The following is a 113,683-nucleotide window of genomic DNA, read 5'->3' as shown; positions in this document are numbered from 1 at the left end:
TGTCGATGGCGACCATCGCGCCCGCGCAGCAGTCCCACGCGCTGCCGCTGGCGGACCTCACGCGGGCCGGCGTCCGTGTGGGCCTGGGCGAGGACGGACAGCGCGACTACTGGTCGCCGTACGGCAACGGCGACATGCTCGACCGCACCTGGCAGCTGGCGTTCACCAACCGCTACCGCCCGGACGAGCTGATCGAGCACTGCTGGGCGGTCGCGAGCCGGGGCGGTGCCGCGATCCTCGACCCGTCGCTGGAGCGGCTCACCTCGACCGCGGACCGGCCGGGCGTGGCGGTCGGCGACGCCGCGGATCTCGTCCTGGTGGACGGTGACAGCGTGGCCGCGGCCGTCATGGACCGGGGCACGGACCGCACCGTGATCCACGCGGGCCGGGTCGTCGCGGACCAGCTCCAGCTGGTCGGCTGATCCCCGGGCCGACCGGCCCGACCCGACCCGTGCGAAGGGCCGGACCACCTCGACGGTGGTCCGGCCCTTCGTCTGCGCTCACCGCCTCAGACGCTTGCCGTCTCCTTGGCGTTCGGCGCCGTGCCGTCCTCCGCCACCAGGTGACAGGCCACCTCGCGCGGCGCGCCGCCCGGCTCGGCCGACGGGAGGGTGCGCAGGGCCGGCGCCTCGGTGCGGCAGCGGTCCGTGGCCAGCGGGCAGCGGGTGTGGAAGTGACAGCCCGGCGGCGGGTCCAGCGGACTGGGCAGGTCGCCGCCGAGCACGATGCGGCTGCGGCCGCGCTGCTCCGCGGGGTCCGGGACCGGCGCCGCGGACAGCAGCGCCTGGGTGTACGGATGCTTCGGGTCGGCGAACAGCTCGGCCGCGGGGGCCTGTTCGACGATCCGGCCCAGGTACATCACGGCGATCCGGTCGGCGAGGTACTCGACCGCCGCCAGGTCGTGCGTGATGAACAGGCAGCCGAAGCCCCGCTCGCGCTGGAGGTCCGACAGCAGGTTGAGGACGGAGGCCTGCACGGAGACGTCGAGGGCGGACGTCGGCTCGTCCGCGACCAGCAGGGCGGGTTCGACGGACAGGGCGCGCGCGATGGAGACCCGCTGGCGCTGGCCGCCGGAGAGCTGGTGGGGGTTGCGGTCGGCCAGCTCCGGGCGCAGTCCGACCCGGCGCAGCAGTTCGTCGACGCGCCGCGCCGCCTCCGCCTTGCTCGCCATGCCGTGCAGCCGCATGGGCTCCGCAACGATCTGACGGATCGTCATACGCGGGTTGAGGGACGACGAGGGGTCCTGGAAGACCAGATGGACCTTCTTGCGCAGCGGCCGCATCGCACGGGGCGAGAGCGTCGTGACGTCGGTGCCGTCGAGGACTACCTCGCCGCCGGTCGGCTGGTCGAGGCGGACCACGCAGCGGCCGACGGTCGACTTGCCGCTCCCCGACTCACCGACCAGGCCGACGACCTCGCCGGGGCCGATGGTCAGCGAGACGCCGTCGACGGCGCGGACGGTGCCGGTCGCCGCCGGGAAGTGGCGCCGCAGTGCGCGGACCTCCAGCACCGGGGTGTCCGTGCCGGTCATCGGGTTGCCTCCTCGGACGTGGGCGCCGCCGGGTGGTGGCAGGCGATCTGGTGGGTGCCGGTCAGGGTGCTCAGGAGCGGGCGGCCGGCGCGGCAGTCGTCCTGGGCGAACGCGCAGCGCGGCGCGAAGGAGCAGGCGTCCGGCTGCGTCCGCAGGTCCGGGACGAGACCGGGGATCTCGTTGAGCCGGCTGCGGCCCTCGGCCGTCCGGCTGCCGGGCCGCAGCACGGCACCGAGCAGACCGCGTGCGTACGGGTGGCCGGGCGCGGCGAACAGCTCGTCCACCGAGGCCTGTTCGACGGGACGCCCCGCGTACATCACGAGAACCCGGTCGGCGGTCTCGGCGACGACGCCGAGGTCGTGGGTGATGAGCACGATGGCGGTGCCGAGCCGGTCGCGCAGCGACTTCAGTACGTCGAGGATGCCCGCCTGGACGGTCACGTCGAGGGCGGTGGTGGGCTCGTCGGCGATGAGGACGGCCGGGTCGCAGGCGACCGCGATGGCGATCATCACGCGCTGGCGCATGCCGCCGGAGAGCTGGTGCGGGTACTCGTCGATCCGGCGGTCGGGGGCCGGGATGCCGACCAGGTCGAGGAGTTCGACGGCCCGCGCGCGGGCGTCCTTCTTGCTCAGCTTCTGGTGCCGGACGAGGACTTCGGTGATCTGCCGCCCGATGGTGAGCACCGGGTTCAGGGACGTCATCGGTTCCTGGAAGATCATGGAGAGGCGGCGGCCGCGGAGCGAGCGCAGGGTGCGTTCGCTCGCGCCGACGAGCTCCTCGCCGTCCAGGGTGATGGAGCCGCCGACGCGCGCGGTCGACGGGAGCAGGCCCATGACCGCCATCGACGTGACGGACTTGCCGCAGCCGGACTCGCCGACCACGGCCAGCACCTCGCCGGCCCTCAGGTCGTACGAGACGCCGTCGACGGCGTGGACCGTGGAGTCCGGCCCCTCGAAGGAGACGGTCAGATCACGGACGCTGAGCACGGGCTGCCCCTCGCCCAGGCGGGTCGGGGACGGTTCGGTGAGGGTCACCGGGAGCCTCCACGGGGGTCGAGGATGTCGCGGACGCCGTCGCCGAGCAGGTTGAACGCCAGTGTGGCGAGCACGATGACGATGCCGGGGAAGACCGCCATCCAGGGGGCGTCGGCGATGAACGGCTGGGCGCTGGAGAGCATCACGCCGAGCGACGGGGACGGCGGCTGGACGCCGAGGCCCAGGAAGCTGAGCACCGCCTCACCGATGATCGCGGACGGGACGCCGACGGTCGCCTGCACGATGAGTGCCGAGGTCGCGTTGGGCAGGATGTGGCGGAAGAGGACCGTGCCGTTGCCCGCGCCGTTGGCGACGGCCGCGTCCACGTAGTCGAGATGCTTCAGGCGCAGGGTCTCGGCGCGCGTGATGCGCACGATCGCCGGGATCTGGGAGATGCCGATGGCGATGGTGGCGTTCTTCAGCGACGGGCCGAGCACGGCGGCGAGTCCGACGGCCAGGACCAGGAACGGGAACGCGAGCATGGTGTCGGTGATCCGGGAGACCACCGTGTCGGCGAGGCGTCCGTAGTAGCCGGCGAGCAGGCCCAGTGGTACGGCGACCACGAAGGCCAGCACCACGGCGAGGACGCCGACCTGCATCGACGCGGTCACGCCGACCAGGACCCGGGAGAGCTGGTCGCGCCCCAGGTCGTCGGTGCCCAGCCAGTGCGACCAGCTGGGCGCGGCCAGCACCTGGTCGAAGTCCGGCGCCGCCGGGTCGTAGGGCGTCAGCAGCGACGAGAAGACGGCGACCAGGACGAAGAGTGCCGCGAGGACGGCACCGGTCAGGGCGAGCCGGTTGCGGCGCAGCGTGCGCCAGGCGTCGGCGGCGCGGCCGCGGGGCCGCTCGGCGGGGGCCGCGGGTGTCGCGGCGGCGGTGTCGACGGCCGTCATCGGGAGCCTCCCAGCCGGATGCGCGGGTCGACGACCGAGTAGAGGAGGTCGACCAGCAGGTTGATCAGGATGTACGCGGCCGAGGTGAACAGCACCACGCCCTGCACCATCGCGTAGTCACGGGTGAAGACCGCGTCGATGGTGAGCTTGCCGAAGCCGGGCAGGACGAAGACCTGCTCGGTGACGACGGCTCCGGAGATGAGCTGGCCGAGCTGGAGGCCGAGCACGGTGATGACGGTGACCAGCGAGTTGCGCAGCGCGTGCGAGCCGATGACGGAGCGCTGCGAGAGGCCCTTGGCGCGGGCGGTGCGCACGTAGTCGGAGCTCATCGCGTCGAGCATGGCCGCCCGGGTCTGCCGCATGACGACGGCGGCCAGGCCCGAGCCGAGCACGATCGCGGGCAGGACGAGGCGCCGCAGGTTCTCCATCGGGTCCTGGCCGAACGGCACGAATCCGGAGGCCGCGAAGACCGGTACGGCGATGGCGAGTCCGAGGACGAGGAGCATGCCCAGCCAGAACGTCGGCACGGACATGCCGAGCAGCGCGAGCGCGTTCGCGAGCCACTCCTCGGGGCGCCCACGGCGCACGGCCGCGACGATGCCCGCGCCGATGCCGAGCACGACGGCCAGCAACAGGGCCAGCGCGGCGAGTTCGAGGGTGATGGGCAGGGCGTCGAGGATGGAGTCCAGGACGGGCAGGCCGCTGCGGGCGGAGGTGCCGAGGTCGCCGGTGACGGCGTGGCGTAGGTAGTCCCAGTACTGGACGGCGATGTTGTCGTTGAGCCCGTACTCCTCGCGGATGGCGGCCAGGACCTCCGGGGAGGTCTGCTCGCCGGCGAGCGCCTGGGCGGTGTCACCGGGCATGGCGCGCACGCCCGCGAACACCGTGATGCTGACCAGGACCATGGTGAGCAGGGCCTGTCCGACGCGGCGTCCGGGGTAGGAGGTCAGGAGTCTGCGTGCGGTCGTCATCCCTGGCCACCAGCCTTCACGTAACCGGCTTCCTTGACCCGGATGAGGCCGTCGCCGGACAGCTTGATGCCGCTGACGTCCTGGGAGGCGACGGCGTAGTTGATGTTCCGGTAGAGGTAGATCACCCCGTGCTGGCGGTTGATCGCGGCGGTGAGTTCGCGGTAGATCTCGCGGCGCTTCGCCACGTCCGCCGTGCTGCGTCCGGCCGCGATGAGCCGGTCGATGTCGGGGTCGGAGAGCTTGCCCTGGTTGTTGCTGCCGGTGGTGCCGACGAGGCTGTCGATGTTTCCGGCCGGGTCGGGCTGCCCGCCCCAGCCGCCGGTGCGGGCCTGGAAGTCGCCCGCGAGGGTGCGGGTCAGGCCGGTGGCGAACTCGGTGGGACGCAGCTTCACCGCGAAGCCCGCCTCCTTGGCCATGGACTGGACGACCTGGCCGAGCCGGTTGTCCTCCGGCGTCGTGTTGATCATCAACTCGAGCGGGACGGGCGTCTTCACCCCGGCTTCCTTCAACAGCCGCTCGGCCTTGGCGACATCGCGCTTCGGGCAGGTGACGGGGGTGCTGAGCGGGGTACCCGGCGGGACCGGCGAGCAGGCGGGCTCGTACATGTCCTGGAAGACGACCTTGTTGATCAGCTCGCGGTCCAGCGAGAGGTCGAAGGCCTCACGGACGCGCACGTCGCGGCCGAAGGGGGTGTCGACGCGGCCGGGCTTGTGGTCGATGCCGTCGCTGTTGCCGACGTTGAGGGTGATCGCCATGTAGCCGAGCGAGGGCGTGTTGAGGAGCTGGAGGTCCTTGTCGCCCATGCCGCTGCGCACCTCGACCGGGCCCATCTGGTCGCCGATCTGGACGTCGCCGGAGCGGAGGTTGGCCAGGCGGATGTTGCCGTCGGTGATGGTCTTGTAGACGACGCCGTCGAGGTGGACCTTGTCGGCGTCGTAGTAGAGCGGGTCCTTCTTCAGCTCGATCCGGTCGCCGATCACGCGCTTGTCGTACTTGAACGGTCCGACGCACGACGGGTGAGCGGCGAACTTCTTGCCGTACGTGGCGAGCGCCTTGGGCGACATGATCAGGCCGGCGGTGTTGGCGAGGCGGCCGAGCAGCGGGGTGTCCGCGTGCTTGAGCGTGAGGCGCACGGTGTAGGGGCCGACGGCGTCGACCTTCTCGACCGAGTCGATCTCCGAGGCGCGGCCTGATCCGGCGAGGTGGAGGTGGCGGTCGAGGGAGGTCTTCACCGCCTTGGCGTCGAGCCGGGCGCCGTCGCTGAAGCGGGCGTCGCGGCGCACGTCGAAGGTGAACGTCCGGCCGCCGTTGGTGATCTTCGGCAGGGACGCGGCCAGTTGCGGCACGAAGCGGTTGTGCTGGTCGACGTCGTAGAGCTGCTCGCACATGGAGGTGAAGACGGTTCGCGCGACGAGCGTGCTGGTCAGGCTGGGGTCGAGCATGTCGGGGTCGGACTTGAGCGCGATCACGGCGGTGCCGCCGTCGCGGACGGGTCGCGTGTCGGCGAGCCGGGGCGCCGCGGCGGTCTGTTCACCGGGCGGCGCGAGGGAGCCGCAGCCGGTGACGAACGTCAGCAATGCGGCCGCCGCGAGCACGGCGGGGAGATGACGCACGGGACCACACCTCCTTACACGAGCAGGGGCGCACGCCCGGTCGGGCCGCGCCATTGGGGCGACACGGTATACCGAACCACTGTTTCGCCAGTTGGACAGCGAGGAGGTTCTGTCGCCCTACGCCCCAAATATCGCTACGAAACAGGGGCATTGTCGGCACGCGCGAGGAGGGTGATCGTTACGTCTTCGAGTCTTTGGTATACCGATTGGCGGGCCGGGTCAGTCCGAGCCGAGGGAGCTGGTCCGGGTGAGGATGTCGCGCAGGTCGGCCACCGGGATCTTCGGCAGGCGGTCCGCTGTCAGCAGGCCGTTGATCTCCTGCTCCGTGTCCGTGAACTGGGTGTAGCAGAAGCCCGCGAGACCCGAGTCCACCGCGGCCCGCACCAGGGACTCCAGCCGCGCGGCGAAGTCCTCCTTCGTGGCCACGGTGTCGTAGCCGAACCACTCGGCGCCCTCGGCCGGTTCGAAGGTGGCCCCGCCGAACTCGCTGAGGACCACGGGCTGTCCCTGGTGACGCACACCGTCCAGGAGGAGCCGCTTGGCGCCCGGCCACCGCTCGACGATCTCGCCGCGCCGCCCGGGGCCGCGTGCGTAGCGCTCGCGCAGCACCTCCGCGTGCTGGGTGTAGTCGTGCACGCCCCAGATGTCGGCGGCGGAGATCTCCCAGCCGTCGTTCGAGACCGCCGGGCGCGCGGGGTCGAGGGCCTTGGTCAGGTGGTAGAGGGCGTCCATGAAGTGCCGTTGCTCGGGCACGAGCGCCGGGTTCGGGACGGACCAGGACTCGTTGACCGGCACCCAGGCCACGATCGAGGGGTGGCTCAGGTCCCGGGAGATCGCCTCGGTCCATTCGGCGACCACCCGCTCGACGGTCGTCGTGCCGAACGCGTACGCCGACGGCATCTCCTCCCACAGCATCAGCCCGAGCCGGTCGGCCCAGTAGAGGAAGCGGGGGTCCTCGATCTTCTGGTGGATGCGCAGCCCGTTGAGACCGATGTCCTTGGCCAGTTCGGCGTCGCGGCGCAGCGCGTCGGCGGAGGCCGACAGGTGCGACGCGGGCCAGTAGCCCTGCTGCAACGCGAACCGCAGGAAGTACGGCTTGTGGTTGAGCAGGAAGACGCCGTCGTCCCACCCGATGTCGCGCAGGCCGAGGTAGGAGGCGACACGGTCGACGGCCGTGTCGTCGGCGCCGTCGGCGCTCTCGCTCACGAGGACCGTCGCGTCGACGAGATGCGGATGCTCGGGGCTCCAGAGCAGGTCGTCGAGGTCCTGCCCGTGCCCCAGGGCGGGCACCGCGATGTCGAACGCGGTCTCCTGCAGGTCGGTCAGCAGCCGTTGCTCGGCGAGGACCCGGTCCCCCAGGGTGAGCCGCACCGTCAGGTGCAGCGGTCGCTTCGGCCACGCGGCGAGGCGGACGCGGCACCGGACGCGGGCGTGGGCGACGTCGGGCGTCCAGTGCAGGACGCTCACGTGCTGGTCCGGGACGTCCTCGAGCCACACCGGCTGCCAGATCCCGGAGGTGCGGTGGTACCAGATGACGTGGGGGTCGCGCCGCCAGTCCTGCTTGCCGCGGGGCTGCGCGGCGTCGAGCGGCTGGTCCTCGGTCCGGACCACGAGGACCTGTTCGCCGTCCTCGACGACGGCGTCGGTGAGGTCGCAGGTGAAGCCCGTGTGCCCGCCTGTGTGACGGCCCACCGGGTGTCCGTTCAGCCAGACCTCGGCCCGGTGGTCGACGGCTCCGAAGTGCACCAGCAGGCGTCGGCCCGCGGCCGGCCTCGGCACGGTGATCGTGCGCCGGTACCAGAGCACGGGGTGGAAGTCGGTGTCGCCCACGCCGGAGGCCTCGGACTCGGGCGGGTGGGGCACGGTGATGACGCGGGTGAAGGGTTCGGTGGTGTCCGGGTCCATCCAGCGGCCGGAGCGGCCGCGGTCCGCGTCGTCGTGGGCGAACTGCCACGGACCGCTCAGGTCACGCCAGTCGGGGTCGCGGACCAGCTGCGGCCTCGGGTGACCGGCGGCGTCCAGGTGGCTGTGGGGCATGCGTGAACTCCAGTGGTGTCGTACGTGGTCACGGCGGAAGGAGGGCGCCGTGCGGTTCAGCTCTCCGGCCGGCCCGATGTGGCGCGCAGGTCGACGACGGTGGCGGCGAACGCCAACGGCCCGGGCAGCAGCGGGACCATCAGCGGCATCGACCAGGCAAGGAGCGCCGACAGGAGCACCGCGCCGGCCAGCATGAGGGAGCCGCGCGGATCGGCGGCCGAGCGGAGCAGTCCCTCCCGTGCGGACAGCTGGTGCGGGGCCTCCAGCACGGTCGCGCGCAGTCCCACGACCGAGACGCCGAGGGCGAGCAGGGCCAGGGCGGGTGCCATGACACCGGCTCCGGGCAGCCCGCTGCGCAGCAGTGCGGTGTCGGTCAGCAGGACCACGACGAGCAGCGGCGGGACAAGGCCGACGGCCAGGGCGCGCGCGGACAGTCGTGCGCGCAACTCGCCGACGTGGGCACTGAAACTGATCTGGACACCGGTGCCCGCGGTCCGCCGCAGGCTCGCCGACGCGGCGGCGAACGCGGCCGGCGCCGTGACGACCGGCAGGCAGGCGGCGCTGGTGAGCAGGCCGACGAGCAGCATGTCGGCGAAGAGGCTGAAGCCGGACCCGAAGACCTCGCCGGGTTCCCGGCGCCGCCCGGGCGGTACGGAGGTGGCCTGAGTCATGAGGTCAGCCCTTCAGCCCGGAGGTGGCCATGCCCTGCACCAGATAGCGCTGGAACACGAAGAAGAACAGCACGATCGGCAGGACGGAGATCACCGACATCGCGAACATGGGGCCGTACGCGGAGGTGCTGGACTGGTCGACGAAACTGCGCAGGGCCAGCGTGATGGTGAACTTGTCCGGCGCGAACAGATAGATCATCTGCGTGAAGAAGTCGTTCCACGTCCAGATGAAGGTGAAGATGGCCGTCGTGATCAGCGCGGGCCGGCTGAGCGGCAGCGTGATGGACCAGTAGGTGCGGAAGGCGCCGCAGCCGTCGATGCGGGCTGACTCCTCCAGTTCGCGCGGGAGGCCGCGCATGAACTGGACGATGAGGAAGACGAAGAACGCCTCGGTCGCGAGGAACTTGGGCAGGATCAGCGGCCAGTACGTGTCCACCATGCCGAGCTTGTTGAAGATGATGTACTGCGGGATCAGCACGACATGGTGCGGGAGCATCAGCGTCGCCACCATGAAGGCGAACATCACCTTGCTCATCCGGAAGCGCAGCCGTGCGAAGGCGTACGCGGCCAGCGAGCAGGACAGGACGTTGCCGAGGACGGCGCCGCCCGCGATCAGCAGGCTGTTGCCGAGGAGCCGGGTGACGGAGATGCCCGACACTCCGTCCAGGGCCGTCGTGTAGTTGGACCACTCCAGGTGGCTGGGCCACAGGTCGAGGCTGGTCAGTACCTCGTCGGCCGGCTTGAGGGACGTGGCGAGGAGCCAGACCAGTGGATAGAGCAGGACGAGCAGCGCGACGGCCACGACCGTGTGCGGGAGCCAGCGCTTCATGGCGATGTTCATCGGGTTACCGCCCCTCCTCGTCCGCGTAGAAGACCCATGACCGGGACGTCCGGAAGAGGATCAGGGTGATGGCGCCGATGGCGATGAGCAGCATCCAGGCCATCGCCGCCGCATAGCCCATGTGCGAGGCGGTGAAGCCGCGTTCGTACAGGTACAGCGTGTAGAACATGGTGGAGTCGGCGGGCCCGCCCTTGCCGCCGCTGATGGCGAAGGCCGGTGTGAAGACCTGGAAGGAGTTGATGATCTCCAGCACCAGGTTGAAGAAGACGACCGGGGACAGCATCGGCACGGTGACGGAGACGAACTGCCGCCAGCGGCCGGCGCCGTCGAGCGCGGCGGCCTCGTAGAGGTCGGGCGAGATCTGCTGCAGCCCCGCCAGGAAGATCACCATCGGTGCCCCGAACTGCCACGCGGTCAGCAGTACGACCGCGTACACCGCCAGGTCGGGGTCGCCGACCCAGCCGCCGGTGTGGATGCCGACCGCGTCGAGGACGCCCGCGACCGAGCCGCCGTCGTTGAACAGGGCGCGCCAGACCAGCGCGATGGACATGCTGGCCCCGAGCAGGGAGGGGGCGTAGAACGCGGAGCGGTAGAAGGCGCGGCCCCGGCTGAGGTTCTTCAGCAGCATCGCCACGCCGAGCGCGAGACCGAGCTTCAGCGGCACGGCGACGACGACGTACAGCATCGTGGTGCCGACCGACCGCCAGTACCGGGGGTCCTCGGTGAGCATCTCGGTGTAGTTGCGCAGGCCCACCCAGCGGGGCGGGTCGAAGAGGTTGTAGTCGGTGAAGGACAGGTACAGGGACACCGCCATCGGCACCAGGGTCAGCACGACCGCGCCGATCATCCATGGTGAGAGGAACACATAGGCGGGCCACTGCCGTTCACGGGTCCGGCGGCGCCGTCCGGCCGGCTGCTGGTCCGGGGTGCGGTCGGCGCGCGCGGGCGCCCTGGTCGTCACCGTGCTCATGACCTCAGCTCCCTGTTCGCCGTGTCGATGAGTTCGCGCGCCGCCTGGCGGGGCGTGGTCAGCTCGTACATCACGCGCTCGTACGCGCGGCCGAAGGCGGTGTTGATGGCGAGGTCGGCGCGTGGCGGTGCGGTCGGCGGTGGTGCCACGCCGTACTTCTCCATGGTCTGTGCGTACTCGTAGATCTCCCGCTCGGGGCCCTTGAGGGTCTTGGAGACGCGGGTCGCGATCTTCCGGTTGGGCGGGGTGGAGCGGGAGAAGCCGAGGATGTCGCCGGCCCGGGGGTCGTTGAGGAGGAAGTCGATCAGCTGGGCGGCTTCCTCGGGGTGTGCGCTGTGCGCTCCGATGCCGATGAGCATGCTCGGCTTGAAGTAGACGCCCTGGCGGCCGCTGGTCGTGGGGACCGGGGCGTAGTGGACGTCGTCGCCGAGGAGGCTCACATAGCCGGGGAACGGCGCGTCCCAGGTGAAGTCCGAGGCCGCGAGGCCACGGCCCATCGGGCTCATCTCGGTGTTAGTGGCCTGGGTGGAGTCCTTGGCCTGGGCGGTGGCGCCCTCCCTGCGGAGCTTGTCGCAGAACGTCCAGAACTCGGTGAGGTCGTTCTCGGTGAAGGCGAGTTCGGTCTGGCTCGCGTAGAGCTTTCCGCCGCGGCTGCGCAGCCAGTCCTCGAACACGTCCTCGTTGCCCCCGCCGTCGTTGGAGCCCACGACGGTGCGGCCGTCGGGTGACGTCAGCCCCAGGGCGCTGATCCTGCGGTTGCCCTCCGCCCATTCCTCCCAGGTCCAGTCGGGTTGCGGTGCGGGGATCCCCGCCTTCTTGAAGACGGCGGAGTCATAGGCGTACCCGGTGATGCCACGGCCCATCGGCAGGGCGTACTGCCCGCCCTTGTAGGTGCCGGTGCGCAGGAAGCTCTTGTCCATGTCGGACGTGCGGATCGTGCTGTCCTTGATGACGTCGTCCAGTGACATCAGGGCGTCGCCGCCCGCGTACTGGGACACCTGGCGGTAGTCGAGCTGGACCACGTCGGGGACGCCGCCGCCGGCCGCCTGTGTGGCCAGCTTCTGGAGGTAGGCGCCGAACTCCCCGTTCGACGTGCGGACGGTGACGCCGGGGTGTTCCTTCTCGAAGAGCCGGACCGCCTTCTCGGTGCGCGCGGCGCGGTCGTCGTTGCCCCACCAGGAGAACCTGAGGGTGACGCCTCCGGACGTGCCGCCGCTCGCGGTGGAACACGCGGAGAGGGTGCCGGTCAGCGCGGTACTGAGGCCGGCTGCGGCCGCCGCCAGGACGGTCCGGCGGCTCGGTGGTCGCGGCCGACCGCTTCGGAGCTCGGGCATGAGGGCCCTCCGGGGAATGGACGTGGACGTTGACAGAGGGGACGGGGGGACGGGGGGACAGGGGGGACAGGGGGAAGGTGGATGGCCAGGGGTGTGAAGGGGCGTCAGATGCCGGGGTAGACGTCCAGCCGGCCGCACATGCCGAAGCGGCCGCGGGCGGTGGGCCCGGTCGCGGCGACCCGCGCCGCGGCCAGATGCCTCTCGTCCTGTGTGCGCAGGGCTGCCAGTTGGTCGCCAGTCGCCGTCGCTGCGGCACGGGCGCCTTGGTGCCAGCGGCGTTCCCATGCGTCCAGCCGGGGGCGGACCAGTGCGGCGGCCGCCCGCTGGAACGCCGCCAGCGGCTCCGGGTCGCCGCTCTCGGTGGCGGCGCGCAGTTCGACGAACCGGCGGGTGGCCAGGTCGCGGCGGGCGCGCGCGATCTCCACCTGCTCGGCCTCGGGAACATCGGCGGGGACGCGGATCGCGTCGGCGTACGTCCCGGCGTCGGCGAGCAGGTCCTGGGGCAGGGTGAGCACCGCGTCGCCCGCCTCGGGCAGACCGCTGTTCTGCATCACGACGGTGATCTCCAGGCCGCCCGTGCTGGTCAGGCGGTGGATCGTGCCGGGCGTGAACCATGCGACGGTGCCCGGCTCCAGGGCGGTCTCCTGGTAGCCGGAGGTGGTGAGGGTCTGCACGGTGCCCCGGCCCGCTGTGACCACGTACCCCTCGCTGCAGGTGAGGTGCAGGTGCGGGGTGCCGCCCCCGGGCAGGCCGTCGACGGTGGGCCAGTCGTACACGCGCAGCCGGGACACCCCGACCGCCGCCGGGAACCCGTCGTACGTCGCGCTCACCACGCCCGGTCCTTCAGGTGCGCGGTGACCTGCTCGCGGTCCCAGGCGCCGTCGGCGATGTGCACGCGGTAGCCGCGGGTGAGGGTCTCGCCGGGGGCGAGGACGAGTTCGTCGTGGAACGCCCAGGACGGCGCGACCGCGGCGAACGGGTCGCTGCGCACGAACCAGTGCGCCGGGTGCGTCCCCCGCTCGCCCGCGTGGTCGTTGGCCGGGGCGTGCTCGAAGACGACCGTGGCGTGGCCGTCGCGGCCGTCGTGCTCACCGACGTACGCCAGCCAGGGGGCCTGGCTGCCCATCGGTTCGCCGCCGTCGGCCTCGGCGGTGAAGACCTCGCCGTCGCGGAAGGCGCGCGGGCCGCGCCAGAACAGGCCGGTGTATCCGGCCGCGGGGCGCCCGTGGGTGGTCGGGCTGCCGAACCGCAGGGGCTCGGCGCGCCGGTTGGTGACGGCCGAGGTCCAGGAGAGCGACCAGCTGCCGGCCTGCGGATCGACGTCGCACACCTCGATGCGCCGGTCCTCCTGAGCCCACAGCTCGCCGTCGTGCGGGTGCCAGGACAGACGCTCGGCGATGACGACGCGGTCGTCCGCGGCCGACACCTCGTCGAAGGCGATGTGGGCCATCGAGCCGACCTTCTCCGGCAGCGCGAGGTACCCCTCGCCGTGCACGTAGGTGTTCCCGCCCCACAGGTTCTGGCCCGACAGGTGGGAGGCGGTCAGCTGCAGCCCCTTGTGCCACCGGTGGTCGTTGGGGCGGTAGTCGGTCACGAGCCCGCCCGACAGGGTCCGCAGCGGGTGGAGGTAGGGCTTGGGCGCCTCCCACGCGGCTTCGGGCCGGTACACGTAGGCGAACAGCTCGGTTCCGGTCGCCTCGTGGGCCACGGTGATGCGGTCGCCGTGGGCGTGGGTCAGTGCGAGCGTCATGCGTGGTCCTCTTCCTTGCGCGGTGCGGCGGGCGCCCAGCCCGGGGCGCCGCCGTGCAGTGCGGTGTAGTAGGGGTCGCCGGGGCCGATCTCGCCCGCGCGCACGGGGGCGCCCGTGAACGCGGACTTGTACAGGGCGGTGATGAACTCGAGGGTCTGGCGGCCGCCCGCGCCGCTGGTGGCGTGGCGCCGTCCGGCCTTGATGTCGGCGACGAGGGCGCGCAGTTGGGCCAGGTGCGAACTGGGCTCGTCGGTGCCGAAGTCGCGCCAGGCGGCGACCGTCTCCTCGGGGACGCCGGGTGCCGGGGTGATGCGCCAGTCGGCGTTGCGGTAGCCGTACAGATGGGTCAGTTCGACCGTGGCGTGTGCGCAGTCGATCCGGATCCGGCTGACCTCGTCCGGGCTCAGGACGCTGTTGACGACGGTGCCCAGGGCGCCGTTCGCGAAGCGGATCTGCGCCGTGGACACGTCCTCGGTCTCGACGTCGTGCACGAGCCGGGCCGCCATGCCGCGCACGTCGGACCACGGGCCGAGCAGGTCCAGGAGCAGGTCGGTCTGGTGGATGCCGTGCCCCATGGCGGGGCCGCCGCCCTCGGTGGCCCATCGGCCGCGCCAGGGAACCGCGTAGTAGGCGCTGTCCCGGTACCAGGTGGTCTGGCAGTGCGCCACGAGAGGCCGGCCGAGGGCGCCGCTGCGCAGCAGTCCGCGGACGTGGCGGGCGCCGGAGCCGAAGCGGTGCTGGAAGACGATGGCGGCGTACGGGTCGGCGTCGCCGCCCTTCTCCGCCGCCTCGATGGCGTCGAAGTCCGCCAGGGACGGACAGGGCGGCTTCTCGCACCACACCCACGCGCCGCCCCGCAGGGCCGCCTCGGCCTGCTGCCGGTGCACGGCGGGCGGCGTGCACAGCACCACGAGGTCCGGGCGCACTTCGGCGAGCATCGCGTCGAGATCCGTGGCCGCGTACGGGATCCCGAACTCGTCGGCGCACGCGCGCACCGCGCTCTCGTCGACGTCGACCGCGGCGGCGACGACCACCTCGCCCTCGGCCTCCAGCGTCCGGAGCGCGGGCAGATGGCTGGAGCGCGCGATCCCTCCCGTGCCGACCAAGGCCGTGCGCAACGGGGTGTTCGAGCGGTGCGGGGACATGCGGACCCTCTCGTGAGACAGCCGGGGGCGGGGCACTGCGGGCGGCGCGAGCGCGTGAGGGCGGCGTCGGCGCGAGGCCTGTGTCGGCCTCTCCCGTGGGACAGCGGCCTCGGCCCGCAGACATGCGGCGTTCGCCCGACCTGCCGGCGGGGCAACCGCTTTCTATCGGTGTTCCAACGTTGTAACCGCCGTGAGTCGCGGAGGTCAACCCTTCGTCGGCGATGAGATCGGGCGGGCACGGACCACTGGTTCTCGGCGGCAACCGATGCATAATCTGGGAGAACTTCGACGACGGGAGCCGGTCAGTGGCAGCGGTGACACTCAAGGACGTGGCGGAACGCGCAGGGGTGTCGATCAAGACCGTTTCCAACGTTGTACGCGATGCGCCACGGGTGTCCGAGGCCACGCGGGAGCGGGTGATGCGGGCCGTCCACGAACTGGGCTACCGGCCGAACCCGTCGGCCCGCCGGCTGCGCACCGGGCGCAGCGGGCTGATCGCCCTGGCCGTTCCGGACCTGGCGACGCCGTACTTCGCGGAGCTCGCCCAGCACGTACGGGCGGAGGCCGCGGCCCTGGGGCTCACCGTCCTCATCGAGGAGACGCTGGGGGACGCGACGGAGGAACTGCGCCTGGCCACCGGTGTCGGCGCGTCACTGCTGGACGGCGTCATCCTGTCGCCCCTGCGGGTCCCGCCCGAAGAACTCGCCGCCGTCGCCAACGAGTTCCCCCTCGTGCTGCTCGGCGAACGCAGCTACGAACGCGAGCAGGTCGTGGTCGACCACGTCCTGATCGACAACGTCGCGGCGGCCCGCGACGCCACCGAGCACCTGATCGCGCTCGGCCGCACCCGGATCGCCGCCATCGGTGTCGACCAACAGGCGTCGGCGACCAGCCGGCAGCGCCTGGAGGGATTCCAACGGGCGCTGCACGAGGCCGGGTTGACCTACGATCCCCGACTCGCGCCCTCGGTGCGGGAGTTCGACCGCCGCAACGGCCTGGCGGCGATGCGCGCCCTCGCCGCCCTGCCGGCCGGGGTACGGCCCGACGCGGTGTTCTGCTTCAGCGACCTGCTGGCCGTGGGCGCCCAACGGGCCCTGTACGAAGCCGGGATGAGCGTGCCCGACGACGTCGCCGTGGCCGGCATCGACGGGTCCGACGAGGCGCTCTACAGCACCCCGTCGCTCACGTCCGTGGTCCCCGACAAGGCCGCGATCGCCTCCCTCGCCGTGAAGTGCCTGGCGGCCCGCATCCGCTCCGACGTGCCCTTGCCGTTCGAGGTGCACACGGCCCCGCACTGGCTGGACACGCGGGAGTCCACCGCGGGAACGCGACAGCAGCTGCCCTGATGAACGGTCGGCCGCGGTCGGTGGCTTCCACGCGCCCGAGCTGCCGCCGGCTCGCGGTCGGCCGCGTCGCCCGGCGTCACGGAGCGACGCGGAGCGGAATCCGCCCCGTCCGGCAGCCGTCCTCGCACAGCCGGCCCAGCTCCCTGCCACGACCGGCCCGAGTCCGGCGTTCCGCCTGTTCGGGCTCCCTTCGACCGGGCCGGTGCAGCGCTGTCACCGCCGTCTCGTAGTCTCTGCGCCATGAGCGAGGGGGGACCCGCACCGCGGGTGATCGACGGCCGGTTCGAGCTGGAGGCGCGGCTCGGCGGCGGGGGCATGGGGACGGTGTGGCGGGCCCGGGACCTGGTGCTCGACCGGGCCGTGGCCCTGAAGGAGGTCCGGCCTCCCGACCCGGCGCTGGCGGAGTACGACCCGCAGGCTGCCGCGCTGCTGCGCGCCCGGGTGCTGCGCGAGGCACGGGCCCTGGCCCGGGTCGACCACCCGAACGTCGTGACCGTCCACCACGTCGTGGACCCGGGCAAAGCAGCGTACCCGTGGCTCGTGATGGAGCTCGTGACGGGCGGTTCGCTCGCCGACCGGCTCGCGCGCGGCCCCATGGATCCGCGCGCGGCCGCGCAGTTGGGCCGCGAGGTGCTCGCCGCGCTGCGCGCCGCCCACGCGGCCGGGATCCAGCACCGTGACGTCAAGCCGGCGAACGTCCTGCTCAGACCCGACGGGCGGCCGGTGCTCACGGACTTCGGCATCGCGGCGATCCGTGAGTCGACCGCGCTCACGGCGACCGGCTCGATCATCGGCACCCCCGACTACATGGCGCCGGAGCGGGTCTCCGGCGGCGACGGCGGCCCCGAGTCCGATCTGTGGTCGCTCGCGATGATGCTGTACGTCGCCGTGGAGGGGCGGCACCCCCTGCGCAGGGCGACGACGCTGGCCACGCTGGCCGCCGTACTGAACGAGGAGCTCCCGCCCCCGGAACGGGCCGGGGTGCTCGCCCCGGTCCTCGGCCGGATCCTGGTGAAGGACCCTGCGCTGCGCCCGTCGCCGGCCGCGGTCGACGCCCAGCTCGCCTCGGCGGCGAAAGCGCCGTCGGCCGAGGACGTCCCGGCCACGTCGTACCGGCTGTCACCGCCCGCTCCCCCGGCGCCGTCCGTCCAGGACGCGGTCCCGGGGCCCGGCGCCGCCGCGCGGCCGGGCGGCGGGACCGATGAGCGGGAGGCGCGTGTCCGGCGGCTCACCCGGCGGCTCGCGATCGGCACGTCCCTCACCGGGACGGCGGTCGTGGCCACGGTGGTGTGGGTGCTCCTGCCGGACGGAGGCGCCACCGACACCGGAGGTCACGCCCCCGGACCGTCGACGGTCGCTTCTGCGTCCGCCGCTCCGAGTGCGGGCACGCGGCCTTCGTCCGCGCCCGGTCCGACGCCGACCGGCCGGACCGACCTGTTGACGCCCGACGGCATCCGCACCGCCCTGAAGGCGCTCGAGGCCGAGGCGGGGACGAGCCGGGTCAGCTCTCTCACCGTCTATCCGGAACACGTCTCGGCGCAAGTGATGGTCAACGGAAGCAGGACCCGCTACGACAGTTGGACCTACACCACCGAGCGCGGGGCCGAGAAGGGCATCATCAGCGGTTCGGTGACCTCCATGCAGAGCCCTTTCGACGTCGACGATCTCGACTGGGACGCGGTGCCCGCACTGCTCAAGAAGGCCGAGAAGACCCTGAACGTCTCGGATGTGACGAGCCGTTACCTCGATGTGCGGGCCCCGGACCCGACGTTCGGCACTCCGCTCCGCATGGCGGTCTACCTCTCGAACGCCTACAGCGAAAGCGGGTACATCGAGGCGGACGCCCGGGGCAGGGTGACGAGGACCCTGCCCGACGACAAGAGCTGAGCGTCCGCGCGGTCAGTCGGCGTCCTGGCCCGTCGCGCGGCGCACGGCCTGACGGGCCTCGTAGAAGTCGGCGTCCGAGACGTCCGGGTCGTCCTCGACCTCGCTCAGCCAGTCCTCCATCTCCTCGGGCTGCCACAGGTCGAATCCCTTGGGAATGTCGAGCGTCGTGGTGCTCGCACGCAGCTGCTCCACCGCAGCGGCTTCCTGGACACTGCGAGTGCTCACCTCGGTCACCGCGCCACGTCCTTCCGGTCTTCATAGGGGAACGGACGGGTGACCCTGCCAGACACACCCCGGATGTGTCCAAACCGGCCGCCCGCCCCCTCTCCGCTACGAGGCCAGAACGCTGACCCGACCGGCCAGTTCGGCCGAGAACACGGCGGCGGCCTGGTCCAGGGCCAGGGCGGACGCCGGAGCGATGACCGTGCGGTCCCCCTCGACGGTGATGTCCTTGTCGAGGGTGAACCAGCCGGGCACGATGTGGGCCGCGCCCATCGAGGTCAGGACCGGACGCAGCGCGTAGTCGATGGCCAGCACGTGGGCCGTGCTGCCGCCGGTGGCGAGCGGCAGCACGGTCTTCCCGGCGAGCGCGTACTGCGGGAGCAGGTCGAGCAGCGCCTTCAGCAGGCCGCTGTACGCGGCCTTGTAGACGGGCGTGCCGATGACGATCCCGTCCGCCTGCTCGAACCGGGCCGCGGCCTCGACGATCGCCGGGTGGCGGAAGTCGGCGCGCAGCAGCGCCTCGGCGGGCAGGTCACGGACGTCGAGCGTGCCCACCTCGTGCCCGTCGTCGACAAGGCGGGCGTCGACGTGGCGCAGGAGCCGGCCGGTGCGCGAGGTGGCTGAGGGGCTTCCGGAGACGGAGAGGACGACGGCCATGGGGAACCTTCCGGGTTCGGTGGTGCGGTGTGTACGGCGATGCGGTGCGGCGCCGCCGGTCGGGCGGCGGTCGTTCACCAGGCGCTGGCCCGCACGGAGACCTGGGGCTGTAGGTCGGCGCGCAGCGCTTCGAGGAAGGTGACGAGCTCGGCCGCCACCGCGCGGTGCTGCTGGTCGTTCAGGACGTCGTGGCGGGCTCCGCGCACGACGGCGAGGCGGGCACGGGGCAGGGTCTTGGCCAGGCGGTCGAGGGCGTCGTGGTCGGCGAGGGGGTCCAGGTCACCGGCGAGCAGCAGGTGCGGGACGGCCGAGCGGGAGTCGTACGCCGCGTCGAGCAGGGCGTCCGGCACGGGGGTGCCGAGGGTCCCGCGCCGGACCTGCGGGTCGGTGGTGAGGGCGCCCCGGTGGACGGGGCAGGTCGTCCTGACGTCCAGCTCGTCCTCCCAGCCGGCGCTTGCGGAGGCGGCCGCACTCCCGGGGAGTCCGGCGAGGACGAGGGCGTCGGGCCGGAGCTCGGGGGCCTCTGTGGCGTGGCTGTGCAGGGCGGCGAGCGCGGCGGCGCCCGTGTCGGAGCCCACGAGAACGAGTGGACCCGCCGTGCCGTCGTCCGCCGCGGGCGCCGCGGCGGCAAGGCGCTGCCCGAACTCGCGCAAGGACGAGCCGAGTCGAGCGGTGTCGAGGTCCGCGGCGTCCGCGGCGTCCACGACGCGGACGCGGTAGGCGTCGGCGGCGAGTCGCCTGCCGAGCCGGTTGTACGTGGCGCGGGTCTCGCCCCGCCCCGGGACCACGACGACGGTGCCGCGGGTCCGCAGGCCCTCGGGCGCGTGGTGGTCGGTGTACTGCTGGGTCATGCGACTGCTCCTGCGGGTTCGGGTGCGGGCCGCCAGCCCAGGGCGGGGGCGACTTCGGTGGCGATGAGCTCGAGGGCCCGGATCGCGGCGTCGAGGTCGGGCACGGCGGGGTTGAACTGGGTGATCAGGTCGGTGGCGAGGGGCAGGACCTGTTCCTGGCCGAGCGCGTGGACGATCTCTTCGGGGTGGCCGTAGAAGCTGTGGAAGCGGCGCAGCGCCTCCGCGCGGTCGAGGCCCTCGGGGAACGCTCCGCCGCCGGCCATGCGCAGGGCGGCGCGGTGCACGTCGTCGCCGATGTGGCGCAGCGCGGTGCGCCGGTCCCGCGCCGGGAACACGAACCGCGACAGGCCGATCCGCGGGCGGTGCGGCCGGTCCCAGGCGGCGAGGTACGCGTCCGCCCAGGGGCGTTGCACCGCGTCGGTGGGCGCGTCGTGTCCGTAGGCCGCGCGGTTGAGGAGCAGGTGCGAGCCGCCGTTCGCGGCGTGCCGGGCGCCGGCTTCGCTGAAGACGCCCTGCCAGATCCGGTCGGTGAAGTCGCCCGGCGCGGGCTGGACGCGGAAGCCCGGCGCCCGCACCTCGTCACCGGCCAGGGCCTGGCGCAGCACCACCAGATGTTCGCTGGTGAGCTGCCGCTTGCGCGCGACGTCCTGGCCGAAGGCGGCGTACTCCAGGTCGCTCGATCCGCTGCCGACGCCGACCTCGACGCGGCCGCCGCTGAGCGTGTCGACGACGGCGATGTCCTCGGCGAGCCGGACGGGGTCCTCCAACGGGAGGACGGTGACGGCGGTGCCGAGCCGGATGCGGGTGGTGCGGGCGGCGGCGTGGGCGAGGAAGGGCCAGGGCGCGGACAGGCCGCCTCCGCCGCCGGGTTCGTGGTGCTGGGCGACCCAGCCGATGTCGAAGCCCAGCGCGTCGGCCGCGACGAAGAGCTCCTGCGCGTTGCGGTACGCCTGTGCGGGGTCGTCGCCGCGGCCCTGGACGTGGGTGAGGAAGCCGAGCCGGAAGCGCGGCGCGGGCGCGGTCACGATCCGGCCGCGTCGAGGCTGTGACGGTTGGCGGGGACCGGCAGACCGAGGTTGCCGCGCAGGGTGTCGGCCTCGTACGCGGTGCGGAAGAGATCGCGCTTCTGCAGGATCGGCACGACCCCGTCGACGAACAGCTCCAGCTCCTCCTCGGTGCGGAAGGCCAGGTTGATGCCGTCGAAGGTGCCGGCGTCGAACCACTCCTCGATGCGGTCGGCGACGGTCTGCGGCGCACCGACGAACGGCGAGCGGCGGAACTCGGCCAGCGACTGGGCTACTTGACGCAGCGTCAGGTTCTCCGTCCTGGCCCGTTCGATGATCTTCGCGGCGCCGGTGCGGCCGCCCTTCTCCGCGAGGTGCGCGACGTCGGGGAACGGCGCGTCGAGATCGTGCACGCTGAAGTCGTACGCGCCGAACGACCGGCCGAGGAGCGCGAGGTGCCGGTCGAAGTCGTTGTCCTCCTCGAAGATCTCCCGCTCACGGAGCCGGGCCGCCTCGTCCGTGGCGGCGACGACCGGACCGCCATGGATGAAGATCTTGATGTGGTCGGGGTTGCGGCCGTGGGCGGCCGTGCGCCGCTTGATGTCGGCGTAGTACTCCTGCGCCTGCTGGAGGGGCCCGCCGGGCGCGTAGATTCCTTCCGCCACGCGTGCCGCGAGGTCGCGGCCCTCCTCGGAGACCCCGGCCTGGAAGATCACCGGCTGGCCCTGCGGCGAGCGGGAGAGGTTCAGCGGGCCGGCGACCTTGAAGTGCTCCCCCACGTGGTTGAGTTCGTGGAGCTTGGCCGGGTCGAGGAAGGTGCCGCGCTCGACGTCGGCCGGGAACGCGTCGTCCTCGTACGAGTCCCAGAGCCCCTGGGCGACCTGGACGAACTCCAGGGCGCGCCCGTAGCGGGTGGCGTAGTCGAGGTGCTCGTCGAGGCCGTAGTTCCTGGAGGTTCCGGTGTCGAAGCTGGTGACGACGTTCCAGCCGGCCCGGCCGCCGCTGATGTGGTCGAGGGAGGCGAAGCGGCGGGCGAGGTTGAACGGGGAGTTGTAGGTGGAGCTGGCCGTGCCGACGAGGCCGATGTGCCGGGTGTGGGTGGCGACGGCCGACAGGAGGGTGAGGGGTTCGAGCCGGTTGAGGTAGTGCGAGGGATAGGTGGCGTTGATGAACTGGCTGTCGACGATGAACAGGGCGTCGAACAGGGCGTGTTCGGCCGCCTGGGCCTGCCGTATGTAGTAGTTGATGTCGATGCTGGCGTTCTTGGCGACGCGCGGGTCCTTCCACAGGCCGTGCTGGCCGGGACCGCCGACACCGTACGGGTGCAGCGCGAGGTGGATCTGCTTCCGGGACATGAGCGTTCCTGTCTGTGGGCGCGGGAGGGGCGTGAGTGGCTATGCGTGGAGCAGGGCGCGCAGGGCCGCGCGTTCGGCACGGTCGGCCGGGGCACCGTGCAGGGTCGGCGCGGAGCCGAGGAGGAGGCGCGTGTACGCGTGGCGCGGCTCGTCGACGATGTCGCGGGCGGCGCCGACCTCGACGAGTTCGCCCTGGTAGAGGACGGCGATGCGGTCGGCGACGCCGGCGACGGAGCCGAGGTCGTGGGAGATGAGGAGGAGCGCCACGCCTTCCGCGCGCAGCTCCTCGAGGATCTCCAGGACCTGGACCCGGTTGGCGGAGTCGAGCGCGCTGACCGGCTCGTCGAGGATGACGACGCGGGGCTCGGTGACCAACGCGCGCGCGACGGCGACGCGTTGGCGCTGTCCGCCGGAGAGCTCGCCGGGCAGCCGGCCGAGCAGGTCCGCGGTCAGCCGGACCCGGTCGAGGAAGGCCCTGACGCGGGTGGCCGCCTCGCCGCGCGGCACACCCCGTACGAGCAGCGGCTCGCTGAGCGATTCCTCGACGGTGAGGTCCGGGTCCAGGCTGCGCAGCGGGTCCTGGAAGACGTACTGGACGGTCCCGCTTCGGCGCAGGTCGCGCCATTGGCGGCGGCCGTAGGCCGTGACGTCCGCTCCCCCGATGGTGATCGATCCGCTCGTGGCGGGCACCAGGCCGAGGACGGTGCGGGCGAGTGTGGACTTGCCGGAGCCGGTCTCGCCGATGAGGCCGACGGTCTCGCCCGGCGCGACGCTCAGCGAGACGCCGTGCAGGGCCCGGCGTCGCCTGCGGCGCGGCCCGTAGTGCACGTCGAGGTCGGTGATCTCCAGGAGCGCGGGCGCCGGCCCCGCGGGGTGGTCGGTGCTCACGCGTCCTCCTTGACCGTGCGGAACCTGTCCAGGCCGTAGCTCTCGTGCTCGGCGATGAGGAGCCGGGTGTAGTCGTGGTGCGGGTCGTGCAGGACCGAGCGGGTCGGCCCGTGTTCGACCACTTCTCCCTGGCGCATGACGAGGACCTCGTCGCACAGCTGGGCGACGACGGCGAGGTCGTGGGAGACGACCACGAGCGCGAGCCCGGTCTGCGCGCGCAGGTCGGCGAGCAGGTCGAGGATCTCCGCCTGGACGGTGACGTCGAGGGCGGTGGTGGCCTCGTCGGCGATGAGGATGCGCGGCCGCGCGGCGATCGCGGCGGCGATCAGGACGCGTTGCAGCATGCCGCCGGAGAGTTCGTACGGGTACTGGCCGTGGACGAGTTCGGGGTCGCGCAGGTGGACCGCGCGCAGCAGCTCGACGGCGCGCTCGCGGGCCTCCCGTCGCTTCAGCCCCTGCTTCACGCGGACGACCTCCGCGATCTGGGCGCCGACGCGGATCGAGGGGTTGAGGTAGGAGGCCGGGTCCTGGAAGACGGCGCTGATGGTGGTGCCGCGCAGCTCGGTCCAGCGGGCGGTCGTCAGGGTGGTGATGTCGGTGCCGTCGATCGCGATCGAGCCGCCGGTGATCGCGAAGTGCGGGGGCAGGATGCCCAGCGCGGCGCGGCAGGTGAGGGTCTTTCCGCTGCCGGACTCGCCGACGATGCCGACGGTCTTGCCGGGGGTCAGTTCGAAGCTCACCCCGTGGACGATCTCGCGGTCACCGGCCAGGTCGCTGATGCGCAGGTCGCGCACGGACAGGACCGGGGCGGCCGCATCGGCCGACTCCGGCTCGGAGGCGGCCGGTCGGGGCAGGGTCTTCTGCAGGGACGGGGTCATCGGGCACCTCCGGCGGTGACGGGTTCGGCGTTGTCGGTGCGGCGGGCGCGGGCCTTGCGGCGGTTGACCAGGGCGCGGCCCGCCTCGCCGGAGACGTCGCGGATGGCGTCCGCGAGCAGGTTGCCGGCCCAGACCGTCACCATGATCAGCAGGGCCGGGGCGACGGGCGCCCACGGCTGGTGGCTGAGGTAGGCCAGGTCGGAGGCGAGCAGGCCGCCCCACGTCGGGGCCGGGGGCTGGACGCCGATGCCGAGGAACGTGAGGCTGGAGACGATCACGAAGCCGACGCCGATGGTCGATGCGAGGGCGACCGCGAGGGGCGGGAGCACCTTGGTCCACACGTGGCGGCGCACGATCCAGCCGACGGAGGCGCCGGAGACGAGCGCGGCCTCGACGTACTGGGCACGGGCCACGGTGAGGGTCGCGGCGCGGGCCACCCGGTAGAACAGCGGGGAGACCAGGACGCCGGTGACGAGCATCGCCTGGGTGATGCCGTTGCCGAGGAGCGCGATGACCGCGACGGCGAAGAGCAGGAACGGCAGGGCCACGAGGGTGTCGGTCAGCCGCAGGGTGAGCCATTCGAAGGCGCGTCCCAGGTAGACCGACAGGATGCCGGGGACGGACCCCACGACCAATGCGGTCAGGGCGACTTCGAGGGAGCCGAGGACGCTGACGCGGGAGCCGTCGAGGAGGCGGCTGAACGTGTCGCGGCCGAGGTAGTCGGTGCCGAGCCAGTGGTCCGCGGAGACGTCCGCGAGGGTGTGGGCGCTGGTGGCGAGGGGGTCCTGCGGAGCGAGCAGCGGGCCGAGCATCGCGAGCAGGGCGATCAGGGTGAGGACGACGACGGCGATCCGTCCGGACGTGAGCGTGAGAACGCGGCGCACCATGGGTCACACTCCTCTCTGGGAGGCCGGTGTGACCCGGGCCAGGACCAGGTTGACGAGCAGGTTGAACGTGACGACGAGGGCGATCGACACGACGAGGACGCCTTGGACGGCGGGGACGTCACCGGCCTGGGCCGCGTCGTTGGCGAACCGGCCGAAGCCCTGCAGGCCGAAGATCCACTCGGTGACGACGGAGGCGCCGACGAGGGCGGGGAACTTCAGGCCGAGCGTGGCGAGGGTCGGGCCGAGGCCGTTGCGCAGGACGTGGCCGAAGAAGATCCGCCGCGGGCTGAGCCCGCGGACCACGGCGCCGGTCACGTAGTTCTCCCCGTACGCGGCGATGAGGCTGGTGCGCAGCTGGCGGGCGACGTCGGCGATGACGTCGAAGCTCAGGGCGAGGGCCGGCAGGGTGATGTGGGCGAGCCACGGCCCGACGCCCTGTGCGGCGGGGACGTAGCCTGCCGACGGGAACAGGTGGAGTCCGACGGCGAACACGGCGACCAGCACGATGCCGACGACGAACGCGGGCATCACCGAGATCACCGTCACGAAGCCGGTGACCGCCCGGTCGATCCAGGTCGTGCGGCGCAGCGCGGCGAGCGTACCGAGGGCGAATCCGACGACCACGCCGATCAGGAGGGCGAACGTGGCGACGGACAGGCTGACGCCGAGGCCGACGCCGATGAGGGTGGAGATGTCGGAGCCGTTGGTCCAGCTGGTGCCGAGGTCGCCGTGGAGCACGCCGTCGAACCAGTCCCCGTACTGGACGAGGAAGGGCCGGTCGAGGCCCCATTCGGCCTCGACGCGGGCGACGGCCGCGGGGGTCGCCTCCTCCCCCAGCTGGATCCGCGCCGGGCTGAGACCGCTCAGTGAGCGCAGCGCGAACGTCACGAAGGTCGCGACCAGGAAGACGGGCACGAAGAGGGCGACCGACCGGGCGAGGGCGGCCAGGACCCGGCCCAGGGCGTGCCGTGTCCGGGAGCGCCGGGCCGTCACCGGGCGCCGCCGATGGTCACGCCGGTCCAGTCGATGTGGGCCGGGTTCTTGGGCAGGTCGGAGATCGACTTGCTCTTGGCGATGAGGTTCGGCTGGGAGTACGTGAAGACGAGGGCCTTGCTCTCCAGTCCGGCCCGGGTCGCCGCTTGCAGGGTCCTGGCGTACGCGGGCGAGTCGAGCGGGGTCCGGCGGACCTTGGCGATGGCGGACTCGAAGCCGTCGGGCTCGTAGGGCGAGCTGAGGTTGAGCGGGCCGTCGGGGCCGAAGTGGGCGGTGAGGGTCTGTGCGGCGGAGTCGCGTCCGGTGGTGGCGTACAGGGAGAAGGTGAGGTTCTTGGCGAAGAACGGGGTGGCCCAGTTCTTGTCGATCTTGATGGTGACGGTGATGCCGACCTTGGCCAGCTGCGACTGCACGATCTCGGCCTGTGGGTCCTCGGCGGGGATCACGAGGTCGAGCTTGATGTCACCGGCCTTGTGGCCCGCTTCGGCGAGCAGCTTCTTCGCCTTGGCCGGGTCGTAGGGATAGCTGTTCTCGGACCGCGGGTCGTAGGCGACGTAGCCCTTGGGGAACGGCTGGTCGGTGGCTTCGCCGTAGCCGAACGTCAGCTTGTCGACGAACTCCCGGCGGTCGATCGCGTAGCGGACGGCGTCGACGACCTTGTCGTTGTCGAACGGCTTCTTGTTGATGTTCAGGCTGATGTTGGAGGCGTTGAAGCCGGGCTGCACGAAGACGTCGAGGCCGGCCTTCTTGGCGGCGGAGGCCTGACCGGGTTCGATGTCGGCGAAGTTGTAGACACCGGTCTGCAGGCCGGAGATGACGGTGGAGGCGTCGGGGGCCGAGGTCAGTTCGACGTTGTCGATGTGGATGTTGTCGGCGTCCCAGTAGTCGGGGTTCTTCTTCAGGACGGCCTTGGTGCCCGGGATCACCTGGGTGACGATGAAGGGGCCGGCGCCGACCGGGTTCTGGTCGAGCTTCGCCGGGGACTTCGCGGCCTTGGGGCTGGCGATCTGCAGCACGCGCTGGCCGAACAACTGCGGTATCTGGTAGTCGACTTGGCTGAGGTGGACGACGGCGTCGAGCCCCTCGGCGTCCACGGACTCGATCGACGTGAGGTCGCCGAAGAGGGCGGAGTTCTTCTGCTTCTTGGCCCGCTCGACGGCCGCCTTCACGGCGGCGCCGTCGACCGGCTCGCCGTCGCTGAACGTCAGGCCGGAGCGCAGGTGGAAGGTGATCCGGTCGCCCTTCTTGTTGTACTCCCAGCTCTTGGCGAGGTCCGGGACCGCGTCACCCTTCTCGTTCGTTCGTGTCAACGAGGCGTACACCAGGGCGAGTTCACGGAACTGGGCGCCGCTGCCGCCGACGACCGGGTCCCAGTGAGCGGGGAAGTACGACGACGTCCACTTCAACGTGGCGCCCCCGCTCGCGGAGCCGGCCTCACCGCCGCAGGCGCCGAGTGCCGGTACGAGGAGGGCGGTCAGGCCGGTCACCAGGCCTGCGGTGCGCAGCCGGGCGGCGGGTCGGAGGGGGCCTGCGGGACGACGGGGCATGAGGCGTCCGGGCATGGTTCTCTTTCGTCGATGGCCCGCTTCCGCCCGGGGCGGCGGGTGGCGGGGCGAGGGGCGGCACCCCCGCGACCGCCACGGACGCACGCCTCAACAGGCCTGCACGCACGGGGAGATGGGCGCGGCGGAGCCTTGGAGCCGAGGCAGGGGCGTCAGCGGATCACGGGGTGGACCGGGACACGGAGCAGAAGAGGTGGCGGCGCGCAGACGAACGCGCTCGGCCGGGGAAGGCGCAGCGGGCGGCGCGGGGGCCGTGGACCGGGTCGATCAGCGACAGAGGGCGCTACAGGTGCGCCGCAGATCCACGTAGCGGCACACCACACCGGGGTGCGTCGTGAGCATGTCCACATCCTGGGGCCGGTCGTCCGCCCCTGTCAATGGACACCAATTGGTGTCTCATTCGGCGGACAGTCCTACGCCGCTGGTCAACGGCCTGTCAGGGAGCAAGGGAGGTCCCAGGGAGGGCCGTTGAGCGCTCCCGGGCCTCCGCCGCGTCCAGCCACACCGGGCCGCCCGCGGTGTCCACCCGCACCGCGTCCGGTGGCGGCCACGGCCCGGTCGTCAGCACTTGGCGCTCGGGGTCGGTGAGGCTGCGGTAGCGCTTCAGCGCCCGGTCCGCGGGCAGCGCGGGCGGCGCCGTCGACAGCAGGCCGGGGGACAGCTCCTCGACCGCCGCGGCGTACTCCTCGTAGGGGCGCCAGCCGGGCACGACGCGTCGGCCACCGGAAGCGCGCAGCAGCAACGTCGGCAGGGCGTAGCGGAGTCGGCCGTCCGAGGTCTCCTTGGCCGCGCCGGGGTGGGGTGAGCCGCTGTCGACGGAGCGCACCTCGGGGACCGGCCTGCGCGCCTCGGCGCGGTCGGCCCGCACGCTCTCGCGCACGGCGTCGGAAGCCGCGTCGGCCCGCAGCCGCTCCGCGTCCAGGCCCGGCACGCCTCGTACGGCGAGCAGCGCGGACTCGGGGATGTCGGCGGGCTCGCCCGCCACGAACACGGTCTCGCGCAGCCGTCGCAGCACGCGGTCCGCGACCCGGCCGCCCTGCGGCTCGGCCGCCTTGGCCACGAGGGACGCGGGCCAGGAACTCGCCGCGACGCGGCTCAGGCGGACCGCGCGGGGCGCCTTCGTGTGGCCGCAGATCTCCTCGACGTAGCGTTCGTACCAGGCGGTCTCCGCGGCGGGGTCGGGCGGCGGGTCATCGTCGTCGTCGAACAGGATGCAGTAGGCCCGGCGCCAGCGGACCCGTCCGTCGAGCGCCGCCCGCAGACGGCGGAAGGTGGGCTCCGAACCCCAGGCCCAGGGGCACAACGGGTCGGTGTACTCGACGACTTCGAGAGCCGGCTCCTGTCCCGCACCGGGCCCGCCGGCCGCATCCGGGTCCGTCACGCGGCGCTCCGGGGGGCCTGTGCCGCGCCGGTTCCGGCGTCGATGCCGGTACCGGCTTCGGGCGGCAGCAGTGCGGCCAGGGTGACCCCGCCCAGAAGCGCCGCCGCGTCGGCCTCGATCCGCCGGTACAGGGCGGGCAGTCCCGTGGCGGCGCCCGGGTAGTCCAGGCCCTCCAGCGGCTCACCGCGCAGGGTGATCAACTCGCCGTCGACGGCACGCGCGACGTCGAGCAGGGTGATCTCCTCGGCGCGGCCGCCCAGCCAGTAGCCGCCCTCGCAGCCGCGCTGACTGCGCACCAGGCCGGCCTTCCGCAGCTCGCCCACCACGGACTTCAGAAATCGGAACGGGATCCCCTGCGAGGAGGCGATGGACTCGCAGGTCAAGGGACGGTCAGGGACACGGGCGAGCTCCAGCAGCGCCCGCGTGGCGTAGTCCGCCTTCGCGGAGATATGCATGAGCACATCATGCCTGAACCCCCGCTCGCGACAAGGCCCTTCACCCTCGCCCGCCGGTATGTTGCGGGAACATTGCCGCAGGTGAGACCCATTGGACACCTCTTGACATCCTTTTCGGGGGAGCTCTAGCGTCCCGGCCATGAGCGATGCGCTGACCACCCCTGGCGAAGGCTTCCACCCGCATCTCCACGATGCCCCGAACCCGTCGGCCGCTCCGCTGCGGACGCGCCTGCACCACATCCGCGCCGACGCCCTGGACGGCGACACGGCGCAGACGGGCGGCATGCGCCGCTTCGCCGCCGTCAGCGGGAACACGGTGGGCTCGGAGAAGCTCTGGATGGGCCAGACCCATGTCGCCCCCGCGACGTCGTCCTCCGACCACCATCACGGCGAGTCCGAGACCGCCATCTACGTGGTCAGCGGTCACCCCGAGTTCGTCTTCCTCGAGGACTCGGGCGACGGCGAGGAGGAGATCCGGTTGCGCACCTCCCCCGGCGACTACATCTTCGTACCGCCGTACGTGCCGCACCGCGAGGAGAACCCCGACCCGGCCGACGAAGCCGTGGTCGTCATCGCGCGCAGCACCCAGGAGGCGATCGTGGTGAATCTGCCGAAGCTGCACGCGCTGCCCGGCCAGCAGGACTGAGGCCGGCCGCACGACCGGCCGCGGCAAGCACCCGACCGCGGAATTCACCCGTTCGGCCCTGCGACGGCGCCCCCGACGGGCGCTCCCCTCATGCGACCCCAACGCTCTGAGTACGACTGATCTCAACGTATTGGGGTGGTTGCCATGCGAACCAGAGCGCTGGCCTCGGAGTTCGTCGGAACCCTGCTTCTGGTCTTCTTCGCCGTGGGCTCGGCGGTCCTGGGAGCCGAGTACATCGGCACCCTCGGCATCGCGTTGGCCTTCGGCTTCACGCTCCTGGCGTTGGCCTACTCGCTCGGTCCGATCTCGGGGTGCCATGTCAACCCGGCGGTGACGCTGGGCATGCTGTGCGCACGCCGCATCGACGTGCGCACGGCGGTCTCGTACTGGATCGCCCAGTTCGTCGGCGGCATCGCCGGAGCGGCGCTCCTCTTCCTGCTGGCCAAGCAGGTGCCCGGCTTCCGGGCCTCCGGCGCCTTCGGCAGCAACGGCTACGGATCGCGGTCCGCGGTGCACATCAACACCGGTGGCGCGTTCCTCGCCGAGGTCGTCCTGACCTTCCTGCTGGTGTTCGTGGTGCTCGCCGTGACGCACCGCGTCGCCGTCACCGGCTTCGACGGCCTGCCCATCGGCATCGCGCTCGCCGTCATCCACCTGGTCGGCATCCCGCTGACCGGTACGTCCGTCAACCCGGCGCGCAGCCTCGGCCCGGCCCTGTTCGCCGGCGGTGCCGCGCTGTCGCAGCTGTGGCTGTTCATCGTCGCGCCGCTGGTCGGCGGCGCACTCGCCGCGGTCGTGCACCAGGTGACGCACCCGGCGGGCGAGGACCGCACGATCGCCGACGAGGTGTCGGCGGCCTGACCCGGGCGGGCCCGCGCGGACGACGTCCACGCGGGCCCGGGCCGACGGTCAGCCGAGCAGGTCGGCGACCATCGCCGCGAACTCGTCCGGGGTGACCAGGCGGATCCCGAGGGACTCGGCCTTGGCCCGCTTCGAGCCCGCGCCCTCCCCGGCGACGACGATGCTGGTGTTCTTCGAGACGCTGCCCGAGGACGTGCCGCCGGCGCGCTCGACGAGCTCGTTCATCTGGTTGCGGGAGAGCTCGGCCAGGGGGCCGGTCATGGCGCCGGTCACCACGACCTTCATGCCTGCCAACGGGCCCGCTTCCGGGGTGTCCTGGCCGTCGGCGTCCGTGGCGGCCGCGGGGGGTGTGGCGCCGGGTTCGGTCATGGACAGGCCCGCGGCCGCGAGGCGGTCGATCTGCTCGGCGAGCTCGGCGAGTTCGGCGACGATGACCGGGGCCTTCTCCGCGCCGATCCCGTCGACCTGCTGCATCGCCTCCGCGTCCGCGGCCCGGATCGCGTCCATGGTGGCGAAGTGCCGGGCGATGCGGCGGGACATGGAGCGGCCGGTGCCGCGGACGCCGAGCGCGCACAGCACCCGCGAGAGCGGCTGTCTCCTGGCGGCGTCGAGCGCCGCCATGAGGTTGTCGGTGCTGGTCTCCCCCATCCGTTCCAGGCCGAGCAGTTGCTCGCGGGTGACCCGGTCGAACAGGTCGGGCAGGCTCGTCACCAGCCCGGACTCCACGAGCTGCACGACCCGGGACTGGCCCAGTCCCTCGATGTCGAGCTGGTCGCGGCCCGCCGCGTAGGAGACGGAGGCGACCAGGTGGCAGTTGCGGCCGCGCTCGCACCGCCACCGCTGTTCGCTCGTGTCGATGCCGGAGCCGCACTGCGGGCACTCGGCGGGGAAGGCGATCTCCTGCTCGTCGCCGGTCCGCAGGTGGGCGACGGGGGCTTCGATGCGGGGGATGATGTCGCCCGCCTTGTAGACCATGACGTGATCGCCCAGGCGCAGGTCGCGGCGGGTGATGTCGGCGGGGTTGTGCAGCGTGGCGTACGTGACGGTGGAACCGTCGATCTCCACCGGCTCCAGCACCGCACGCGGCGCGATGATGCCGGTGCGACCCACGTTCCACTCCACGCCGACCAGCCTGGTGATCTTCTCGACGGCCGGGAGCTTGAAGGCGACCGCCCAGCGCGGCGCGCGTGATCCGGATCCGGCCGTCCGCTGGTCGGCGGCGAGGTCGGCCTTGACGACGATCCCGTCGATACCGAACGGCAACTCCGCGCGGGCCGCCGCGATCTCCGCGACGCGGGCCAGGACCTCCTCCACGGAGGTGACCACGACGCCGGCGACCTGGGTGCTGGCCGGGGTGTTGATGCCGTAGCCGGACGCGCGGTCCATGAGCGCCCCGTGCGCGGCCTCGGTGAGGTCGGCGGCGAGCGCCTCGTCCGTGTCCGCGAGCGGCAGCAGACCGTAGCCGAAGAACGTCATCTCCACCCGGTACGCGCGGTCCTTGGCGCGCAGTGTGCCGGCCGCGGCGTTGCGCGGATTGGCGAACGGCTCGCCGCCGTGCTCGGTGCGCAGCTGGTTGGCGTACTCGAACTGGGCGGTGGTCATGAGGACTTCACCGCGCACCTCCAGCGTGACCGGCTCGGTGAGCTCCGCGGGCAGGCCCTCGATGGTGCCGACGGCGTGCGACACGTCCTCCCCTGCGGTGCCGTCCCCGCGCGTGATGAGGCGGGCGAGCCGGCCGTGCTCGTACCGGGCGGCGATCGCGAGGCCGTCCAGCTTGGGCTGAACGTTCCAGCTCGCCACCTCGCGGCCGATCCGCCGCTCCAGCGAGGCGGCCCAGGTCGCGAACTCCTCGTCGGAGAACACGTTGTCCAGGCTCAGCATCGGTACCGTGTGCGGCACGTCTCCTTCCACCGCGCCGCCCGCGACCTTCCCGGAGGGCGAGTCGGAGAGCACCTGGTCCGGGTGGGCGGTCTCGTACGCGGCGATCGCCCGCACCAGCCGGTCGTACGCGTCGTCGTCGAGTCGCGAGGTGCCGCCTTCGTAGTACGCGGCGGCCGCGGCCTTGGCCTCTTCGACCGCCTGCGCGTAGGCGGCGGCATCAGACAGCGCGGGCAGCGCGGGCAGCACAACAGGAACGGCAGGAGTCGTCGTCATGCCCTTCATCCTGCCTCCCACCACTGACAATCCAGTGGCTGCCGGGCGGGGCGGGCGTTACCTGACAGCCACGGTGCGCACCCCGAGACCGACCAGAACGGCCCCTGCCAGATGGCGGTCAGGAACTGCGGGACGAGGGTGAGCGAGACCCGCCGAGCCGAGGGCGACGAAGGCGCCGTCGGCTCGTGAACCCGCGATCACCTTCTGCGGGACGAGAGTGAAGCTGGTGCCGGGAATCAGGGTGAGGGGGACGACCGCGGCCACGAATCCGATGACCTGCTGCCACTGCGCACGACAAGGCTAGACAGTGGTGCCGGCCGCGTGCCGGTCTCCCGTGAAGCGGGACGGCGGGGTGCCGAAGGTGCGGGTGAAGGCGGCGGTGAAAGCGGCGGGAGAGGCGTAGCCGAGTCGGGTGCCGGCCTCGGTGACGGAGGTCGTGCGCAGCAGTGGGACGGCGGCGAGCAGGCGGGCGCGGGAGCGCCAGACTGCGGGGCTGTCACCGGTCTCGGTGCGAAAGCGCCGGGTGAAGGCGCGCTCGCTCATGGCCGTGCTCGCGGCCCACGCGGCATTGGTGACCCCGGCGTCCGGGGCGGCCAGGTAGGCGCGGCAGAGCCGTGCCAGGTCGGCGGAGGCGGGGATCGCCACGTGGAACGGGAGCGGGGTCCGCTCGGAGATCTCGTGCAGGAGGAGCGCGGCGATGCTTCCGGTGCGGCCCGACAGGCTGTAGTCGGGCTCGAACTCCACGGCGGTCAGGAGCAGTTCGCGCAGCAGGGGTGGCACGTCGACGACCGTGCAGGTGGCGGGCCACCAGGGCACGGCGGCCGGCTCGATGTACAGGCTCCGGGTGCTCACGCCCAGCATCCGGACGCGGTGCCGGGTGACGGCCGGGATCAGCACGGCGCGCTCGGGCGGCACCGTCCAGGTGCCCTCGGCGGTGTCGACGATCATGACGCCCGTGGCGCCGTAGAGGAACTGTGCGCGCCGGTGTTCGTGCCAGTGCAGGACGTGGCCGGGCGGATAGTCGGTGCCGATCGGCAGGACGGCCCGGTCGACGTGGTCGACATCGGCCAGCGGGACGTTCTTCACCCGCACACCCTAGTGGCCGGGACGCGAAAGAAATGTGCCGACCATCGAATGCGGGTAGTCGCTCCGGGTTGCTGGAGTGGACCCATGGATGTGGTGGCGTTGATCGGGGTCGGGCTCCTCACCGGGGTGACGACGGTGTTGTTCGGGTTCGGCGGCGGGTTCGTCGCGGTGCCCGTCGTGGTGTGGGCGGACGCCGCGCTCGGCGCGGACGCCGTGCGGGTGGCGACGGCCACGTCGGCGCTGGTCATGGTGGTGAACGCGGGGTTCGCGACGGCCGTGACCCCGCGCCGGGTGCTCGCCGCGCTCCGCGGGAGCGGCACGCTGCTGCTCCTGCTGGCGGCCGGCGCCGCGGCCGGGGCGTTCGCGGCGCGCCTGGCCCCGGCGGATCCGGCACGCTGGGCGTTCGTCGCGTACGTGGCCGTCACGATCGCCGACCTGCTCCTGCGCCCCGGCTTTCTGCGCCCGAGCGCCCGGGGCACGACGGCCCGTGACACCCCGCGTCCGCTGCCGGCCCTTCTCGGCGTGCCGGTCGGCGCGGTCGCGGCCTTCCTCGGGGTGGGAGGCAGCGTGATGACCGTGCCCGCGATGCGCCGCGCCGGGCACACGATGCACGTGGCCACGGCGCTGGCCAACCCGCTGACCCTGGCGATCGCGCTGCCGGCCGCCGTGGTGTCGCTGGCCGCCGCCGTGGTTCCCGCCGCCACCGACGCGCACGTGCGCCTCGTCGGCCTCGTCGACGTGTGGTCCGCGTCTGCGCTGCTGCTCGGAGCGCTGCCGGTGATCGCGGTTCTGCGGCGGCGCCCGCCACGGATCCCCGACCGCGTGCATGCCTGGACCTACATCGGGCTGCTCGTCGTGGTCACGGCCGCGATGGCGCTGTCGGCGTAGCGGCGGGGTGTCCCGCGGCACTCGCGGGGCGAGCGGCTCGTCGTGCGGGGGCCGCCGGGACCGGCTCAGCGGGCGTGGGCCTCCTGGCGCGCCCTGCGACGGAAGGCCCGGTGCAGCGTGGCCCGTTCGACCTCCGACGTGCCGCCCCATACCCCGGTCGTCTGTCCCGTCCGAAGGGCCCAGTCCAGGCAGGCGTCCGCCACCGGGCAGCGGCGGCACACCGCCTTCGCCTCCCGGACATCCTGCAGGGCCGGCCCGCTGCCGCCCACCGGGAAGAACAGTTCAGGGTCCTCCCCCACGCAAGCCGCACTGTCGAGCCACTCCATGTCCCTCTCCCTCACTGGTACCGGAAGCAGCGCGGGTACCCACAACGCCGGGGACAACCCAGTGATGTCGTGACGGAACGGTTCCGGACAGCCGCAGTGGCGGGGCGTTCGCGGGTCAGCGGTCCACGGCCCGGGCCAGCTCCGCCTTGTTCATGGACGAGCGGCCCTTGACGTTCTTGCGCCGGGCCTCGGCGTAGAGCTGGTCCCTCGTCCGGCCCTGGGCGCCTTCGTGGGAGCGCGAACCTCCGCGCTGCGAAGCCGACTTGGGGTCCTGGGTCGAGGTGCGGCTCGCGGTGCGCGACTCGCCGCTGCGGGCCCGCTCCTTGTTCACGGTGCGGGCGGCGATCTCCTCGGCCCGTGCCGTGGACTCGCCGCGCTTCTTCGCGCTCTCCTTGATGTGCTCGTACTGGCGTTCCCTCTTGCGGTTCGATCCTGCGGGCATGACACGTCCTTCTTTCCTGTGCGTGGTGTCCCCCACCAGGCTGGTCACACTGTCGGCCGTCCCGCCACACGACCAGCCTGGTGGGGGACTGCCCCGGGCGGGGCGGATCGTGCCGAAGAGGCCCTTGTCCCGGCTCGCCCGTCGCCGCATTCTCCTGATGACGCCCTCCGATCCGGTTCTGGAGCATGCGATGACGACGGCCGACCGAGACTCCTCGGGACTGACCACCGACGAGCTGCGCGATCTGGACGCCCACTGGCGCGCCGCGAACTTCCTGACCGTCGGACAGATCTATCTGATGTCCAACCCCCTGCTGCGCGAGCCCCTGCGACCGGAGCACGTGAAGCCGCGCCTGCTCGGGCACTGGGGCACCTCTCCCGGGCTGAACCTCGTGTACACGCACCTGAACCGGGTGATCGGGCGCCGCGGCCTGGAGGCACTGTGCGTGTGGGGGCCGGGGCACGGCGGTCCCGCCGTCCTCGCCAACTCCTGGATCGAGGGCAGCTACAGCGAGATCTACCCGGATGTGGGCCGCGACGCGGAAGGCATGGCCCGGCTCTTCAGGCAGTTCTCCTTCCCCGGCGGTGTGCCCAGCCATGTGGCACCGCAGGTCCCCGGCTCCATCCACGAGGGCGGTGAGCTCGGCTACTCCCTCGCCCACGCCTACGGCGCCGCCTTCGACCACCCGGGGCTGCTCGTCGCCTGTGTGGTCGGCGACGGCGAGGCGGAGACGGGTCCGCTGGCCGCGTCCTGGCACTCGGGCAGGTTCCTCGATCCCGTGCACGACGGCGCCGTGCTCCCGATCCTGCATCTCAACGGCTACAAGATCGCCAATCCGACCCTGCTCGCCCGGATGCCGCGCGACGAACTCGACGCCCTGCTGCGCGGCTACGGTCACCTCCCCTTCCACGTCGAGGGCGACGACCCGGCGCAGGTGCACCAGGACCTGGCCCGCGCCCTCGACCAGGCGCTCGACCTCGTCGCCGACCACCAGCGGGCCGCCAGGACCGGCGAGGCCGCCGCCCCTGTGCGGTGGCCCATGATCGTGCTGCGCACCCCCAAGGGATGGACCGGGCCGGGCGAGGTCGACGGCCTGCCGGTGGAGAACACCTGGCGCGCCCATCAGGTCCCGCTCCCGGAGGTCCGCGAGAACCGGGACCATCTCGCCCAGCTGGAGACCTGGCTGCGCTCGTACCGGCCGGAGGAACTCTTCGACGCCGACGGACGCCCCCGTGACCGCGTCCTGGCCTGTGTGCCGCACGGCCCGCGCCGGCTGGGGTCCACTCCGTACGCCAACGGCGGCCTGCGCCTGCGGGCCCTGCCGCTGCCGCCGCTCGAGGACTTCGCCGTACCGGTCGACAAACCCGGCGCCACCCTGCACGCCCCCACGCAGGTCCTCGGCGACCTCCTCGCACGTCTCATGGCCGACACGGCGCGCGAACGCACCTTCCGTCTCGTCGGACCGGACGAGACGGCCTCCAACCGGCTGCAGGCCGTCTACGGAACCAGCGGCAAGGCCTGGCAGGAACGCACGCTGCCCGTCGACGAGCACCTCGACCCGCACGGCCGGGTCATGGAGGTGCTGTCCGAGCACATGTGCCAGGGCTGGCTGGAGGGCTATCTGCTCACCGGCCGGCACGGCCTGTTCTCGTGCTACGAAGCCTTCGTCCACATCGTCGACTCGATGGTCAACCAGCACATCAAGTGGCTGAAGACGGCACGGGAGCTGCCCTGGCGCGCCCCGGTCGCCTCGCTCAACTACCTGCTCACCTCGCACGTCTGGCGGCAGGACCACAACGGTTTCTCGCACCAGGATCCCGGCTTCGTCGACCACGTCCTCAACAAGAGCCCGCACATCGTCCGGGTGTTCCTGCCGCCGGACGCCAACACCCTGCTGGTCGTGGCCGACGACGCGCTGCGCAGCCGCGACCACGTCAACGTCGTCGTCGCCGGCAAGAACCCGAGCCCGGACTGGCTCTCGCTCGGCCAGGCACGCGCCCACTGCGCGCGCGGAGCCGGCGTGTGGGAGTGGGCCGGCACGGAGCGCGGCGACGGGCCCGACGTGGTGCTGGCCTGCGCCGGCGACGTCCCCACGCAGGAGATCCTGGCGGCGGCCGGACTGCTGCGGCGGTACCTGCCCGAGCTCGCCGTGCGGGTCGTGAACGTCGTCGACATGAGCAGGCTCATGACGTCCGAGGACCACCCGGGCGGCATGACCGACGCCGAGTACGACGGTCTGTTCACCCCCGACAAGCCGGTCATCTTCGGCTACCACGGCTACCCGTGGCTCATCCACCGGCTCACCTACCGGCGGGCCGGCCACGCGGACCTGCACGTCCGCGGCTACAAGGAGTCCGGCACCACGACCACGCCGTTCGACATGGTCGTCCGCAACGACCTCGACCGGTTCCGCCTGGTCATGGACGTCATCGACCGGGTCCCCGGGCTCGCCGTCCGGGCGGCCCGGATCCGGCAGCGCATGGCGGACGCCCGCACGCGGCACCACAGCTGGATCCGCGAGCACGGCACGGACCTGCCCGAGATCGTGGACTGGCAGTGGACGGGCTGACCGCCCCCTGCGGCGATCAGGCCGGCGACTCGTCGGGGTCGGGGTGCTCGGGATGCACGGTGTCCGAGGTGTCGTCGCCGCGCCGCCGCGTGCCCGCCTCGTCGGTGTCCGGGACGTCGTCCGCGCTGTCCACCGGCTCGACGGGTTCGATGTCGAGGGCGTCGTCGCCCCCGGCGGCCTGCTGGTCGGGCATGTCCCGCGGGACGGGAGCCCCGTTCTCCCCAAGTCCTTCCAGTCGGTGATCGGTCACAGCGGCCTCCTCTTCTTGGCATGGGGCACGCACGGGTCCGTACGTGCGCCGGGTACCTGGCCGGGCACGTACGAAACGTGGGCTCACGCCTCCGTCAGGAAGCCGAGGATCCGCCCATGACGAGCGCGAGGCCCTGTTCGGCGTCACCGTTCAGGGCGTCGCGGAACGCCTTCTCGTACGCGTCGTTCCCCGCCGCCTCGCGGGCCTGCCGCTCCCACTGGTCACGGACCTCGGACAGCTCGGGCGTGCCGTGGTTCGGGTGGCCGAGCATGCGCCAGTAGCTGTTCCCGGTGCCGGAGGTGCGGGCGGCCCCGATGCCGTTGCCCTGCGCCGCGTTGGCGCCGGTGAGGAGATCGAGGGCGAGGGCGATGCCCAGGTTGTCGTGGAGGTTGTGCTTGCAGGTGAGCATGGCCCGCGCATGGCGTTCGGCCGTGTGGGGGCGGCCCTGGAGAAGGTCGATGTAGGCGAGTTGGTGGAAGGCGTACGAGCGGGCCCAGTGCTCGCCGTACTGGAGGCTGAGACGCCGCAGGCCGGTGGCCGCCTCGTACGCCTCGGACAGCCGGCCCAGCGCGGAGTGGGCGAACGTCCTGATCACCATGCAGCACAGCTGGGGCGCGCCGGCCGGCGGCGAGGTGCTGTGGGTGACCAGGGCGTGGTCGCTGACGTCGTACGCCTGCTGGGGGCGGCCCGCCATGAGATGGGTCAGGCCCAGGGTGTGCGCGGCGAAGAGCGCGGACCGGGGGGTGCCGTCCTGGCGCGCCGCCTCGGCGCACTCCTCTCCGACGCGCAGGGCCGCCAGGTGGTCCCCTTGGAGCGTGAGGGTGATGCCCAGCGCCCACAGCGCGCGGGTGCGGGACGGGCTCGGGGGTGTGCCGAGGGCGAGGACGCGTTCGAGGTAGTCGCGGGACTCGTGGAGGTGTCCGCAGCAGGGCCAGAACAGGCCCGTCCGGCCGGCCATGTCGAGGGCGGCGTCCGGGTCCTCGGTGATCAGGTGGTCGAGTGCGGCACGCACGTCGGTGTGGCTGTCGGAGATCCGGCCGTACCAGGCGACCTGCCGGTCGCTGAGCCACTCGTCCTCGGCCCGTGCGAGGACGGCGCCGAAGTGCGCGGCGTGGAGCCGGGCGAGGGCGTCCTCCTCACCCAGTTCCGCCAGCCACATGGACCCGTACTCGCGCAACGTGTCGAGCATGCGGTAGCGGGTGCCGGCCCGCTGGAGGACGGACTGGTCGGCGAGCCGCTCCAGGAGCCGGGGGATCTCGTCGGCGCCGAGCGGACCGCCGGCGCAGACTGCCTGAGCGTCCGCCTCCGCCACGGGCCCGTGGAGGACGGAGAGCCTGGCCCACAGCAGGCGTTCGAGCGGCGAGCACAGTTCGTGGCTCCAGCCGATCGCCGTGCGCAGGGCCCGGTGCCGCTCGGGCCACGCCGTCTCGTCGACCAGCGTGTCGAGTCGTGAGCTCAAGCGCTCGGCCACCTCGGTGAGGCTGCTCTCCTTCAGCCGCGCGCAGGCGAGTTCCACCGCGAGGGGGATTCCCTCCAGCCGGCGGCAGATCGCGGAGACCGTCTCACCTGCGCCGGGCTCGTCGAGCGCCACCGTGGGAGCGGCCGTCGCGCATCGCTCGCGGAAGAGACGCACCGCGTCGCCGCTGCCGCCGTCGTCCACGGACAGCGGTCCCACCTCGACGCACCGCTCTCCGTGCACCGAGAGCGGCTCACGGCTGGTGGCGAGGACGGTCAGCCGGGGCGCGGCGGAGAGGATTTCGCCCACCAGGAGCAGGCAGGAGCCCAGGACGCGTTCACAGCAGTCGAGGACGAGCAGGATCTGCCGGTCCGTCAGCCACTCGCACAGCGCCTCGACGGGGTCCCGCGGATTGTGGTCCAGGAGATCGACCGCGTCGCAGACCGTCGCGGTGAACAACCTGTCGTCGTAGAGGTTCGACAGGTCCACCCACCACACCCCGTCGGCGTAGGCGCCGCGCAGCTGATCGGCCAGGTGCAACGCCAGCCGGCTCTTGCCGACACCGCCGCCACCGGTGAGGGTGACCAGGCGGTGTTCGCGCAACGCCGCGCCGATGACGTCCAGTTCACTGTCACGACCGACGAAGCTGGTCGTCGCGACGGGAAGATTGCCTACCACAGCCCCATCCTCCCGTGCTCGCGCACGCGGCCCTACCCTCCCGCACGAAAAGGCCGGAAACGATCGAGTTCGGCAACTGGACGAACATGCCGTACCGGTCGGAAAACCCCTGGAGGCACGCGCGCGGATCACCGATGATGACGCCATGCCCAGGCCCCCCGCGCACCCGGAGCCCTTCGAGATCGCCTGCGACGAATCCGGCTCCGACGGCGAGAACCTCGTGAACGGCAACACCGATGTGTTCGCGCACGCGAGCGTGCGGCTGGAGCCCGGGCCGGCGGCGGAGGGCCTGCGGGAGACCGTGGACCGGATCAGTTCCCCGGCACGCTCCGCCGCGACGGAGTACAAGGCCAACGTCCTCCTCAGGGGCAAGCACCGAGCGACTCTCACCTGGCTGCTCGGCCCCGCGGGCCCGATCCTGGGCCGTGCGCACGTCCACCTGACCGACAAGCGGTACTTCGTCGTCGACCGGGCCGTCGGCCTGCTGGCCGACGGGGACCCGGCCATGCGGTCCGCCGCCCTCGCCGCTCATCGCGCCGGCCCCCGCACCTTCGGGCCCGAGCGGTGGCGGGACTTCCTCGACGCCGCCAACGATCTGCTGCGGACCGGGCAGCGCACGGAGTCCCCCGCGCCCGTGGACGCCTTCTTCGCCACCGTCGACGCGCTGCTCGCCGTCGCCGACGCGGCGGGCCCGGCAGGTGAGTTCCTCGCGTTGCTGCGTCGCACACGGCCGCGGGCGGAGTCCCTGCGCACGCGAGCGCCGGCGGACCCGGGAGAATTTCCCGCGCTCGATCCTCTCTTCCCCGCTCTTGTCGGGACCGTGGCCCACTGGAGCGCGGGCGGTCACCGGGTGACCGTCGTGCACGACCGGCAGAACATGCTGACGGACGCACGGGTGGGGCATCTGAAGCAGACGTGCGGTGGCGCGCTGGCCGACCTGCGGCTCGTCGAGGCGAGCCACGACGCGCGGGTGCAGCTCGCCGACTTCCTCGCCGGCGCCGCACGGAAGATCGCCTCCGACACCCTGGCCGGCCACGACGACGAGGAACTCACCGCGCTGCTGCGCCCTTACGTGAACCGGTCCTCGCTCTGGGCGGGACCCGCCCCGCTCGCGGACGGCCCAGCGGATCCGCAGGTGGCCGGACATCACTAGCCAGCCAACCCGGCCCATTTCAGGCCGAGTTCGATGACCCGCACCCGAGGGCAGTACGGGACACATCCTGACGAAGACGCCGGACGGACGGTCCGCGACCCAGCGGGGCGGGGCCGCGGAGCCGCCCCGATACACTCCCGGCGTGTCAGCCATGGACGAGATCCGCCGCAGCAAGTACATCAGCCTCACGACGTACCGGAAGGACGGGACACCGGTCGCCACTCCTGTCTGGCACGTCGTGCGGGACGCTCACGAACTCCTCGTGGTGACGCCCGCCGACTCCTGGAAGGTCAAGCGGATCCGCAACAACGACGCGGTACAGGTCACCGTCTGCGACCTCCGCGGCCGGACCTCCCCGGACGCCGCCACACTCCCCGGCACCGCCCGCCTGCTGGACGAGGCCGGCACCCGGGACGCCCAGGACCTCCTCGCCAAGAGGTACGTCCTGTCCCGCGTCGGGAACTGGTTCGTCAAGCTCCTGCGCCTTCCGAAGAAGCCGAACATCGGAATCGCCGTCACCCTGTGAGGCCCGACGACGGGTCCACCGAGGAGCGGCCCGACAGCGAGCCGACGTGATTCCGCCGAGCGCGCTCTCGGCCGAACCGAGGGTCGCGTGCGCGTTCAGTCCACGCAAGGGACCCGTAATCCGGCCCGGCCCGCAGGCCACACAGGCCACATAGGTCGCCGAACCCCCGCCGCCGGCGCGCACCAGACCGGCGAACGTCGTCACGCCCCGGCGTTCGTACGGTGTTTCGTCCAGGAGGTCGCGCACCTGGTCCGCGTAGTCGGCGGCCGCTGTGCCGTACGACGCCCTCCCGTCGTCCACCCGGCCCTCCGTGTCCGGTCCGGTTCCCGTGGCGGCGGGCTGCCCAAGAGACGCGCGCAACACCTGTACGGAGAACGGCTCCTGGGATACCTTCACCTCGGTCACCGGGAATGAATCGTTTCACTCCCTGTCGCAGACATCACCACCACCGCCGTAGAACCGGCACCGCTGAGGAGTGAGCCGCCATGACATCGAGCCGCCCCGCCGAGGACAGCCCCCGGCCCGGCCCCGCCAGACGCACCGTCCTCGCCGCCGGCGCCGGGGCCGTAGCCCTGTCCGCGGCCGGACTCGCCTCCGCGCAGTCGGCGACCGCGGCCGGCACAAGCGGCGGGACCGCCTCGCCCGCCGGCGCGAAGCCGCCGCGCGGCGGCACCGGTTGGCAGCGCTACGTCCAGGCGCCTTCCTCGCGCACCGTGCGCCCGGTGCGACTGCTCGCCTCCCAGGGTGACGTCACCCGGCCCGAGGCGCTGCTCAAGCCGGGCGGTCCCGCGACGGTGCTGCGCCGGCCGGAGCCGGCCCCCGCGCCCCGCTGGCCCGAGGGGACCACGGCCGAGGCCTCCTCCACGCACCCCGGCAACAACGGGAGCGACGGGCAGCCGCGGACCTACGACGCCTCGCACGCCGTGGACGGCGACCCGGACACGTTCTGGAACGACGACACCCAGGGCGCCTTCCCCGACGTCCTGACCGTGACGCTGCCGGCCGAGCGCGAACTGTCCGGCATCACGGTCATCTCCAACAGCGACGGCTTTCCGACCCACTTCACGGTCGACGTGTGGCACGACGGCGCCTGGCAGCGGGCCGCCACGCGCTCTGACAACGATGTCGTGCACTGTGCGGTGCCGTTCGCGACAGCGCTCCCCGCCTCCAAGGTCCGGATCACGGTGACGGCCGTGCAGGACACGCAGAGCGGCGCGTTCACCCGGATCAACGAGGTGTGGCCCGAGGCGGTCGAGGCGGTCCGGCCGCCGAGCGTGACCCTCGACTTCGGCAAGGTCGTCGTCGGCCACCCGCGCATCCGGTTCTCCGGCGCGTCGGACAACTCGCCCGGCGTGCGCGTCGCCTTCTCCGAGACGCAGCAGTTCCTGACCGAACGCAGTGACTTCACGCGCAACGACCAGGCCGGTGGGGCGAGTCACGGCACGGACCAGTTCGCGGTGCCCGCCGGCGGCGCCGACTGGCTGGACCACAAGGGCTTCCAGGCCGGGGACAAGGTCTTCGCCGACGGACTGCACGGCTTCCGCTACCTGAAGATCACGCTGGACGCGCTGCCGTCGGACGCCCCTGCCGCGCAGCCCTGGGGCACGGTCGAAGTGGACGCGGTGAGCCTGGAGTTCAGTGCCTACCTCGGTACGCCGGGCACGTACCGCGGCTGGTTCCTCTGCTCGGACGACGACCTCAACCGCTACTGGTACGGGGCGTCGTACACGAACGAGCTCGTCACCGACACCTTCCGGCGCGACGACGTCGATCCCCGCGACGCCTGGAGCTCGTCCCTGGAGGGCCAGTTGGTCCTGCACGACGGGCCGAAGCGCGACCGCGACCCGTACGTCGGCGACCTGGCCGTGTCCGCGCGCACGCTGTACCTGACGCACGACGACGCCGCGGCCGCCGCGCGGAACGTGCTCGCCGACCTGGCCGACCATCAGCGTGCCGACGGCTGGATCCCGCCGGCCTCCATCAACAACTACACGCTCCCCCTGTTCGACTATCCGCTGTGGTGGGTGACGTGCAGCTGGGACTACGTGCTCTACACCGGTGACCGCGCCTACGCGACGCGCTACTACGCGCACCTCCTGAAGGTGCTCGACACCTGGTACCCGAGCGTCACGGACGACGCGGGACTGCTCAGCAAGGGACTCAACGGCACGAGCGGATACGGGGATTACGCCTTCCTGAACCGCACGGGACGCATCACCTACTACAACGTCAACTATGTCCAGGCCCTCGGTGACGGCGCCCGGCTGGCCCGGTACCTGGGGCACACGGACGACGCGGCCCGGTGGGAGAAGCGGGCCGGACAGGTCGCCGACGCGGTCAACGCCCATCTGTGGGACGAGAAGGCGGGCGCCTATCTCGACTCCTCGACCGGCCCGGTGCGCCACGCCCAGGACGGCAACGCCATCGCCATCACCGCGCAGGTCGCCGACGCCGGACGGGCGGCGTCGGCCCTCGCCCATCTCGACGCCACGACCCGGCAGCCCTACGGCAACGCCTTCATGGACAACGACACGATCTTCGGGGGCGCCTCGCAGCGCGTGTACGCGTTCACGTCCTACCCCGAGATCGTCGCCAGGTTCGAGACGGGGCGGGCGGACTCCGCGCTGGACCAGATCCGGCGCACCTACGGGTGGATGGACCGGCACGATCCCGGTATCACCCACTGGGAGGGCATCGGCCCGGACGGCTCGCTGTACGAGGACGCGTACACGAGCATGGCGCACGGCTGGTCGACAGGCGTGCTGCCCGCGCTGACCCACCAGCTCCTCGGCGCCCGGCCCACCGCCCCGGGCTACGCCACGTGGCTGGTCCGGCCGAACCCGGGCGACGTGGACTGGGCCCAGGGCGAACTGCCCACACCGCACGGCCCGTTGGGCGTGGAGTGGGAGAACGCGCGGTCGGGCTTCACGGTGACGGTCCGGGTGCCCCGCGGAACCCGTGGGTCGCTCGCCCTGCCGGGTGAGCCCGGGCGGCTGACCGTGCGTCAGGGGCGCACGGTGCTGTGGGACGGACGGCGCGCCGCGCACCGCACCGTCGACGTCGCCGACGGCCGCGTCCGTGTGTCCTCGCTCGGCGCGGGGACCCACACCTTCACGGCCGTGCGCGGCGGCTGACGCCCACGGCGACGAGACGTGGCCGCAGGGCGCGCCCTTTCCGGGCTCGTCCTGCGGCCACTGCCGCGTTGCTTCGACCGGCCCCAGGGCCGAAAGGGCCTACCGGTCGGTCAGTCCCGCTTGATGACGAACTGCGAGCCGGGTTCGGTCAGGACGTCGCCGTCGCGCGAGTTGGTGATCGTCACGTTGGACAGGGTGGCGCTGCCGCGTGCGCCGCTCATCGCGAGGATGCCGGAGCCGTTGTTCGACTTGTCGATGGTCACGTTGCTGACCTGGACACCGGGCATCTCACCGCCGCCGGTCTTGAACTGGATCCCGTCGTACGTGGAGTCACGGATGTCGGTGTCGCGGATCGTGACACCCGGGATGTTCTGTCCCTGGGCGAACAGGGTGATGGCACCGAACTCCTGGTCCTCGTTCCAGAAGGCTCCGCCGGTGCGGTACAGGCCGTTGTTGGCGATCAGGGTCGTGCCGGAGAACGGCAGCGGGTCGTGGTCGGTGGCGAGCATGATCCCGGGGTAGTTCATGGTGTCCGAGATCAGGTTGTTCTCGATGGTGTTGCCGTAACCCCCGTACACCGCGATGCCGTTGGCCCGCCACGGCAACTGCACCGTGTTGTTGCGGAAGTGGTTGTCGTGGCCGACGTCGACCGACGTGTCCTTCACGTACTTGCTGGCCCACACGGCCATGGCGTCGTCGCCGGTGTTGCGGAACGAGGAGTTGAAGACGGTCGAGTTGCGGGTGCCGTTGGCGAAGTTGACGCCGTCGGCGTAGGTGTCCCGGATGCGGACGCCGTTGAACTCGACGCGGTCGCCGGGGCCCCACAGTTCCGGGATGTTGGAGTAGTCGCGGCCGACCCAGGCACCGACGTTGGCGTGCTCGATCCAGACGTTGGTGATCTTCGTGTCCTTGCCGAAGCGGCCGTTGAGCGCGACACCTCCCTCGGCGTTGCCGTCGCCGCCGCGGATCGTGCCGGAGCCGAAGATCGCGATGTCGGAGATCTTGGTGTTGTCGTCGATGTCGAAGCCGAAGTTGCCCTCGTGCGGATGGTTGATGCCGCCCGCGTCCTGCGGCGCGATCAGCGAGTACAGCTGCGCGTGCCACATGCCGGCGCCGCGGATCGTCACGTCACGGATGCCCACCTGGTTGTACTGCCCCCGGTCCTGCGGATCGTCGGTGAGGATCTTCTTCTCCTGGCGCCACTGCCCGGCCGGGATCCAGACGCAGGGGATGTCGCCCTTCTGGTCCGCCGTCACGGCGCGCTGGATGGCGTCCGCGTCGTCGATGCCGTCGTTGGGGACGGCGCCGTACTCGGTGATGGAGACGCAGCTGTCGGGCTTGGCCGCCGGGGCGGCGACCTGCTCCAGGTCGATCAGGTCGACGATGTAGAAGGACGCGTTGTCCCCGCTGTCGCGCTGGAGACGGAACTTCGTGCCCTCCGGGTAGGTCTCGGTGAGCAGGGCGTGGGACTCGTCGAACAGGCGCCGGGCGTCCCCGCCGGGCCGGTTGGTCAGCCCCTCCGGGTCGTCGGTGGTGCCGTAGAGCCAGCTGTGCTTGGAGGACAGGTTCAGCTTGCGGACGAACGTCCCGTTGGCGTAGAGGCTGAGCGTCGCGTCCTGCCCGCCGCCGGCGGCGGCGTCGGGGATCGAGTTGCGCACGACGATGGAGTTCGAGGGCGTGGTGGAGGTGAACTCCACGTACTCACCGGTGGCGTTGAGGCGGACCGACTTGCGGCCCGAGGACTCGGTGGCGAAGTTCGTGTGTCCGAAGGTGCGCTCGGCGTCCGCCGAGAGCAGGGTGCCGTTGGTGCGGCCGTCCTCCGCCTCGTACTCGGTGTAGGGCACGGCCGCGCCGCGTCCGACGACCAGAGTCCGGGCGAAGGTGTTGTTGTTCTCGTTCGTCTCGGTGAGCTTGTTCGTCGAGTCGGCGGTCGCGGTGAGCGCGGCTCCTCCGTTGGTGGCGGTCCAGCTGCCGCTGATGGCCACGGTCTCCGAGGCGCCCGCGGCGATGGCGCCGGTGGCACCGGTCAGCGCGGAGCCGCCGACGGTGAGCTGGGTGACGGTGCCCGCGGTCGCCGTGCTCGTGCCGCGGTTGTGGACGGTGACGGCGAAGGTGACCTTGGCGCCGACCGCCGGGTTGGCCGGCGTGGTGGCGATGCCGGTGACCTCCAGGTCCGGTCCGGGCGCCTGCTTGACGACCAGCTTCGTGTCGGCGTTGCGGCTGTTGTTCGTGTTGTCCAGTTCGGCCACGACGTCCGTCGGGTCCACGACCGCGGAGACCGCGTAGCTGCCCATGGGGCGCGTGCCGACCTTGACAGGCACCTTCACCGAGGCGCCGGCGGCCAGGGCGTCGACGGCGGCGCTGCCGGCGACCGCGCCCTCGAGGCTGACGTTCACCGTGGTGGCGGGGGACGCCGCGGTTCCGGCGTTGCGGACCGTCGCCTCGACGGTGACCGGGTCCACCTCGGACGGCGCGTCGGGCGACCAGGTCAGGCCGGTCACGGTCAGGTCGGGGGCGGGCGCGGCCGAGCCGACGACCTCGAACTCGGCGACCTGTCCGCCGCCCGCTCCGCTGTTGCCGGAGAACTGCAGCCGGACGTCGGCGTAGCGGCCGGTGACCGGGATGGTGACCGTGTTCTGGTTGGTCGACGGGTTGAAGGTGTACTCGGCGCGGTCCTTGATCGAAGTGAACTCGGTGGCGCCGGACTTGCGGGCCAGGACCTGGAGGGTCTGGGTGCGGGTGCTCCACGCGGCGTCCGGGTTGAGCTTGAGGACGACACCGGACAGATCGGCGTCGGAGCCGAGCTTCACGGTCAGCGCGGACGACGCGCCGCTCGCCTCCCAGTAGGTGGCGGTGCTGCCGTCGTTGGCGTTGGCCGCGACGTAGTTCTGCGTGGTCGACGTCGCCTCGATGGCCTTGCGCAGGGCGAGGTTGGTGCCGGCGGGCGGCGGGTCCCCCGGGTCCTGGCCGCCGTCGGTGCCAAGGACCTCCACCTCGGACAGCTGAGCGGCGTTCCAGCCGGTGTTGTCGCTGACCTGTACGCGCACATAACGGGCCTTGGCGGTGACGTCGACCGTCACCTTGTTGCCGGATCCCGGGGCGAAGGCCCGCTTCGCCGCGGCCGACAGCGTGGTGAAGTCCCGCCCGTCGGAGCTCCCCTGGACGGCGACGGTCTCCGTGCGGGCCTCCCACGAGGCGGGGAGTTTCAGCACCACGTCGTCGATGTCGACCGTGCGCCCCAGGTCGATCTGCACCCACTGCGGGAACGAACCGGTGGGCCCTTCCCAGTACGTGGCCTGGCTGCCGTCGGTGACGTTGCCGGCGGGGTAGCCGTCATGGGTTCCCCCGGCCGTGACGGGCCTGCCGAGGGCCACGTTCTGCGCCGCCGCGGCGGCATGGGCCGTCACCGGCACCAGCCCCACGGTCACCAGACCCGCGGTCACCAGTCCGGCGAGCCACCGCCATCTATGACGTGCCCCTGTCATTACTGTCATGACGCTCCTTGAGGGGGTCCTCGGAGGCCCGGCACGGCGCGACTCACCGGCCTGTCATCCAAGTATTGAGTTGATCTGTTAATTTTTTGCAGCAGTTCGAGGACAGATTCACCTCAGGGGTCACCCTTGTCAACGGGTTCGACACGAACTCACCGCGAGATCCTGGGAGATGAGGCACTCCCCGGCTCCAGCGAACCTCAATCAGGCGTCGATATTTTGCTATGAGCGATCGACATATTGCAGATCTGGCAGGTGGCGGTGGGGCCAGAGGGCCCACGCGCGGGAACAGACGGAAAAGCCACCGCCCCGCGCCGAAGGCCCCGACCGAACGGGCCCGCGGTCCCCCGCCCCGGAAGCGAAGCGCTCTGAGCAGCCGTTAGTTGGTCGACGGCTGCCAGGCAAGGTAAACAAGGTCACACCCGCGTCATCTGCTGCCGGTCCGGGGATCTGACCTAGCATCCGACCATGACGGTCCTGCCTGACGACGGGCTCTCCCTGGCAGCCGAGTTCCCTGACGCGACACATGAGCAATGGCAGCACCTGGTCGCGGGTGTCCTGCGCAAGTCGGGCAAGGAAGTCTCGGCCGGCGATGCGGAGGACGCCCTGTCCACCGCGCTGGAGGACGGGCTGCGCGCCCGGCCCTTGTACACAGCCCACGACGACGCACCCGCAACCGGCCTGCCCGGCTTCGCCCCCTTCGTGCGCGGTGGCCGCGCCGAGGGGAACACGGTCGGCGGCTGGGACGTACGCCAGCGGCACACCGTGGCCGACTCCGTCCCGGTGCTGGCCGACCTGGAGAACGGCGTCACGTCGCTGTGGCTGACGGTGGGGGGATCCACCGGCTTCCCCGTCTCCGCACTCGCGTCCGCACTCGACGGCGTCTATCTCGACCTGGCCCCGGTGGTGCTCGACGCGGGCGCCGAGGTCGACACCGCGGCACGTCAACTGCTCAGCCTCTACGACGAGTTGGATGTCCCCGCCGAGACGGCCCGCGGCAACCTCGGCGCCGACCCGCTGGGTCACGAGGCACGCACCGGGGACACGTACGACACCGCGCCGGTGACCGCACTCGCCCGGCTGTGCGCCGAGGGGTACCCCGGGCTGCGCGCACTGACCGTGGACGCGCTGCCGTACCACGAGGCCGGGGGCTCGGCCGCTCAGGAACTGGGCGCCTCCCTCGCCACCGGCGTCGCCTATCTGCGGGAGCTGACCGCGGCGGGGCTGAGCGTCGAGCAGGCGGCGGGCCAGCTGGAGTTCCGCTACGCCGCGAGCGCCGACCAGTTCCTCACCGTCGCCAAGTTCCGTGCCGCACGCCGCCTCTGGGCCCGGGTGGCCGAGGCGTGCGGGGCACCGGGGTCGGGGGCGCAGCTCCAGCACGCGGTGACCTCGCCGGTGATGATGACGCGCCGCGACCCGTGGGTGAACATGCTGCGCACCACCATCGCGACCCTAGGCGCGGGAGTGGGCGGCGCGGACGCCGTGACGGTCCTGCCCTTCGACCACGCGCTCGGCCTGCCCGACGCGTTCGCCCGGCGCATCGCCCGCAACACCTCCACCATCCTGATCGAGGAATCGCACCTCGCCCGCGTGATCGACCCCGCGGGCGGCTCCTGGTACGTGGAGCGGCTGACCGACGAACTGGCCCACGCCGCCTGGGAGTTCTTCCAGCAGATCGAGCAGGCGGGCGGACAGGCCGCCGCGCTGCGCTCCGGCCTGGTCCGCGACCGGCTGGCCGACACCTGGTCCGCACGCAGCAAGAAGCTCGCCGAGCGGCGTGAACCGGTCACCGGCATCAGCGAGTTCCCGCATCTGGCGGAGAAGCCCGTGACCCGCGAGCCGGTCCCCGGGCCGCCGTCCGGCGGGCTGCCCCGGGTACGGCGGGACGAGGCGTTCGAGGCGCTGCGGGCCCGCTCCGACGCCCATCTCGCCGCGACCGGCGCCCGGCCCCGGGTGTATCTCGCCGCGCTCGGTCCGGCCGCCGCCCACAGCGCCCGGCTCACCTTCGCCGCCAACCTCTTCCAGGCGGGCGGCATCGAGCCCGTCACCGACGGCACCTTCGAGGAGAGCGGGGCCCTGGACGTGTGTCTGTGCTCCAGCGATCCGGTGTACGAGGAGCGGGCCGAGTCCACCGCGGCGTCCCTGCGGGACAGCGGCGCGCGGCATGTGTCCCTCGCCGGCCGACCGGGAGCGTACGCCGGGGTCGACACGTATGTCTTCGCCGGCTGCGACGCCGTGGCCGTACTGTCCGCCGCGCTCGACCGCATGGGAGTGTCCTGATGTCCAATCCATCGAGGCCCTCGCCCCCCTCGACCCCCTCGGATCCCTCCGTCCCCGACTTCTCGGCGATCGAACTGGGGACACCGTCCGTCGACGCCGGCACCGACGAGTGGCGCAGCGCGGTCAAGCGGGCCGCAGGCGGTGACGACCTGCTGTGGGAGACACCCGAGGGCATCCCGGTCAAGCCGCTGTACACCGGGCAGGACCTGGAAGGCCTGGACTTCCTGGAGACCTTCCCCGGCGTGGCGCCGTACCTGCGCGGCCCCTACCCCACGATGTACGTGAACCAGCCCTGGACGATCCGCCAGTACGCGGGCTTCTCCACGGCCGAGGAGTCGAACGCCTTCTACCGGCGCAACCTGGCGGCGGGTCAGAAGGGCCTGTCGGTCGCCTTCGACCTGCCCACCCACCGCGGCTACGACAGCGACCATCCGCGCGTCACGGGTGACGTCGGGATGGCCGGCGTGGCGATCGACTCGATCTACGACATGCGCCAGCTCTTCGACGGCATCCCGCTGGACCGCATGTCGGTGTCGATGACGATGAACGGCGCCGTGCTGCCGGTGCTGGCGCTGTACATCGTGGCGGCCGAGGAGCAGGGCGTACCGCCCGAGAAGCTGGCCGGGACCATCCAGAACGACATCCTCAAGGAGTTCATGGTCCGCAACACCTACATCTATCCGCCGAAGCCGTCGATGCGGATCATCTCCGACATCTTCGCCTACACCTCGCAGCGGATGCCCCGCTACAACTCCATCTCGATCTCCGGCTACCACATCCAAGAGGCGGGCGCGACAGCCGACTTGGAGCTCGCGTACACGCTCGCCGACGGGGTGGAGTACATCCGGGCCGGGCGGGAGGCGGGCCTGGACGTGGACGCGTTCGCGCCCCGGCTGAGCTTCTTCTGGGCGATCGGCATGAACTTCTTCATGGAGGTCGCCAAGCTGCGCGCGGCCCGCCTGCTCTGGGCGAAGCTGGTCAAGCAGTTCGACCCGCAGAACACCAAGTCCCTCTCGCTGCGCACCCATTCGCAGACGTCGGGCTGGTCGCTGACGGCGCAGGACGTCTTCAACAACGTCACGCGCACCTGTGTGGAGGCGATGGCGGCCACCCAGGGCCACACCCAGTCGCTGCACACCAACGCGCTCGACGAGGCCCTCGCGCTGCCCACCGACTTCTCCGCGCGCATCGCCCGCAACACCCAGCTGCTGCTCCAGCAGGAGTCCGGCACGACCCGCGTGATCGACCCGTGGGGCGGCAGCGCGTACGTGGAGAAGCTGACCCACGACCTCGCCCGCCGGGCCTGGCAGCACATCCAGGAGGTCGAGCAGGCCGGGGGCATGGCGCAGGCGATCGACGCGGGCATTCCGAAGCTGCGCGTGGAGGAGGCCGCGGCCCGTACCCAGGCCCGGATCGACTCCGGACGGCAGCCGGTGATCGGCGTGAACAAGTACCGGGTGGACTCCGACGAGCAGATCGAGGTCCTCAAGGTCGACAACTCCTCCGTGCGGGCCCAGCAGATCGCCAAGTTGCGGCGGCTGCGCGAGGAGCGCGACGAGGCCGCCTGCCGGCACGCGCTCGACGCCCTCACCCGGGCCGCGGCGGGGAACGGGAACCTGCTGGAGCTCGCGGTGGACGCGGCGCGCGCCAAGGCGACGGTCGGCGAGATCTCGGACGCCCTGGAGAAGGTGTACGGGCGGCACGCGGGGCAGATCCGTACGATCTCCGGTGTGTACCGCAACGAAGCAGGCGAGTCCCCGTCCGTGGACCGCACGCGCGCCCGCGTCGACGCGTTCGCCGAGACCGAGGGCCGCCGCCCGCGCATCCTGGTCGCCAAGATGGGCCAGGACGGGCACGACCGCGGGCAGAAGGTGATCGCGACCGCCTTCGCCGACCTCGGCTTCGACGTGGACGTCGGCCCGCTGTTCCAGACCCCGGGCGAGGTGGCCCGCCAGGCCGTCGAGGCGGACGTGCACATCGTCGGGGTGTCGTCGCTGGCCGCCGGGCACCTCACCCTCGTCCCGGCCCTGCGCGAGGCGCTCGCCGAGGAGGGACGCGAGGACATCATGATCGTGGTGGGCGGTGTCATCCCGCCGCAGGACGTCGCCACGCTCCTGGAGATGGGCGCCGCCGCGGTGTTCCCGCCCGGCACGGTGATCCCGGACGCGGCCCACGACCTGGTGGCACGCCTCGCGGCCGACCTCGGGCACGACGACCTGTGAGCCGGTGAGTCCATGGCCATCGATCTCGACACGTATGTCAAGGGTGTCCTCGACGGGAAGCGCGCGGTCGTCGCCCGCGCGATCACGCTCGTCGAGTCCACCCGGCCCCAGCACCGGGCGCTGGCGCAGGAGTTGCTCACCGAGCTGCTGCCGCACAGCGGGCGGGCCCGGCGGATCGGTGTCAGCGGGGTGCCGGGGGTGGGCAAGTCGACGTTCATCGACGCCTTCGGCACGATGCTGACGGGCCTGGGCCACCGCGTGGCCGTGCTGGCCGTCGACCCGTCGTCCAGCCGGACCGGCGGGTCGATCCTCGGCGACAAGACCCGGATGGAGCGGCTCGCCGTCGATCCCGCGGCCTTCGTACGCCCCTCCCCCACGGCCGGCACGCTCGGCGGCGTCGCGAAGGCGACCCGTGAGTCGATCGTCGTCATGGAGGCCGCCGGATACGACGTGGTGCTCGTCGAGACCGTCGGCGTCGGCCAGTCCGAGACCGCTGTCGCGAACATGGTCGACTCCTTCCTGCTGCTGACGCTGGCGCGCACGGGCGACCAGTTGCAGGGCATCAAGAAGGGCGTCCTGGAGCTGGCCGACGTGGTCAGCGTCAACAAGGCGGACGGCCCGCACGCGCGCGACGCCCAGACGGCCGCGCGGGAACTCGCGGGCGCGCTGCGTCTGATGCACGGCAAGGACGCCTTCTGGACGCCGCCGGTGCTCAGTTGCAGCGCACGCGAGTCGACCGGTCTGGACACGGTCTGGGAGCGGCTCGAACAGCACCGCGCCCTGCTCGACTCCTCCGGGCGGCTCGCCGGGCGCCGTCGTGACCAGCAGGTCGACTGGACCTGGGCCATGGTCCGCGACGAACTGCTCGGCCGGCTCAGCGCCGACCCGCAGGTCCGCTCCCTGGCCCCGGAGCTGGAGCGGCAGGTCCGCGACGGTGAGCTGACCGCCACCCTGGCCGCCGAGCGCATCCTGGACGCCTTCAGGAGCCGGTGAGCCCCGCGGTCGGTTCGTGTTAATCTCAGCCGTTTGGGCGGTCCCAGTTCATCGGTCAGTCACCCCTGCCGGGCCTTCCTCGGTACGTTCCCCTCACGGAAGGCTTCTCATGAACCACCCGGCCACCTCCTTCTCCGACCTGGACCTGCCCGCCGAGGTGCTGCGCACCCTCACCGAGCTCGGCATGCGCGAACCGTTCCCGATCCAGGCGGCCACGCTGCCCGACTCCCTCGCCGGACGCGACGTCCTGGGGCGCGGGCGGACCGGATCGGGCAAGACGCTCGCCTTCGGCCTGCCGCTGCTCGCCCGGACGGCCGGACGGCGGGCGGAGCCGAAGCAGCCCCTCGCCCTCGTCCTCGTCCCCACCCGGGAACTGGCCCAGCAGGTGACCGAGGCGCTCGCGCCGTACGCGGAAGCGCTCCGGCTGCGGATGGCCACGGTCGTCGGCGGTATGTCGATCGGCCGGCAGATCGCCGCGCTGCGCGACGGGGCCGAGGTCGTCGTCGCCACCCCCGGCCGACTGCACGACCTCGTCGAACGCAAGGCCTGCCGCCTCGGGCGCGTGCGGATCACCGTCCTCGACGAGGCCGACCAGATGTGCGACATGGGATTTCTGCCGCAGGTCACCGAGGTCCTCGACCAGGTGCACCCCGACGGTCAGCGGATGCTGTTCTCCGCCACCCTGGACCGCGATGTCGACCAGTTGGTGACCCGCTACCTCCACTCGCCCGTCGTGCACACGGCCGACCCGGCGACGAGCTCGGTCACAACGATGGACCACCACGTCCTGGTCGTCCACGGACCCGACCGGTACGCGGTCATCACCGAGATCGCCGCCCGTGACGGCCGCGTCCTGCTGTTCCTGGACACCAAGCACGGCGTCGACCAGCTCACCCGGCATCTGCGGGCCAGCGGCGTGCACGCCGCGGCCCTGCACAGCGGCAAGTCCCAGCCGCAGCGCACACGGACGCTCGCGCAGTTCAAGAACGGCCAGGTCACCGCGCTGGTGGCGACCAATGTCGCGGCCCGCGGTCTGCACATCGACGACCTCGACCTCGTGGTGAACGCCGACCCGCCCACCGACTCCAAGGACTATCTGCACCGCGCGGGCCGCACCGCGCGGGCCGGGGAGTCCGGCCGGGTCGTCACGCTGGTGCTGTCGGGCCAGCGCCGCGAGGTGAGCCGGCTCATGGCCGAGGCGCGCATCGACCCGAAGGTCACCAAGGTGCGCTCGGGCGAGGCGGAGCTGACCCGGATCACCGGGGCGAGGCCCCCGTCGGGCAAGCCCCTCGACGGCGGCCCCGCCGCGGCCCGGCCGAAGAACACCAACACGCCGTTCCGCGGCCTGGGCACCACCAAGGACACCTCCCGCGGCAGGTCCCGCAAGTCGGACGAGGCCCGCAAGCTCGCCGAGGCGCGCAAGGCGGCTCAGGTGCGGCGCGGCCGCTGAGGTCGCCGGGCGGGCTCGAGGCTCACGCGGCGCGCGTGATCGTGACCTTGAGGTGCTTCATGAGCGGCTGGTCGCTCTGCGTGCTGTAGTCGCCGATGGCGCACAGCACGTTCATCTCCGGCATGTACCCGGCGGCGCAGCCGCGCGGCATGTCGTAGGGGACGGCGAGGTAGCCGTGGAGACGACGCCGGCTGCCGTCCTTGGCGATGCTCGTGATGTCGACGGGGTCGAACTCCGCGACGCCTCTTTCGCGCATGTCGTCCTTGTTCATGAAGACGAGCGTGCGCAGGTTCTTGATGCCGCGGTAGCGGTCGTTGTCGGAGTAGATCGTGGTGTTCCACTGGTCGTGGGAGCGCATCGTGCCCAGCGCCAGGGTGCCGGGTTCGGGCACCACGTCGGGCAGGGCGGCGGCGGAGAACTCGGCGCGGCCGGACGGGGTGAGGAAGACCAGTTCGCGGGCGGGCTGCTTGATCCGGAAGCCGAGCGGCAGCCGGACCCGGCGGTTGCAGTCCTCGAAGCCGTCGAGGACCTGGGCCATGGTGTCGCGGATGCGGTCGTAGTCCTCGACGTACCACTCCCAGGGGGTGTCGCTGCCGGGCAGTGCGGCGCGCGCCATGCCCGCGATGATCGCGGGCTCGGACAGCAGGTGCTTCGACGCGGGTCGCTTCATGCCCACGGAGAGGTGGACCATGCTCATCGAGTCCTCGACGGACGTGCTCTGCAGGCCGCCGCGCTGCTGGTCCTTCTCGGTGCGGCCCAGGCAGGGCAGGATCAGCGCCGTGCGCCCGTGGACGAGATGGCTGCGGTTCAGCTTGGTGCTCACCTGGACGGTGAGGTCGCAGGTGCGCAGTGCCTCGTACGTGTACGGGGTGTCGGGCGCGGCCAGCGCGAAGTTGCCGCCCATGCCGACGAACACCTTGACGTCGCCGCGCCGCATCGCCTCGATGGTGCCGACGGTGTCCAGGCCGTGCTCGCGGGGCGGGTCGATAGTGCAGACCGCGGCGAGCCGGTCCAGGAACGGCCCGGCGGGGCGGTGGTCGATGCCGCAGGTGCGGTTGCCCTGGACGTTGCTGTGGCCGCGGACGGGCGACGGTCCTGCTCCCTCGCGGCCCAGATTGCCGCGCAGCAGAAGCACGTTGACGATCTCCCGCACGGTGTCGACGCCGTGCTCGTGCTGGCTGACGCCGAGGCACCAGCTGATGATGCTGCGGTCGGCGTCGCGGTAGACGCGCGCCGCTTCGAGGACGGCGTCGCGGCCGAGGCCCGACTGCTGCTCGATCTCCTCCCAGGACGTGGCCTCGCACCGGGCGCGGTACGCGTCGAAGCCCGTGGTGTGGCGGTCGATGAACTCCTGGTCGACGGCCTTGGGGTCGGTCCGGGACTGCTCCAGGATCGCCTTGGCCATGCCGCGCAGGAGTGCCATGTCGCCGCCGATGCGCGGCTGGAGGTTCAGCGTGCTGGTGCGGGTGGCCTTGAACAGCGCCATGTCCGTGAAGTCGTGCGGGACGATGGTGCGCGTCGCGGCCGCCTCGACCAGCGGGTTGATGTGCACGATGTGCGCGCCCCGGTCATGGGCCGCGGCCAGCGCGGTCAGCATCCGGGGCGCGTTGGAGGCGGCGTTGACCCCCATGATGAACAGGGCATCGGTGGTCTCCCAGTCCTTGAGGTCGACGGTGCCCTTGCCGGTCCCCAAGGACGCCGTCAGGGCACGGCCGCTCGCCTCGTGGCACATGTTGGAGCAGTCGGGCAGATTGTTGGTGCCCAGTTCGCGGGCCATCAACTGGTAGAGGAACGTGGCCTCGTTGCCCAGGCGGCCCGAGGTGTAGAAGGACGCCTGGTCCGGGTGGTCGAGCTCCCGCAGGGTGCGCCCGACCAGTTCGAACGCGTCGTGCCAACCGATCGGTACGTAGTGGTCGGACTCGGGGTCGTAGACCATGGGCTCGGTCAGGCGGCCCTGGTCCTCCAGCGCGAAGTCGCTCCACTCGGACAGCTCGGTCACCGTATGGGCGGCGAAGAACTCGCGGCCGACCCGTTTGGGGGTCATCTCCCAGGTGACGTGCTTGATGCCGTTCTCGCAGATGTCCAGGTGCAGGCCCTTGGTGTCGTCGGGCCACGCGCATCCCGGGCAGTCGAAGCCGCCGTTCTCGTGGTTCATCTTCAGGATCGCCCGCGGCCCGTCCACCAGCGCGCGTTCCTTCACCAGGAACTGCCCCACGCTCTTGGCCGCGCCCCATCCCGCGGCCGGGTGGTGGTAGGGGTGGGATTCCGGTGCGCCCTGTGGTGCGGGCCCGACCCGGGGTTCTTCCTGCGCGTCTCGCGGGGCGTTCACGACTGTCACCTTTCGCCGTCCGGGCGCGGGCCGGTGCACGGCACTCACCGTTTCAGGCTAGGACGGGTGATCAGGTGCCGCCATGTGACGGCCGGGCGGTGCGTCCCGTCAGGAATGCAGGGCCAGGAACGGTGCCAGTGCCAGCAGGAACGCGACCAGCGCGAACTTCAGACGCCGTGCCGGCAGCGCCCGGGCGATCCGCCAGCCGATCAGCACTCCGGCCAGTTCGGGGATGCCGACCACCGCCGCCGGTACCCACTGCACATCACCGTGGGCCGCGTAGGCCACGGCGCCCACGCTCGCGATGACGATGGACTGCGCCTGTGCGGCGGCCAGTGCCACGAGGACCGGCAGCCCCGCCACGACGAGGAGGGGCACGCTCAGCATGGGGCCGCCGAGACCGAACAGGCCCGCCGCGAACGCGACGACGACGCCGATCACGACCGTACGGGCCACGGGGACACCGGGGTCCGGCGCGTCCGGCAGGAGCAGCCCGGCGGACGGTGCGGCGGGGCTGCGCCCCTCGCGCACCCACACCAGGATCCCGGTGACCGCGACCGCACAGGCCAGCAGGATCCCGAACCCGCGGCCCGCGACGAGGGTGTTGCACAGCACCCCGAGCGGCGCGCCGACCACGGCGACACCGGCGAGGACGGCCGCGCAGCGCCGCGCGCCCACCGCCCGCAGCTGCCCCGAGCGCACGTACGCGGCCGTGCCCAGCAGCCCCGTGGCGACGTGGGTGACGATCGCGGTGCCGGCCACCCCGGACGGGGTCAGATCGGAGAACAGGAACAGGCCGATGGTCGGCAGCACTCCGCCGGGCCCCAGCGCGGTGATGCCGATCCCGCCGAGCAGTCCGGCCACCGCCAGCAGCACGACGTGCGTCGCGTCCAGGGTCATCTCACTCGCCCGGCCTCTGCGACCGGGCCCTCGGCAGCACGGTGCGCAGGGCGAAACGGTCGGTGCGCACCCGCAGCGACTCGACGTCGACCGGCCGGCCGTCCGCGAGCCGGGTCAGCCGGTCGATGGTGAACAGCGCGGCGCCGTCCGCCACCTCCAGCAGCCGTGCGGTGTCCGGTTCGGCGGTGACGGCGTGCACGGTGACCTCGGCGCTGCCGAGCCGGGTGCCGCTGGTCTCCTCGATGAGCGCGAACAGGTCGCGGTCCGTCAGACGGCGGTCGAGCAGCGGGCGTCCGATGTCGGGGGCGAGCCATGTCGAGTCGAGCGAGAGCGGCGTGCCGTCGAGGCGTCTGAGCCGCTCGATGTACACGGCGTCGCAGCGGTCGGCGAGTCCCAGTCGTTCGGTGATCGCCGGCGGGGCGTGCGGGACGAGGCGGGCCTCGCGCACCTCGTTGGTGACCGTGCCGTACGGGGTCAGTTCCTCGGCGAGGCCGACCAGCCGGTCCAGGCCGTGACCGCACTTGCGCGCCGTGACGTGGGTGCCGATGCCTCGGCGCCGGGTGACGAGTCCTTCGTCGCGCAGCAGGTTCAGCGCCTCGCGGACCACGTTCCGGGTGGCTCCGAGGGACCGCCCGAGGATCCGCTCGTCCGGCAGCGCGCCGTCCGCGTAGTCGCCGTCGACGATCCGTTGCCGCAGCACGTCGGCGGCACGGCGTGCCCGGGCCGCGCGTCCGGCGCTGTCGTCGTACGTCCCGGAACCCGTCCCTGCACCGTCTCCGCCCGCCATGTCCCGCCTCTCTCCGAGACGGCAGACCGTACGCGCACTCGTGTTTCGCCGGAGTTACGCCACCCGTTCCGACCTGCGCGAACGTCTGACCAGGGGCTCAGCGCCCGGCGCGCACGGCAACGCCGCCCCCGCCCATGCTCAGTGGTCCACCCCGAGTCCCCGGAGCAGCATCGGCAGCGAGGAGTGCAGCTCGCGCTGCCAGTAGGCCCAGCCATGGGTTCCCGGGCCGTAGAAGTGGGTGGTCAGGCGGCGGGCGCCGAGGCGGTCGAGTTCGCCGGCCAGAGCCTGGTTCTGCCGGTTGAAGTCCGCTTCGAGCGCGCTGGTGGTGCCGGGCGGGTCGAGCGGGCCCGTGGTGCCGTCGCCGCACGAGAGGTAGACGGGGATCCGGGTGAGGCCCTTGGCCAGGTGGTACGGGTCGTGGGCCGCCCAGATGTCGCGCTGGGCGACGGGGTCGCCCCAGACCTTGCGCGGGTCGTCGCCCTGGCCGGCGAAGAAGCCCATGATCCGGTCGACGGACTCGTCGTTCAGGAGCGGGTGCACGGATCCGGAGTACGCCGCTGCCGCCTTGAACATGCCCGGGTGCCGGGCGGCGTACATGAGGGCGCCCTGGCCGCCCATGGACAGGCCCGCCACGACGCGGCGGGCGCCCGCTCCCCAGTCGCGTTCGAGGAGCCCGCGCAGCTCCTGGGTGTGGAAGGTCTCCCAGGCCGGGTCGCCGCCCTGTCCGTCGTTCCACCAGTCGCTGTACCAGCCGTTCCAGCCGGCCTCCGGCATGACCACGAGGACGTCGCGCAGGCTGTCGACGCGGGCGACGTCGGTGAGGTTCGTCCAGGAGGTGTAGTCGCCGCAGCAGCCGTGCAGCAGCCACAGGGTGGGCCAGTGGTGACGGCGGTCCTTCGGGTTCCAGCCGTCGGGGGTGAGCAGGCGGACGTTCACCGTGCGGCCGCCGAGCGCGGATGAGCGTACGGACAGGTCCACCTGCCGGTCGGCGACCCGGGTGACCGCGACGACCTCGGCGCCGCGGGAGGCCGTGGCCGGGTTCGCGGCCATTGCCGTCGAGTTCGGTACGAGGGTGAGCAGCAGGGCGGACAGAACGAGCAGCAGGGGTCTGGTCCAGCGGATCGAGGCGGCGGTCATGGCGGCTCCCGTCGGTCGGGTCAGGTGCGGTCGGGGAGGATCAACAGGGCGTCCCCGACCGGGCGTTCACCGGTGGCGTCGGACGGATCGCCCAGCACTTCGCCGTCGGCGACCATGGTGGTGGAGCCGCCGCCGTCGAGGTTGATCGCGTCGCGCAGGCCCAGTGCCTTCGCGACCGCGGCGCTCTCCGGGATGCTCAGTCCGAGCGCGCCGGTGCTGCGCCCGTCGGCGGTGACGAGCACGGTCCGTCCGGCGGCGTCCACGCCGGCCAGCGTGCGCGGATTCCGCTTGTGCGCCCAGCCGTAGAAGAAGCTCGGGTTGCCGGGCTGGACCATCCCGTCGGCGGCCGGGGTGACGTGCAGCCGGCCGTCGCGGACCAGTTCGGGGCCGCCGTTGACGATGCTCGTCCCGCGGGGCGTCGGGACGGGACGCCCCGCGGTGTCCCTCAACCCGCCCTGGAATGCGAGCTTCCGGCCCGTCTTCGCGACGGCGGCCAGGGCCGCGACGTTCCGGCCGGTGGCCTGGACGGAGCTGCCGCCGTCCGGCAGCGCACCGCCCCGCGGGGAGCGCACCTCGGTCACCCGGCCGTGCCGGTCGAGCACCGCCTCCAGCCCGTCGCCCTCGGGGGTCCGATGTCCGAACTCCGGGGTGAAAGCGACGAGTTCGTCGGGGTCGGTGCAGGTCGTGTCGTGCAGGGACGCCGAGGTGGGGGTGTCGTCGGCTGTGCCGCCGCAGTTCCTGATCAGGCCCGGCACCCGGTCGATGCCGTCCAGGGGCAGGACCTCGCCCCCACCGACGATCCGGCCCCGCCAGGTGAACCGCTCGACCCGGGTCCCGCGGGCGGAGTCCCGGACGACCAGGCCCGGCCGCCCGTTCACCGTCTCGCTCAGCAGCCGGCCGTCGTAGACGCCGACGCCGGCCGGGTCCCCGGGAGCGCCGGCGCGCGGGTCGAGGACGAAGAAGCCGGCGTTGACGGCCGCGGTCGCGCCGGCCGCCGCGGCCAGCTCGCTGGTCGTCTCGCGGTTCTCCAGATCCGGGCCGTACGAGGCCCGCAGTGCGCCGCGGAACCGGTGCGGGTCGACGGTGAGCACGTCGATCCGCCAGGGTCCGCGGTCCGTGGGGTTCCCGTCCCATCCGGTGTACGCGGCCGCGCCGGTGTACCCGGCCGTGCGCAGCCGGGTGCGTTCGGCCGTCGCCGCCGCCTCGGAGTCGAACCGGCCGACCCGGACCCGCCACCCGAGCGATCCCCCGGCGTGGTCCGCCACGGCCGGGGTGACGACGTCCTCGGCGCGGGCGTCGAAGCCGTCCGCGCGCAGGTCCGCGGCGAGTTCGTCGGCGCTGGCCCGGTCCTTCAGCGCTGTCGGGGGCGCGTCGGGGTCCGGGGAGCCGGCACCGCCGGGGATGGAGACCTCGACCGTCCACGGCAGGGGCGAGGCGTCCGCGCCGCGCACGATCCGGGTGAGGGTGACACCGGGCTGGAGCGTCCGGGTGGTGCGGGTCTCGGACAGGTCGGGGGCGCCGAGCGGCAGGCCGCGGTGCGCCCCGGGCCGCGGCGCCGAGGACGCCGGCGCCGGCAGGGACCCGAGCACGGCGAGGACGGACAGCACCGCGCCCGCGCCGAACAGTCTGCTGTTCACGAACCCCCCACGGGACGCCACTGCGCAAGCCGGACGGGCGTCCGGTGCAGGACGGCCCTCGCAACGGTGCGTGTGGTCGAGACCACCAGTCAAGGCATGTACACGTAATTCATCCGGCCGTTCCGGACCGCTGGGCCGGCCGTCGCCCGCCCGACCTCTCACCGCTCCCCCGGGCGCCGGACCTTCCTATGCCGCGGGCGCCGCCGTGCTCTTGCGCACGACCAGGCTCGTCGCCAACTCCAGCCGTGTCGTGACCGGTTCGCCCCTCCGCAGGCGCATCAGCATCTGGACCGCCTCCTCGGCCATCTGCCGCAGCGGCTGGTGGACGGTCGTGAGGGCGGGGCTCGACCACTGGGCCAGGGGCACGTCGTCGTAGCCGACCACGGACAGGTCCTCCGGGACCCGCAGCCCGCGCAGGCGAGCCGCCTCCAGCACGCCGAGGGCCTGCAGATCGCTGCCCGCGAAGATCGCGGTCGGCGGTTCGGGCAGGTCGAGCAGCTCCACCGCGCGCTCGCGGCCGCCCTCGACGTGGAAGTCCCCGTACCGCACGAGCTCGGGGTCGGCCGGGAGTCCGGCCATGCTCAGCGCCGAGCGGTAGCCGTCGAGGCGGGCCAGCGAGCACAGCATGTCGCCGGGGCCCGTGATGATGCCGATGCGCCGGTGGCCGAGTTCGAGCAGGTGCCGGGTGGCGACCAGGCCGCCGTTCCAGTTGGCCGAGCCGACGGAGGGCACGTCCGGCTCGGGGTCTCCGGCCGGGTCGATGATGACGAACGGGATGGAGCGCGACCGCAGCCGCTGCTTGACCTCGGCGGGCAGCGCCGAGAAGACCAGGACCACGCCGCGCGGCCTGCGCTGCAGCACGCCCTCGATCCACTCGGGCCCCGGCGCCTGACGGGTGCCGCTCTCGGTGAGCACCACGCTGGCCTGCTGGGCCTTGGCGACCTTCTCGACGCCCCGGATGAGCTCCAGCGCCCAGACGCTCTCCAGCTCGTGGAAGACCAGCTCGATGAGCGGGGCCTCCCGCGCGGCCCGGGTCGTGCGCCGGTAGGCGTGCTCCTCCAGGAGGTTCTCCACCCGGGTCCGTGTCGGGCCCGCGACGTCCTGGCGCCCGTTGAGCACTTTCGAAACTGTCGAAAGGGAGACCCCCGCCTCCTGGGCCACCTGCGCCAGGGTGATGCGGCCCAACTCCTCGTCATCTCGCATGGTGAGGAGCATAAGCCACCGCCAAGTCCCCCCGCCTCGTAACGCTTTGGTAACCCGACGCCCCGGGGTTGACCCCTCTCTGGGCGACACCTACCGTCCCGACGTGTGAACTTTCGGTAGCTGGACCGAAAGAGTTTCGAGAGGCGGGACCATGACCCTACGCGCACGGTTGCCGAGAACTGTCGCCGCCGGCGGTGCGGCGCTGACCCTGCTGTTCGCCCTGGCCGGATGCGGTGGCTCCGACGCGGCCGGCGACGACGGGAAGATCCACGTCCTGGTGTACGGGGACTCGGCGAACAAGGTGGAGAAGCAGCTGATCGCCGACTTCAACAAGAAGTCGAAGGTGAAGGCGGTCCTGGACACCATCCCGGGCGCCGACTACCAGGCCAAGTTGCAGACGATCATCAGCAGCAAGCAGGCCCCGGACGTCTTCTACAACTGGGGCGGCGGCAGCATCAAGCCCTTCGTGGACGCGGGACTGCTCCTCCCCCTCGACGACTTCATCGCCGAGGACCCGAAGCTCAAGTCGAACTTCCTGCCGTCCGTGTTCAACAGCGCCACGGTCGACGGCAAGCCGTACGGCATCCCCATGCGCGGCACCCAGCCGGTGCTCCTGTTCCACAACAAGAAGGTGCTCGACAAGGCGGGCGTCGAGCCGCCCACGACGTGGGACGGACTGCTCGCCGCGGTCAAGGCGCTCAAGGCCGAGGGCGTCACCCCGATCGCGCTCGGCGGCGGCGACCGCTGGCCGACCCTCATGTGGTTCGAGTACCTCTACGACCGCATCGCCGGTCCCGACCTGTTCCAGAAAGCCCTCGACGGCGACAAGGACGCCTGGGCGAGCGCCGACAGCAAGAAGGCGCTCGGCATGATCAGGGAACTGGTCGACGCCGGGGCGTTCGGCTCCAACTTCGACTCCGTGAAGTTCACCGACCAGGGCTCGCCCACGCTGCTCGCCACCGGCAAGGCCGGCTTCGAGCTGATGGGGTCCTGGGAGTACTCGACCCAGCAGGACGCCCACCCCGCGTTCGCGAAGAAGGACTTCGGTTACACCGCCTTCCCGTCCGTCGAGGGCGGCAAGGGCGACGCGGCCGACCTGGTCGGCAACACCAACAACTTCTACTCCGTCCTCAAGAAGACGAAGCACCCCGATGCCGTCGCCGAGTTCCTGAAAATGCAGTACTCGGACGAGTTCGTGAAGGCGCATCTCGGCATCGGCAACCTGCCCACCACGACGAACACGGCCGACCATCTCGACGAGGCCGTGAGCCCCGACTACGCGAAGTTCCAGTACGACCTCGTGAAGAAGGCCCCGTCGTTCCAGCTGTCGTGGGACCAGGCCTACCCGCAGTCCGCGGCGACGTCGATGTACCAGGCGATCCAGCAGTTCTTCAACGGATCGCTGGACGCGGACGGCTTCGTCAAGGCGATGCAGGCCCTGCCCACCTCATGACCGACGAGCCCCTGCGCGCCCGCGCGACCCCGGCCCGCGGCGACGGCGGCGGTGCCGGGGTGGGCCGCCCCGGTGTCGGCTGGGCGGTCCCCGCCGCGGTGTTCTTCGCTCTCTTCGCCCTCGTTCCGCTGGTCCTGGTCGCCGTTCTGTCGTTCGCGAGCTGGAACGGCCTGACCGACCCGGAGTTCGTCGGCCTCGACAACTGGCAACGGCTCCTCGACGACCCGGTCATGCTCAAGAGCCTGTGGCTGAGCGTCCTGCTGACCGTGCTCGGCGTCGCCGTACAGACGCCGCTCAGTCTGCTCCTCGGTGTCTGGGCGGCCGGGCACCAGCGCAACCGGGCCGTCCTGTCGGCGATCTACTTCGTCCCGCTGCTGCTGTCCGCCGCCGCCGTGTCCGTCCTGTGGCGCGCCGTCCTCGACCCGAACTTCGGGGTGCCGGCGCAGGCCGCGTGGCTGTTCGGCGACGGCAATCTCTTCGGGCACCAGGCCACCGCGATCGGCGTCCTCGTGTTCGTGAGCACCTGGCAGTTCACACCGCTGCACACGCTCATCTACCAGGGCGCCGCCCGCGCCGTGCCGCCGGTCCTCTACCAGGCGGCGCAGATCGACGGCGCGGGCACGGTGCGCCAGTTCTTCCACATCACCCTGCCGCAACTGCGCAACAGCATCATCACCTCGACGATCCTGATGGTGGTCGGCGGCCTCACCACGTTCGACACGGTGCTGATCCTCACCCAGGGCGGGCCCGGCACGGACACCACCATCAGCGCGTACTACATGTACCAAAAGGCGTTCAAGAGCTTCGACTACGGAGCGGCCTCCGCGGTCGGGCTGCTCCTGGTCCTCGTCGCCACGGTCGTCTCGCTCGTCATGGTGCGCCTGTCCGGCTACGACAAGATGCGCAGCCAGATGGAGGGACTGTGATGAGCGCCAGGACCGGTGCAAGGCGCCGCGAGCGCCCCAACTACCTCGCCGGATTCGGCTCGTTGATCTGGCTGTTCCTGGTCGGCCTGCCGCTGTACGTGATGCTGGTGGCCACGTTCCAGTCGCGCGCCGACTACGGCGGGAACGGACCGCTGTCGCTCCCCCGGCACTTCACGCTCGACAACTACGTCGACAACTTCAACAGCGGTTTCGGGCAGTACTTCGTCAACACCCTCGTCGTCACGGTCAGCGTGGTCGGCATCGTCCTGCTGCTCGTGCCCCCGCTCGCGTACGCCATCGTGCGCGGCCGCGGCCGGCTCACCGGCGGGGTGTTCCGGCTGTTCCTGCTGGGCCTCGCGATCCCCGCGCAGGCCGTCATCGTGCCGATGTTCTACGTGATCAGCGAGGCCGGCCTCTACGACCACCTCATAGGCGTCATCCTGCCGACGGCCGCCTTCGCGATGCCCGTGTGCACGCTCATCCTGACCGGGGCCATGCGGGACATCACGCCGGAGCTGTACGAGGCGATGACGATGGACGGCGCGTCACCGTGGCGGACCTTCTTCCGGCTGGTCCTGCCGCTGTCCCGCAGTGGTCTGTCCACCATCACGGTGTACTCCGCGCTGCAGGCGTGGAACGGCTTCCTGTTCCCGCTGGTGCTCACCCAGTCCGCGGACTCCAAGGTCATCACCATGGGGCTCTACGACTTCCAGACCGAACACGGCGTCGACATCCCCGGCCTGCTCTCCGCGGTCGTGCTGTCCATGCTGCCCATCCTGATCGTCTACCTGTTCGCCCGTCGTGCCCTGGTCCAGGGGCTGATGGGAGTCGGAGGAAAGTGACCGACCACATGAGCCGAACGGACCGGGACGCCGCGTCCCCCGCCCCGCTGTGGCGCGATCCGAGCGCCGCGCCCGCCGACCGGGCCGACGCGCTGCTCGCGGCGATGTCCCTCGAGGAGAAGATCGCCCAGCTCTTCGGGGTCTGGGTCGGCGCCTCGGCGGAGGGCGGCGACGTCGCCCCGTACCAGCACGACATGGAAGAGGCGGTCGACCTCGACGAGCTGCTCCCGCACGGGCTCGGCCAGTTGACCCGGCCCTTCGGGACCGCGCCCGTGGACCCGGCCGTCGGCGCCCTCTCGCTGGCGCGCACGCAGCGGCGGATCGCCGCGGCGAACCGGTTCGGGATCCCCGCCCTCGCGCATGAGGAGTGCCTCGCCGGGTTCGCCGCCTGGGGCGCCACGGCGTATCCGGTGCCGCTGTCCTGGGGCGCCACGTTCGACCCGGCGCTGGTCCGCGCGATGGCCACGGCGATCGGGCGCGACCTGCGCTCGGTAGGCATCCACCAGGGGCTCGCCCCGGTGCTCGACGTCGTACGCGATGCCCGCTGGGGCCGCGTCGAGGAGACGATCGGAGAGGACCCTTACCTCGTCGGCACCGTCGCCACCGCCTACGTCCAGGGCCTGGAGTCCGCCGGGATCGTCGCCACGCTCAAGCACTTCGCCGGGTACTCCGCGTCCAGGGCGGGACGCAATCTCGCCCCCGTCTCCATGGGGCCGCGCGAGTTCGCCGACGTGGTGCTGCCGCCGTTCGAGATGGCCGTGCGGGAGAGCGGCGTCCGGTCGGTGATGCACGCCTACACCGACACCGACGGCATCCCGTCCGCCGCCGACGAGCAGCTCCTGACCGGGCTGCTCCGCGACACCTGGGGGTTCGAGGGGACCGTCGTCGCCGACTACTTCGGGATCGCGTTCCTCCAGACCCTGCACGGGGTGGCCGGTTCCCTCGCGGAGGCCGCCGGCACCGCGCTCACCGCCGGGGTCGACGTGGAACTGCCGACGGTGAAGGCCTTCGGTGAACCGCTGCGCAAGGCGGTCGCCGACGGGCTCGTACCGGAGCACCTGGTGGATCGGGCGGCCCGCCGGGTCCTCGCCCAGAAAGCCGAGTCGGGCCTGCTGGACCCGGACTGGGACCCGACCCCCGCCAGGCTCACCGGCACCGACGCGGAACGCGTGCGGAGCTCCGTCGACCTCGACCCCGAGGGCAATCGCGACCTGGCCCGCCGCATCGCCGAGGAGTCCGCGGTGCTCCTGACCAACGACGGCACCCTCCCCCTGGCCCCGGCGCCGGGGGCCCGCGTCGCCGTGATCGGTCCGCTCGCCGAGGAGCCCACGGCCGTACTGGGGTGCTACTCGTTCCCGGTGCACGTCGGCAGCCGTACGCCGGACACGCCGCTCGGCATCGAACTGCCCACGCTGCACGAGGCGTTGGCGGCGGAGTTTCCCGGCAACGAGGTCGTCGTGGCGCGCGGCCTCGACGAGGTCGACGCGCCGCGCGGGGCCGGTTTCGCCGCGGCCGTCGAGCTGGCACGCGGCGCCGATGTGGTCGTCGCCGCGCTCGGCGACCGGGCCGGCCTGTTCGGGCGGGGCACCAGCGGCGAGGGGTGCGACGCCGCCTCCCTCGCTCTGCCCGGCGCTCAACAGGAACTGCTCGACGCACTCCTCGACACCGGCACTCCGGTCGTCGTGACGATGCTCGCCGGCCGCCCCTACGCCCTCGGGCGGGCGGCGGAGGAGGCGGCCGCCGTGGTGCAGACGTTCTTCCCCGGCGAGGAGGGCACCCGCGCGCTGGCCGGGATCCTCAGCGGTCGTGTGCTCCCGTCGGGGCGGCTGCCGATCGGCGTGCCCCGGCAGCCGGGTGCGCAGCCCGCGACCTATCTCGCGGCGCGCCTCGGCCAGGCCTCCGAGGTGTCGAACCTCGATCCGGGCCCGGCCTTCGGTTTCGGACACGGCCTGGCCTACACGACGTTCGAGTGGAGCGACCTGGACGTGCCCGGCCGGATCGCCGCCACCGACGGCGAGTTCGAGATCGCCTGCACGGTCCGCAACAGCGGATCGCGGCCCGGCACCGAGGTCGTACAGCTCTATCTGCACGATCCGGTCGCCTCGGTGGTGCAGCCCGTGCAGCGTCTCGTCGGCTACGTACGTCTCGACGAGCTGGCGCCGGGCGAAGCGGTCCGGGTCCGGGCCCGGGTTCCGGCCGATCTCGCCGCGTTCACCGGGCGTGCGGGCCGGCGCGTCGTCGAGCCCGGCGAGCTGGAGCTGCGGCTGAGCGCGTCGAGCACGCGTCCGCTGCTGACCGCGCGCGTCACCCTGACCGGCCCGGTGCGGGAGGTCGACCACGGCCGTCGCCTGCACGCGCACCTGACGACGGAGCCGGCGCCGGTCGCCTGACCGGTTCGGTGTGCCCGGCCGTCGGTCAGGACGGCCGGGCTCCGGCATGTCGACATACTTTCGGGAGTCCGGAACGGTCAGCGACTGCCGGCGCGTGACGGGTGTCAGACCAGGGACGCGCCGTGCGGGACGACGACGCCGTAGAGGTCGGCGATCGTGGCGAGCGCGCCACGGTGGATCTGGTCCGCGGGCAGCTCCGTGCCCAGGGACGACAGGGGCCGCGTGGCGCTGGCGTCGGCGACGACCGTGGGCCGGTTCCCGCGCAGGAACGCGCCCTGCGCGGTGAACAGCACGCACATGTGTGTCATGAACCCGACCACGATCACGTCCTTGTGCCCGGCGGCATCGACATGGTGACCGAGGTCGGTGTTCACGAAGGAGTCCGGGGCCTGCTTGACGACGACGGGCTCGCCCTCGACCGGGGCCACGCGCGGGTGGATCCGGCCGATGTCCTCGCGGATGTCGTACGGGGTGCCCGGGCCGCCGTCGTGCATGACGTGCACGACCGTCGCGCCCGCCGCCCTGGCCCGGGCGAGGAGTCCGGCGGCGGCGTCGAGCGCGGCCTGCCAGCCCTCCAGCTCCAGGACGCCACGGGTGTACGTGTTCTGGTAGTCGACCAGGATCAGGGTCGAGTCGGCGAGCGACGCGGGCGTCTCGTCGAAGCCGTTGAGCGCGCGCAGGGTCGTCGTAGCCATGGGAGTACCACCTCAGGATTCGTACGGGTTCTCGCAGGTCACCGCGTGGTGAGCCACGTCTGGAACGCTATGCGCGGCCCGCCGATGTCTGCAATGTCATCTAGCATGCAGATCCGGACATCGCCGATCGCCGTGCCCTGCCGGTCCGGCGACACCGCTCCGGACCTCACCGTTGCCGATCCACCCGGGGGACCCAGTGAGCACCGTCGAGCGCCTCGTCGTCATCGTTCTCTTCGAGGGCGTCGATCTGCTCGACGTCACCGGACCACCGGAGGTCTTCGCGCTCGCACGGCGCGAGACGGCCGACGCGACGGGTTACGACGTCGTCCTGGCCGCCGAGACGAGGGACCCGGTCACCACCTCGGCGGGGGTGCGCCTGCTGCCGGACGCCACGTTCGCGGAGGTCGCCGAGCGCTCCATCGACACCCTGCTGGTGCCCGGGTCCGTCGATGTCGACGACGAGCGCCGGGTGCGGGCCCTGACCGATCCCGTCGTGGTCGACCGGGTGCGCACCCTCGCCGGGCGGTCCCGGCGCATCACCTCCGTGTGCGTGGGCGCACATCTCCTCGCCGCGGCCGGTCTGCTCGACGGCAAGCGGGCCACTACGCACTGGTCGACGGCGCAGCAACTCGCCGCCGACCACCCGGAGATCGATGTGGACGCCGACCCCATCTTCATCCGCGAGGGCGACGTGTGGACCGGCGCGGGCATCAGCGCCTGCCTCGACCTGTCCCTCGCCCTCGTCGCCGACGACTTCGGCGAGGCCACGGCCCTGCGCATCGCCCGGCAGCTGGTGATGTACCTCAAGCGGCCGAGCGGGCAGAGCCAGTTCAGCGTGCCTCTCGAACCCGCCTCCACCACGCGGCGCACCGAGGATCTGCGCCTCTACGTCACGGCTCACCTCGGCGAGCACCTCACGGTCACGGACCTCGCCGCGCACGCCCACGTCAGCGAGCGGCAGCTCACCCGCATCTTCAAGACCGAGCTCGGCACCACCCCGGCCGGGTACATCGAGTCCGCCCGGGTCGAGCGGGCCCGCAACCAGCTGGAGTCCACCGACGCGACCCTCGAACGCATCGCGTCCACGTGCGGGTTCGGCACGACGGACACGCTCGTCAGGGCCTTTCGCCGCCAGCTGGACACGACACCCACGGAGTACCGGCGCCGCTTCCGCACCCTCCCCGGCTGAGCGCCGGCGGGCGCGACGGGTCACCAGGGGCGGATCGCCCGCAGCCCCACGCGGCGGCCGTCCTCGTCCAGGAGATGGCCCATGCGTTTCATCGTGTGCAGGCCCACGATGCGGTCGGTCACCGTCAGGGTGGGCAGGCGGGCGCCCAGGGCGGTCTCGCGGCGCTGGATGTCCGCGAGGTCGTGCACCCACAGCGTGGTGAAGATGTTCGCGCTGCCGGTGACCGACGCGACCACCCGGCACTCGGGCAGCGCGGCCAGGGTCCGGTGCACGGTGGCCGTGTCGCGTGCCGGGGCCCGGGCGAGGAAGGACACCGGGACGGGCCGGCCGGCCAGCACGGGGGCCATGTCGCAGCGGAAGGTGAGGACCCCGGAGTCGGCGAGGCGGTGCAGCCGGCGGCGGACGGTGGCCGGGCTGGTGCCGGCATGGTCGGCGAGCGCGGCGAGTCCCAGCCGGCCGTCGCCCACCAGCGCCTCCAGCAGCGCACGGTCCACCGTGTCGGGTTCGAGGACAGGGACCGGTTCCCGCGCTCCCGATGCCGTGGCGCCGAGGGCTGTCAGCTGGGTGGGCGCGAGCGAGCGCAGGCGCCAGCGGCTGCCCTCGACGGAGAGGGACGTCGCGAAGAGGCAGTCGACGGAGACGAGACCGGGCAGTGGCTCGAGCCGGGTCGTGAGGAAGCGGGTGAGCGCGGGCAGGTCCGGGGCGAGGACGTCGAGGAGCAGGTCGGCGCTGCCGGGCCCGGTCAGCTCGACCGTCGCCGCCTCCTCGAACCGGCACAGCCGCTCGGCGACGCGGCGCCGTGTGCCGGGGCGGCAGCGCAGCAGCACGAACGCGGTGCAGCGGCTCCTGGAGAACTCCCGGCCGGGCGCGGCGTAGACCCACGCCAGCCCCTGCTCGGTCAGCCGCTCCCAGCGCCGGGCGAGGGTGCTCGCGGTGACGCCGAGCGCCGGGGCGAGATCGGTCCAGGGGGCCCGCGGGCGCAGCTGCAGGGCGTTGACGAGGGCGAGGTCCAGCTCGCTGACGGTGACCGTTTCTCGCATGCGCGGTGTGCTCCCTGCATCTTTCCGTCGAATCGGCGGTCGCGTACGGCCGCCGCCCGCACAGTAGCCAGCACTTTCGATTCCGGCCACCAGAAGGAGGCCCCCTGTGGGCACAGACGTGGGCGCAGATGTGGGCGCAGCAGGTTCTACGGCGGGCAGACGGCCCCCGGCCCTTGTCCCGGGCGGCCTCGGCACCGGTCGCGGGATGCTCGCCGCGATGGCGGTGGTCGTGGCGTTCGGTGGTGTCGTGCAGGGCTATCTCACGCCGCTGCTGCCGGAGTTGGGCCGTCAGCTGGGTATCGGCGGTGTGGGTCAGAACAATCTGTACCTGCTGTCGCAGTGCGCGTTCGCCGTGCTGACGCCGCTGCTGTCGCGGTTCGGTGACCTGTACGGGCACCGGCGGCTGCTGCGGGTGGCGCTGACGATGGTGACGGCGGGTTCGCTGCTGATGGCGGTGTGGCCGACGGTGCCGACGCTCGCCGTGGGCGTGGTGCTGCAGGGCGCGCTCGTCGGGTTCTTCCCGCTGCTCGCGGGGATCCTGCGCTCCCGCGCCCCCGAACGCGGCCGTACCGGCATCTCGCTCCTGGTCGGCGCGCTGCTGATCGCCATCGGTGTGGGCGGACTGGTGGCGGGAGCCCTGAGTGAACGGCACGCCGTGGCGGGTCTGTGGGCGGCGGTTCCGGTCGCGGTCGTCGCCCTGGTCGCCGGTCTGCTGCTGCCGGACAGCGACGGGCCGCGCGGCGGCCGGTTCCACTACGGCGCGGCAGCCCTGCTGACGGCCGGTCTGGTGGCGCTCGTCCTGGTGCTCGCGCAGGGCGGTGCCTGGGGCTGGGCGTCGGCGCGGTCCCTGGGCACCGGGGCGTTCGCCGTGGCGGTGCTCGGGGCGTGGGTGGCGGTCGAGCGGCGTGCGGCGCATCCGCTGGTGAACGTACGCATGCTGAGCGACCGGCGGCTCGCGGTGGTCAGCGCGCACACGTTCTGCGCGGCGTTCGGCACGATCGGTTTCCTGGGGGCCAACGCCCTGTTCCTCGGCTCCGACCCGGCCCGCACCGGGTACGGCATGGGCCTCGGTCCGCAGGCCATCGCGACCGTGTCACTGGCGATGGTGGTCGCGGGGTTCGCCGGTTCCACGGCGACGCCGCGGCTCGCACGACGCATCGGTGACCGGGCCGTGCTCGCGACCGGCGGCGTCCTCGTCGCGGTGGGCTTCCTCGGCATGATCCTGTTCCACGCCACGCTCCCCCAGTACGTCACGTCGGCGTTGCTCGTGGGCCTGGCGACGGGCCTGTTCGAGTCGATCACGCGGACGCTGTCGGCAGAGATCGTGCCCGAGCGGCAGACAGCGCTGGCCGTCGCGCTCAACGAACTGGCCCTGTCGCTGGGCGCGGCGATCGGCGCGGCCGTCATCGGCGGCCTGTTCGCGGCGCATCAACTGGGCGGCACGGGCGGCCGCATTGCTCTGTCGGGCTACCAGTGGAGCTGGGGTGTGTGCGGCGCCGTGGCACTGCTCGGGGCGGCCCTGGGGCTGGTCTACGGCGAGCGCCGGACGCCCGCTCCGCACCCCACCGCACCCGTCTCCCCCGTCACCCCGAAGGAAGGCCTCGTATGACAACGCCACGGACCGCCCCCGATGCGGTACGCGCACCCGACGCGGTACACGAACCCGACCCGGTACGCGCAGCGGTACAGGGGGCGGTGGGCACCTGGCGCGAGCATCTCGTCGCGCTCAGCCACAGCCTGCACGACGAGCCCGAGACCGCTCTCCAGGAGCACCGCTCAGCGGCCAAGCTCACCGAGCTCCTCACGACGGCGGGCTTCACGGTGACCCGCCCTCTCGCCGCCCTGCCCACGGCCTTCCAAGCCACGTACGGATCAGGAGACTTGGTGCTGGCGTTCTGCGCCGAGTACGACGCGCTGCCGGGTATCGGGCACGCCTGCGGGCACAACGTGAACGGCGCCGCGGCCGTCGGCGCGGCGCTCGCCCTCGCGGCCGTGGCGGACCGGCTCTGCATCACGGTCCGGCTGATCGGCACCCCGGCCGAGGAGGACATCGGCGGGAAGGTGCTGCTCGTCGAGGCCGGGGTCTTCGACGACGTGGCGGCGGCGATGATGGTGCACGCCGCGGCCGACGACAGCGTCGGCGCGTCGTCCCTCGCGATCGGCGCGTGGGACATCACCTACCGGGGCAGGCCCGCGCACGCGGCCCTCGCGCCGTGGGAGGGCGTGAACGCGCTGGACGCGCTGACCGTGGCCCAGACCGCGCTCGGCCTGCTGCGCCAGCACCTGCCCCCGGGGTCCCTGGTCCACGGCATCGTCACCGACGGCGGTGGCGCGCCGAACGTCGTCCCCGAACTCACCCGCGCCCGCTACGAAGTGCGCGCCCCCACGGTCGAGCAGCTCGCGGCCACCCAGGACCGGGTCCGCGCCTGCTTCGAGGCCGGCGCCCTGGCGACCGGTGCCCGCCTCGAACTGGAGCCCCGTGGAAGGGACTTCGCGGATCTGCGCCAGGATGACTTCCTCACCCGTGCCTACGTCGACGCGGCCCGCGCACTGGGTCGCGACCCGGTGTCCCGGCGCGGCGAGACGATGGCGTCCACGGACATGGGCAACGTCTCGCGTCTGCTGCCGTCGATCCACCCGACCATCGGCTACGACACCGGTGGCGCCCTGCAGCACACGGCCGGTTTCGCGTCGTACGGGAAGTCACCGGGCGCCGACCTGGCGGTCCTCGACGGCGCGGTGGCGCTGGCGCTGACCGCGGTGGCGGCCGCGACGGACGGCGCGCAGCGGCGCCGCCTGCTGCAGGGCGTCTCGGGCCGTGCCCGCGTCGAATGACCGCAGGTGACCGCGAACGTCGGCTGCTGCCTCAGCCCGTCGCCTGGTTCGGGGCCGGGCGCTCCCGCCCCTCCACGTACCGGGCCAGGTTCGCGAGGGCCATCCGGGTGCCCGTCTCGTTGTCGGCGGCGGGCACCGCGTCGGGGACGCCCTCGTGGACGAGGAGGACGTCGGTGCCGCCGCCGGCCGCGGTGAGCGTGGTGGTGATCGTCATGGTGCCGCGCAGCGCCGGGTCGGCGGTCTCGAACTCGAGCTCCTCGACGACCTGTTCGTCCGGGACGAGCCGCACGAAGCTGCCGTGGTACGTGTCGGTGCGGGCGTCCGACTTGCCGGTGGCCGTGGGCGCGTCGTACGTGAGCGACACCCGGAACCTGCCTCCCTCGCGCGCGTCGAATTCGTGGACCCGGCCGCGCATCCCGGCGGGCGTCCGCCACGCGGCGACCGCGTCCGCGTCCAGCAGCGCGCGGTAGACGGCGCCGGGCGAGGCGTTCACATGATGGGACATCCGTGTCGCATACATGGCGCCACGCTAACGGCGCCGCCCGACGGGGGCGCGTCAGTAGCGCTCGGCGGTGCCCAGGTACTGCTCGGCGAAGGCGGCCGCCGCGCTCGGTGAGGTGAACAGACGGCGCAGCCGGGCGAGTGTGGTGCCGGTGCGGAACGGGTCGCCCGTGGCCGCCCCGTGGTACACCTCCGAGAGCCACTGCGAGAACTCCTGGTAGTCCCAGACGCGGCGCAGACACGTCTGCGAGTACGACGCCAGTCCTGCTTCCGCGTCCGGGAGTTGACGGATGTGCGCGGTGAGGGCGTCACCGAGGAGGAAGGCGTCGTGCAGGGCGAGGTTCATGCCCTTGGCCGCGATCGGCGCGACCAGATGGGCGGCGTCTCCGGCCAGGAACAGACGCCCGTGCCGCATCGGTTCGACCACGTAGTCGTGCATGTCCAGGACGCGCTTCTCGATGAGCGGGCCCTCGGTGAGCGGCGCGGCGCCGGTCGCGGCGAGGCGGCGGTGCAGTTGCTCCCAGACGCGGTCGTCCGGCCAGCCGTCCGGGTCGTCGCCGGGCGGGCACTGGAGGTAGTAGCGGGTGACGTCCGGGCTCCGGGGCATCTGCCCGGCGAATCCGTCGGGGTGCATGCCGAACAGCACGCAGTCCGCGGACGGCGGCGCCTCGGCGAGCAGCGCGAGCCAGCCGATGCCGTAGTCGTGCCGTGCGACGCGGACCGGGCCGGCGGACAGTGCGCTCCGGCCGGTGCCGCGCGCGCCGTCGCACCCGGCGACGAAGTCGCAGTGCAGTACGTGCCGCCGGCCGCTGTCGGGGCTGGTGTACGAGACCGAGGGCCGGTCGGTGTCCACGTCGTGCAGCCGTACGTCTCGGGCGTCGAAGCGGATGTCGCCGCCGCGCGCATCGGCGTACTCGTGCACCAGGTCGGTGACCAGCAGCGGCTGCGGGTAGACGAAGTGGTGACTGCCTGTCAGTTCGGTGTAGGGAAAGCGGTGTCGTTCCCCCTCGAAGCGGAACTCGCAGGCGGTGTGCCGGCCGGCCCGCGCGAGCAGGTTCCCGGCGAGGCCGCGCTTCTCGAGGCCGCGTACCGCCCACTCCTCGATGACGCCCGCGCGCGGGCGCCGTTCGATGAACGCGCGCGTCTCGCGCTCCAGGACCACGCAGTCGATCCCCGCGGCCCGCAGGATGTTCCCCACCGTGAGTCCGGCGGGACCGGCGCCCACGATGACCACCGGAAAACGTTTCGGGGAAAGGGAGTTGGGATACCGGGTGGCAGTCACGCGGCCATTATGGCGACGGCTGCCGCGGGGTGTGCACCGGAGTGCGGAGTCGCTCTGCGGGCGTCATGGCGCGAGGAGCCGCGCGTACCGGCTGGCCCACGTCACCGGGCCCTCCTCCGCCCGCTGTCCGGGGGCGCCGCCCACCGGCACATCGCCGCGGTGCGTGAACCCCCGGTCCTCGTAGGAGGCGCGCAGTCGTCCGTTGGACCGCACGCAGTCCAGCCGCAGCGCCACCGCGTCGTGCTGTCGCGCGGTCCGTTCGGCCCAGTCCAGGATCACCGCGCCCAGGCCGCGGGCCCAATGGCGCACCGCCGTCCGGTGCACGTACACGGCGGTGCCGGCCGTGTCCGCCCACAAGGGATCGGCCCGGTCCAGCGTGACCGTCCCCCATCATGGCGCGTCTCCCTGCCAGGCGAGGCGGCTTCCCCCGCTGTCCACGGGCCGGTACAGCGCACGGCCTCCCGGACCGAACGCGCCCAGTTCGGTGGGGAGCGCGACGACCGCTGCCCCTTCCTGGTCGGGCCGGTCGGTGACATCCAGGAGCAGCCCGTCCAGCGGGCCGCCCACCAATTGCGCGTAGGCACGCCAGGGCCGCGGGCCCGCGTCCTCGTGGTCGGCGCCGTACACCCTTCCCTGCATGAACTCCTGCTCGTCCATGCCGTCCACCCTCGCAGCCACCACTGACAATCGGCATCGGGCACCCCGGTCCTGCCCTGTCCGCTGGGCGGGGGCTCGTCACACCGGTCCCCGGCGTTTCACGTCTCCCGCGCGGGAGACGCCCTCTAGGTTGACCCGGTGCCCCACCGCTGCCGCTTCCTCCTGCTGACCTCCCTGCTCACCGCCCTGCTCGCGACCGTCGTCGCCGGGCCGGCCCGTGCCGTGGAGGCCCCGCCCCGGTTCACGTACCAGGTACGGGGTGTCACCACGGCCCAGCTGGGCCGGACGTGGCATCGCGGCTGTCCCGTGGCGCCGCGTCGTCTGCGCTCGGTCCGGCTCGACCACTGGGGGTTCGACGGCCGGGTGCACCGCGGTGAGATCGTCGTGCACGAGCGGGTCGTCGACGACGTGGTGTACGTCTTCAGGAAGGCGTTCGCCGCCCGGTTCCCGATCCGCAGGATGCGGCCCATGGCGGCGTACAACGGAAGTGACACAGCCGCGATGGCCGACGACAACACGTCCGCCTTCAACTGCCGCGGGGTGACCGGGAACGCCGGTGTGGTCTCCCAGCACTCCTACGGTGACGCCGTCGACATCAACACCCTGGAGAACCCGTACGTGGACGTGCACGGCCGGGTCCATCCGGCGGCCGGAGCCCGGTTCCTCGACCGGCGTCGGCGGGCGCCGGGCATGCTGCGCGCCGGGGACGCCGTGACGACGGCGATGCGGCGCGTCGGCTGGGCGTGGGGAGCGCGCTGGGCGCACCCGGACTATCAGCACTTCTCCGCCAACGGCCGCTGAGGGACAGGCCTAGGGGCGGTCGACGGTCTCGGCGCCCTCCAGCGGCGCCCGCTCCAGGAACGCCACCGCGTCGGGCACCCGGTCCCGCAGCCGTACCAGTGCGGCGGCGGTGAGCGTGCGGCAGGACGTGTCGCGTTCGGCGAGGACCTGCCGGGCGAAGCGGGCGGGGAAGTCGGCCGGGGTGAGTGCGGCGCCGGGTCCGGCCGACCACGTCCGCAGCGGGGAGACCGCGCCGGCGGCGTCGGCGCAGACGGCGAGGCGCCCCGACTCGACGTACCAGAGGACGATGCGTTCGCCCGGCCGGGCGGCCGGGGGTTCGACCGTCTGCCCGGCGTCGAGGTGCAAGGTGTCGAAGGCCTCGGCGAGGGCCGGGCGCAGCCGCTCGTCGGCGCGGCCGAACAGGTCGCAGGCGGCGAGCGGGACCGGATCGTCGGGGTCGAGCCCGAGGGCGGTGAGGAGGTCGTCCTCGCAGGTCTCCAGGGCCCGCCCCAGGTCGGGGAACTCGTCCGAGGTGCGGCTCATGGCCTGCCGTTCGTCGGGGTCGGCGAGCACCATCCGCACGCCGCGCCCGCGCAGATCCGCGCCGAGGGCCCGCAGCAGATCGGCGGCGACGGTCTCGACGCGGCCGACGCGCGTCAGGTCGAGCACGAACCAGCCGACGGCCGGGGTCAGTTCATGGGCCACGCGCAGCGTCTGCTCGGCGGTCGCGAAGTCCAGGTCGCCCTGCAGCACGTGGACGCGGATCCGGTCCGGGTGGGCGTCCAGGGCGGCGCGCTGGGTCCGCGGCCGGTGGCGCAGGGATCGCAGCGGAGTGCCGTGCAGGGAGCGGGGCGGCAGTGGGCGGCGCTGCGGGTCGACGGCCCGCATCAGGTGCAGCCCGAACTGGTCGGAGAGCAGGTGGCAGGCGGCGATGCCGCGCACACTGTTGCCCTTCTCCTCCAGGGGCGGGCTGAACACGCCGATGCCGAACTGTCCCGGCAGGGCCACGCCGATCGCGCCGGACACCCCGCTCTTGGCGGGCATGCCGACCTTGAGCATCCAGTGGCCGGACGCGTCGTACATGCCGCAGGTCGCCATGACGGCGAGGACGTGCTGGGCGTGGCGCGGGGCGACGACGCGGCGGCCGGTGACCGGGTTGACGCCGCCGCCGGCCAGGGTCGCGTGCATCACGGCGAGGTCGTCGCAGGTGACGAGGACGGAGCACTGCCGGAAGTAGACGCCGAGCTGCTCCTCCACGTCACCGGTGAGCGAACCCGCGTTGTGCATGAGGTAGGCGAGGGCCCGGTTGCGGTCGCCGGTCGCGCACTCGGAGGCGTACACCGCCTCGTCGACGTCGAGCGGGCGGCCGGCGAAGGCGCTCAGGCCGTCCAGGATGCGGGCGGAGCGGGCCTCGGGAGTGTCTCCGGCGACCAGTGAACTGGTCACGATGGCACCGGCGTTGACCATCGGGTTGGGCGGGCGGCCGGTGCCGGGCTCCAGGCGGATGGAGTTGAAGGCCTCCCCGCTGGGCTCGGCGCCGACCCGCGCGAGGACCTCCTCCAGGCCCCGGTCGGCGAGGGCGAGGGCGAACACGAACGGCTTGGACACGGACTGCACCGTGAACGGGGCCGTGGTGTCGCCGCTGCCGTAGACCTGGCCGTCCAGGGCGCACAGGCTCAGCCCGAACAGGTCCGGGTCGACGCCGCTCAGCTCGGGGATGTACGAGGCGGGCTCGCCGTCGTCGAGGTCGCGCAGCCGGACCCGCACCCGGTCGAGGAGCGCGGTGAGCGGATCGTTCGGGGCGCCCTGCTGCTTGTGTCGCACCCGGCCATCGAAACCCATCCGGGGCGGTGGTGCACCCGCTGGTGGAAATCGCCTTGGGCCGGCCGGACGCGCAGGGCAGACTCCCGGCATGAGCGAGATCGAACAGAAGAAGGACCTGCTCCGCTATCTGCAGGACGCCCGCGACGCGCTGCTGTGGAAGCTGGAAGGGCTGTCGGAGTACGACATCCGCCGTCCGCTGACGCCGACCGGCACGAATCTGCTGGGTCTGGTCAAGCATGTGACGTCGGTGGAGCTGGGCTACCTCTGCGACACGTTCGGCAGAGCGCACGACGTGCCGCTGCCCGATCCGGACGAGGACTCGTACGCGACCGCCGACGAGTCGCGCGAGCTGATCGTGGAGCGCTACCGGCGGGCCTGGACCCATACCGACGCCTCGGTCCACGCCCTCCCGCTGGACGCGGTCGGCGCGGTGCCGTGGTGGCCTAAGGAGCGCAATGAAGTGACGCTCCACCACGTACTGGTCCGGGTGCTCGGCGACACACAGCGGCACGCGGGGCACGCCGACATCCTCCGTGAGGGCCTCGACGGCGCGGTGGGATGGCGCGAGGACAACGACAGCCTGCCCTCGCACGATCCGGCGTGGTGGCAGGAGTACCGCGACCGGCTCCAGCGCGTGGCCGAGCAGGCCGGGAAGTAGCCGGGGCGGGCCGGGTCAGGCTTCGCGGTGGCGGAGCAGCAGCATCGCCGCGTCGTCGTGCAGCGGTCCTGTCGCGTGGTCCACCAGGTCCGTGCGCAGCCGCTCGATGGCCGCCTCGGCGTCGGGGTCCTTGAGGAGGGACACGCGCTCGGCGAGCGGGTAGAAGTCCCCGGCCCCGTCCCGTGTCTCGCTCACCCCGTCCGTGTAGAGCAGGATCTGGTCGCCGGGTGCGAAGCCGACGGTGTACGGCAGGGGCTGGTCCCCGCCGTGCTCGCTCAGGCCGAGCGGCAGCGCGTACCGGGGCGGCTCCGGGAACAGGGTGGTGCCGTCGGCGCGCACGATCAGCGGCGGCGGGTGCCCGAAGTTGAGGAACGTGACGGCGCCACCGCCCGTCGGCACCTCGACGAGCAGGGCGCTGACGAACCGCTCGCCCTCCAGCTCGCGGTCGACGGCGCGGGCCAGTCTGCCGCCCAGGCCCGCGAGTTCGGGTTCGTCGTGGGCGGCCTCGCGGAAGGCGCCGAGCACCAGCGCCGCGGTCTCCACGGCCTCCAGCCCCTTGCCCTGGACGTCGCCGATGACGGCCCGGGTGCCGCCGGGCGCCACCACCACCTCGTACAGGTCGCCGCCGATCCGGGCCTGCGCCACGGCCGAGGTGTAGGAGACCGCCACCCGCAGTTCGCCCGCGACGCGGGGCACCGGACGCAGCAGCACCCGCTGCGCGACCTCGGCTATGGAGCGGACGCTGGCCAGTTCGGCGTCGCGGCGCTCCCGGAGCGCCACCGCGAGCAGGCCGGCCGCGGTGACCCCGGCGACGCTGACCACCGCGATGTACACGCGCCGCCTGCCGAGCGTGCCGTCGGACGCGGCGAGGACGACGCACAGCAGGGCGGCGACGGCACCGATGCGGGCGGTGCGCCGCTTGCTGCCGACGAGGCCCGCGAACGCCGGGCCGAGCGACATCAGGGGCAGCAGGCCGAATCCCGTGGGCGTGAGCACTTCGGTGACGACCACGAGTGCCATCACGCAGTACGGCAGGGCGGGCAGCACCCGCCCGTCCAGACCCTTCGTCTGCCTCATCGCTCCCCCGCCGGGACGGCTCGTCAGTCGGTTCCGTCGGTTCCTGAGCGTATGCGTGTTTTCTTGGGGCCTGATGAGATTCCCGTGATCTCGTTACCCGATCGCAGTCCGCGGCGGCGCCCCCGATCCGTGCTGGGCGGCGAGGCGCACGGGTGCGTTCTGGGCGCCGTAGCCGCGGTAGCCGGTGTCGCGCTGGGTCAGTTCGAAGAAGACGCGGCCCAGGGTGTGCGTGTAGCAGTGGCGGAAGACGCCCTGGCTGTCGCGGTCGTAGAGGATGCCCAGTTCCTGGTACGTCTCCAGCTCGCCCGGGGCGAACTCGAAGCGTGCGGCGAGGTCGTCGTAGTAGTTGGCCGGCATGGGCAGCAGGTGTCCGCCGGCCGCGCGGAAGCGCCGGGCGGCCGTGACGACGTCGTCGGTGGCGAGGGCGATGTGCTGGGCGCGGGCGTGCTCGTCGCCGGGCGCGGGGCCCACGCCGAGGGCGATGCGGACGGCGCCGTCGGCGCTGGTGAAGGCACGGCTGCGGAGCAGGCCGTAGGGGTCGGCGACGTCGACGCTCGGCTGGGCGTCGAGTCCGAGGACGCCCCGGTGGAACAGGGAGGCCTCGTCGAACTGGTGCCAGGGCTGGGCGAGCGCCAGGTGGTCGATGCCCCGGATGCCCGCGTGGTCGTCGGCGTGCTCGCCGGTGGGCGCGAAGTCGGTGGTCCAGCTGGGGTGTCCGGGCCGGTCGGTGGCGCAGAAGAAGAGTTCGGTGCCGTCGGGGGCGGCGACCGCGTCGAGGAGCACGTCGCCGGTGGAGCGGCGGCGCGGCAGCACGGGGGCGAGCAGGGCCTCGGCGCGTCGGGCGGCGGCCACCGGGTCCGGGGTCTCCAGGCCGACGGCGGCCAGGACGGTGCCGTCGCGGCGGGCGGCGGGCCCGGTGTTGAGCAGGACGCGGGCCGGGCCCTGCTCCCACAGGTCGACGGGTTTGCCGCGGTGGCGGCCGGTGCGGGTGAAGCCGAGCGCGGTCAGCAGCGCGGCGGCGGGTTCGACGTCGGGGGTGACGAGTTCGGCGAACGCGACGCCGGTGGGCACCACGGGCGGCGGCAGCTCGCCCTCGCCGACGGCCTCCTGGAGGACGAGGAGGGAGCGCAGGGCGTCGACGGCCGCGGGCCCGGCCTCGGCCTGGCGGAACACGTCGTTGAACACCTCCAGGGACAGGGGGCCCGCGTAGCCGGTGCGCAGCACGTGCCGCAGCAGTCCCGCGACGTCGAGATCGCCCTGGCCGGGGAAGCAGCGGTAGTGGCGGCTCCACTGCAGGACGTCCATCGCGAGCAGCGGCGCGTCGGCGAGCTGGAGGAAGAAGATCTTGTCGCCGGGGATGTCGGCGATGCCTTCGAGGTCCTTGGGTTCGCGGCCCCGGGAGAGGATGTGGAAGCTGTCGAGGCAGGTGCCGAGTGCGGGGTGGTCGGCGGCCTCGACGATGCGCCAGGCGTGGTCGTACGTGTTGACGTGGCGGCCCCAGGCGAGCGCCTCGTAGGCGACGCGGATCCCGAAGTCGGCCGCGCGCTCGGCGAGTCGGCGCAGGTGGCGGGCGGCGAGGGCGTCGTCGTCCGCGGCGAGCGGCGAGACGCTGGAGCAGACGAGGACCGTGTCGGCGCCGAGGCGCTGCATGAGACGGAACTTGTGCTCGGCGCGGCGCAGGTTCTCGGCGAACACGTCGGCGGGGACGGCCTCGATGTCGCGCATCGGCTGGTACAGGTCGATGCGCAGACCGAGGTCGGCGCACAGGCCCCGGATCTCCTCGGGGGCGAGGGGGCTGGCGAGCAGGTCGTTCTCGAAGATCTCGACGCCGTCGAACCCGGCGCGGGCGGCGGCGGTCAGTTTCTCGGTGAGCGACCCGCTGAGCGAGACGGTGGCGATGGAGGTGCGCACGGCGGACTCCTGCGAGGGGAAGGGAAGGTCGCGTGGGGCTCTGCGGGCGGGGGCGGTCAGGCGGTGCCGGCAGCGGCTCCCGAGGACTTCAACGTGCCGGCCGGCTGGGCGAGTCGGGCGAAGTGGTCGAGCATGCGTCCGGCGTCCGGCTCGCGCCCCGTGAAGAGCCGGAACGCGTCGACGGCCTGGAAGACGGCCATGCCGCCGCCGTCGAGCACGGCGCAGCCGAGCGCGCGGGCGGTGCGCACGAGCTCCGTCTCCAGCGGTCGGTACACGACCTCGGCGACCCACAGGCCGGGGTGCAACAGGTCGGCGGGGAACGGCAGTCCGGGGTGCGCGGCCATGCCGGTGGGGGTGGCGTGCACGATGCCGTCGGCGTCGGCGAGCAGGTCGGCGAGCGCGTCCGGGGCCGCGGCGGCCGCTCGTCCGGCGCCGAAGTGCCGGTCGAGGGAGTCGGCCAGCGCGGCGGCCCGCTCGGGCGCCGCGTCGACGAGGGTGACCCGGCCCGCGCCGAGGGTGAGCACGGCGTGCGCGACGGCGGCGCCCGCTCCCCCGGCGCCCACCTGCACGACGTGGTCGGTGCGGACGTCGGGCAGGCCGCGCGCGAAGGAGGCGGCGAATCCGGTGACGTCGGTGTTGTGGCCGGTGGCGCGGCCGTCCGCGATCACCACGGTGTTGACGGCGCCGAGCGCCTCGGCCTGCGGGGACAGGGCGTCGAGGTGCTCGATGACGAGCTGCTTGCACGGGTGCGTGACGTTCAGCCCGTCGAAGCCGACGTCGCGGGCGGCGCGCAGCAGCTCCCCCACGTTCTCGGGCCGCAGGCCGAGGGCGTCGATGTCGAGAAGGCGGTAGAGGCAGCGCAGCCCCTGCCGGTCGGCCTCGCGCTCGTGCAGGGCGGGAGTGAGCGAGGGGCCGATTCCGGCTCCGATCAGACCGACGAGATACGAGTCCTGGGGCACGTGGGACCTCCTGGCCGGGCAACCGCCCGACGCTAATGTACGAACTGGTTCGTTACTCATATCAAGCCTGGCGCCGTGAGGGAAGGGCCGCACCCGGGGCGGGAGCAGGCGCTGCTTCTACAATCACCTGCACAGGCCCGCCGTCCGTCCGCCCGAAGGATCCTGATGACCACTGTCGAAGAACCGGCGCGACGCGAGGGCCGTATCCGCGACGCGGCCCGCACGAAGGCCGAGATCCTCGCGGTCGCCACCGAGGAGTTCGCCCGCGCCGGGTACACCGGGGCGCGCGTCGACGAGATCGCCGCTCGCACCCGCACCACGAAGCGGATGATCTATTACTACTTCGGCGGCAAGGAACAGCTGTTCACGGCCGTCCTGGAGCGCTCGTACGCGGTCATCCGGCACGCGGAGCGGGACCTGGACGTCGAGCACCTCGACCCGGTGGCCGCCATCCGCCGGCTCGCGGAGCTGACCTTCGACCACCACGAGGCCCACCCGGACTTCATCCGGCTCGTGAGCATCGAGAACATCCACGACGCAGAGCACATCACCGCGTCCGAGACGCTCAGCTCCCTCAACTCGCCCGCCATCGACGTGATCCGGCGGATCCTGGAGGAGGGCCGCACACAGGGTCTCTTCACCGCGGACGTGGACGCCGTGGACCTGCACGCGATGATCAGCTCGTTCTGCTTCTTCCGGGTCTCGAACCGGCACACCTTCGGCGCCCTGTTCGGCCGCGACCTGACCGCCGAGGACCGGCGCGAGCACTACCGCACGATGCTCGGCGACATGGTCATCGCCTATCTGACGGCGGACCGCCCGGACGCGTAGTCCGCGGCATCTCCCTCGGCACGACCCCTTGACAGGCGGGTAACACCGGCGCAACATCCGTAGCCACCCGCTACTAACTATCCAGTGGGTTAATTAGCCGGACGCGCTTTCCGGCTCCGCCGACCCGCTCACCCCACCGGGCCCCGGCACCTCTCCCCTTCCCGTCCCCCGAAGGAGCCCGTGTGTCCGTCCCCGCAGCACCGCCCCGAGCCCCGCAGGGCCAGCCCCGCAAGGCCGCGCTCGCCGCCTGGATCGGCAGCGCCCTGGAGTACTACGACTTCTTCATCTACGGCAGTGCGGCCGCGCTGGTCTTCCCGAAGGTCTTCTTCGACGAGTCCGATCCGGCGAACGCCACGCTGCTCTCGCTCGCCACGTTCGGCGTGGCCTACGCCGCGCGCCCGGTCGGCGCCTTCTTCCTCGGCCATGTCGGCGACCGGCTCGGCCGTCGCAAGATCATGGTGTTCACGCTGGTCCTGATGGGTCTGTCGACGTTCCTGATCGGCTGTCTGCCCACCCGCGGCCAGGTCGGTTCCCTCGCCCCGGTCCTCCTGGTGCTGTGCCGGGTCCTGCAGGGCATCTCGGCGGCCGGCGAACAGGCGAGTGCCGGTTCGATGACGCTGGAGCACGCACCGCCGCACCGCCGCGCCTACTTCACGAGCTTCACGCTCAGCGGCACTCAGGCGGGCCAGCTCCTGGCCACCCTGGTCTTCCTGCCGATCGCGGCACTGCCGGAGGACCAACTCCTGTCGTGGGGCTGGCGGATACCGTTCTGGCTGAGCGTCGCGGTCGCCGTCGTCGGCTACGTCATCCGCCGCACCCTGCACGAGACGCCCGAGTTCTCCCGCCAGACCTCGGCCACGGAAGGCGTGGCGCGGCTTCCGCTCGTCGTGCTGCTGCGCGACCACTGGGCGGACGTGCTGCGGGTGATCGGGGGCGCGCTCGTCGCCTCGGTCAGCACGATCTTCACCGTATGGGCGCTGTCGTACGCGACGAGCGACGCGGTGGGCATGGACCGTTCGGCGATGCTGTGGGTCGGCGCCCTCGCCAATCTCGTGGCGCTCGGCGCGATCCCGCTGTGGGCCCGGCTCGCCGACCGCATCGGTCGCCGCCCCGTCTACCTGACCGGCGCGGCCGGCAGCGCGCTGCTGATGTTCGGCTACCTCTGGGCGATCTCGACCGGGTCGTACCCGCTGACGTTCGTGTTCGGCATCCTCGCCTTCGGTGTCGTCTACAGCGCGGCCAACGCGGTGTGGCCCTCGTTCTACGGCGAGATGTTCCCGACCCGCGTCCGTCTGTCCGGCATGGCGATCGGCACGCAGATCGGCTTCGCCGTGGCCGGGTTCGCGGTGACGTTCGCGGCGCAGATCGCGGGCCCGGACGGCACCGACTGGTTCGCGGTGGCACTGTTCACCGCCGCGCTGTGCCTGCCGCCGGTGATCACGGGTGTCACGGCGCGCGAGACGCACAAGGTACCGACGGAGCGCCTCGGTGAGCGGGGCGCGGCGGCCGCCGAGGTGGAGAACGGACAGCCGATGGTGGCGTGAGGGACGGACGCGGTGAGGGGCGGGGTGTCAGGGCCCGCCCCTCATCGTTTCGCCCTCAAGCCCTCAGACGGTCCGGGTGCTGCGCGGGGCGTCCGCGGATTCGAGCTCGTCGAGGTCCAGGCGCCTGATGTCCTTGACGATGACGGCATAGCTGACGACGGCCAGGGCGGCGCAGACGCTGACGAAGGCGAGGGCCAGGTCGAAGGAGCCGGTGGCGTCGATGAGGTAGCCGACGACCAGGGGCGTGACGATGCCCGCGACGGCTCCGAAGGCGTTGAAGACGCCGCCCGCGAGGCCCGCGATCTGCTTCGGGGCGACATCGCCGATCACGGCCCAGCCGAGCGCGCCGAGCCCCTTGCCGAAGAAGGCGAGCGACATGATGAGGACGACGAGCCAGGACGCCGTCACGAAGTTGCAGATCATGATCGTGGTGGACAGCAGCAGACCGGTGACGATGGGGATCTTCCGTGCCACGGTGAGGCTGACGCCGCGCCGGGCCAGCAGGTCGGAGAGATAGCCGCCCAGGACGCCGCCGGTGAAGCCGCACAGGGCGGGCAGCGACGCCACGAATCCCGCTTCGAGGATGCTCATCCCGCGCTCCTGCACCAGGTAGACGGGGAACCAGGTCAGGAAGAACCACGTGATGGTGTTGATGAAGTACTGGCCGATGAAGATGCCGAGCATGTTGCGGTTGGTCAGCAGCGTCTTGACGTGACGCAGTCCGCCGTCCTGCCCGGTGCGGGCCGTGCCGGATGCGCCGGGCGCCGGGCTGTCCATGTCGATCAGCGCGCCGCCCGCGCCTATGTGGTCGAGTTCGGCGTCGGTCATCCTCGGGTGGCTGCGCGGCGGGTGGACGACCCGGGTCCAGATCAGAGCCAGGACGACACCGACGCCGCCGATCACGGTGAAGACGTGCTCCCAGCCGAGCGCCGTGACGAGCCAGCCCATCAGCGGGGCGAAGGCGACCGTCGCGAAGTACTGGGCGGAGTTGAACAGCGCGGACGCGAAACCGCGTTCCTTCGTGGGGAACCAGGCGGCGACGATCCGGGAGTTGCCCGGGAACGACGGCGCCTCCGCGAACCCGACGACGAAGCGCAGGATGAACAGCAGCACGACCGCGGCGCCCGCGAAGAAGCCGATGGCCCCCTGGGCCATGGTGAACACCGACCACAGGAAGATGGCCGCGCCGTAGACCCTCTTCGAGCCGAAGCGGTCGAGCAGCCAGCCCCCGGGGATCTGCGCGATGAGGTACGACCACGAGAACGCGGAGAAGAGCAGGCCCAGTTCACCCGAGCTGATGTGCAGCTCCCGCTGCATGGTGTCGCCGGCGATCGACAGGGTGGACCGGTCGGCGTAGTTGATGGTCGTGACCACGAAGAGCATGGCCAGAATGACGTACCTGAGGCGGCCGGCTCTGGCGGGGGCAGCTGAAGTCACCGGGGCGTCCTGCCGGTTGAGCGCTGTCATGGCGGTCGTTCTCCTAGACCTGGAGGGGCGGCGGCTCTGCCGCGTGTGGTCCGAGCCACATGGCCTGTGGCTGGAGTTGACCGTAGGTTCAGCGCCCATTCCCGTCTACATCGATTTTTGTAGGCTGCGATACCTTCCCGGTATGACGGGCGACCGATGCGGAAGCCACCGCTCCGGCGTCACAGGTGCTGGAGCAGCGCGTGCAGCGCGGGGTTGTCGTTGGCCCTCCGCCAGGCCAGATGCAGCTCGACGGGCGTCGGGTCGGGCAGTTCGAGCGTTCTGAACGTGATGCCGGAGAAGCGCATCTGCGCGGCCGCCGCCGGCACGAACGCGATGCCCCAGCCCGCGTTGACCATGGCGAGCAGGCTGTGGACCTGGCTGAGGTACTGGGTGAACCGGGGCGTGACCTGTGCCGTGCGGAAGACGCTGACCAGCAGTTCGTGGAAGTACCGCGCCTCGACCGGCGAGTACATGAGCACGTCCTGCCCGCCGAACTCGCCCATCCGCAGCGGACCTTCGCCCTCGGCCAGCGGATGGTCCAGGGGCACGGCCGCGAGGAGGCCCTCCCTTATGGCGGGCCGGGTGACGAGATCGGGGCCGGTGCTGGAGGGGCGGATCATGCCGAGGTCGAGCGAGCCGTCGGCGATCGCCTCGAGTTGGTCGCGGGTCACCTTCTCCCGGAGCACGATCTCGGTGCCGGGCATGACGGAGCGGGCCACGTCGAGGAGCGTGCCGAGCGACGAGTAGGCGCTGGCGGCGGTGAAGCCGACGGCGATGGCCCCGGCCTCGCCCGCGGAGACCTGCTGCGCGGCGAGGGTGGCGGCCTCGGTCTGGCGCAGGATGGTGCGCGCCTCGTTGAGGAAGGCCCGGCCCGCCGGGGTGAGACGGACCGTGCGGTTGGTGCGGTCGAGGAGCTGCACGCCCAACTCGTGCTCCAGGAGCTGGATCTGGCGGCTCAGGGGCGGCTGGGTCATCCGCAGCCGTTCGGCGGCCCGTGTGAAGTGCAGTTCTTCGGCGACGGCCACAAAACTCACGAGCTGAGCGAGCGTGAACAACGATGCCCTCCGGGTATCAACGCATCCAAAAACTATGTTTGACGTGGATCAATCGCCGACCTTAGCGTCAAGGTCGTCCACGGCGAGACCTCCCACCCCGCCGTCCGCGCATCCCCAGGAACATGAAGTGGTGACCATGACGCACGCAGCCACCCCCGTCGCCGGCCTTCGAGGCGAGGCCGCTCTCGACTCGATCACCTGGATCAGACTCTCGTCGGTCGCCCTGCCCCTGGCCACCCCGATCAGCGACGCCAAGGTGCTCACCGGACGGCAGAAGCCGATGACCGAAGTCGCCTTCCTGTTCGCGGAGATCGAGACCGCGCAGGGACGGACCGGGATCGGCTTCAGCTACTCCAAGCGCGCCGGCGGCCCCGCCCAGTTCGCCCACGCCAAGGAGATAGCCGACAACCTCATCGGCGAGGACCCCAGCGACATCGGCCGGCTGTGGACCAAGCTGGTGTGGGCCGGCGCGTCCGTGGGCCGCAGCGGTGTCGCCACCCAGGCGATCGCCGCGCTCGACATCGCCCTGTGGGACCTCAAGGCCAAGCGGGCCGGTCTGCCGCTCGCCAAACTCCTGGGCGCGCACCGCGACTCGGTGCGCTGTTACAACACGTCGGGCGGCTTCCTGCACACCCCCACCGACCAGGTCCTGGACAACGCCACCGCGTCACTGGCCAGCGGCATCGGCGGCATCAAGATCAAGGTCGGGCACCCGGACGGCAAGCAGGACCTGCGGCGTCTGACGGCGGTCCGCGAACACATCGGCGACGACGTGCCGTTGATGGTCGACGCGAACCAGCAGTGGGACCGGCCGACGGCCCAGCGCATGGGCCGGGCCATGGAGGAGTTCGGCCTCGTCTGGATCGAGGAGCCCCTGGACGCGTACGACGCGCAGGGCCACGCGGCGCTCGCCGCCTCGCTGGACACGCCGATCGCCACCGGCGAGATGCTGGCCAGCGTCGCCGAGCACTACGAGCTCATCCGGCACGGCGCCGCCGACGTCATCCAGCCCGACGCCCCGCGCATCGGCGGCATCACCCAGTTCCTCAAGCTGGCCGCGCTCGCCGAACACCACCACCTGCAGCTCGCCCCGCACTTCGCCATGGAGATCCACCTCCACCTGGCCGCCGCCTATCCGATCGAGCCGTGGGTGGAGCACTTCGACTGGCTGGAGCCCCTCTTCGAGGAGCGGATGACGATCAGCGACGGCCGGATGCACGTTCCGGCCCGGCCGGGTCTCGGCGTCACGCTCACCGACCAGGCGCGCTCCTGGACCCAGGCCACCCACGAGGTGGGCCGGCGCGCCTGACCCGGTCGCCCGCCACCTCTTCCTCTTCCCTCCCGGAGCACTCCACCCATGACGTCCTTCACCCCTTCGGAGCTCGGCCGCCGTATCGGCTCGGGCCTGCTCTCCTTCCCCGTCACCCACTTCACCGCCGACGACCTGTCCTTCGACGAGGGCGCCTACCGCGCCCACATCGAGCGGCTGTCCACGTACGAGGTCGGCGGGCTCTTCGCCGCGGGCGGCACCGGCGAGTTCTTCTCGCTGACGGCCGCCGAGACGGAGCAGGTGGTGGCCGCGGCGGTGCGGGCCGCGCCCGAGGGCACCCCGATCCTGGCCCCCGCCGGATACGGCACCCGTACCGCGATCGAGTACGTACGGGCCGCCGAACGCGCCGGCGCCCACGGCATCCTGCTCTTCCCGCCCTATCTCACCGAGGCCGGACAGGAAGGGCTCGCCCGGCACGTCGAGGCGGTCTGCCGCGCCACGAACCTCGGGGTCATCGTGTACGGCCGGGCCAACGCCGCCTACAGCGCCGACACCCTCGTCCGGCTCGCCGACTCCTGCCCGAACCTCATCGGGTACAAGGACGGCATCGGTGACATCGACGCCATGACGCGCATCTACACGCGCCTCGGTGAGCGCCTGACGTATGTCGGCGGCCTGCCCACCGCCGAGATGTTCGCGCTGCCCTACCTCGAACTCGGCGTCACCACCTACTCGTCGGCCATCTTCAACTTCCTGCCCGAGTTCGCCCTCGACTTCTACCAAGCGGTGCGCGAGCGGCGGCACGACACCGTCATCAAGCTCCTCGCGGACTTCGTCCTGCCGTACACCGAGATCCGCAACCGGCAGGGCGGCTACGCGGTGAGCATCGTCAAGGCCGGCATGACCGTCACCGGCCACGGTGCCGGGCCGGTCCGCCCGCCGCTGACGGATCTCACCGAGGCCGAACGGGCCGAACTGGCGGCGCTGATCGAGGGCGCGTCCGGCTCCGCCCCGGCGGGCGCGGTGTAGGGATCCGTCAGCCCAGGTGCGTCGGCGCGAACATCCGCAGCAGCGCGGGCAGCACGACGACGTTCGGCCCGGGCGCCGTGAGTGCCGCCGCCAGGTCCTCCCGGAGGGCCTCGGGGGTCGTGCGCACCGCGGGCACACCGAACGACTCGGCGAGGGCCACGAAGTCCGGCCGGGTCAGTTCGGTGCCCTCGGTGTCGCCGAAGGTGTCGGTCATGTACTCGCGCAGGATGCCGTAGCCGCCGTCGTCGACGATCAGCCAGGTCACGTCGAGCTCTTGCTGCTTGGCGGTGGCGAGTTCGGCGATCGAGTAGAGGGCGCCGCCGTCGCCGGATACCGCGAGCACGGGCGTCGTCGGGTCGGCGACGGCGGCGCCGAGCGCGGCCGGGAAGCCGTAGCCGAGGCCGCCCGCGCCCTGCGCCGAGTGCAGCGGTCCGGGCCAGGCGGACCAGGCCCAGTACGCGAGGATGGTCATGTCCCAGAAGGACGGGGCGTCGGCGGGCAGGGCGTCACGCACGGCGGCCAACACCTGCTGTTCCAGGCCGAGTTCCTGCCCCTCGATGCGTTCCCGTACGGCTGTCAGGACATCGGCGACACGGTCCGCGGCGGCGTCGTCGGGGCGCTTGTCGACCGCCTCGGCGAGTGCCTGGAGCGCCAGGCGGGCGTCGGCGTGGATGCCGAGGGCCGGATGGTTCGCCTCCAGCTTGCCCGCGTCCGCCTCGACGTGGATCACCCGGCCGCGGGGCGCGAACGTGTGGTAGTTCGAGGAGAGTTCGCCGAGCCCCGAGCCGACGACCAGGAGCACGTCGGCGTCCTCCAGGAAGGCGGTCGTGTGCCGGTCCTCCAGCCATGACTGGAGGGAGAGCGGGTGCTCCCAGGGAAAGGCACCCTTGCCTCCGAAGGTGCACACCACCGGAGCGTTCACCTTCTCCGCGAGCGCGCGCAGTTCCTCGGCCGCGCCGGCCCGGACCACGCCGCCGCCCGCGATGATCGCCGGACGCTCGGCCGCGGTCAGCAACTCGGCCGCGGCAGCGGTGAGTTCGGGCCGCGGGCGCGGATCGCGCGGCGTCGCGTCGATCTGCGTGACGACGGGCAGCGCAGCGGGGGCGAGCAGTACGTCCTGCGGGATCTCCACGTAGACCGGTCCGCGCGGCGCCGTGAGCGCCGATTCCCAGGCCGCCGCGATCGCCGACGGGATCTGGGACTGCGTCCGCACCTGGTGCACGGACTTCACGACTCCCCTGAACACGGCTTCCTGATCGCGGAGTTCATGGAGGTAGCCGTGCCGGCCGCCGCCGACACCCGCCAGCGGCACCTGGCTGGAGACGGCGAGGACGGGCGCGCTGGCGGCGGCCGCCTCCTGCAGGGCCGCCAGCGACATCAGCGCGCCGGGGCCGGTGGACACGAACAGCGGGGCGGCCGTCCCCGTCGTGCGGCCGTACGCGTCCGCGGCGAACCCCGCGTTGTTCTCCACGCGCAGTCCCACGTACCGCAGGTCGGAGCGGCGCAGCGCGTCGAACAGGCCCAGCGCGTGCTGGCCCGGCACGCCGAACACCGTGGCGGCGCCCAGGGCCGCCAGCGTCTCGATCACCAGGTCGCCGCCGATCCGCGCGGCGTCCCGCGCCGGGGCGGTGGTGTCGGTGGCGGGTGAAATGTCCCTGCTGGTCATGCGCACGTGCCTTCTTTCCTGGTACTGGTTCACTTCGTGGGCCGGGCGCCGCTCACGGCTGCGCCGCGACCGCTTCCGCCGCCGGGGCCGGCGCCTCCGCGCGCCCCGCGAGCCGCTCCCGCCAGTGGGCGAGCACCGCCGGGTCGGTGGGCCGGGTGGCCAGGGAGACGGCGACGTAGGCGACGAGGGAGGACAGCAGCCCGTAGTAGACGGGCTCGTTGGCGAGGATGCCGTAGCCGGCCATCAGGCCGATGACGGCCAGGCCGCCGACCGCGACGGCGGCCAGCGCGCCGGCGGCGGTGCCGCGCTTCCACAGCAGGCCGCCGAGGATCGGCACGAGGAGCCCGCCGACGAGCAGGTTGTAGGCGACGGTCAGCGCCTCGACGACGTCGTTCAGGGCGATCGCGATGCCGATGACGGCGAGCCCCATGACGAGGATGAACGCCCGGTTGCCGGAGACCTCGTCGCCGTGGTCGCGCTCGGGGCGGATCGCGCCGCGCACCCGCTGCCAGATGTCGTTGTTGGCGACGGTGGCGCAGGCGATCAGCGCCCCGGACGAGGTCGACATCACCGCGGCGAGCGCGGCCGCCAGCACCAGACCCCTTACGCCGACCGGCAGTTCGTCCTTGACGATGGTCGCGAACGCCGAGTCGGCGGACGGCAGCTTCGGGTACATGACCTTCGCCGCCGTCCCGATGACGGCGCCCGCGATCGCGTACACGAGGCAGTACGTGCCCGCGGCGGTGCCGCCGAGCCGGGCGACCTTGTCGCTGCGCGCGGTGAACACGCGCTGCCAGATGTCCTGCCCGATGAGCATGCCGAACGTGTAGATGAGGACGTACGTGAAGATGGTCTCGCCGCCGATGCCCAGCGGGTCGAAGTACGACGTCGGCAGCTTCGCCCGCATCGCGCCGAAGCCGCCCGCCTTGACGACGGCGATGGGCAGCAGCAGAAGCAGCACGCCGACGGTCTTCACGACGAACTGCACCATGTCGGTGAGCGTGATGGACCACATGCCGCCGAGCGTCGAGTACGCGACGACGATGGAGCCGCCGAGGACGATCGCCAGGGTGCGGTTCATGTCGAAGATGACGTCGAAGATCGTGGCGTAGGCGATGGTGGAGGTGACCGCCAGCATCAGCGTGTACGCCCACATCACGATGCCGGAGATCAGACCGGAGCGGCCGCCGTAGCGCAGGTCCAGCATCTCGGAGACGGTGTAGACCTTCAGGCGGGAGATGCGGGCCGAGAAGAACACCGACAGGGCGAGCAGGCCGAGGCCGATGGTGAACACCATCCAGGCGCCGGACAGGCCGTACTGGTAGCCGAGGCCGACGCCGCCGATGGTGGAGGCGCCGCCGAGCACGATCGCGGCCATGGTGCCCGAGTACATGCCGGGCCCGAGCCGGCGGCCCGCGACGAGGAACTCGGACTTGGACCGGGCGCGGCGCATGCCCCACCAGCCCATGGCCAGCATCCCGGCGAGATAGACGACGATCACTGTGTAGTCGACGGCCATGGGGCAGCCCTCCTTCACGCTCTTCGGCGAGGGGTTCGGCGGGGATTCAGCGGGGGGTGCGGGGGGTGTGGGGCACGACCCTAGATGGCCGGGAAGCGGCGCTGAAGTGTACGTTTCCTCCACCCACAGGCCTGTCAGTAGAGGAAACGTCCACCATGCCCGACGCGGCAGCCGTCCCCCCGACTCCCCCGGTCCCCCTGAGCACCTTGCTGGCCCGCGAGGACCTGGGGCTGCGGCTGATCGCGGGCGGTCCGGCGGACGACGTGGTGGTCCACTGGGTGCACACGTCCGAGATGCCCGATCCGTATCCGTATCTGCTCGGCGGGGAGCTGCTGCTGAGCGCGGGCGCGCACGCCACCGAGGCCGCGGGCACGGGCCCGTACTTCGACGACTACGTGACGCAGATCGTGGCGGCGGGCGGCGCGGCACTCGGCTTCGGGCTCGCGCCGGTGCACGACACGGTGCCGCGCGCGCTGGTGGAGGCGTGCGAGCGGCGCGGGCTGCCGCTCCTCGAAGTGCCGCCCCGGACGACGTTCAGCGGCATCGCGCGCGCCGTGTGGAGCCTGATGGCCCAGGCCAGGCACGCGGAGCTGCGCCGCGTCACGCAGGCGCAGCAGCACCTCGCCGCGGCTGCCGCGCGCCCCGATCCGGTGGCGGCCGTGCTCGGTCAGCTGGCCCGGTTCGCGGGCGGGTTCGCGGTGCTGGTCGACGCGGACGGCACCGTGGTCCGGCAGGCCGGGCAGGAGCCGCCGCAGGACGTGGCGCGGGCGCTGACGGCGCTGACCGATGTGGTGCGCGGGACGTCGGCGGGTGCGCGCCCGGCGTCCGCGTCCGACACGGCCGGCGGCACCCGGCTGTCCGCGTACGCGGTGAGCGGCCGGGGCGGCGCCGCGCTCGGCCTGGCCGGGCCGTCGCGCGACAGCGGGGACCACACCGTCGCCGGGGCGGCCGTCGTGCTGCTGTCCCTGCTGACCAGCCGGCATCAGGGTGCGGGAGCGGCCCGGGCCGCGGACCGGTCCGCGGCGCTGGTCAGACTGCTGCTGGGCGCGCGCCCGGAGGAGGTGGCCGGGTTGCTGGGGTCCCGCGAGTGGCAGGTCGCCCAGCTGCGGTGGACGGGGTCCGCGGGTGGGCCGCCGCCCCGCCCGGCGCTGCCCACGCCGCTGCTCGACGGGGAGGGCGATCAGGTGCGGGCGTTGTTCCACGCGGACCAGGAGATCGCCGGGCTGCCGGGGTGGGCGACCGGTGTCAGCGCCCCGGCCGGCATCCGGGACCTCCCGCTGGCCGACGCCCAGGCGGCCCGCGCCCTGGCCCGGGCCCGCGCGACCCGCACCCCGCTCGTCCACCATCGCAGCGCGGCCCCGGATCTCGCGCTCACACCGCTGCTCGACGCCCCGGCCCTGCTGGAGACGCTGCGCAGTTGGCTCTCCCTGCACGGCAGTTGGGACCGGACGGCCGGGGCGCTCGGCGTGCACCGCAACACCGTGCGCCAGCGCATCGCCAAGTGCGGGGCGCTGCTGGACGCCGATCTGGACGACCCGGACGTCCGGATGGAGCTGTGGTTCGCGTTGCGGCACACGCCCGGAGCGGCATAGCCGATGGTCGCGCGGCCGCAGACTTTCGGCCGAGGCGCCGCCCGCCCGGGCGTTCCTAGCATCGCCGCATGGATGTCGACGTACGCCACAACCCCTCGTTCGCCGTGGCCCGGGTGGTCCCGGCCCCCGGTGAGTCCGTGCGGGCCGAGGGCCGGGGCCGGGTGGCCGCCGCCTGCTACGGGGCACTGGACCGGGTGGAGTTGGGTCCGGGCGAGACGCTCGTCCTGGACTCCGGTCATCTGGTCGCGTTCGAGGACGGCCTGTCCTGTGCGACACGGAAGGTGACCCGCGGTCTGCTGCAGACGCTGAAGTCGGGCGAGGGGCTCGTCTTCGAGTTCACCGGTCCCGGCCGGCTGTGGACGCAGAGCCGCGATCCCGGCGCGCTGACCACCTGGCTCACGGCCGAACTCCCGTTCAGCCGCGGCTAGCGGCGGCATCCGGACCGACGACTGTGGGGGCGTCATGAAGGACATCGACATGAGCAGGGCACGCTTTCTGGGCCTCGCGGGGGCGGTCGGCGCGGGGGCACTGCTGCCGGCGGGCGCCGCGGCGGCGACGGCCCGCGGACGCTCCTGCGGGCTGTCGCACCGGGGTGTCGTGTACGAGGTCGGCGCGGGCGAGACACCCGCGACGGCCTGGAGCGCGGCGCGGGCCCGCGCCGATCTGCGGGCGATCCGCGACCGGCTGCACGCGGACTCGGTGAAGATCACCGGTGACGGGGTCGAACGGCTCACCGGCACCGCCGAGCAGGCGGCCGAACTCGGGCTGCGGGTCTGGCTGGAGCCGACGCTCGGTGACGTGCCCGCCGGCGACATCCTGGACCATCTCGCGCAGACCGGCCGGTTCGCGGAGCGGCTGCGGCGGCAGGGAGTGCCGGTCCACCTGAACGTGGGGTGCGAGTTCCTGCTGTTCGTCCCCGGCATCGTGCCGGGCGCCACCGCCGTCGAGCGGATCGAGAACCTGGCCAAGGGCCATGTCGACCCGGTGCGGACGGCGCTGAGGCTGCGCCGGTTCACCGCGCGGGCGGCGGCGGTCGGGCGGTCCGTCTTCCGCGGGCCGCTGTCGTACGCGGCGGCGCAGGACGAGGGCGTGGACTGGGACCTGTTCGATCTGGTGTGCCTCGACTACTACGGGACCTTCCCCAGCGCGGCGGGGCACGTCCGGGAACTGCGCAGGCACCGGCGGCCCGGGAAGCCGCTCGCGATCACCGAGTTCGGTACGTGCACGTTCGAGGGGGCGCCCGGGAGCGGCGGCATGGGCTGGGACGTCGTCGACTACGCGAAGGACCCGCCGGAGATCAAGGGCGGCCTGGTCCGCAGCGAGCGGACGCAGGCCGCCTACCTGACCGAGGTGCTGCGGGTCTTCGACGCGATGGGCCTGTACGCGGCCATGGCGTACACCTTCGTCACGCCGGACGCACCGCACCGTGACGAGCCCCGGCTCGACCTGGACATGGCGAGCTACAGCCTGGTCAGGCCGGTCCGGGACCGCCCCGCCGATCCGGGCTCAGCCTGGCACTGGGAGCCGAAGGAGTCGTTCCACGCGCTGGCTCGGGCCTACTCCGCGATGACGTGACGGCCCGCGCCGCGGAGTGCAGTGACTTCAGCGCGATGAGGAGGACCCCGATGTCGTCCAGGTAGATCGGGTCGGGGAGCAGGTCGACCGGCGAGATCGTGTAGACCACGGCCGCCCAGAACAGCGCTTTGCTGCGCAGCGGGATCCCCGCGTCGACGAGGAGTCTGCGCGCCTGGAAGACACGCACGAGCAGATAGCCGGCGGCCGCCAGCATGGCCACGGCCGCCACCGCGGCCAGGACGAACCATGTGCGGTCATCCATCAGTCGTCCACCTCTGTCCGGTCCCGGTTCGGGCACCCGCGCTCACGGCAGGATGGAGTCCACGTACCCGCCATCGACCCGTACCGCACCTCCCGTGGTCGCCGATGCCTGGTCGGATCCGAGGTAGACGACCATGTTGGCGATCTCCTCCGGCTCGATCAGACGGTGCAGGAGCGACTGAGGCCGGTGCTGGCGCATGAAGGCGCGCTGCGCCTCGTCCCACGGCAGGTCCCGGTCCACGAGTTCGTACACGAAGTCCTCGACCCCGCCGGTGTGGGTGGGGCCCGCGAGCACCGAGTTCACCGTGACCCCGGTGCCCGCGGCCCGTTTGGCGAATCCGCGGCTCACGGACAGCAGCGCCGTCTTGGACATGCCGTAGTGGATCATTTCCGCCGGCACCACGACGGCCGAGTCGCTCGCGATGAACTGCACCCGGCCCCAGCCGCGCTCCATCATGCCCGGCAGGAACATGCGGGTGAGCCGGACGCCCGCGAGGACGTTCACCTCGAAGTAGCGCCGCCACTCGTCGTCGCTGATGTCGAGGGGTTCGGCGGAGCCGAAGATGCCGAGGTTGTTGACCAGGATGTCGGCCTCGGGCAGGGCGTCGGCCACGTGCCGGGCGCCGTCCTCGGTGGCGACGTCCGCGACGACCGGGACCAGATCGGCCTCCGGGGTCTGCCGGGTCAGCCGCTCGATGCTCTCCCGCACACGCTCGGCCGAACGTCCGTTGACCCCGACGCGCGCCCCGGCCCGGGCGAGGCCGGTGACGATCGCCGCTCCGATGCCCTGGGTGGAGCCGGTGACCAGCGCCGTCCGACCCGTCAGATCGATCCGCATGCTCCGTTTCCTCTCCTCGGCCGTGGGCCGACGTTGTCACGCGTACGTCCGGTGTCCGGGTGCGGCGCACCGCCGGTCACGCGACGATGGGGCCGACTCGGGGCGGAACTCGACACGAGGAGATCGACGCCGTGCTCATCATCGTCGCGATGGTCCTGGGAGGACTCAGCGTGGTCTGCATAGGCATCACCGCCCGTCAGTGCGCGACGGACGACGTCGCGCTCGGTCCGCCGGTCGTCGCCCTGCTGACCGCTTTCACCTCGGTCGCGCTGATGCTGACGGCGACCGCCTACGGGCACTGACACCCGCCGGCGGGGGCCGTCACAGCAGCCGGTCGTCCTCGTCGACCAGGTGGACGGCGGCCTCCTCGGCGGAGGCCGCTCCGCCGTCGAGGCCGACGTCCTCCGCGAGCATGTCCTTCTCGGCGTCCTCGTGTGCGCCCTCGTCCGGTGCCACGAGCCGGCCCGCGCGCAGATCGCCGACCTCGTCGTCGAGCGGTTCGCCGTCGCCGTCGGCCAGATCGCCGACCCCGTCGTCGTCCTCCTCGTCCGACTCGAGCGCCTCGTACGCGTCGATCACGGGGTCGGGGCGTTCCTCGGCCAGCCGCTCGTCGAGGCTCTCGCCCTCCCGCTGCTCCGCCGCGGTGGTGCCCGTGTGCTCGACACCGAGCGGGCGCTCGGGGGGCGACCACCCTTCGTCGTACGGGTCGACTCCGCGGTCGCTCAGGGTGTCCTCCGCGTCCAGGACGCCCTCGTCCTCCCGCGCGTCCGGGTCTCCGGGCTGGTACACCTCGTCACCCATGAACGCCTCGTCGTTCCGCTCGGTCATCCCGTGTCACCTCGTCTCCCAGTCCCCGTGCCTGTTCGTCTCCTGTCCCCGTCACGTAACCAGCCTGCGCCACGTCACGCATATCGGCCCCTCAGCCGTGGGATTTACGGAGCGCCCGGGGCTTTAGTGAAGAATCTGCCATATATGCGCAGTTCCGGCGTTACATCCCTCAGCGTCCGTCACGGGCCGAGGTCCGGGGGCCGCGAGGGCCCAGGGGCCGGGAACGCGGACCACGGTTCTCGATCCGACCTCGTCGAGGATATTGACAGGCTCATGACCCACAGGGAAATTGGCTGAGCCACTCTTCCAATTGGAGTCGCCCGTGTCCGCAGAGCTGCTCTCGATCCTCGTCCTGGCGGTCGTCTTCGTGATCGCCACCACCCGCTCCGTCAACATGGGAGCCCTCGCCTTCGCCGCGGCCTTCGCGGTCGGCGGGCTCGCCGCCGACCTCGACGCCGACGCCGTGTTCGCGGGGTTTCCCGGGGACCTGTTCGTCGTCCTGGCCGGGGTCACGTATCTGTTCGCCATCGCCCGCGCCAACGGCACGACCGAGTGGCTGGTGCACGCCTCGGTCCGGCTGGTGGGCGGCCGCGTCGCGCTGATCCCCTGGATGATGTTCGCCGTCACCGCCGCGCTCACCGCGATCGGCGCCGTCAGCCCGGGGGCGGTGGCCATCGTGGCACCGCTGGCGCTCGGGTTCGCCGCGCAGTACGGCATCAGCCCGCTGCTGATGGGGATCATGGTGGTCCACGGCGCGCAGGCCGGCGGCTTCTCGCCGACCAGCGTCTACGGCTCGACGGTGAACAGCGTCGTCGCCCGCGAACACCTGCCCGGCAACGAGGGCGTCCTCTTCCTCGCGAGCCTCGTCGTGAACACCGTCGTCGCCGGCATCGTCTACACCGTGCTGATGCGCCGCGGCGGCGTCCCGGTCCGCGCACCCGAACGTGCCGCGGTGGCGGTCGGCGGCGACTCCACGGCCGCGTCGAACGAGTCACCGGAGCAGGCGGCGGACGGGACCGCGACCTCGCCTCCCGAGGAACCGCGGCTGGACGGACCGCGCATCGCCACCCTCACCGGTCTCGTGGCGCTGGTCGTCGGCGCCCTCGCCTTCGACCTCGACGTCGGCCTGACGGCGATCACGATCGCGGTGGTGCTCAGTGTGGTGTGGCCCGCGACGAGCACGACCGCGGTCGCCGAGATCTCCTGGTCCACGGTCTTCCTGATCTGCGGCGTGCTCACCTACGTCGGCGTACTGGACGAGATGGGCACCATCAAGTGGGCCGGGGACGCCGTCAGCGGCATCGGTGTCCCGCTGCTCGCCGCCCTGCTGCTCTGCTACATCGGCGCGATCGTCTCGGCGTTCGCCTCGTCCGTCGGCATCATGGGCGCGCTGATCCCTCTCGCCGTGCCGTTCCTCGCGGCGGGCGAGGTCGGCGCGGTGGGCATGGTGGCGGCGCTCGCCGTCTCGGCGACCGTGGTCGACGTCAGCCCGTTCTCGACGAACGGGGCGCTGGTGCTCGCGAACGCGGAGGACGTGGACCGGGACCGGTTCTTCCGTCAGTTGATGCTGTACGGGGCGGGGGTCGTGGTGGTCGCCCCCGCCGTGGTGTGGCTGGCGTTCGTGGTGCCGGGGCTCGGCTGAGGTGAGCGTCGTGGCGCGCGCGAGCATGCGCGGCGTCGGCCGCCCTGTCCTGTCGAGTCGGCCGCTTCGGGGACCGATCCGTACCCCATGGGGTGGCGCTGACCCATGATCCCTTAGGTGATCTTGTACGGGTGGCAGGTCTGACCTTGTCGGTTCCTTGTCGAACTCCCGATCGGAACGAGGTCGTCGCATGCGCCGTACCGGATTCCTGGCCCTGGCCGCCGCCCCACTGCTGTGGGGCTTCAGCCCTCCCGCCGAGCCCGCCGCTGCCGTCACCGTGACCGCCCCGGTCGCGGACTCCGTGCACCCGACGGGCGGCAGCCTGTTCGTGACCTGGCAGAACGGCACCGGGCGGGAGGTGGACATGTGGCTCGTGCGCGGCGGCACGGCCCGTGTGGTCCAGCTCGCCGCGAAGCTCACCGACGCCCCGTCGGGCGAGACCGCCACGGTCCTGCCGAAGGTGCCGGAGGGCGCGGGCTACGCGATCGAGGTCGTCGCCCGCGACGGCGGCGAACAGGGCTACAGCGCGCCGTTCACCGTTGCCGCGGGCGGCACGGGGGCCGCGGGCGCGACACGTCGGACACCCGCGGCCGCTCCCGCAGGAGCCTAGGAACGCAGCTCCACGTCCTGCCGCACCGTGCCCGACGGCCGCTGCACGGTGACCAGTACGGCCCGTGGCGCGTGCCGGGCGGCGGAGATCACCAGTGTGTGGGTGCCCGGGGGCAGCGCGTCCACGCCGTAACTGCCGTCTGTCACCGGGGACTTGGCGAGGCGCTTGCCGCGGGCGCTGATCACCGTCACCCATGCGGGGCAGCCCTCGGGGTGTGCGGCGCAGTGCACGCGGCCCTCGACGCGCGCCGTCCCGGTGGGCTCGGACGCCCGTAGGTGAGGCTCGTTCCAGGCCGCCATCAGGGCGCGGGTGCGCCGCTGCATGGGCGAGGCGGGCGCCTGCGCGGTGCGGCCCTCCGCGGCGATCGGAAGGCCGGCCTGCTCGGCGTAGGCGGCGAGGGTCTCGTCGAGGGCGTCGAGTTCGCGCAGCGCGGTCTGCAGGCGGCGGGCGCGCGGGCCCGGCGGGGCCGGGGCGAGTTCCGCCTCCAGCTCACGGACGAGCGGGCCGATCCGCCGCCAGGCACCGTCCACCTCGCCGCTCGCGAAGAACCGGTCGAGTTCCTTGAGGGACGCGGTGAGGGTGGCGGTGACCAGTCGGGCGCGTTCGGCCAGGCGCGGCGCCAGGTCGACGTCGATGTCGGCGGCCACCGCCAGCGCCCGGGCGTGGCCCGTCGCCGTGGCGAGGAGCGCTGCCCGGTGCTCGGCGGCGGGCCCGCGCACCCCGACCGGCATCCGCACCAGCGGCCGTACGACGCTCTGCACCTGGCTCAGCGCGGCGTCCACCGCGCGGGCCGCCCCGCGCAGCCGGACCGGCTCGTCCGGCCGGGACCAGCGCTGTTCGACCTGTATGACCACCTGGGCGAGCGCGTCGACGTAGCCGCGCTCGGCCTCCTTGACGACGGTGCGGCGGGACAGCGGGAAGATCAGGGCGGCGCAGGCGGTGGCGACGAGGATGCCGATGCCGTTGTCGAGGAGCCGCTCCCCCAGCAGGTGGTTCATGCCGCTGTCGGGCGTGGTGAGGGCGTAGAGCTGGACGAGCGCGACGACCAGGCCGACCACCCAGCAGGCGTAGGCGCGCTGCATGCCCCAGGCGCCGAGGGTGAGTCCGGCGACGATGACGGCGAGGGTCGCGTACACGTGGTCGCGGCCGATGAGGTGCAGGACGACGATGCCGAGGACGGCGCCGATCGCCGTGCCGACCATGCGGTGGCCGAACTTGCGCAGGCGTTCGTGGGTGGTGTTGGTGCCGAACAGCGTGATCATGACGCCGACCAGGCCCCAGTAGAAGCGGTGCGGGTCGATGGCGTCGGCGATCGGGCAGACGATGGCGGCGGCGACGGCGGCGTGCACGGGGACGCGGACGAACGGGACGGCGCGGCGCCAGCCGGACTCCGAGCCCGCGGCGAGGACGCGCCGGGCGGGGCCGGCCGAGCCGGGCAGCCGGTTGTTCTCCAGGGCGACGGTGGGCTGGAACGGGACGTCGGCCGGGCTGGTCGACGCGGTGTGGCCGAGGGCGAGCCAGTCGCGCAGGGACGCGGCGAGCGAGTCCAAGAGGTGTCCGATGCGACGGGCGAGCACGGCGGCCTCGACGTGGTCGGCCGGTGCGGTCGCGTCGCCCAGGATCGTCTCGGCGCGCTCCTGGATGTGAGCGGCGGCCGGGCGCAGGCCCTCCGCCTGGCCGAGGGGGGTGTCGCGGGCCAGCACGAGGCCGACGGCGAGCGCTTCGCGCAGGGGCTCGGGGACGGGCTGCCGGGTCAGGTCGGCGGCCGCCTGGCCGATGCCGCGCAGGGCCAGTTCGGCGTCGAACAGGTGGCGGTGCAGCAGTTCGGCCGCGGCCGGGTCGGCGGCGACCTCGGGCTGGGCGAGCCGGCCGTCGATGGTGACGGTGGTGATGTTCAGGCGGCGCAGCGAGCGGTTCATCCGGCGCACCGCTCGTTCCCGGTCGGCGTCGGGGTCGAGCGTGTCGACGGCGGCGTCGGCCACTCGCCGGGCCTCGACGACGAAGGCCCGCTGGGTGCGCAGCAGGTCCTCGCGGGGCATGGGGTAGCACAGCAGCAGGCGGGTGGCGAGGACGGCCGCGGCGGAGACCAGGGCGACGGCGAACGCCTTGCCGACGAGCGCCGTCGGGATGCCCGCGAGCATGCCGACCATCAGGCCGTTGAACAGCATCATGCCGGTGAGCAGGGCCATCGGCCCGAACCGGGCGAGGAAGAAGGTCAGCGCGAGCGCGGTGATCATCAGGACCATCTGCGGGACGCGCTCCCCGTTCAGGGAAGCGCACAGCCACAGCACCGCGGTGTACGGGAACGGCATCCACAGGATGGCGCGGGCGAGCCGGTCCCAGGTGTTCTCGGCGACCGCGAACGCGCTCATCAGGCCCATCATCCCGGCGACCATCATGCCGATCATGGGCGGGATCGACAGGGCCTGCGCCATGCCGTAGCCGACGGCGAGGGAGGTGACCATGGCGACCAACGACCGCCATCCGGACTGGAGTTGGCCGAGTCCGGGGTCGGCGGCGAGCACCCAGTCCCACCGTCTGCGCGGCCCGGCGACCCGGTGGGGGGCGAGGTCCGCGGCGGTCCGGTGCGGGGCGGACGTGTCCGGCAGTGTGTCCGGGGTGGTCAACTGGCCTCCGATTCCATGGCGTTCACAAGTACGGCGATGGCATCCCGCGCGGCCGAGACCGCGCGCTCCGAGTCGTCGATACCGCCGTCGAGAGCGGTGAGCAGGGCGGCGGCCATCCGCTGACGGCCGCGTTCGAGCAGTTCGCGCCCGGCGGGCGTGAGCGATGTCTCGACCGCGCGCCGGTCTGACGCGCAGCGCTGCCGTTCGACGAGCCCGGCCTCTTCGAGCTTCTGCAGGATCACGGTGACCCTTGGCTGCGCCATCCCGGTCCGGGCGGCGAGCTCGGTGACCCGGCGCGGTGCCGGTTCGAGCGCGTCGAGGAGTGCGGCCTGACTGCGCGTGAGTCCGAACTCACCTGCCCGGAACAGGGCTTGGGTGAGCTGCCCGATCCCCCGCAGCAGACCGCGGGCGGCGCCTTCGATGCGCCGGGCCTCGAAGGTGTCGACGGACTCCGAGGATAGATGCATACGGAAATTATATACATGTCAGATACAAGCACTCGGTCCGGGGTCCGGCCCGGCCCTACGACGCCCCGGTCGCGGCCGTGCCGCGGGTCTCGTTCGATCGACGTATCCCGCCGCACGACGCGGCCGCGCCCGGCGCCGTGGTGGGAGGATCCGGACATGGACGGGGGGATCCTCGAGCGGGATCTCGAACTGCAGCGACTGGCCGCCGCCGCACGGGACGCCGCGGACGGCGCGGGCTGTGTGGCGCTCGTCGTCGGCGAGGCCGGGATCGGCAAGTCCTCCCTGGTGCGGGCCCTGCCGGGGGTCCTGCCCCGCGGCGCGCGGCTCCTGGTCGGGTACTGCGACGACCTGGCCACGGGCCGCCCCCTGGGACCGCTGCGGGACCTCGCCGGCGGCGTGGGCGCGGAGCTGGCGCGGGCGCTGCGCGACGCGGGCGACCGGTACCGGGTGCACGAGGCGCTGTACGCGGAGCTGGCCGGCGGTCCGCGCCCGGCGGTGCTGGTCGTGGAGGACGTGCACTGGGCCGACGAGGCCTCCCTGGACGCGTTGCGTTATCTGGTGCGCCGGGTCGACGGGCTGCCCGCCGCGATCGTCCTCACCTACCGGGACGACCAGGTCGGCCGCGGCCATCCGCTGCGGCAGCTGCTCGGGCTGCTGTCGGGGGTCGCCCGGGTGCACCGGCTGCCGCTGGCCCCGCTGTCGCCCGGGGCGGTGCGCGCCCTGAGCGCGACGGCGGATCTCGACGCGGCGCAGGTGTACGCGGTGACGTCGGGCAATCCCTTCTTCGTCGCCGAGGTGATCGCGGCGGGCGACACCGGGCAGGTGCCGCCGACCGTCGTCGACGCCGTGCTGGGCCGGCTGCGCGGCCTCGACGACGCGGCCCGGGACGCCCTCGAACAGTTGGCCGTGGTGCCCTCGGCGGTCGAGCGTCCCCTCGTGGAGGCGCTGCTGCCGGACGGCGACAGCGCACTCGCGGCGGGGGAACAGGGCGGGCTGCTGGTCGTGGCGGTCGACCGGGTGGCGTTCCGGCACGAGATCATCCGGCGCGCCGTCGCCGACTCGCTGCCGGCGGCGCGCCGGATCGCGCTCGACCGGGCCGTCCTGTCCGCGCTGGTGACGACCCCGGGCGCCGACCGGTCGCGGATCGTGCACCACGCGGCGGCGGCCGGGGACACCGGGGCCGTGACGCGGTTCGGGCCGGGGGCGGCCCGGGACGCGGCGCGCGCGGGCGCGCACCGGGAGGCCGCCGCCCATCTGCGGCTCGTGCTGCGGCACCGGCACCGGTTCGGCCCCGCCGAACAGGCCGATCTGCTGGAGCAGTTCGCGGTCGAGAGCTACACCATCGGGGATGCGCGAGCAGCCGTGACGGCCCAGCGCGACGCCGTCGGGGTCCGCCGCGAGCTGGGCGACCTGCGGGCGCTGGGGGCGGATCTGCGCTGGCTGTCGCGCATCCACTGGTGGGCCGGCGACGCGGCGGCGGCACAGGCGGCCGCGCGCGAGGCGCTCACCGTGCTCGAACAGGCCGGTGACAAGCGCCTGTTGGCGCTCGCCCTGAGCAACACGGCACAGCTGCGCATGCTGTCCGACGCGTACGCGCAGGCCGTCGAGTACGGCGAGCGGGCCCTGGCGCTGGCCCGCGAGGCGGGCGACACGGCGATCCTCGCGCACGCCCTCAACAACGTCGGCAGTGCCCGCTGGCGGTCGGGCGACCCCTCGGGGCAGCGTCAGCTGGAGGAGAGCCTGCGGGTGGCGCTGGCGGCCGGCGAGGTGGAGCACGCCTGCCGGGCGTACGCGAACATCGTCTGGTCGCTCCTCGACGACCTGCGTCTCGCCGAGGCGGACCGGTACCTCACCCCCGCCACGGAGCTTGCCGACCGCGCCGAGCACCTGGGGTTTCTCACCTACCTCCAGGTGGAGCGGGCGCTGCACCGGTTCGCCGCGGGCGACTGGGCGGCGGCCGAGCGCTGCGCGCTGCTCGGCGCCGATGTGTTCCCGCCCGCCCGCTGCCCCGCGCTCACCGTGCTCGCCCGGATCCGGATCCGGCGCGGCCACCCGGGTGGCGGTGAGCTCCTCGACGAGGCCTGGCGGATCGCCGTGGGCACCCGTGAACTGCAGCGCACCGGGCCGGTGGCGGCGGCCCGCGCGGAGGCCGCCTGGCTGCGCGGCGACCGGGCAGGTGTGGTCGCGGCCGCCGCGCAGGTGTACGCGCGGGCCCGGCGGCTGTCCGCCCCGCAACGCGCCGAACTCGGCTACTGGCTCAGCAGGGCGGGCAGAACCGTGCCGCCCGACGGCTCGTGCCACCCGTACGCGCTCCAGGCGGCGGGCCAGTGGGACAAGGCGGCCCGGCTGTGGCGGGAGGCGGGCTGCCCCTATGAGCACGCGGCCGCCCTCGCACAGAGCCCGGACCCGGCGGACAAGGTGGGCGCGCTCTCCGCCCTGGACGCCATGGGCGCGGTTCCGCTGGCCCGCCTGGTCCGGGCCGAGCTGCGGGCGCTCGGCGTGCGGCGCGTGCCGCGCGGCCCGCACGCGGCGACGCGGCACAATCCGGCAGGGCTGACCGACCGCCAACTACAAGTGACACGGCTGCTGTTGGCGGGCCTGACGAATCCGGAGATCGCCGACCGGCTCGTCGTCTCCGTCCGTACGGTCGACCACCACGTCAGCGCGGTCCTGGAGAAGCTCGACGCGCCCACCCGGCGCCGGGCCGCCGCGCGGGCCCGGGAACTCGGGCTGCTGCCGGGCGGCGAAACATAGGCAGGCGGCGGGCCAGAGGTGGGTGGCGGGCACGCATGCCGGGGCGGGCCCGCGGCCGTAGAACGAGCGGACGACGTCCATCAGGCTCGGGGGGCCGCATGACCACCACGCCCGCACAGGCGGCGCGCCGTGAACTGAAGTCTTTTCAGGGCGAGTTGACCGGTCCGCAGGATTCGGGGTACGACGAGGCCCGCGCCGTCTACAACGCGATGATCGACCGGCGCCCCGCCCTCGTGGCGCGCTGCGCCGACGCGGACGACGTCGCGCGTGCCATCGGCTTCGCCCGCCGGCACGCGCTGCCGCTCGCGGTGCGCGGCGGCGGCCATCACGGCGCGGGCCTGGGCACCTGCGACGACGGAGTCGTCGTGGACCTGGCGCCGCTGGACTCCGTGGAGGTCGACGCCGCCGCCCGCACGGTCCGCGTCGGCGGCGGCGCCACCTGGGGGCTGGTCGACGCGGCCACCCACGAGCACGGCCTGGCCACCCCCAGCGGCATCGTCTCCACCACCGGCGTCGGCGGCCTCACCCTCGGCGGCGGGCTCGGCCATCTCTCCCGGCGCTGCGGCCTGACGGTCGACAACGTCCTGGCCGCGGAGGTCGTCCTGGCCGACGGCACCCAGGTACGGGCGGACGCCGACGAGCACACGGATCTGTACTGGGCGCTGCGCGGCGGGGGCGGCAACTTCGGCGTCGTCACCGCGTTCACGTTCCGGCTGCACGAGGTGTCCACGGTCGTGGCAGGACCCAGCTTCTGGCCCGCCGAGCAGGGCGGCGACGTCCTGTCCGTCTACCGGGAGTTCATTCCGTCCGCGCCCCGCGACGTCAACGGCTTCTTCATGTACGGGACCGTGCCTGCGGCGCCCCCGTTCCCCGAGGAACTGCACCTGCGCAAGGTGTGCGGCGTCGTGTGGTGCCACACGAGCGGCGATCCCGAGGCGGCGGGTGCGGCGATGGCGCCGTTCCTCGACCGGCTCCCCGGCCCGCTGCTGCACGCCGTCGCGCCGATGCCGCACCCGGCCCTGCAGTCGATGTTCGACGAGCTCTACCCGCCCGGTCAGCAGTGGTACTGGCGGGCCGACTTCGTGCGGGACATCCCGGACGAGGCCGTGGCGCTGCACGCCAAGTTCGGGCCCGAGGCGCCGACCGTGCAGTCCGGGATGCACCTGTACCCGATCGACGGAGCGGTGCACGACCACCGGGCGGCCGACACGGCGTTCCACTACCGGGACTCCAGGTGGGCGAGCGTCGTCGCGGGCGTGGACCCGGACCCGGCGAACGCCGAGCTCCTCAGGCGCTGGACGGTCGACTACTTCGAGGCGCTGCATCCCTTCTCGGCGGGCGGCGCCTACGTGAACATGATGATGGACGAGGGGCAGGAGCGCGTACGGGCGAGCTACCGCGGCAACTACGCGCGGCTCGCCCGGATCAAGGCGGCCCTGGATCCGGAGAACCTCTTCCGTCTCAACCAGAACATCGAACCCGATCCGGCCTCCCGCTACGAGGCCCGGCCCTGACCGTACGAGGAGAGCGCCGACGCGCCGCGGCGGCTTCGGGAACGTAGCGTTGCGCGCATGTGCTGGAGCGCGACGGCGGATCTGGTGGCGGGCAGCGCGATCACCGCGGTGGGGGTCGCGTGCGTGGCGCGCGCGGCCCGCACCCGACCGCGTGCCCTGCCGCTCGCGGCGCTCCCGCTGCTGCTCGGTGCCCACCAGATCATCGAGGCGGTGATCTGGACCGAGGGCGGTGGCCGCGGGCCCCTGGTCGTCGCCTGGGCGGTGATCGCCCTGCCGCTGCTGCCGCTGTGGGTCCCGGTGGGCGTGCTGTGCGCGGCACCGGACCGGGCCCGCCGACGCCTCGTGGTCCCGCTCGTGTGCGGCGTCGCGACCTCCGCCGCCCTCGCGTACGTGCTGGCGACGAAGACGGTCACGGCCGGGATCCGCGGCCACACCATGGGCTACGAGATCGGGCTGCCGCACGCCGGATGGCTGATCGCGGGATATCTGGTGGCGACGATCGGTTCGCTGCTGCTGTCCGGCGACGGGGGCCTGGTCCTGCTGGGCGGTCTGGTCGCGGTCGGCGCCGCCGTGTGTGCGGCGCTGTGGCGCTGGGAGTTCATCTCGACGTGGTGCGCCGCCGCCGCGCTGTGCTCGGTGGTGCTCTACGGCTGGGTCCGCCGGGACGCACCGGCCGCCGACCGGGACTGAGCCCCTCCCGCCCGTTCTCCCGCGTGCCGCGCGCAAGCCCCCGCTCCCCCGGCCCCTCCCTGCGGGCGCCCCATCCTTGCTACACCCATGCGCGAGAGTTAGAGTCTCTAACAGACGCGATGAGTCATCACACCCGATGTCGCCGCGCGCGTCCGCCGAAGGGATTCCCATGACCAGCACCATGACCACCGCCCGGCCCCTGCACTGCGTCCTCGGCTCCGGCCCCGCCGGGACCGCCCTGGCCGAGGAACTCGTGCGCCGCGGTCACCCCGTGCGCCTCGTCGACCGCACGGGCGAGGGGCCCGCCCTCCCCGGCGTCCGGCGCCTCGCCGCGGACGTCAGCACTGCGGAGGGCGCGCGCATCGCCGTCGACGGGGCCGCCGTCGTGTACCACTGCGTCAATGTCGGCTACCACCTCCAGGTCGCGGTGATGCCGAGCATCCAGGAGGCCGTGCTGGGCGCGGTGGAGGAGAGCGGGGCGCGCCTCGTCGTCCTCGACACGCTGTACCCGTACGGCGAGACGGGTGGCGCGGTGATGACGGAGGACTCGCCCTGGCAGGCCACGACGCGCAAGGGGCGGATGCGGGCCGAGCTCGACGAGAAGTACCTGGCGGCGCACCGTGCGGGGCGTGCCCGGGTGGCGCTGGGCCGGTCCGCCGACTTCTTCGGACCCGGCGTCCTCAACTCGACGCTGGGCGGCGCCGTCTTCCCTGCCGCGCTGACCGGCGGCGAGGTGCCGGCCCTCGGCGACATCGACCAGCCGCACAGCTACACGTACATACGCGATGTCGCGGCCGGTCTCGCCACGCTCGGCGAACGCCCCGACGGCGACGGCCGCGTCTGGCACCTGCCGACCGACACGGCGCTGTCCACCCGCGCCGTCCTCACGATGGTCGAGCGGCGCACGGGGCGGCCGCTCCGGCTGACCGCGGTGCCCGAGCCGCGGCCGTTCGGGCCGTTCGACGAGCGGTTCATGGCCGAGTACGCCGAGATGTTCTACCAGCACACCGAGCCGCAGATCATGTCGTCGGCCGCCTTCGAGGGGCACTTCGGCGTCCGCCCCACCCCGCTCGCCGAGGCACTGGACGCCACCCTCGCCTGGTACGGCGCGTGGCTGAGCGCCCAGGCCACGGCGGGCCGGCGTTGACGACGTGATCAGTACGGCTGGCGCTTGATCTCCTTGATCTTGAGCATGCGCGTGATGACCTTGTCGAGCTCGGCGTCGTCGAAGACCTTCTTCCAGTCGTCGCGGACGATCGACTCGCGGCCGTAGTCCATCGCGATGAGGCAGGCGTCGGAGAACGGGTTGGAGCCCTTCAGCGTGTTGGCGAGGGCGACCTGGGTGTGGCCGAGCAGCATCGCGCGGGCGGCCTTCTCGGGGACGCCGACGGTGTGCACGGTCTCGTGCAGCGCCTCGGTGAGCAGCGCGCCGACCATGCAGGCGATCGTCTCGACGAGCGTCGGCTCCAGGACGGCCAGCTGCTTGACGGTCACCCAGTGGACGTCGACGACGGGGGCGCACATGACGCGGATGACGGAGTCGGCGAGGGCCTGCTTCCCGGCGTCGCCGCCCTCGTACGCGGCGACGACCTCCTGCGGGGCGGCGATCCCGCCGAAGGTGTCCTGCCACTCCTCCTTGGTGGTGCGCTCCAGGAAGACGGACGGGTGGCAGGGGTGGGCGCAGGCGTAGTGCACGTCGTCGCGGGCGAACAGCAGGCCCGCGTACGCGGCGGCCGGGTCGAGGGTGAGGACGACGGCGCCCGGCTTCATCAGCGGCACCAACTGCTCCGAGACGGTGCCGATCCGGGCGCTGCTCCAGGTGTGGATGGAGCGGGTCAGCGACATCGAGGGCACCGTCAGCGGCACCCTGTGCGAGCACGACGCCGTGCTCAAGGCGATCCGCGACCGGGATCCGGAGGCCGCGGACCGGGCGATGACCGAGCACATGCGGATGGCGAGCGCCCGTCTGCGGGAGTCGATTGCCCCGGCGGACGACGGCGACCGGCCGGCCTGACCGGTCGCGGCGGTCAGCTGAAGGTACGGCGGTACGCCTGCGGGCTGACCCCGGTCGTGCGCTTGAAGCGGTCACGGAACGCGGTGGGCGAACCGAAGCCGACCTGGGCGGCGATCCGTTCCACCGGATGCCCGGTGGTCTCCAGGAGGTGCTGGGCCTGCCGGATGCGGGCCCGGTGCAGCCACTGCAGCGGAGTGGTGCCGGTCTGTTCGCGGAAGCGGCGCATGAGCGTGCGGGTGCTGACGCCCGCGCGGGCGGCGATGTCGGCGAGGGTGAGCTCGCTGTCCAGATGGTCCCGGAGCCAGGCGAGCAGCGGTTCGAAGGTCGACCCCTGAGGTGCGGGCGCGTGGTCGTGGACGATGAACTGCGCCTGCCCGCCCTCCCGTTCGAGGGGCATGACGGAGAGCCGGGCCGCGTCCGCCGCCACGGCCGAGCCGTAGTCACGGCGGATCAGGTGCAGACACAGGTCGAGGCCGGCGGCCGCGCCGGCCGAGGTGAGGATCTGCCCGTTGTCGACGTACAGGACATCGGGGTCGACCTCGACCTCGGGGTACGTGGCGGCGAGCAGATCCGCGGCGATCCAGTGGGTCGTCGCGCGCAGTCCGTCCAGCAGACCGGTGGCGGCCAGCGGGAAGGTGCCCGAGCAGATCGACGCGATGCGGGTGCCCTGCGCGGCGGCCGTCCGCAGTGCGTCACGGACGGCGGGCGGGAGCGGGGCCGTGGGCGTGGCGGTACCGGGCACGATGATCGTGTCCGCACCCTTGAGGCCCTCCAGCCCCCGGTGCGCGCGGATCGTGAACGCGCCCGCGTCCACCTCGGCACGCTCGGCGCACACGCGGACCTGATAGCCGGGGCGCCCGTCCGGGAGGCGGGTGCGGTGGAAGACCTCGATCGGCGTGGACAGGTCGAACGGGATCACCTGGTCCAGCGCGAGGACGGCGACGATGTGCATGGCCAGAACCTACCCCTTCACCTGGATGACGCCACAGCCTTCGACGGGAACAACGATGGATCTGACCTGCGAGAAGACTTCCCGGAAGGCTGCCGGGCGGACTTGGCGATATTCCGTTGACAGTCGTCACTATTGCCACTGGGACGGGCGGGCGCGGCTGACTAG

Annotated in this window: 96 protein-coding genes and 1 pseudogene (1 of these 97 only partly in view); 38 read left to right on the top strand and 59 right to left on the bottom strand. The window is 72.4% G+C overall.

Annotated features, from left to right (window positions below; genetic code table 11):
- On the top strand, positions 1–422 hold the end of the coding sequence (locus ACQUQD_RS38665) for an amidohydrolase (RefSeq protein ID WP_428956897.1). 787 nt of this gene lie to the left of the window's left edge; only the last 422 of its 1,209 coding nucleotides appear in the window; its start codon lies off the left edge, out of view; its stop codon occupies positions 420–422.
- 86 nt (positions 423–508) lie between these two features.
- Here ACQUQD_RS38665 and ACQUQD_RS38660 read toward each other — a convergent pair whose 3' ends face one another.
- From ACQUQD_RS38660 to ACQUQD_RS38600, 13 genes are all read right to left on the bottom strand, one after another.
- On the bottom strand, positions 509–1,531 hold the full coding sequence (locus ACQUQD_RS38660; RefSeq protein WP_428956896.1) for an ABC transporter ATP-binding protein: 1,023 nt from the start codon (positions 1,529–1,531) through the stop codon (positions 509–511).
- On the bottom strand, positions 1,528–2,565 hold the full coding sequence (locus tag ACQUQD_RS38655; protein WP_428956895.1) for an ABC transporter ATP-binding protein: 1,038 nt from the start codon (positions 2,563–2,565) through the stop codon (positions 1,528–1,530). The genes ACQUQD_RS38660 and ACQUQD_RS38655 overlap by 4 nt, the downstream gene beginning before the upstream one ends.
- Positions 2,562–3,458, bottom strand: a complete 897-nt coding sequence (locus ACQUQD_RS38650) for an ABC transporter permease (protein ID WP_428956894.1) — start codon at positions 3,456–3,458, stop codon at positions 2,562–2,564. Before ACQUQD_RS38650 ends, ACQUQD_RS38655 begins: the two co-directional genes overlap by 4 nt.
- Positions 3,455–4,429 (bottom strand): ABC transporter permease, encoded by a 975-nt coding sequence (locus tag ACQUQD_RS38645; protein ID WP_428956893.1) that lies wholly within the window; start codon positions 4,427–4,429, stop codon positions 3,455–3,457. The genes ACQUQD_RS38650 and ACQUQD_RS38645 overlap by 4 nt, the downstream gene beginning before the upstream one ends.
- Positions 4,426–6,042 carry an ABC transporter substrate-binding protein gene (locus ACQUQD_RS38640; protein ID WP_428956892.1) on the bottom strand — a complete coding sequence of 539 codons (1,617 nt, stop codon included), beginning with the start codon at positions 6,040–6,042 and terminating at the stop codon, positions 4,426–4,428. Before ACQUQD_RS38640 ends, ACQUQD_RS38645 begins: the two co-directional genes overlap by 4 nt.
- 219 nt (positions 6,043–6,261) lie before the next feature.
- Positions 6,262–8,079 carry a glycoside hydrolase family 2 protein gene (locus ACQUQD_RS38635; RefSeq protein WP_428956891.1) on the bottom strand — a complete coding sequence of 606 codons (1,818 nt, stop codon included), beginning with the start codon at positions 8,077–8,079 and terminating at the stop codon, positions 6,262–6,264.
- A 56-nt stretch (positions 8,080–8,135) separates the two neighbouring features.
- Positions 8,136–8,750: a hypothetical protein gene (locus ACQUQD_RS38630; protein WP_428956890.1), complete on the bottom strand. Its 615-nt coding sequence runs from the start codon at positions 8,748–8,750 to the stop codon at positions 8,136–8,138.
- A 4-nt stretch (positions 8,751–8,754) separates the two neighbouring features.
- Positions 8,755–9,591 (bottom strand): carbohydrate ABC transporter permease, encoded by an 837-nt coding sequence (locus ACQUQD_RS38625; RefSeq protein ID WP_428956889.1) that lies wholly within the window; start codon positions 9,589–9,591, stop codon positions 8,755–8,757.
- Between the two features lie 4 nt (positions 9,592–9,595).
- On the bottom strand, positions 9,596–10,561 hold the full coding sequence (locus tag ACQUQD_RS38620) for a carbohydrate ABC transporter permease (RefSeq protein WP_428956888.1): 966 nt from the start codon (positions 10,559–10,561) through the stop codon (positions 9,596–9,598).
- Positions 10,558–11,895, bottom strand: coding sequence for an ABC transporter substrate-binding protein (locus ACQUQD_RS38615; protein WP_428956887.1), 1,338 nt, complete (start codon positions 11,893–11,895; stop codon positions 10,558–10,560). The genes ACQUQD_RS38620 and ACQUQD_RS38615 overlap by 4 nt, the downstream gene beginning before the upstream one ends.
- Before the next feature lie 104 nt (positions 11,896–11,999).
- Complete coding sequence (locus tag ACQUQD_RS38610; RefSeq protein WP_428956886.1) at positions 12,000–12,728, bottom strand: cupin domain-containing protein; 729 nt, start codon at positions 12,726–12,728, stop codon at positions 12,000–12,002.
- Positions 12,722–13,645, bottom strand: a complete 924-nt coding sequence (locus ACQUQD_RS38605) for a PmoA family protein (RefSeq protein ID WP_428956885.1) — start codon at positions 13,643–13,645, stop codon at positions 12,722–12,724. The genes ACQUQD_RS38610 and ACQUQD_RS38605 overlap by 7 nt, the downstream gene beginning before the upstream one ends.
- Positions 13,642–14,790: a Gfo/Idh/MocA family protein gene (locus ACQUQD_RS38600; RefSeq protein WP_428956884.1), complete on the bottom strand. Its 1,149-nt coding sequence runs from the start codon at positions 14,788–14,790 to the stop codon at positions 13,642–13,644. The genes ACQUQD_RS38605 and ACQUQD_RS38600 overlap by 4 nt, the downstream gene beginning before the upstream one ends.
- A gap of 305 nt (positions 14,791–15,095) precedes the next feature.
- On the opposite strand from ACQUQD_RS38600, the gene ACQUQD_RS38595 reads away from it, so the two are divergent.
- Positions 15,096–16,136 carry a LacI family DNA-binding transcriptional regulator gene (locus ACQUQD_RS38595; protein WP_428956883.1) on the top strand — a complete coding sequence of 347 codons (1,041 nt, stop codon included), beginning with the start codon at positions 15,096–15,098 and terminating at the stop codon, positions 16,134–16,136.
- A 240-nt stretch (positions 16,137–16,376) separates the two neighbouring features.
- Positions 16,377–18,023, top strand: coding sequence for a serine/threonine-protein kinase (locus ACQUQD_RS38590; protein WP_428956882.1), 1,647 nt, complete (start codon positions 16,377–16,379; stop codon positions 18,021–18,023).
- Positions 18,024–18,035: 12 nt separating this feature from the next.
- On the opposite strand, the gene ACQUQD_RS38585 is transcribed toward ACQUQD_RS38590, so the two are convergent.
- The 12 genes from ACQUQD_RS38585 to ACQUQD_RS38530 all read right to left on the bottom strand — a co-directional run bounded on the left by ACQUQD_RS38585 (position 18,036) and on the right by ACQUQD_RS38530 (position 29,156).
- Entirely contained in the window at positions 18,036–18,248 is a 213-nt protein-coding gene (locus ACQUQD_RS38585; protein ID WP_428956881.1) for a hypothetical protein, read from the bottom strand.
- A gap of 105 nt (positions 18,249–18,353) precedes the next feature.
- Positions 18,354–18,902 (bottom strand): NADPH-dependent FMN reductase, encoded by a 549-nt coding sequence (gene ssuE / locus ACQUQD_RS38580; protein ID WP_428956880.1) that lies wholly within the window; start codon positions 18,900–18,902, stop codon positions 18,354–18,356.
- A 74-nt stretch (positions 18,903–18,976) separates the two neighbouring features.
- Positions 18,977–19,753, bottom strand: a complete 777-nt coding sequence (locus tag ACQUQD_RS38575; RefSeq protein ID WP_428956879.1) for a serine aminopeptidase domain-containing protein — start codon at positions 19,751–19,753, stop codon at positions 18,977–18,979.
- Complete coding sequence (locus ACQUQD_RS38570) at positions 19,750–20,778, bottom strand: LLM class flavin-dependent oxidoreductase (protein WP_428956878.1); 1,029 nt, start codon at positions 20,776–20,778, stop codon at positions 19,750–19,752. Before ACQUQD_RS38570 ends, ACQUQD_RS38575 begins: the two co-directional genes overlap by 4 nt.
- Complete coding sequence (locus ACQUQD_RS38565; RefSeq protein ID WP_428956877.1) at positions 20,775–22,112, bottom strand: LLM class flavin-dependent oxidoreductase; 1,338 nt, start codon at positions 22,110–22,112, stop codon at positions 20,775–20,777. Before ACQUQD_RS38565 ends, ACQUQD_RS38570 begins: the two co-directional genes overlap by 4 nt.
- 39 nt (positions 22,113–22,151) lie before the next feature.
- Positions 22,152–23,000 (bottom strand): ABC transporter ATP-binding protein, encoded by an 849-nt coding sequence (locus ACQUQD_RS38560; protein ID WP_428956876.1) that lies wholly within the window; start codon positions 22,998–23,000, stop codon positions 22,152–22,154.
- On the bottom strand, positions 22,997–23,878 hold the full coding sequence (locus ACQUQD_RS38555) for an ABC transporter ATP-binding protein (RefSeq protein WP_428956875.1): 882 nt from the start codon (positions 23,876–23,878) through the stop codon (positions 22,997–22,999). The genes ACQUQD_RS38560 and ACQUQD_RS38555 overlap by 4 nt, the downstream gene beginning before the upstream one ends.
- The gene (locus tag ACQUQD_RS38550; protein ID WP_428956874.1) at positions 23,875–24,765 is read right to left on the bottom strand and encodes an ABC transporter permease; all 891 of its coding nucleotides are present in this window, start codon (positions 24,763–24,765) and stop codon (positions 23,875–23,877) included. The genes ACQUQD_RS38555 and ACQUQD_RS38550 overlap by 4 nt, the downstream gene beginning before the upstream one ends.
- Before the next feature lie 3 nt (positions 24,766–24,768).
- Positions 24,769–25,758 carry an ABC transporter permease gene (locus tag ACQUQD_RS38545; protein ID WP_428956873.1) on the bottom strand — a complete coding sequence of 330 codons (990 nt, stop codon included), beginning with the start codon at positions 25,756–25,758 and terminating at the stop codon, positions 24,769–24,771.
- Positions 25,755–27,320: an ABC transporter substrate-binding protein gene (locus ACQUQD_RS38540; RefSeq protein WP_428956872.1), complete on the bottom strand. Its 1,566-nt coding sequence runs from the start codon at positions 27,318–27,320 to the stop codon at positions 25,755–25,757. Before ACQUQD_RS38540 ends, ACQUQD_RS38545 begins: the two co-directional genes overlap by 4 nt.
- 436 nt (positions 27,321–27,756) lie before the next feature.
- The gene (locus tag ACQUQD_RS38535; protein ID WP_428956871.1) at positions 27,757–28,701 is read right to left on the bottom strand and encodes a DsbA family oxidoreductase; all 945 of its coding nucleotides are present in this window, start codon (positions 28,699–28,701) and stop codon (positions 27,757–27,759) included.
- The gene (locus ACQUQD_RS38530; protein ID WP_428956870.1) at positions 28,698–29,156 is read right to left on the bottom strand and encodes an RrF2 family transcriptional regulator; all 459 of its coding nucleotides are present in this window, start codon (positions 29,154–29,156) and stop codon (positions 28,698–28,700) included. The genes ACQUQD_RS38535 and ACQUQD_RS38530 overlap by 4 nt, the downstream gene beginning before the upstream one ends.
- 139 nt (positions 29,157–29,295) lie before the next feature.
- On the opposite strand from ACQUQD_RS38530, the gene ACQUQD_RS38525 reads away from it, so the two are divergent.
- Both ACQUQD_RS38525 and ACQUQD_RS38520 read left to right on the top strand, forming a co-directional pair.
- Positions 29,296–29,802: a cupin domain-containing protein gene (locus ACQUQD_RS38525; protein ID WP_428956869.1), complete on the top strand. Its 507-nt coding sequence runs from the start codon at positions 29,296–29,298 to the stop codon at positions 29,800–29,802.
- A gap of 144 nt (positions 29,803–29,946) precedes the next feature.
- A complete protein-coding gene (locus ACQUQD_RS38520) occupies positions 29,947–30,663 on the top strand; it encodes an MIP family channel protein (RefSeq protein ID WP_428956868.1) in 717 nt (238 codons plus the stop codon).
- Positions 30,664–30,711: 48 nt separating this feature from the next.
- On the opposite strand, the gene ligA is transcribed toward ACQUQD_RS38520, so the two are convergent.
- Complete coding sequence (gene ligA, locus ACQUQD_RS38515; protein ID WP_428956867.1) at positions 30,712–32,817, bottom strand: NAD-dependent DNA ligase LigA; 2,106 nt, start codon at positions 32,815–32,817, stop codon at positions 30,712–30,714.
- A gap of 300 nt (positions 32,818–33,117) precedes the next feature.
- Positions 33,118–33,903, bottom strand: coding sequence for an AraC family transcriptional regulator (locus ACQUQD_RS38510; RefSeq protein WP_428956866.1), 786 nt, complete (start codon positions 33,901–33,903; stop codon positions 33,118–33,120).
- 84 nt (positions 33,904–33,987) lie between these two features.
- Between ACQUQD_RS38510 and ACQUQD_RS38505 the strand changes: the two genes are divergently transcribed.
- Positions 33,988–34,791, top strand: coding sequence for a TSUP family transporter (locus ACQUQD_RS38505; protein WP_428956865.1), 804 nt, complete (start codon positions 33,988–33,990; stop codon positions 34,789–34,791).
- Positions 34,792–34,856: 65 nt separating this feature from the next.
- Here the strand turns inward: ACQUQD_RS38505 and ACQUQD_RS38500 are convergent, their stop codons facing one another.
- Both ACQUQD_RS38500 and ACQUQD_RS38495 read right to left on the bottom strand, forming a co-directional pair.
- Positions 34,857–35,117 carry a WhiB family transcriptional regulator gene (locus tag ACQUQD_RS38500; RefSeq protein ID WP_428956864.1) on the bottom strand — a complete coding sequence of 87 codons (261 nt, stop codon included), beginning with the start codon at positions 35,115–35,117 and terminating at the stop codon, positions 34,857–34,859.
- Between the two features lie 115 nt (positions 35,118–35,232).
- On the bottom strand, positions 35,233–35,559 hold the full coding sequence (locus tag ACQUQD_RS38495) for a plasmid stabilization protein (RefSeq protein WP_428956863.1): 327 nt from the start codon (positions 35,557–35,559) through the stop codon (positions 35,233–35,235).
- Positions 35,560–35,749: 190 nt separating this feature from the next.
- Between ACQUQD_RS38495 and ACQUQD_RS38490 the strand changes: the two genes are divergently transcribed.
- Complete coding sequence (locus ACQUQD_RS38490; RefSeq protein ID WP_428956862.1) at positions 35,750–38,128, top strand: phosphoketolase family protein; 2,379 nt, start codon at positions 35,750–35,752, stop codon at positions 38,126–38,128.
- Positions 38,129–38,144: 16 nt separating this feature from the next.
- On the opposite strand, the gene ACQUQD_RS38485 is transcribed toward ACQUQD_RS38490, so the two are convergent.
- Together ACQUQD_RS38485 and ACQUQD_RS38480 are read right to left on the bottom strand one after the other, a co-directional pair.
- Entirely contained in the window at positions 38,145–38,378 is a 234-nt protein-coding gene (locus ACQUQD_RS38485; protein WP_428956861.1) for a hypothetical protein, read from the bottom strand.
- 94 nt (positions 38,379–38,472) lie between these two features.
- The gene (locus tag ACQUQD_RS38480) at positions 38,473–40,512 is read right to left on the bottom strand and encodes an ATP-binding protein (RefSeq protein WP_428956860.1); all 2,040 of its coding nucleotides are present in this window, start codon (positions 40,510–40,512) and stop codon (positions 38,473–38,475) included.
- A gap of 145 nt (positions 40,513–40,657) precedes the next feature.
- On the opposite strand from ACQUQD_RS38480, the gene ACQUQD_RS38475 reads away from it, so the two are divergent.
- From ACQUQD_RS38475 to ACQUQD_RS38465, 3 genes are all read left to right on the top strand, one after another.
- Positions 40,658–41,665: a hypothetical protein gene (locus ACQUQD_RS38475; protein WP_428956859.1), complete on the top strand. Its 1,008-nt coding sequence runs from the start codon at positions 40,658–40,660 to the stop codon at positions 41,663–41,665.
- A 151-nt stretch (positions 41,666–41,816) separates the two neighbouring features.
- The gene (locus tag ACQUQD_RS38470) at positions 41,817–42,191 is read left to right on the top strand and encodes a PPOX class F420-dependent oxidoreductase (RefSeq protein WP_428957760.1); all 375 of its coding nucleotides are present in this window, start codon (positions 41,817–41,819) and stop codon (positions 42,189–42,191) included.
- Between the two features lie 485 nt (positions 42,192–42,676).
- Positions 42,677–45,325 carry an alpha-L-rhamnosidase C-terminal domain-containing protein gene (locus ACQUQD_RS38465; protein ID WP_428956858.1) on the top strand — a complete coding sequence of 883 codons (2,649 nt, stop codon included), beginning with the start codon at positions 42,677–42,679 and terminating at the stop codon, positions 45,323–45,325.
- A 110-nt stretch (positions 45,326–45,435) separates the two neighbouring features.
- Here the strand turns inward: ACQUQD_RS38465 and ACQUQD_RS38460 are convergent, their stop codons facing one another.
- Positions 45,436–48,810: a CARDB domain-containing protein gene (locus tag ACQUQD_RS38460; protein WP_428957759.1), complete on the bottom strand. Its 3,375-nt coding sequence runs from the start codon at positions 48,808–48,810 to the stop codon at positions 45,436–45,438.
- 474 nt (positions 48,811–49,284) lie between these two features.
- Between ACQUQD_RS38460 and ACQUQD_RS38455 the strand changes: the two genes are divergently transcribed.
- The 4 genes from ACQUQD_RS38455 to ACQUQD_RS38440 all read left to right on the top strand — a co-directional run bounded on the left by ACQUQD_RS38455 (position 49,285) and on the right by ACQUQD_RS38440 (position 55,761).
- Complete coding sequence (locus ACQUQD_RS38455; RefSeq protein WP_428956857.1) at positions 49,285–51,096, top strand: methylmalonyl-CoA mutase family protein; 1,812 nt, start codon at positions 49,285–49,287, stop codon at positions 51,094–51,096.
- On the top strand, positions 51,096–53,318 hold the full coding sequence (gene scpA, locus ACQUQD_RS38450) for a methylmalonyl-CoA mutase (RefSeq protein ID WP_428956856.1): 2,223 nt from the start codon (positions 51,096–51,098) through the stop codon (positions 53,316–53,318). The genes ACQUQD_RS38455 and scpA overlap by 1 nt, the downstream gene beginning before the upstream one ends.
- A gap of 12 nt (positions 53,319–53,330) precedes the next feature.
- On the top strand, positions 53,331–54,311 hold the full coding sequence (gene meaB / locus ACQUQD_RS38445) for a methylmalonyl Co-A mutase-associated GTPase MeaB (RefSeq protein WP_428956855.1): 981 nt from the start codon (positions 53,331–53,333) through the stop codon (positions 54,309–54,311).
- Between the two features lie 109 nt (positions 54,312–54,420).
- Positions 54,421–55,761 (top strand): DEAD/DEAH box helicase, encoded by a 1,341-nt coding sequence (locus ACQUQD_RS38440; RefSeq protein WP_428956854.1) that lies wholly within the window; start codon positions 54,421–54,423, stop codon positions 55,759–55,761.
- A 22-nt stretch (positions 55,762–55,783) separates the two neighbouring features.
- Here the strand turns inward: ACQUQD_RS38440 and ACQUQD_RS38435 are convergent, their stop codons facing one another.
- The 6 genes from ACQUQD_RS38435 to ACQUQD_RS38410 form a co-directional block, all read right to left on the bottom strand.
- On the bottom strand, positions 55,784–58,090 hold the full coding sequence (locus ACQUQD_RS38435; RefSeq protein ID WP_428956853.1) for an FdhF/YdeP family oxidoreductase: 2,307 nt from the start codon (positions 58,088–58,090) through the stop codon (positions 55,784–55,786).
- Between the two features lie 108 nt (positions 58,091–58,198).
- The gene (locus tag ACQUQD_RS38430) at positions 58,199–58,990 is read right to left on the bottom strand and encodes a sulfite exporter TauE/SafE family protein (protein ID WP_428956852.1); all 792 of its coding nucleotides are present in this window, start codon (positions 58,988–58,990) and stop codon (positions 58,199–58,201) included.
- 1 nt (position 58,991) lies between these two features.
- Complete coding sequence (locus ACQUQD_RS38425) at positions 58,992–59,777, bottom strand: GntR family transcriptional regulator (protein ID WP_428956851.1); 786 nt, start codon at positions 59,775–59,777, stop codon at positions 58,992–58,994.
- A gap of 138 nt (positions 59,778–59,915) precedes the next feature.
- Positions 59,916–60,914, bottom strand: coding sequence for an alpha/beta hydrolase (locus ACQUQD_RS38420; RefSeq protein ID WP_428956850.1), 999 nt, complete (start codon positions 60,912–60,914; stop codon positions 59,916–59,918).
- 20 nt (positions 60,915–60,934) lie between these two features.
- Entirely contained in the window at positions 60,935–62,551 is a 1,617-nt protein-coding gene (locus ACQUQD_RS38415) for a phosphodiester glycosidase family protein (protein WP_428956849.1), read from the bottom strand.
- Between the two features lie 186 nt (positions 62,552–62,737).
- The gene (locus ACQUQD_RS38410) at positions 62,738–63,766 is read right to left on the bottom strand and encodes a LacI family DNA-binding transcriptional regulator (RefSeq protein WP_428956848.1); all 1,029 of its coding nucleotides are present in this window, start codon (positions 63,764–63,766) and stop codon (positions 62,738–62,740) included.
- Positions 63,767–63,905: 139 nt separating this feature from the next.
- Between ACQUQD_RS38410 and ACQUQD_RS38405 the strand changes: the two genes are divergently transcribed.
- The 4 genes from ACQUQD_RS38405 (at position 63,906) to ACQUQD_RS38390 (ending at position 69,365) form a co-directional block, all read left to right on the top strand.
- Positions 63,906–65,207, top strand: a complete 1,302-nt coding sequence (locus tag ACQUQD_RS38405) for an ABC transporter substrate-binding protein (RefSeq protein ID WP_428956847.1) — start codon at positions 63,906–63,908, stop codon at positions 65,205–65,207.
- Positions 65,204–66,133: a carbohydrate ABC transporter permease gene (locus ACQUQD_RS38400; protein WP_428956846.1), complete on the top strand. Its 930-nt coding sequence runs from the start codon at positions 65,204–65,206 to the stop codon at positions 66,131–66,133. Before ACQUQD_RS38405 ends, ACQUQD_RS38400 begins: the two co-directional genes overlap by 4 nt.
- A complete protein-coding gene (locus ACQUQD_RS38395) occupies positions 66,133–66,975 on the top strand; it encodes a carbohydrate ABC transporter permease (protein WP_428956845.1) in 843 nt (280 codons plus the stop codon). Before ACQUQD_RS38400 ends, ACQUQD_RS38395 begins: the two co-directional genes overlap by 1 nt.
- Positions 66,976–67,079: 104 nt before the next feature.
- Positions 67,080–69,365, top strand: coding sequence for a beta-glucosidase (locus tag ACQUQD_RS38390; RefSeq protein WP_428957758.1), 2,286 nt, complete (start codon positions 67,080–67,082; stop codon positions 69,363–69,365).
- A 104-nt stretch (positions 69,366–69,469) separates the two neighbouring features.
- Here the strand turns inward: ACQUQD_RS38390 and ACQUQD_RS38385 are convergent, their stop codons facing one another.
- Positions 69,470–70,060: an isochorismatase family protein gene (locus ACQUQD_RS38385; RefSeq protein WP_428956844.1), complete on the bottom strand. Its 591-nt coding sequence runs from the start codon at positions 70,058–70,060 to the stop codon at positions 69,470–69,472.
- Between the two features lie 196 nt (positions 70,061–70,256).
- Here ACQUQD_RS38385 and ACQUQD_RS38380 point away from each other — a divergent pair, with 196 nt between their 5' ends.
- Positions 70,257–71,249, top strand: coding sequence for a GlxA family transcriptional regulator (locus ACQUQD_RS38380; protein ID WP_428956843.1), 993 nt, complete (start codon positions 70,257–70,259; stop codon positions 71,247–71,249).
- Between the two features lie 20 nt (positions 71,250–71,269).
- Here the strand turns inward: ACQUQD_RS38380 and ACQUQD_RS38375 are convergent, their stop codons facing one another.
- Positions 71,270–72,289 (bottom strand): Lrp/AsnC family transcriptional regulator, encoded by a 1,020-nt coding sequence (locus ACQUQD_RS38375; protein ID WP_428956842.1) that lies wholly within the window; start codon positions 72,287–72,289, stop codon positions 71,270–71,272.
- A 217-nt stretch (positions 72,290–72,506) separates the two neighbouring features.
- Between ACQUQD_RS38375 and ACQUQD_RS38370 the strand changes: the two genes are divergently transcribed.
- Both ACQUQD_RS38370 and ACQUQD_RS38365 read left to right on the top strand, forming a co-directional pair.
- Entirely contained in the window at positions 72,507–73,898 is a 1,392-nt protein-coding gene (locus tag ACQUQD_RS38370; RefSeq protein ID WP_428956841.1) for an MFS transporter, read from the top strand.
- Entirely contained in the window at positions 73,895–75,124 is a 1,230-nt protein-coding gene (locus ACQUQD_RS38365) for an amidohydrolase (protein ID WP_428956840.1), read from the top strand. The genes ACQUQD_RS38370 and ACQUQD_RS38365 overlap by 4 nt, the downstream gene beginning before the upstream one ends.
- Before the next feature lie 31 nt (positions 75,125–75,155).
- Here ACQUQD_RS38365 and ACQUQD_RS38360 read toward each other — a convergent pair whose 3' ends face one another.
- The 4 genes from ACQUQD_RS38360 to ACQUQD_RS38345 form a co-directional block, all read right to left on the bottom strand.
- Positions 75,156–75,644: an SRPBCC domain-containing protein gene (locus ACQUQD_RS38360; RefSeq protein ID WP_428956839.1), complete on the bottom strand. Its 489-nt coding sequence runs from the start codon at positions 75,642–75,644 to the stop codon at positions 75,156–75,158.
- A 36-nt stretch (positions 75,645–75,680) separates the two neighbouring features.
- Positions 75,681–76,859 (bottom strand): 4-hydroxybenzoate 3-monooxygenase, encoded by a 1,179-nt coding sequence (locus ACQUQD_RS38355; RefSeq protein ID WP_428956838.1) that lies wholly within the window; start codon positions 76,857–76,859, stop codon positions 75,681–75,683.
- Positions 76,860–76,970: 111 nt separating this feature from the next.
- Positions 76,971–77,264 carry a GNAT family N-acetyltransferase gene (locus ACQUQD_RS38350; protein WP_428956837.1) on the bottom strand — a complete coding sequence of 98 codons (294 nt, stop codon included), beginning with the start codon at positions 77,262–77,264 and terminating at the stop codon, positions 76,971–76,973.
- Between the two features lie 33 nt (positions 77,265–77,297).
- Entirely contained in the window at positions 77,298–77,564 is a 267-nt protein-coding gene (locus tag ACQUQD_RS38345; protein WP_428956836.1) for a hypothetical protein, read from the bottom strand.
- A gap of 138 nt (positions 77,565–77,702) precedes the next feature.
- On the opposite strand from ACQUQD_RS38345, the gene ACQUQD_RS38340 reads away from it, so the two are divergent.
- Positions 77,703–78,365, top strand: a complete 663-nt coding sequence (locus tag ACQUQD_RS38340; protein WP_428956835.1) for a M15 family metallopeptidase — start codon at positions 77,703–77,705, stop codon at positions 78,363–78,365.
- Positions 78,366–78,374: 9 nt separating this feature from the next.
- Here ACQUQD_RS38340 and glsA read toward each other — a convergent pair whose 3' ends face one another.
- Positions 78,375–80,168 carry a glutaminase A gene (glsA, locus tag ACQUQD_RS38335; protein ID WP_428956834.1) on the bottom strand — a complete coding sequence of 598 codons (1,794 nt, stop codon included), beginning with the start codon at positions 80,166–80,168 and terminating at the stop codon, positions 78,375–78,377.
- 88 nt (positions 80,169–80,256) lie between these two features.
- Here glsA and ACQUQD_RS38330 point away from each other — a divergent pair, with 88 nt between their 5' ends.
- Positions 80,257–80,826, top strand: a complete 570-nt coding sequence (locus ACQUQD_RS38330; protein ID WP_428956833.1) for a DinB family protein — start codon at positions 80,257–80,259, stop codon at positions 80,824–80,826.
- Between the two features lie 15 nt (positions 80,827–80,841).
- On the opposite strand, the gene ACQUQD_RS38325 is transcribed toward ACQUQD_RS38330, so the two are convergent.
- The 3 genes from ACQUQD_RS38325 to ACQUQD_RS38315 all read right to left on the bottom strand — a co-directional run bounded on the left by ACQUQD_RS38325 (position 80,842) and on the right by ACQUQD_RS38315 (position 84,773).
- Positions 80,842–81,903, bottom strand: coding sequence for a PP2C family protein-serine/threonine phosphatase (locus ACQUQD_RS38325; protein WP_428956832.1), 1,062 nt, complete (start codon positions 81,901–81,903; stop codon positions 80,842–80,844).
- 93 nt (positions 81,904–81,996) lie between these two features.
- Positions 81,997–83,814: a bifunctional sugar phosphate isomerase/epimerase/4-hydroxyphenylpyruvate dioxygenase family protein gene (locus ACQUQD_RS38320; RefSeq protein WP_428956831.1), complete on the bottom strand. Its 1,818-nt coding sequence runs from the start codon at positions 83,812–83,814 to the stop codon at positions 81,997–81,999.
- Between the two features lie 56 nt (positions 83,815–83,870).
- The gene (locus ACQUQD_RS38315; RefSeq protein WP_428956830.1) at positions 83,871–84,773 is read right to left on the bottom strand and encodes a shikimate dehydrogenase; all 903 of its coding nucleotides are present in this window, start codon (positions 84,771–84,773) and stop codon (positions 83,871–83,873) included.
- A gap of 165 nt (positions 84,774–84,938) precedes the next feature.
- Here ACQUQD_RS38315 and ACQUQD_RS38310 point away from each other — a divergent pair, with 165 nt between their 5' ends.
- Both ACQUQD_RS38310 and ACQUQD_RS38305 read left to right on the top strand, forming a co-directional pair.
- On the top strand, positions 84,939–85,604 hold the full coding sequence (locus ACQUQD_RS38310) for a TetR/AcrR family transcriptional regulator (protein ID WP_428956829.1): 666 nt from the start codon (positions 84,939–84,941) through the stop codon (positions 85,602–85,604).
- A gap of 182 nt (positions 85,605–85,786) precedes the next feature.
- Positions 85,787–87,148 (top strand): MFS transporter, encoded by a 1,362-nt coding sequence (locus ACQUQD_RS38305; protein WP_428956828.1) that lies wholly within the window; start codon positions 85,787–85,789, stop codon positions 87,146–87,148.
- A gap of 63 nt (positions 87,149–87,211) precedes the next feature.
- On the opposite strand, the gene ACQUQD_RS38300 is transcribed toward ACQUQD_RS38305, so the two are convergent.
- Together ACQUQD_RS38300 and ACQUQD_RS38295 are read right to left on the bottom strand one after the other, a co-directional pair.
- Positions 87,212–88,615, bottom strand: a complete 1,404-nt coding sequence (locus ACQUQD_RS38300) for an MFS transporter (protein WP_428956827.1) — start codon at positions 88,613–88,615, stop codon at positions 87,212–87,214.
- A 179-nt stretch (positions 88,616–88,794) separates the two neighbouring features.
- Positions 88,795–89,670, bottom strand: a complete 876-nt coding sequence (locus ACQUQD_RS38295) for a LysR substrate-binding domain-containing protein (RefSeq protein WP_428956826.1) — start codon at positions 89,668–89,670, stop codon at positions 88,795–88,797.
- A 136-nt stretch (positions 89,671–89,806) separates the two neighbouring features.
- Here ACQUQD_RS38295 and ACQUQD_RS38290 point away from each other — a divergent pair, with 136 nt between their 5' ends.
- Positions 89,807–90,979 (top strand): L-talarate/galactarate dehydratase, encoded by a 1,173-nt coding sequence (locus ACQUQD_RS38290; RefSeq protein ID WP_428956825.1) that lies wholly within the window; start codon positions 89,807–89,809, stop codon positions 90,977–90,979.
- Between the two features lie 48 nt (positions 90,980–91,027).
- Entirely contained in the window at positions 91,028–91,969 is a 942-nt protein-coding gene (gene kdgD / locus ACQUQD_RS38285) for a 5-dehydro-4-deoxyglucarate dehydratase (protein WP_428956824.1), read from the top strand.
- A 7-nt stretch (positions 91,970–91,976) separates the two neighbouring features.
- On the opposite strand, the gene ACQUQD_RS38280 is transcribed toward kdgD, so the two are convergent.
- Both ACQUQD_RS38280 and ACQUQD_RS38275 read right to left on the bottom strand, forming a co-directional pair.
- Complete coding sequence (locus ACQUQD_RS38280; RefSeq protein ID WP_428956823.1) at positions 91,977–93,635, bottom strand: thiamine pyrophosphate-binding protein; 1,659 nt, start codon at positions 93,633–93,635, stop codon at positions 91,977–91,979.
- Positions 93,636–93,687: 52 nt separating this feature from the next.
- The gene (locus ACQUQD_RS38275; protein WP_428956822.1) at positions 93,688–95,154 is read right to left on the bottom strand and encodes a sodium:solute symporter; all 1,467 of its coding nucleotides are present in this window, start codon (positions 95,152–95,154) and stop codon (positions 93,688–93,690) included.
- 155 nt (positions 95,155–95,309) lie between these two features.
- Between ACQUQD_RS38275 and ACQUQD_RS38270 the strand changes: the two genes are divergently transcribed.
- From ACQUQD_RS38270 to ACQUQD_RS38260, 3 genes are all read left to right on the top strand, one after another.
- Positions 95,310–96,746, top strand: coding sequence for a PucR family transcriptional regulator (locus tag ACQUQD_RS38270; RefSeq protein WP_428956821.1), 1,437 nt, complete (start codon positions 95,310–95,312; stop codon positions 96,744–96,746).
- 68 nt (positions 96,747–96,814) lie between these two features.
- On the top strand, positions 96,815–97,174 hold the full coding sequence (locus tag ACQUQD_RS38265) for an AIM24 family protein (protein WP_428956820.1): 360 nt from the start codon (positions 96,815–96,817) through the stop codon (positions 97,172–97,174).
- A gap of 49 nt (positions 97,175–97,223) precedes the next feature.
- Positions 97,224–98,321: an abortive phage infection protein gene (locus tag ACQUQD_RS38260; RefSeq protein WP_428956819.1), complete on the top strand. Its 1,098-nt coding sequence runs from the start codon at positions 97,224–97,226 to the stop codon at positions 98,319–98,321.
- On the opposite strand, the gene ACQUQD_RS38255 is transcribed toward ACQUQD_RS38260, so the two are convergent.
- Both ACQUQD_RS38255 and ACQUQD_RS38250 read right to left on the bottom strand, forming a co-directional pair.
- Positions 98,218–98,583: a YkvA family protein gene (locus ACQUQD_RS38255; RefSeq protein ID WP_428956818.1), complete on the bottom strand. Its 366-nt coding sequence runs from the start codon at positions 98,581–98,583 to the stop codon at positions 98,218–98,220. The genes ACQUQD_RS38260 and ACQUQD_RS38255 overlap by 104 nt on opposite strands.
- Positions 98,584–98,625: 42 nt before the next feature.
- Complete coding sequence (locus ACQUQD_RS38250; RefSeq protein ID WP_428956817.1) at positions 98,626–99,420, bottom strand: SDR family NAD(P)-dependent oxidoreductase; 795 nt, start codon at positions 99,418–99,420, stop codon at positions 98,626–98,628.
- A 131-nt stretch (positions 99,421–99,551) separates the two neighbouring features.
- Between ACQUQD_RS38250 and ACQUQD_RS38245 the strand changes: the two genes are divergently transcribed.
- Positions 99,552–99,722 carry a hypothetical protein gene (locus ACQUQD_RS38245; protein WP_428956816.1) on the top strand — a complete coding sequence of 57 codons (171 nt, stop codon included), beginning with the start codon at positions 99,552–99,554 and terminating at the stop codon, positions 99,720–99,722.
- 19 nt (positions 99,723–99,741) lie between these two features.
- On the opposite strand, the gene ACQUQD_RS38240 is transcribed toward ACQUQD_RS38245, so the two are convergent.
- Positions 99,742–100,248 (bottom strand): DUF5709 domain-containing protein, encoded by a 507-nt coding sequence (locus ACQUQD_RS38240; protein ID WP_428956815.1) that lies wholly within the window; start codon positions 100,246–100,248, stop codon positions 99,742–99,744.
- A 322-nt stretch (positions 100,249–100,570) separates the two neighbouring features.
- Between ACQUQD_RS38240 and ACQUQD_RS38235 the strand changes: the two genes are divergently transcribed.
- Complete coding sequence (locus ACQUQD_RS38235; RefSeq protein WP_428956814.1) at positions 100,571–101,890, top strand: SLC13 family permease; 1,320 nt, start codon at positions 100,571–100,573, stop codon at positions 101,888–101,890.
- A 190-nt stretch (positions 101,891–102,080) separates the two neighbouring features.
- A complete protein-coding gene (locus ACQUQD_RS38230) occupies positions 102,081–102,500 on the top strand; it encodes a Ser-Thr-rich GPI-anchored membrane family protein (RefSeq protein ID WP_428956813.1) in 420 nt (139 codons plus the stop codon).
- On the opposite strand, the gene ACQUQD_RS38225 is transcribed toward ACQUQD_RS38230, so the two are convergent.
- Together ACQUQD_RS38225 and ACQUQD_RS38220 are read right to left on the bottom strand one after the other, a co-directional pair.
- A complete protein-coding gene (locus ACQUQD_RS38225) occupies positions 102,497–105,127 on the bottom strand; it encodes an FUSC family protein (protein ID WP_428956812.1) in 2,631 nt (876 codons plus the stop codon). The genes ACQUQD_RS38230 and ACQUQD_RS38225 overlap by 4 nt on opposite strands.
- Positions 105,124–105,594: a MarR family winged helix-turn-helix transcriptional regulator gene (locus ACQUQD_RS38220; protein ID WP_428956811.1), complete on the bottom strand. Its 471-nt coding sequence runs from the start codon at positions 105,592–105,594 to the stop codon at positions 105,124–105,126. Before ACQUQD_RS38220 ends, ACQUQD_RS38225 begins: the two co-directional genes overlap by 4 nt.
- Positions 105,595–105,750: 156 nt before the next feature.
- Between ACQUQD_RS38220 and ACQUQD_RS38215 the strand changes: the two genes are divergently transcribed.
- From ACQUQD_RS38215 to ACQUQD_RS38200, 4 genes are all read left to right on the top strand, one after another.
- A complete protein-coding gene (locus ACQUQD_RS38215; protein WP_428956810.1) occupies positions 105,751–108,348 on the top strand; it encodes an ATP-binding protein in 2,598 nt (865 codons plus the stop codon).
- 98 nt (positions 108,349–108,446) lie between these two features.
- A complete protein-coding gene (locus tag ACQUQD_RS38210) occupies positions 108,447–109,862 on the top strand; it encodes an FAD-binding oxidoreductase (protein ID WP_428956809.1) in 1,416 nt (471 codons plus the stop codon).
- Positions 109,863–109,919: 57 nt separating this feature from the next.
- Entirely contained in the window at positions 109,920–110,552 is a 633-nt protein-coding gene (locus ACQUQD_RS38205; protein ID WP_428956808.1) for a DUF6629 family protein, read from the top strand.
- A 181-nt stretch (positions 110,553–110,733) separates the two neighbouring features.
- Entirely contained in the window at positions 110,734–111,699 is a 966-nt protein-coding gene (locus ACQUQD_RS38200) for an NAD-dependent epimerase/dehydratase family protein (RefSeq protein ID WP_428957757.1), read from the top strand.
- A gap of 8 nt (positions 111,700–111,707) precedes the next feature.
- On the opposite strand, the gene ACQUQD_RS38195 is transcribed toward ACQUQD_RS38200, so the two are convergent.
- Positions 111,708–112,397 (bottom strand): phosphogluconate dehydrogenase C-terminal domain-containing protein, encoded by a 690-nt coding sequence (locus ACQUQD_RS38195; RefSeq protein ID WP_428956807.1) that lies wholly within the window; start codon positions 112,395–112,397, stop codon positions 111,708–111,710.
- On the opposite strand from ACQUQD_RS38195, the pseudogene ACQUQD_RS38190 reads away from it, so the two are divergent.
- Positions 112,354–112,566, top strand: a pseudogene (locus ACQUQD_RS38190) (FCD domain-containing protein); the annotation flags it as partial. The gene ACQUQD_RS38195 and the pseudogene ACQUQD_RS38190 sit on opposite strands and share 44 nt — an antisense overlap.
- Positions 112,567–112,579: 13 nt before the next feature.
- Here ACQUQD_RS38190 and ACQUQD_RS38185 read toward each other — a convergent pair.
- On the bottom strand, positions 112,580–113,518 hold the full coding sequence (locus ACQUQD_RS38185; protein WP_428956806.1) for a GlxA family transcriptional regulator: 939 nt from the start codon (positions 113,516–113,518) through the stop codon (positions 112,580–112,582).
- Positions 113,519–113,683 lie beyond the last annotated feature (165 nt).

Source organism: Streptomyces sp. cg35, assembly GCF_050410835.1.
GTDB lineage: Bacteria > Actinomycetota > Actinomycetes > Streptomycetales > Streptomycetaceae > Streptomyces.
This window is presented reverse-complemented; position numbering and strand designations above follow the sequence as displayed.

Excerpts from the sequence above, each read along its gene's own strand:
- ACQUQD_RS38255 (WP_428956818.1), bottom strand. The coding sequence starts at position 98,583 with ATGGATGACCGCACATGGTTCGTCCTGGCCGCGGTGGCGGCCGTGGCC.
- ACQUQD_RS38215 (WP_428956810.1), top strand. The coding sequence starts at position 105,751 with ATGGACGGGGGGATCCTCGAGCGGGATCTCGAACTGCAGCGACTGGCC.
- ACQUQD_RS38260 (WP_428956819.1), top strand. The coding sequence starts at position 97,224 with ATGAGCAGGGCACGCTTTCTGGGCCTCGCGGGGGCGGTCGGCGCGGGG.
- ACQUQD_RS38405 (WP_428956847.1), top strand. The coding sequence starts at position 63,906 with ATGACCCTACGCGCACGGTTGCCGAGAACTGTCGCCGCCGGCGGTGCG.
- ACQUQD_RS38385 (WP_428956844.1), bottom strand. The coding sequence starts at position 70,060 with ATGGCTACGACGACCCTGCGCGCGCTCAACGGCTTCGACGAGACGCCC.
- ACQUQD_RS38470 (WP_428957760.1), top strand. The coding sequence starts at position 41,817 with ATGGACGAGATCCGCCGCAGCAAGTACATCAGCCTCACGACGTACCGG.
- ACQUQD_RS38185 (WP_428956806.1), bottom strand. The coding sequence starts at position 113,518 with ATGCACATCGTCGCCGTCCTCGCGCTGGACCAGGTGATCCCGTTCGAC.
- ACQUQD_RS38540 (WP_428956872.1), bottom strand. The coding sequence starts at position 27,320 with ATGCCCGGACGCCTCATGCCCCGTCGTCCCGCAGGCCCCCTCCGACCC.
- ACQUQD_RS38630 (WP_428956890.1), bottom strand. The coding sequence starts at position 8,750 with ATGACTCAGGCCACCTCCGTACCGCCCGGGCGGCGCCGGGAACCCGGC.
- ACQUQD_RS38635 (WP_428956891.1), bottom strand. The coding sequence starts at position 8,079 with ATGCCCCACAGCCACCTGGACGCCGCCGGTCACCCGAGGCCGCAGCTG.
- ACQUQD_RS38625 (WP_428956889.1), bottom strand. The coding sequence starts at position 9,591 with ATGAACATCGCCATGAAGCGCTGGCTCCCGCACACGGTCGTGGCCGTC.
- ACQUQD_RS38210 (WP_428956809.1), top strand. The coding sequence starts at position 108,447 with ATGACCACCACGCCCGCACAGGCGGCGCGCCGTGAACTGAAGTCTTTT.
- ACQUQD_RS38325 (WP_428956832.1), bottom strand. The coding sequence starts at position 81,903 with ATGAGGCAGACGAAGGGTCTGGACGGGCGGGTGCTGCCCGCCCTGCCG.
- ACQUQD_RS38280 (WP_428956823.1), bottom strand. The coding sequence starts at position 93,635 with ATGACCAGCAGGGACATTTCACCCGCCACCGACACCACCGCCCCGGCG.
- ACQUQD_RS38195 (WP_428956807.1), bottom strand. The coding sequence starts at position 112,397 with ATGTCGCTGACCCGCTCCATCCACACCTGGAGCAGCGCCCGGATCGGC.
- ACQUQD_RS38430 (WP_428956852.1), bottom strand. The coding sequence starts at position 58,990 with ATGACCCTGGACGCGACGCACGTCGTGCTGCTGGCGGTGGCCGGACTG.
- ACQUQD_RS38605 (WP_428956885.1), bottom strand. The coding sequence starts at position 13,645 with ATGACGCTCGCACTGACCCACGCCCACGGCGACCGCATCACCGTGGCC.
- ACQUQD_RS38300 (WP_428956827.1), bottom strand. The coding sequence starts at position 88,615 with ATGACAGCGCTCAACCGGCAGGACGCCCCGGTGACTTCAGCTGCCCCC.
- ACQUQD_RS38660 (WP_428956896.1), bottom strand. The coding sequence starts at position 1,531 with ATGACCGGCACGGACACCCCGGTGCTGGAGGTCCGCGCACTGCGGCGC.
- ACQUQD_RS38555 (WP_428956875.1), bottom strand. The coding sequence starts at position 23,878 with ATGACCCCGTCCCTGCAGAAGACCCTGCCCCGACCGGCCGCCTCCGAG.
- ACQUQD_RS38360 (WP_428956839.1), bottom strand. The coding sequence starts at position 75,644 with ATGTATGCGACACGGATGTCCCATCATGTGAACGCCTCGCCCGGCGCC.
- ACQUQD_RS38420 (WP_428956850.1), bottom strand. The coding sequence starts at position 60,914 with ATGACCGCCGCCTCGATCCGCTGGACCAGACCCCTGCTGCTCGTTCTG.
- ACQUQD_RS38565 (WP_428956877.1), bottom strand. The coding sequence starts at position 22,112 with ATGTCCCGGAAGCAGATCCACCTCGCGCTGCACCCGTACGGTGTCGGC.
- ACQUQD_RS38500 (WP_428956864.1), bottom strand. The coding sequence starts at position 35,117 with ATGGAGTGGCTCGACAGTGCGGCTTGCGTGGGGGAGGACCCTGAACTG.
- ACQUQD_RS38345 (WP_428956836.1), bottom strand. The coding sequence starts at position 77,564 with ATGGACGAGCAGGAGTTCATGCAGGGAAGGGTGTACGGCGCCGACCAC.
- ACQUQD_RS38395 (WP_428956845.1), top strand. The coding sequence starts at position 66,133 with ATGAGCGCCAGGACCGGTGCAAGGCGCCGCGAGCGCCCCAACTACCTC.
- ACQUQD_RS38410 (WP_428956848.1), bottom strand. The coding sequence starts at position 63,766 with ATGCTCCTCACCATGCGAGATGACGAGGAGTTGGGCCGCATCACCCTG.
- ACQUQD_RS38400 (WP_428956846.1), top strand. The coding sequence starts at position 65,204 with ATGACCGACGAGCCCCTGCGCGCCCGCGCGACCCCGGCCCGCGGCGAC.
- ACQUQD_RS38365 (WP_428956840.1), top strand. The coding sequence starts at position 73,895 with ATGACAACGCCACGGACCGCCCCCGATGCGGTACGCGCACCCGACGCG.
- ACQUQD_RS38615 (WP_428956887.1), bottom strand. The coding sequence starts at position 11,895 with ATGCCCGAGCTCCGAAGCGGTCGGCCGCGACCACCGAGCCGCCGGACC.
- ACQUQD_RS38275 (WP_428956822.1), bottom strand. The coding sequence starts at position 95,154 with ATGGCCGTCGACTACACAGTGATCGTCGTCTATCTCGCCGGGATGCTG.
- ACQUQD_RS38575 (WP_428956879.1), bottom strand. The coding sequence starts at position 19,753 with ATGACCCAGCAGTACACCGACCACCACGCGCCCGAGGGCCTGCGGACC.
- ACQUQD_RS38270 (WP_428956821.1), top strand. The coding sequence starts at position 95,310 with ATGCCCGACGCGGCAGCCGTCCCCCCGACTCCCCCGGTCCCCCTGAGC.
- ACQUQD_RS38600 (WP_428956884.1), bottom strand. The coding sequence starts at position 14,790 with ATGTCCCCGCACCGCTCGAACACCCCGTTGCGCACGGCCTTGGTCGGC.
- ACQUQD_RS38525 (WP_428956869.1), top strand. The coding sequence starts at position 29,296 with ATGAGCGATGCGCTGACCACCCCTGGCGAAGGCTTCCACCCGCATCTC.
- ACQUQD_RS38425 (WP_428956851.1), bottom strand. The coding sequence starts at position 59,777 with ATGGCGGGCGGAGACGGTGCAGGGACGGGTTCCGGGACGTACGACGAC.
- ACQUQD_RS38475 (WP_428956859.1), top strand. The coding sequence starts at position 40,658 with ATGCCCAGGCCCCCCGCGCACCCGGAGCCCTTCGAGATCGCCTGCGAC.
- ACQUQD_RS38490 (WP_428956862.1), top strand. The coding sequence starts at position 35,750 with ATGACGACGGCCGACCGAGACTCCTCGGGACTGACCACCGACGAGCTG.
- ACQUQD_RS38440 (WP_428956854.1), top strand. The coding sequence starts at position 54,421 with ATGAACCACCCGGCCACCTCCTTCTCCGACCTGGACCTGCCCGCCGAG.
- ACQUQD_RS38650 (WP_428956894.1), bottom strand. The coding sequence starts at position 3,458 with ATGACGGCCGTCGACACCGCCGCCGCGACACCCGCGGCCCCCGCCGAG.
- ACQUQD_RS38375 (WP_428956842.1), bottom strand. The coding sequence starts at position 72,289 with ATGCGAGAAACGGTCACCGTCAGCGAGCTGGACCTCGCCCTCGTCAAC.
- kdgD (WP_428956824.1), top strand. The coding sequence starts at position 91,028 with ATGACGTCCTTCACCCCTTCGGAGCTCGGCCGCCGTATCGGCTCGGGC.
- ACQUQD_RS38460 (WP_428957759.1), bottom strand. The coding sequence starts at position 48,810 with ATGACAGGGGCACGTCATAGATGGCGGTGGCTCGCCGGACTGGTGACC.
- scpA (WP_428956856.1), top strand. The coding sequence starts at position 51,096 with ATGTCCAATCCATCGAGGCCCTCGCCCCCCTCGACCCCCTCGGATCCC.
- ssuE (WP_428956880.1), bottom strand. The coding sequence starts at position 18,902 with ATGGCCGTCGTCCTCTCCGTCTCCGGAAGCCCCTCAGCCACCTCGCGC.
- ACQUQD_RS38495 (WP_428956863.1), bottom strand. The coding sequence starts at position 35,559 with ATGCCCGCAGGATCGAACCGCAAGAGGGAACGCCAGTACGAGCACATC.
- ACQUQD_RS38455 (WP_428956857.1), top strand. The coding sequence starts at position 49,285 with ATGACGGTCCTGCCTGACGACGGGCTCTCCCTGGCAGCCGAGTTCCCT.
- ACQUQD_RS38330 (WP_428956833.1), top strand. The coding sequence starts at position 80,257 with ATGAGCGAGATCGAACAGAAGAAGGACCTGCTCCGCTATCTGCAGGAC.
- ACQUQD_RS38390 (WP_428957758.1), top strand. The coding sequence starts at position 67,080 with ATGTCCCTCGAGGAGAAGATCGCCCAGCTCTTCGGGGTCTGGGTCGGC.
- ACQUQD_RS38240 (WP_428956815.1), bottom strand. The coding sequence starts at position 100,248 with ATGACCGAGCGGAACGACGAGGCGTTCATGGGTGACGAGGTGTACCAG.
- ACQUQD_RS38310 (WP_428956829.1), top strand. The coding sequence starts at position 84,939 with ATGACCACTGTCGAAGAACCGGCGCGACGCGAGGGCCGTATCCGCGAC.
- ACQUQD_RS38200 (WP_428957757.1), top strand. The coding sequence starts at position 110,734 with ATGACCACCGCCCGGCCCCTGCACTGCGTCCTCGGCTCCGGCCCCGCC.
- ACQUQD_RS38205 (WP_428956808.1), top strand. The coding sequence starts at position 109,920 with ATGTGCTGGAGCGCGACGGCGGATCTGGTGGCGGGCAGCGCGATCACC.
- ACQUQD_RS38265 (WP_428956820.1), top strand. The coding sequence starts at position 96,815 with ATGGATGTCGACGTACGCCACAACCCCTCGTTCGCCGTGGCCCGGGTG.
- ACQUQD_RS38645 (WP_428956893.1), bottom strand. The coding sequence starts at position 4,429 with ATGACGACCGCACGCAGACTCCTGACCTCCTACCCCGGACGCCGCGTC.
- ACQUQD_RS38620 (WP_428956888.1), bottom strand. The coding sequence starts at position 10,561 with ATGAGCACGGTGACGACCAGGGCGCCCGCGCGCGCCGACCGCACCCCG.
- ACQUQD_RS38590 (WP_428956882.1), top strand. The coding sequence starts at position 16,377 with ATGAGCGAGGGGGGACCCGCACCGCGGGTGATCGACGGCCGGTTCGAG.
- ACQUQD_RS38220 (WP_428956811.1), bottom strand. The coding sequence starts at position 105,594 with ATGCATCTATCCTCGGAGTCCGTCGACACCTTCGAGGCCCGGCGCATC.
- meaB (WP_428956855.1), top strand. The coding sequence starts at position 53,331 with ATGGCCATCGATCTCGACACGTATGTCAAGGGTGTCCTCGACGGGAAG.
- ACQUQD_RS38370 (WP_428956841.1), top strand. The coding sequence starts at position 72,507 with ATGGCGGTGGTCGTGGCGTTCGGTGGTGTCGTGCAGGGCTATCTCACG.
- ACQUQD_RS38505 (WP_428956865.1), top strand. The coding sequence starts at position 33,988 with ATGGATGTGGTGGCGTTGATCGGGGTCGGGCTCCTCACCGGGGTGACG.
- ACQUQD_RS38465 (WP_428956858.1), top strand. The coding sequence starts at position 42,677 with ATGACATCGAGCCGCCCCGCCGAGGACAGCCCCCGGCCCGGCCCCGCC.
- ACQUQD_RS38520 (WP_428956868.1), top strand. The coding sequence starts at position 29,947 with ATGCGAACCAGAGCGCTGGCCTCGGAGTTCGTCGGAACCCTGCTTCTG.
- ACQUQD_RS38530 (WP_428956870.1), bottom strand. The coding sequence starts at position 29,156 with ATGCATATCTCCGCGAAGGCGGACTACGCCACGCGGGCGCTGCTGGAG.
- ACQUQD_RS38550 (WP_428956874.1), bottom strand. The coding sequence starts at position 24,765 with ATGGTGCGCCGCGTTCTCACGCTCACGTCCGGACGGATCGCCGTCGTC.
- ACQUQD_RS38290 (WP_428956825.1), top strand. The coding sequence starts at position 89,807 with ATGACGCACGCAGCCACCCCCGTCGCCGGCCTTCGAGGCGAGGCCGCT.
- ACQUQD_RS38230 (WP_428956813.1), top strand. The coding sequence starts at position 102,081 with ATGCGCCGTACCGGATTCCTGGCCCTGGCCGCCGCCCCACTGCTGTGG.
- ligA (WP_428956867.1), bottom strand. The coding sequence starts at position 32,817 with ATGACGACGACTCCTGCCGTTCCTGTTGTGCTGCCCGCGCTGCCCGCG.
- ACQUQD_RS38250 (WP_428956817.1), bottom strand. The coding sequence starts at position 99,420 with ATGCGGATCGATCTGACGGGTCGGACGGCGCTGGTCACCGGCTCCACC.